Annotated in this window: 101 protein-coding genes, 3 pseudogenes and 1 riboswitch (1 of these 105 cut by a window edge); of the genes and pseudogenes, 44 read left to right on the forward strand and 60 right to left on the reverse strand. The window is 73.3% G+C overall.

Features of this window, described 5'->3' with window-relative positions; translation table 11 throughout:
* Positions 1-689, forward strand: a pseudogene (locus ACFYOP_RS11695) (aldehyde dehydrogenase (NADP(+))); the annotation flags it as partial.
* A 31-nt stretch (positions 690-720) separates the two neighbouring features.
* Here the strand turns inward: ACFYOP_RS11695 and ACFYOP_RS11700 are convergent.
* The 4 genes from ACFYOP_RS11700 to ACFYOP_RS11715 all read right to left on the reverse strand — a co-directional run bounded on the left by ACFYOP_RS11700 (position 721) and on the right by ACFYOP_RS11715 (position 4,032).
* Complete coding sequence (locus ACFYOP_RS11700) at positions 721-1,509, reverse strand: DNA-formamidopyrimidine glycosylase family protein (RefSeq protein WP_356897317.1); 789 nt, start codon at positions 1,507-1,509, stop codon at positions 721-723.
* Positions 1,510-1,530: 21 nt separating this feature from the next.
* Complete coding sequence (locus ACFYOP_RS11705) at positions 1,531-2,724, reverse strand: serine hydrolase (RefSeq protein ID WP_356897319.1); 1,194 nt, start codon at positions 2,722-2,724, stop codon at positions 1,531-1,533.
* A 257-nt stretch (positions 2,725-2,981) separates the two neighbouring features.
* On the reverse strand, positions 2,982-3,755 hold the full coding sequence (locus tag ACFYOP_RS11710) for a PepSY domain-containing protein (protein ID WP_356897321.1): 774 nt from the start codon (positions 3,753-3,755) through the stop codon (positions 2,982-2,984).
* An 82-nt stretch (positions 3,756-3,837) separates the two neighbouring features.
* A complete protein-coding gene (locus ACFYOP_RS11715; RefSeq protein ID WP_356897323.1) occupies positions 3,838-4,032 on the reverse strand; it encodes a hypothetical protein in 195 nt (64 codons plus the stop codon).
* Positions 4,033-4,186: 154 nt separating this feature from the next.
* Between ACFYOP_RS11715 and ACFYOP_RS11720 the strand changes: the two genes are divergently transcribed.
* Together ACFYOP_RS11720 and ACFYOP_RS11725 are read left to right on the forward strand one after the other, a co-directional pair.
* Positions 4,187-4,495 carry a response regulator gene (locus tag ACFYOP_RS11720; RefSeq protein ID WP_356897464.1) on the forward strand — a complete coding sequence of 103 codons (309 nt, stop codon included), beginning with the start codon at positions 4,187-4,189 and terminating at the stop codon, positions 4,493-4,495.
* Positions 4,496-4,627: 132 nt separating this feature from the next.
* Complete coding sequence (locus tag ACFYOP_RS11725; protein ID WP_356897325.1) at positions 4,628-4,780, forward strand: hypothetical protein; 153 nt, start codon at positions 4,628-4,630, stop codon at positions 4,778-4,780.
* 136 nt (positions 4,781-4,916) lie between these two features.
* Here ACFYOP_RS11725 and ACFYOP_RS11730 read toward each other — a convergent pair whose 3' ends face one another.
* Positions 4,917-5,585 (reverse strand): ATP-dependent endonuclease, encoded by a 669-nt coding sequence (locus ACFYOP_RS11730; protein WP_356897328.1) that lies wholly within the window; start codon positions 5,583-5,585, stop codon positions 4,917-4,919.
* A 159-nt stretch (positions 5,586-5,744) separates the two neighbouring features.
* Here ACFYOP_RS11730 and ACFYOP_RS11735 point away from each other — a divergent pair, with 159 nt between their 5' ends.
* Together ACFYOP_RS11735 and ACFYOP_RS11740 are read left to right on the forward strand one after the other, a co-directional pair.
* Entirely contained in the window at positions 5,745-7,964 is a 2,220-nt protein-coding gene (locus ACFYOP_RS11735; protein WP_356897330.1) for an NADP-dependent isocitrate dehydrogenase, read from the forward strand.
* Between the two features lie 187 nt (positions 7,965-8,151).
* Positions 8,152-8,370, forward strand: a pseudogene (locus ACFYOP_RS11740) (pyridoxamine 5'-phosphate oxidase family protein); the annotation flags it as partial.
* Between the two features lie 54 nt (positions 8,371-8,424).
* Here ACFYOP_RS11740 and ACFYOP_RS11745 read toward each other — a convergent pair.
* Both ACFYOP_RS11745 and ACFYOP_RS11750 read right to left on the reverse strand, forming a co-directional pair.
* A complete protein-coding gene (locus ACFYOP_RS11745) occupies positions 8,425-9,348 on the reverse strand; it encodes a glutamate ABC transporter substrate-binding protein (protein WP_356897332.1) in 924 nt (307 codons plus the stop codon).
* 154 nt (positions 9,349-9,502) lie between these two features.
* Positions 9,503-11,578, reverse strand: coding sequence for a neutral/alkaline ceramidase (locus tag ACFYOP_RS11750; RefSeq protein WP_356897334.1), 2,076 nt, complete (start codon positions 11,576-11,578; stop codon positions 9,503-9,505).
* Between the two features lie 196 nt (positions 11,579-11,774).
* Between ACFYOP_RS11750 and ACFYOP_RS11755 the strand changes: the two genes are divergently transcribed.
* The 3 genes from ACFYOP_RS11755 to ACFYOP_RS11765 all read left to right on the forward strand — a co-directional run bounded on the left by ACFYOP_RS11755 (position 11,775) and on the right by ACFYOP_RS11765 (position 15,825).
* Positions 11,775-12,851, forward strand: coding sequence for an AraC family transcriptional regulator (locus ACFYOP_RS11755; protein WP_356897336.1), 1,077 nt, complete (start codon positions 11,775-11,777; stop codon positions 12,849-12,851).
* Positions 12,852-12,950: 99 nt separating this feature from the next.
* Entirely contained in the window at positions 12,951-14,714 is a 1,764-nt protein-coding gene (locus tag ACFYOP_RS11760; RefSeq protein WP_388451356.1) for a SpoIIE family protein phosphatase, read from the forward strand.
* A gap of 88 nt (positions 14,715-14,802) precedes the next feature.
* A complete protein-coding gene (locus ACFYOP_RS11765) occupies positions 14,803-15,825 on the forward strand; it encodes a hypothetical protein (RefSeq protein ID WP_356897338.1) in 1,023 nt (340 codons plus the stop codon).
* Between the two features lie 47 nt (positions 15,826-15,872).
* Here ACFYOP_RS11765 and ACFYOP_RS11770 read toward each other — a convergent pair whose 3' ends face one another.
* The 4 genes from ACFYOP_RS11770 to ACFYOP_RS11785 form a co-directional block, all read right to left on the reverse strand.
* Positions 15,873-16,751, reverse strand: coding sequence for a trypsin-like serine protease (locus ACFYOP_RS11770; protein WP_356897340.1), 879 nt, complete (start codon positions 16,749-16,751; stop codon positions 15,873-15,875).
* A gap of 173 nt (positions 16,752-16,924) precedes the next feature.
* On the reverse strand, positions 16,925-18,295 hold the full coding sequence (locus tag ACFYOP_RS11775) for an alpha-lytic protease prodomain-containing protein (RefSeq protein WP_356897342.1): 1,371 nt from the start codon (positions 18,293-18,295) through the stop codon (positions 16,925-16,927).
* Between the two features lie 9 nt (positions 18,296-18,304).
* Entirely contained in the window at positions 18,305-19,348 is a 1,044-nt protein-coding gene (locus ACFYOP_RS11780) for a LysR family transcriptional regulator (RefSeq protein ID WP_356897344.1), read from the reverse strand.
* Between the two features lie 63 nt (positions 19,349-19,411).
* Positions 19,412-21,919 (reverse strand): SpoIIE family protein phosphatase, encoded by a 2,508-nt coding sequence (locus tag ACFYOP_RS11785; protein WP_356897346.1) that lies wholly within the window; start codon positions 21,917-21,919, stop codon positions 19,412-19,414.
* A 113-nt stretch (positions 21,920-22,032) separates the two neighbouring features.
* On the opposite strand from ACFYOP_RS11785, the gene ACFYOP_RS11790 reads away from it, so the two are divergent.
* Positions 22,033-22,506, forward strand: coding sequence for a VOC family protein (locus tag ACFYOP_RS11790; RefSeq protein ID WP_356897348.1), 474 nt, complete (start codon positions 22,033-22,035; stop codon positions 22,504-22,506).
* Positions 22,507-22,513: 7 nt separating this feature from the next.
* Here ACFYOP_RS11790 and ACFYOP_RS11795 read toward each other — a convergent pair whose 3' ends face one another.
* Together ACFYOP_RS11795 and ACFYOP_RS11800 are read right to left on the reverse strand one after the other, a co-directional pair.
* On the reverse strand, positions 22,514-22,837 hold the full coding sequence (locus ACFYOP_RS11795; protein WP_356897350.1) for a GNAT family N-acetyltransferase: 324 nt from the start codon (positions 22,835-22,837) through the stop codon (positions 22,514-22,516).
* Positions 22,798-23,043: a hypothetical protein gene (locus ACFYOP_RS11800; RefSeq protein ID WP_356897352.1), complete on the reverse strand. Its 246-nt coding sequence runs from the start codon at positions 23,041-23,043 to the stop codon at positions 22,798-22,800. Before ACFYOP_RS11800 ends, ACFYOP_RS11795 begins: the two co-directional genes overlap by 40 nt.
* 210 nt (positions 23,044-23,253) lie before the next feature.
* On the opposite strand from ACFYOP_RS11800, the gene ACFYOP_RS11805 reads away from it, so the two are divergent.
* The gene (locus tag ACFYOP_RS11805; protein WP_356897354.1) at positions 23,254-24,372 is read left to right on the forward strand and encodes a cellulose binding domain-containing protein; all 1,119 of its coding nucleotides are present in this window, start codon (positions 23,254-23,256) and stop codon (positions 24,370-24,372) included.
* Between the two features lie 264 nt (positions 24,373-24,636).
* Positions 24,637-25,551, forward strand: a complete 915-nt coding sequence (locus tag ACFYOP_RS11810) for a hypothetical protein (RefSeq protein ID WP_356897356.1) — start codon at positions 24,637-24,639, stop codon at positions 25,549-25,551.
* 16 nt (positions 25,552-25,567) lie between these two features.
* Here the strand turns inward: ACFYOP_RS11810 and ACFYOP_RS11815 are convergent, their stop codons facing one another.
* Positions 25,568-26,152, reverse strand: a complete 585-nt coding sequence (locus ACFYOP_RS11815; RefSeq protein WP_356897358.1) for a DUF2867 domain-containing protein — start codon at positions 26,150-26,152, stop codon at positions 25,568-25,570.
* A gap of 196 nt (positions 26,153-26,348) precedes the next feature.
* Positions 26,349-26,957 (reverse strand): flavodoxin family protein, encoded by a 609-nt coding sequence (locus ACFYOP_RS11820; RefSeq protein WP_356897360.1) that lies wholly within the window; start codon positions 26,955-26,957, stop codon positions 26,349-26,351.
* 144 nt (positions 26,958-27,101) lie between these two features.
* On the opposite strand from ACFYOP_RS11820, the gene ACFYOP_RS11825 reads away from it, so the two are divergent.
* On the forward strand, positions 27,102-28,943 hold the full coding sequence (locus tag ACFYOP_RS11825; protein WP_356897362.1) for a thiamine pyrophosphate-requiring protein: 1,842 nt from the start codon (positions 27,102-27,104) through the stop codon (positions 28,941-28,943).
* A 58-nt stretch (positions 28,944-29,001) separates the two neighbouring features.
* Positions 29,002-30,114 carry a glutamate--cysteine ligase gene (locus tag ACFYOP_RS11830; RefSeq protein ID WP_356897364.1) on the forward strand — a complete coding sequence of 371 codons (1,113 nt, stop codon included), beginning with the start codon at positions 29,002-29,004 and terminating at the stop codon, positions 30,112-30,114.
* Here ACFYOP_RS11830 and ACFYOP_RS11835 read toward each other — a convergent pair.
* Positions 30,101-30,862, reverse strand: coding sequence for a 2OG-Fe dioxygenase family protein (locus ACFYOP_RS11835; protein WP_356897366.1), 762 nt, complete (start codon positions 30,860-30,862; stop codon positions 30,101-30,103). The two genes, ACFYOP_RS11830 and ACFYOP_RS11835, sit on opposite strands and share 14 nt — an antisense overlap.
* Positions 30,863-31,090: 228 nt before the next feature.
* Between ACFYOP_RS11835 and ACFYOP_RS11840 the strand changes: the two genes are divergently transcribed.
* Positions 31,091-31,261: a hypothetical protein gene (locus tag ACFYOP_RS11840; RefSeq protein ID WP_356897368.1), complete on the forward strand. Its 171-nt coding sequence runs from the start codon at positions 31,091-31,093 to the stop codon at positions 31,259-31,261.
* Positions 31,262-31,356: 95 nt separating this feature from the next.
* Here ACFYOP_RS11840 and ACFYOP_RS11845 read toward each other — a convergent pair whose 3' ends face one another.
* Positions 31,357-32,832, reverse strand: coding sequence for a hypothetical protein (locus ACFYOP_RS11845; protein WP_356897370.1), 1,476 nt, complete (start codon positions 32,830-32,832; stop codon positions 31,357-31,359).
* A 370-nt stretch (positions 32,833-33,202) separates the two neighbouring features.
* Here ACFYOP_RS11845 and ACFYOP_RS11850 point away from each other — a divergent pair, with 370 nt between their 5' ends.
* The 3 genes from ACFYOP_RS11850 (at position 33,203) to ACFYOP_RS11860 (ending at position 37,731) form a co-directional block, all read left to right on the forward strand.
* Positions 33,203-35,602, forward strand: a complete 2,400-nt coding sequence (locus ACFYOP_RS11850) for a SpoIIE family protein phosphatase (protein WP_356897372.1) — start codon at positions 33,203-33,205, stop codon at positions 35,600-35,602.
* 79 nt (positions 35,603-35,681) lie between these two features.
* Entirely contained in the window at positions 35,682-36,671 is a 990-nt protein-coding gene (locus ACFYOP_RS11855) for a DUF3048 domain-containing protein (protein WP_356897374.1), read from the forward strand.
* 97 nt (positions 36,672-36,768) lie between these two features.
* Positions 36,769-37,731 carry a TerC family protein gene (locus tag ACFYOP_RS11860; RefSeq protein ID WP_356897376.1) on the forward strand — a complete coding sequence of 321 codons (963 nt, stop codon included), beginning with the start codon at positions 36,769-36,771 and terminating at the stop codon, positions 37,729-37,731.
* 9 nt (positions 37,732-37,740) lie between these two features.
* Here the strand turns inward: ACFYOP_RS11860 and ACFYOP_RS11865 are convergent, their stop codons facing one another.
* Together ACFYOP_RS11865 and ACFYOP_RS11870 are read right to left on the reverse strand one after the other, a co-directional pair.
* Positions 37,741-38,979, reverse strand: coding sequence for a Tm-1-like ATP-binding domain-containing protein (locus ACFYOP_RS11865; protein ID WP_356897378.1), 1,239 nt, complete (start codon positions 38,977-38,979; stop codon positions 37,741-37,743).
* Positions 38,980-39,039: 60 nt separating this feature from the next.
* Positions 39,040-40,098 (reverse strand): LacI family DNA-binding transcriptional regulator, encoded by a 1,059-nt coding sequence (locus ACFYOP_RS11870; RefSeq protein WP_356897380.1) that lies wholly within the window; start codon positions 40,096-40,098, stop codon positions 39,040-39,042.
* A gap of 213 nt (positions 40,099-40,311) precedes the next feature.
* Here ACFYOP_RS11870 and ACFYOP_RS11875 point away from each other — a divergent pair, with 213 nt between their 5' ends.
* From ACFYOP_RS11875 to ACFYOP_RS11890, 4 genes are read left to right on the forward strand one after another with little or no spacing between them, the layout of a single operon-like run.
* Positions 40,312-41,562 (forward strand): extracellular solute-binding protein, encoded by a 1,251-nt coding sequence (locus tag ACFYOP_RS11875; RefSeq protein WP_356897466.1) that lies wholly within the window; start codon positions 40,312-40,314, stop codon positions 41,560-41,562.
* Between the two features lie 2 nt (positions 41,563-41,564).
* Positions 41,565-42,524 carry a sugar ABC transporter permease gene (locus ACFYOP_RS11880; RefSeq protein WP_356897382.1) on the forward strand — a complete coding sequence of 320 codons (960 nt, stop codon included), beginning with the start codon at positions 41,565-41,567 and terminating at the stop codon, positions 42,522-42,524.
* Positions 42,525-42,528: 4 nt separating this feature from the next.
* Positions 42,529-43,395, forward strand: coding sequence for a carbohydrate ABC transporter permease (locus tag ACFYOP_RS11885; RefSeq protein WP_356897384.1), 867 nt, complete (start codon positions 42,529-42,531; stop codon positions 43,393-43,395).
* 50 nt (positions 43,396-43,445) lie between these two features.
* Positions 43,446-45,872, forward strand: coding sequence for a glycoside hydrolase family 3 N-terminal domain-containing protein (locus ACFYOP_RS11890; protein WP_356897386.1), 2,427 nt, complete (start codon positions 43,446-43,448; stop codon positions 45,870-45,872).
* A gap of 84 nt (positions 45,873-45,956) precedes the next feature.
* Here the strand turns inward: ACFYOP_RS11890 and ACFYOP_RS11895 are convergent, their stop codons facing one another.
* The gene (locus ACFYOP_RS11895; protein ID WP_356897388.1) at positions 45,957-46,310 is read right to left on the reverse strand and encodes a hypothetical protein; all 354 of its coding nucleotides are present in this window, start codon (positions 46,308-46,310) and stop codon (positions 45,957-45,959) included.
* A gap of 275 nt (positions 46,311-46,585) precedes the next feature.
* On the opposite strand from ACFYOP_RS11895, the gene zwf reads away from it, so the two are divergent.
* The 6 genes from zwf (at position 46,586) to ACFYOP_RS11925 (ending at position 55,989) form a co-directional block, all read left to right on the forward strand.
* Positions 46,586-48,181, forward strand: a complete 1,596-nt coding sequence (zwf, locus tag ACFYOP_RS11900; RefSeq protein ID WP_356897390.1) for a glucose-6-phosphate dehydrogenase — start codon at positions 46,586-46,588, stop codon at positions 48,179-48,181.
* The gene (gene opcA / locus ACFYOP_RS11905; protein WP_356897392.1) at positions 48,178-49,125 is read left to right on the forward strand and encodes a glucose-6-phosphate dehydrogenase assembly protein OpcA; all 948 of its coding nucleotides are present in this window, start codon (positions 48,178-48,180) and stop codon (positions 49,123-49,125) included. The genes zwf and opcA overlap by 4 nt, the downstream gene beginning before the upstream one ends.
* A gap of 505 nt (positions 49,126-49,630) precedes the next feature.
* Positions 49,631-49,849 (forward strand): type A2 lantipeptide, encoded by a 219-nt coding sequence (locus ACFYOP_RS11910; RefSeq protein WP_356897394.1) that lies wholly within the window; start codon positions 49,631-49,633, stop codon positions 49,847-49,849.
* Between the two features lie 149 nt (positions 49,850-49,998).
* The gene (locus ACFYOP_RS11915) at positions 49,999-50,805 is read left to right on the forward strand and encodes an HlyD family efflux transporter periplasmic adaptor subunit (protein WP_356897396.1); all 807 of its coding nucleotides are present in this window, start codon (positions 49,999-50,001) and stop codon (positions 50,803-50,805) included.
* The gene (locus tag ACFYOP_RS11920; RefSeq protein WP_356897398.1) at positions 50,802-53,105 is read left to right on the forward strand and encodes an NHLP family bacteriocin export ABC transporter peptidase/permease/ATPase subunit; all 2,304 of its coding nucleotides are present in this window, start codon (positions 50,802-50,804) and stop codon (positions 53,103-53,105) included. The genes ACFYOP_RS11915 and ACFYOP_RS11920 overlap by 4 nt, the downstream gene beginning before the upstream one ends.
* 1 nt (position 53,106) lies before the next feature.
* On the forward strand, positions 53,107-55,989 hold the full coding sequence (locus tag ACFYOP_RS11925) for an NHLP bacteriocin export ABC transporter permease/ATPase subunit (RefSeq protein ID WP_356897400.1): 2,883 nt from the start codon (positions 53,107-53,109) through the stop codon (positions 55,987-55,989).
* A gap of 28 nt (positions 55,990-56,017) precedes the next feature.
* Here ACFYOP_RS11925 and ACFYOP_RS11930 read toward each other — a convergent pair whose 3' ends face one another.
* On the reverse strand, positions 56,018-56,401 hold the full coding sequence (locus ACFYOP_RS11930; protein WP_356897401.1) for a hypothetical protein: 384 nt from the start codon (positions 56,399-56,401) through the stop codon (positions 56,018-56,020).
* A 331-nt stretch (positions 56,402-56,732) separates the two neighbouring features.
* Positions 56,733-57,656, reverse strand: a complete 924-nt coding sequence (locus tag ACFYOP_RS11935) for a MurR/RpiR family transcriptional regulator (protein ID WP_356897402.1) — start codon at positions 57,654-57,656, stop codon at positions 56,733-56,735.
* 111 nt (positions 57,657-57,767) lie between these two features.
* Here ACFYOP_RS11935 and ACFYOP_RS11940 point away from each other — a divergent pair, with 111 nt between their 5' ends.
* Both ACFYOP_RS11940 and ACFYOP_RS11945 read left to right on the forward strand, forming a co-directional pair.
* Positions 57,768-60,329, forward strand: coding sequence for a SpoIIE family protein phosphatase (locus tag ACFYOP_RS11940; RefSeq protein WP_356897403.1), 2,562 nt, complete (start codon positions 57,768-57,770; stop codon positions 60,327-60,329).
* A gap of 9 nt (positions 60,330-60,338) precedes the next feature.
* The gene (locus ACFYOP_RS11945) at positions 60,339-61,121 is read left to right on the forward strand and encodes a uracil-DNA glycosylase (RefSeq protein ID WP_356897404.1); all 783 of its coding nucleotides are present in this window, start codon (positions 60,339-60,341) and stop codon (positions 61,119-61,121) included.
* Here ACFYOP_RS11945 and ACFYOP_RS11950 read toward each other — a convergent pair.
* The 4 genes from ACFYOP_RS11950 to ACFYOP_RS11965 form a co-directional block, all read right to left on the reverse strand.
* Positions 61,108-63,231 (reverse strand): xanthine dehydrogenase family protein molybdopterin-binding subunit, encoded by a 2,124-nt coding sequence (locus ACFYOP_RS11950; RefSeq protein ID WP_356897405.1) that lies wholly within the window; start codon positions 63,229-63,231, stop codon positions 61,108-61,110. The two genes, ACFYOP_RS11945 and ACFYOP_RS11950, sit on opposite strands and share 14 nt — an antisense overlap.
* Entirely contained in the window at positions 63,228-64,232 is a 1,005-nt protein-coding gene (locus ACFYOP_RS11955) for a xanthine dehydrogenase family protein subunit M (RefSeq protein WP_356897406.1), read from the reverse strand. The genes ACFYOP_RS11950 and ACFYOP_RS11955 overlap by 4 nt, the downstream gene beginning before the upstream one ends.
* Positions 64,229-64,792 carry a 2Fe-2S iron-sulfur cluster-binding protein gene (locus ACFYOP_RS11960; protein ID WP_356897407.1) on the reverse strand — a complete coding sequence of 188 codons (564 nt, stop codon included), beginning with the start codon at positions 64,790-64,792 and terminating at the stop codon, positions 64,229-64,231. Before ACFYOP_RS11960 ends, ACFYOP_RS11955 begins: the two co-directional genes overlap by 4 nt.
* A gap of 79 nt (positions 64,793-64,871) precedes the next feature.
* Positions 64,872-66,416 (reverse strand): FAD-dependent oxidoreductase, encoded by a 1,545-nt coding sequence (locus tag ACFYOP_RS11965; protein WP_356897408.1) that lies wholly within the window; start codon positions 66,414-66,416, stop codon positions 64,872-64,874.
* Between the two features lie 129 nt (positions 66,417-66,545).
* On the opposite strand from ACFYOP_RS11965, the gene ACFYOP_RS11970 reads away from it, so the two are divergent.
* From ACFYOP_RS11970 to ACFYOP_RS11980, 3 genes are read left to right on the forward strand one after another with little or no spacing between them, the layout of a single operon-like run.
* Entirely contained in the window at positions 66,546-66,800 is a 255-nt protein-coding gene (locus tag ACFYOP_RS11970; protein ID WP_388451371.1) for a hypothetical protein, read from the forward strand.
* A 35-nt stretch (positions 66,801-66,835) separates the two neighbouring features.
* Positions 66,836-67,198 carry a DUF3040 domain-containing protein gene (locus ACFYOP_RS11975; RefSeq protein WP_356897410.1) on the forward strand — a complete coding sequence of 121 codons (363 nt, stop codon included), beginning with the start codon at positions 66,836-66,838 and terminating at the stop codon, positions 67,196-67,198.
* A gap of 13 nt (positions 67,199-67,211) precedes the next feature.
* On the forward strand, positions 67,212-67,778 hold the full coding sequence (locus tag ACFYOP_RS11980; RefSeq protein ID WP_356897411.1) for a DUF6328 family protein: 567 nt from the start codon (positions 67,212-67,214) through the stop codon (positions 67,776-67,778).
* A 64-nt stretch (positions 67,779-67,842) separates the two neighbouring features.
* On the opposite strand, the gene ACFYOP_RS11985 is transcribed toward ACFYOP_RS11980, so the two are convergent.
* The 4 genes from ACFYOP_RS11985 to ACFYOP_RS12000 all read right to left on the reverse strand — a co-directional run bounded on the left by ACFYOP_RS11985 (position 67,843) and on the right by ACFYOP_RS12000 (position 72,398).
* Complete coding sequence (locus ACFYOP_RS11985; protein ID WP_356897412.1) at positions 67,843-68,238, reverse strand: DUF6479 family protein; 396 nt, start codon at positions 68,236-68,238, stop codon at positions 67,843-67,845.
* Between the two features lie 70 nt (positions 68,239-68,308).
* Positions 68,309-69,301 (reverse strand): aldo/keto reductase, encoded by a 993-nt coding sequence (locus ACFYOP_RS11990; RefSeq protein WP_356897413.1) that lies wholly within the window; start codon positions 69,299-69,301, stop codon positions 68,309-68,311.
* A gap of 36 nt (positions 69,302-69,337) precedes the next feature.
* Positions 69,338-70,786 carry a tannase/feruloyl esterase family alpha/beta hydrolase gene (locus ACFYOP_RS11995; RefSeq protein ID WP_388451374.1) on the reverse strand — a complete coding sequence of 483 codons (1,449 nt, stop codon included), beginning with the start codon at positions 70,784-70,786 and terminating at the stop codon, positions 69,338-69,340.
* A 331-nt stretch (positions 70,787-71,117) separates the two neighbouring features.
* The gene (locus tag ACFYOP_RS12000) at positions 71,118-72,398 is read right to left on the reverse strand and encodes a DUF6777 domain-containing protein (RefSeq protein ID WP_356897414.1); all 1,281 of its coding nucleotides are present in this window, start codon (positions 72,396-72,398) and stop codon (positions 71,118-71,120) included.
* A gap of 157 nt (positions 72,399-72,555) precedes the next feature.
* On the opposite strand from ACFYOP_RS12000, the gene ACFYOP_RS12005 reads away from it, so the two are divergent.
* Positions 72,556-73,839: a streptophobe family protein gene (locus tag ACFYOP_RS12005; protein WP_356897415.1), complete on the forward strand. Its 1,284-nt coding sequence runs from the start codon at positions 72,556-72,558 to the stop codon at positions 73,837-73,839.
* On the opposite strand, the gene ACFYOP_RS12010 is transcribed toward ACFYOP_RS12005, so the two are convergent.
* Genes ACFYOP_RS12010 through ACFYOP_RS12020 form a run of 3 tightly spaced genes read right to left on the reverse strand, consistent with a single transcriptional unit; the run spans position 73,833 to position 78,430 of the window.
* Complete coding sequence (locus ACFYOP_RS12010; RefSeq protein WP_356897416.1) at positions 73,833-74,864, reverse strand: serine/threonine-protein kinase; 1,032 nt, start codon at positions 74,862-74,864, stop codon at positions 73,833-73,835. The genes ACFYOP_RS12005 and ACFYOP_RS12010 overlap by 7 nt on opposite strands.
* Positions 74,864-75,961 (reverse strand): hypothetical protein, encoded by a 1,098-nt coding sequence (locus tag ACFYOP_RS12015; protein WP_356897417.1) that lies wholly within the window; start codon positions 75,959-75,961, stop codon positions 74,864-74,866. The genes ACFYOP_RS12010 and ACFYOP_RS12015 overlap by 1 nt, the downstream gene beginning before the upstream one ends.
* A gap of 12 nt (positions 75,962-75,973) precedes the next feature.
* Positions 75,974-78,430, reverse strand: coding sequence for an FHA domain-containing protein (locus tag ACFYOP_RS12020; RefSeq protein ID WP_356897418.1), 2,457 nt, complete (start codon positions 78,428-78,430; stop codon positions 75,974-75,976).
* Positions 78,431-78,652: 222 nt separating this feature from the next.
* Between ACFYOP_RS12020 and ACFYOP_RS12025 the strand changes: the two genes are divergently transcribed.
* Complete coding sequence (locus ACFYOP_RS12025; RefSeq protein WP_356897419.1) at positions 78,653-79,165, forward strand: ATP-binding protein; 513 nt, start codon at positions 78,653-78,655, stop codon at positions 79,163-79,165.
* Here ACFYOP_RS12025 and ACFYOP_RS12030 read toward each other — a convergent pair.
* The 3 genes from ACFYOP_RS12030 to ACFYOP_RS12040 all read right to left on the reverse strand — a co-directional run bounded on the left by ACFYOP_RS12030 (position 79,109) and on the right by ACFYOP_RS12040 (position 81,091).
* Complete coding sequence (locus ACFYOP_RS12030) at positions 79,109-79,564, reverse strand: hypothetical protein (protein WP_356897420.1); 456 nt, start codon at positions 79,562-79,564, stop codon at positions 79,109-79,111. The two genes, ACFYOP_RS12025 and ACFYOP_RS12030, sit on opposite strands and share 57 nt — an antisense overlap.
* Positions 79,565-79,821: 257 nt before the next feature.
* Positions 79,822-80,055, reverse strand: a complete 234-nt coding sequence (locus tag ACFYOP_RS12035; protein WP_356897421.1) for a hypothetical protein — start codon at positions 80,053-80,055, stop codon at positions 79,822-79,824.
* 121 nt (positions 80,056-80,176) lie between these two features.
* Complete coding sequence (locus ACFYOP_RS12040; RefSeq protein WP_356897422.1) at positions 80,177-81,091, reverse strand: S1 family peptidase; 915 nt, start codon at positions 81,089-81,091, stop codon at positions 80,177-80,179.
* Positions 81,092-81,802: 711 nt separating this feature from the next.
* Here ACFYOP_RS12040 and ACFYOP_RS12045 point away from each other — a divergent pair.
* The 4 genes from ACFYOP_RS12045 (at position 81,803) to ACFYOP_RS12060 (ending at position 85,403) form a co-directional block, all read left to right on the forward strand.
* On the forward strand, positions 81,803-82,441 hold the full coding sequence (locus ACFYOP_RS12045; RefSeq protein ID WP_356897423.1) for a DUF6629 family protein: 639 nt from the start codon (positions 81,803-81,805) through the stop codon (positions 82,439-82,441).
* A 163-nt stretch (positions 82,442-82,604) separates the two neighbouring features.
* Positions 82,605-82,991, forward strand: a complete 387-nt coding sequence (locus tag ACFYOP_RS12050; protein ID WP_356897424.1) for a hypothetical protein — start codon at positions 82,605-82,607, stop codon at positions 82,989-82,991.
* Between the two features lie 39 nt (positions 82,992-83,030).
* Complete coding sequence (locus tag ACFYOP_RS12055) at positions 83,031-84,434, forward strand: NADP-dependent succinic semialdehyde dehydrogenase (RefSeq protein ID WP_356897425.1); 1,404 nt, start codon at positions 83,031-83,033, stop codon at positions 84,432-84,434.
* Between the two features lie 3 nt (positions 84,435-84,437).
* On the forward strand, positions 84,438-85,403 hold the full coding sequence (locus ACFYOP_RS12060) for an LLM class F420-dependent oxidoreductase (protein ID WP_356897426.1): 966 nt from the start codon (positions 84,438-84,440) through the stop codon (positions 85,401-85,403).
* Between the two features lie 124 nt (positions 85,404-85,527).
* On the opposite strand, the gene ACFYOP_RS12065 is transcribed toward ACFYOP_RS12060, so the two are convergent.
* The 3 genes from ACFYOP_RS12065 to ACFYOP_RS12075 form a co-directional block, all read right to left on the reverse strand.
* On the reverse strand, positions 85,528-86,397 hold the full coding sequence (locus ACFYOP_RS12065) for a peptidoglycan-binding protein (protein WP_356897427.1): 870 nt from the start codon (positions 86,395-86,397) through the stop codon (positions 85,528-85,530).
* A 481-nt stretch (positions 86,398-86,878) separates the two neighbouring features.
* A complete protein-coding gene (gene nagB, locus ACFYOP_RS12070; RefSeq protein ID WP_356897428.1) occupies positions 86,879-87,664 on the reverse strand; it encodes a glucosamine-6-phosphate deaminase in 786 nt (261 codons plus the stop codon).
* A gap of 303 nt (positions 87,665-87,967) precedes the next feature.
* A complete protein-coding gene (locus ACFYOP_RS12075) occupies positions 87,968-88,351 on the reverse strand; it encodes a metalloregulator ArsR/SmtB family transcription factor (RefSeq protein ID WP_356897429.1) in 384 nt (127 codons plus the stop codon).
* A 130-nt stretch (positions 88,352-88,481) separates the two neighbouring features.
* Here ACFYOP_RS12075 and ACFYOP_RS12080 point away from each other — a divergent pair, with 130 nt between their 5' ends.
* Positions 88,482-90,461: a heavy metal translocating P-type ATPase gene (locus tag ACFYOP_RS12080; RefSeq protein ID WP_356897430.1), complete on the forward strand. Its 1,980-nt coding sequence runs from the start codon at positions 88,482-88,484 to the stop codon at positions 90,459-90,461.
* Between the two features lie 72 nt (positions 90,462-90,533).
* Here ACFYOP_RS12080 and ACFYOP_RS12085 read toward each other — a convergent pair whose 3' ends face one another.
* From ACFYOP_RS12085 to ACFYOP_RS12135, 11 genes and pseudogenes are all read right to left on the reverse strand, one after another.
* A complete protein-coding gene (locus ACFYOP_RS12085) occupies positions 90,534-91,391 on the reverse strand; it encodes an ATP-binding cassette domain-containing protein (protein WP_356897468.1) in 858 nt (285 codons plus the stop codon).
* A gap of 2 nt (positions 91,392-91,393) precedes the next feature.
* Positions 91,394-92,143 (reverse strand): cobalt ECF transporter T component CbiQ, encoded by a 750-nt coding sequence (gene cbiQ, locus ACFYOP_RS12090; protein ID WP_356897431.1) that lies wholly within the window; start codon positions 92,141-92,143, stop codon positions 91,394-91,396.
* A 6-nt stretch (positions 92,144-92,149) separates the two neighbouring features.
* Positions 92,150-92,527, reverse strand: coding sequence for an energy-coupling factor ABC transporter substrate-binding protein (locus ACFYOP_RS12095; RefSeq protein ID WP_356897432.1), 378 nt, complete (start codon positions 92,525-92,527; stop codon positions 92,150-92,152).
* On the reverse strand, positions 92,524-93,213 hold the full coding sequence (locus tag ACFYOP_RS12100; RefSeq protein WP_356897469.1) for an energy-coupling factor ABC transporter permease: 690 nt from the start codon (positions 93,211-93,213) through the stop codon (positions 92,524-92,526). Before ACFYOP_RS12100 ends, ACFYOP_RS12095 begins: the two co-directional genes overlap by 4 nt.
* 29 nt (positions 93,214-93,242) lie before the next feature.
* Positions 93,243-93,439, reverse strand: a riboswitch (cobalamin riboswitch).
* 211 nt (positions 93,440-93,650) lie between these two features.
* Positions 93,651-94,061 (reverse strand): PTS fructose transporter subunit IIA, encoded by a 411-nt coding sequence (locus ACFYOP_RS12105; RefSeq protein ID WP_356897433.1) that lies wholly within the window; start codon positions 94,059-94,061, stop codon positions 93,651-93,653.
* A complete protein-coding gene (gene dhaL / locus ACFYOP_RS12110; protein ID WP_356897434.1) occupies positions 94,058-94,669 on the reverse strand; it encodes a dihydroxyacetone kinase subunit DhaL in 612 nt (203 codons plus the stop codon). The genes ACFYOP_RS12105 and dhaL overlap by 4 nt, the downstream gene beginning before the upstream one ends.
* A 60-nt stretch (positions 94,670-94,729) precedes the next feature.
* Positions 94,730-95,722 carry a dihydroxyacetone kinase subunit DhaK gene (dhaK, locus tag ACFYOP_RS12115; protein WP_356897435.1) on the reverse strand — a complete coding sequence of 331 codons (993 nt, stop codon included), beginning with the start codon at positions 95,720-95,722 and terminating at the stop codon, positions 94,730-94,732.
* A 431-nt stretch (positions 95,723-96,153) separates the two neighbouring features.
* Positions 96,154-96,330, reverse strand: a pseudogene (locus ACFYOP_RS12120) (transposase); the annotation flags it as partial.
* Positions 96,331-96,352: 22 nt separating this feature from the next.
* Positions 96,353-96,796: a hypothetical protein gene (locus ACFYOP_RS12125; RefSeq protein ID WP_356897436.1), complete on the reverse strand. Its 444-nt coding sequence runs from the start codon at positions 96,794-96,796 to the stop codon at positions 96,353-96,355.
* 322 nt (positions 96,797-97,118) lie between these two features.
* The gene (locus tag ACFYOP_RS12130; protein WP_356897437.1) at positions 97,119-97,955 is read right to left on the reverse strand and encodes a DUF4397 domain-containing protein; all 837 of its coding nucleotides are present in this window, start codon (positions 97,953-97,955) and stop codon (positions 97,119-97,121) included.
* Between the two features lie 91 nt (positions 97,956-98,046).
* Positions 98,047-98,655, reverse strand: coding sequence for a sigma-70 family RNA polymerase sigma factor (locus ACFYOP_RS12135; protein ID WP_356897438.1), 609 nt, complete (start codon positions 98,653-98,655; stop codon positions 98,047-98,049).
* Positions 98,656-98,817: 162 nt separating this feature from the next.
* On the opposite strand from ACFYOP_RS12135, the gene ACFYOP_RS12140 reads away from it, so the two are divergent.
* A complete protein-coding gene (locus ACFYOP_RS12140) occupies positions 98,818-99,825 on the forward strand; it encodes a MerR family transcriptional regulator (protein ID WP_356897439.1) in 1,008 nt (335 codons plus the stop codon).
* Here the strand turns inward: ACFYOP_RS12140 and ACFYOP_RS12145 are convergent.
* The 5 genes from ACFYOP_RS12145 to ACFYOP_RS12165 all read right to left on the reverse strand — a co-directional run bounded on the left by ACFYOP_RS12145 (position 99,747) and on the right by ACFYOP_RS12165 (position 101,768).
* Entirely contained in the window at positions 99,747-100,094 is a 348-nt protein-coding gene (locus ACFYOP_RS12145; protein ID WP_356897440.1) for a DUF3140 domain-containing protein, read from the reverse strand. The genes ACFYOP_RS12140 and ACFYOP_RS12145 overlap by 79 nt on opposite strands.
* 12 nt (positions 100,095-100,106) lie before the next feature.
* Positions 100,107-100,334, reverse strand: coding sequence for a DUF2945 domain-containing protein (locus ACFYOP_RS12150; protein ID WP_356897441.1), 228 nt, complete (start codon positions 100,332-100,334; stop codon positions 100,107-100,109).
* 216 nt (positions 100,335-100,550) lie between these two features.
* Positions 100,551-100,688, reverse strand: a complete 138-nt coding sequence (locus tag ACFYOP_RS12155; RefSeq protein WP_356897442.1) for a hypothetical protein — start codon at positions 100,686-100,688, stop codon at positions 100,551-100,553.
* Between the two features lie 43 nt (positions 100,689-100,731).
* Positions 100,732-101,229 (reverse strand): transmembrane transport protein, encoded by a 498-nt coding sequence (locus ACFYOP_RS12160; RefSeq protein ID WP_356897443.1) that lies wholly within the window; start codon positions 101,227-101,229, stop codon positions 100,732-100,734.
* Positions 101,226-101,768, reverse strand: a complete 543-nt coding sequence (locus ACFYOP_RS12165; protein ID WP_356897444.1) for a sigma-70 family RNA polymerase sigma factor — start codon at positions 101,766-101,768, stop codon at positions 101,226-101,228. The genes ACFYOP_RS12160 and ACFYOP_RS12165 overlap by 4 nt, the downstream gene beginning before the upstream one ends.
* Positions 101,769-102,197: 429 nt before the next feature.
* On the opposite strand from ACFYOP_RS12165, the gene ACFYOP_RS12170 reads away from it, so the two are divergent.
* From ACFYOP_RS12170 to ACFYOP_RS12185, 4 genes are read left to right on the forward strand one after another with little or no spacing between them, the layout of a single operon-like run.
* Complete coding sequence (locus tag ACFYOP_RS12170) at positions 102,198-102,449, forward strand: FAD-dependent oxidoreductase (protein ID WP_388451385.1); 252 nt, start codon at positions 102,198-102,200, stop codon at positions 102,447-102,449.
* Positions 102,446-103,666, forward strand: coding sequence for a lycopene cyclase family protein (locus tag ACFYOP_RS12175; RefSeq protein WP_356897445.1), 1,221 nt, complete (start codon positions 102,446-102,448; stop codon positions 103,664-103,666). Before ACFYOP_RS12170 ends, ACFYOP_RS12175 begins: the two co-directional genes overlap by 4 nt.
* Positions 103,666-104,400, forward strand: coding sequence for a methyltransferase domain-containing protein (locus ACFYOP_RS12180; protein ID WP_356897446.1), 735 nt, complete (start codon positions 103,666-103,668; stop codon positions 104,398-104,400). Before ACFYOP_RS12175 ends, ACFYOP_RS12180 begins: the two co-directional genes overlap by 1 nt.
* The gene (locus ACFYOP_RS12185) at positions 104,397-105,953 is read left to right on the forward strand and encodes an FAD-dependent oxidoreductase (protein WP_356897447.1); all 1,557 of its coding nucleotides are present in this window, start codon (positions 104,397-104,399) and stop codon (positions 105,951-105,953) included. Before ACFYOP_RS12180 ends, ACFYOP_RS12185 begins: the two co-directional genes overlap by 4 nt.
* Before the next feature lie 27 nt (positions 105,954-105,980).
* Here the strand turns inward: ACFYOP_RS12185 and ACFYOP_RS12190 are convergent, their stop codons facing one another.
* The 5 genes from ACFYOP_RS12190 to narI all read right to left on the reverse strand — a co-directional run.
* Positions 105,981-106,979, reverse strand: coding sequence for a DUF5914 domain-containing protein (locus ACFYOP_RS12190; protein WP_356897448.1), 999 nt, complete (start codon positions 106,977-106,979; stop codon positions 105,981-105,983).
* Positions 106,976-107,971, reverse strand: a complete 996-nt coding sequence (locus tag ACFYOP_RS12195; RefSeq protein ID WP_356897449.1) for a phytoene/squalene synthase family protein — start codon at positions 107,969-107,971, stop codon at positions 106,976-106,978. The genes ACFYOP_RS12190 and ACFYOP_RS12195 overlap by 4 nt, the downstream gene beginning before the upstream one ends.
* Positions 107,958-109,502, reverse strand: coding sequence for a phytoene desaturase family protein (gene crtI / locus ACFYOP_RS12200; RefSeq protein ID WP_356897450.1), 1,545 nt, complete (start codon positions 109,500-109,502; stop codon positions 107,958-107,960). The genes ACFYOP_RS12195 and crtI overlap by 14 nt, the downstream gene beginning before the upstream one ends.
* Positions 109,499-110,650 (reverse strand): polyprenyl synthetase family protein, encoded by a 1,152-nt coding sequence (locus ACFYOP_RS12205; protein ID WP_356897451.1) that lies wholly within the window; start codon positions 110,648-110,650, stop codon positions 109,499-109,501. Before ACFYOP_RS12205 ends, crtI begins: the two co-directional genes overlap by 4 nt.
* A 664-nt stretch (positions 110,651-111,314) precedes the next feature.
* A protein-coding gene (gene narI / locus ACFYOP_RS12210) for a respiratory nitrate reductase subunit gamma (protein ID WP_356897452.1) crosses the window boundary here: on the reverse strand, positions 111,315-111,895 show its 3' portion. The gene runs 190 nt beyond the window's last position; the window shows 581 of its 771 coding nt (coding positions 191-771); its start codon lies beyond the right edge, outside the window; its stop codon occupies positions 111,315-111,317.

Below are 111,895 nucleotides of genomic sequence, written 5' to 3' on the forward strand. Positions count from 1 at the left end.
TCTGCGTCAAGCCGGGTCTGGTGCTGGCGCCGGCCGGTGGCGGCGGGGACCGGCTGGTCAAGGCCTTGACCGACCAGGTGAGCAGTACGGGCTCGAGGGTGCTGCTGGACGCTCGGATGCGGGAGGGTTTCGTTGCCGGTGTGGCGGAGCGGGCGGCGCTGCCGGAGGTGGAGGCGCCGGTGACCCCGGGCGCGGGCTCGGCCCACACGGTCAGCCCGGGTTTCCTCACCGTCCCGGCGGCCCGGCTGGCCGGCGAGGGGCCGCACGATCTGCTGGTGGAGGAGTGTTTCGGCCCGGTCACCGTCGTCGCCCGCTACGACAGCGACGAGGAGGTCGCGGCGGTGCTGGACCGGTTGCCCGGCAACCTGACCGCCACCCTCCACCTGTCCACCGAGGAGGCCGGTGGCGCGGGCCGCGGGGCCGACCTGCTGGCCCGCCTCACCCCCCTCGCCGGCCGGGTCCTGGTCAACGGCTGGCCCACCGGCGTCGCCGTCGCCCCCGCCCAGCACCACGGCGGCCCCTACCCCGCCTCCACCTCCACCTCCACCTCCGTCGGCACCACCGCCATCGAACGCTGGCTCCGCCCCGTCACCTACCAGAACACCCCCCACCCACTGCTCCCCCCCGAGCTCCACGACGACAACCCGCACGCCCTTCCCCGCCGCGTCAACGGCCAACTGCAACACTGACGTCCCCGGAGGGCGTGGCGACGCGCGGCCGTCACGCGCCCTCCGGCTGACACCGGGGGCAGAACACCGTGCCGCGCCCACCGACGCGCTCCTTGTGCAGCGGCCCGTCGCAGCGCGGGCACCGCGGAGCCGCGTCGTCGCGGCGGCCGGTGAGCCAGGTCCGCCTCGGCGGAACCCGCCCGGCCCGCACCGACGAGCGCAGAGTGCGGCGCATCTCGGTGTGCAGCCGGCGGCGTTCGTCGTCGTCCAGCCGGTCGGCCCGGCGCGCCGGATGCACACCGGCGCGCCACAGGATCTCGTCGGCGAGCAGATTGCCCAGCCCGGCGATGACGGACTGGTCGGTGAGGGCCGGCTTGACCCGGCCGTGCCGGCGGGAGAGCAGCCTGTCGAACTCCTCCCGGTCCACCGACAGCGCGTCCGGCCCCTGGTCGTGGAGGATCCGCGCGACGTCCCGGTCGGCGTCGTCGGCGAGCCACAGCCCCCGCAGCTTGCGCTGGTCGCGGTAGCGGAGCTGGTCACGGCCTACGGTGAACACGACACGGTCGTGCGGATGCGGCGGATCCGTCGCCGGACAGCAGACCAGTGCGCCGGTCATGCCGAAGTGGAGCAGCACGGTCGGCCCGTCCGTACGGGCGAGCAGCCACTTCCCGTGCCGCGCCGGCTCCGTGAACCGGCGCCCCTCCAGCGCGCGGCGCAGCCGCGGAGCACTCACCCCGTGCAGCACACCCGTGTCGCCGACCTCGATCCGCTCGATCCGTCTGCCCCGCGCGCAGGCGGCCAGGACCTCGCGGAAGCCTTCCACATCGGGCAGTTCGGGCACGACATCCTCCAGCCGCAGTTCTCACGAGAGCCTGCCCGGCCTGCGGCGCTGCCGCAGGACGAGGACCGCGGCCAGGCCGGCCGTGCCGACGAAGGCTCCCGTCCAGGCGTACGCGATCCCCGACCCGGTCCCGCCGGACACGGCGCCGGCGCGCGCGGGCGGTGCGGCGGTCGGGGTGACGGGGCCGGGTCCGGCCGGCGGAGCCTGCTGCGCCACGGGCGGTTCCAGCGACCCGACGGTTTCGGCCCGTCCCGCCGCGGCGAACCCCCAGTCCAGCAGCGACCGCGCCTCCTCGTACACCGAGCGCCCGCCGCCCTGCTGAGGGTTCATCACCGTCACCAGCAGGGTCCGGCCGTCCCGGCGCGCGGCGGCGATCAGCGTGTTGCCGGCGTGCGAGGTGTAGCCGTTCTTGACGCCGATGATCCCCGGGTACTTCTCCACGCCCTTCGCGCCCGTCAGCAGCCGGTTGGTGTTCTGGATGCCGTAGGTCCAAGTGGGGCTGCCGTCGTCCGCGGTGCCGCCGGGGAACTGCGCGTCGACGGTCGCCGCGTACTCGGCGAACCGCGGGTCCGCCAGGCCCACGCGCCCGAACACCGCCAGGTCGTACGCGGACGAGACCTGGCCCGGCGCGTCGTAGCCGTCCGGGGAGACCACCTCCGTGTCGAAGGCGCCCAGTTCGCGGGCCTTGGCCTGCATCTGCTCGGCCGTGGCGGTCCAGCCGCCGTTCATCCGGGCCAGTACGTGCACGGCGTCGTTGCCGGAGCTGAGGAACACACCCCGCCACAGGTCGTCGACCGTGTAGGTACGGCCGGCGGCGATGCCGACCCGGCTGCTCCCCTCGCCCACGTCCGCGAGGTCGTCCTCGGTGACCGTGTGCGGTGCGGCGTCCGCGAGGCGCGGCAGCGCGGTGACGGCGAAGAGCGCCTTGATGGTGCTGGCGGGCGGCAGCGGGCGGTGGGCGTCGTGTGCGGCGAGCACGTCACCGGTGTCGGCGTCGGCGACCAGCCACGACAGTGCGGAGACGTCCGGGAGTCCGGGGGCGCCGCCCAGGTCTCCGACGTGCGTCCCCGGGTCCTGCAGCGGCGACGCGCCGGCGGCGGGCCGGGGTGTGGGGTCGGCGCGCGCGGCGGCGGAGGCGGGGAGGAGCCCGACAGTGCCCGCGGCGACGGCGGCCAGGCAGCAACAGACCAGCCGTGCAGTCAATCTGATGATCATTCGGCCAGCGTAGGAACGGGTCCGGGGACGCGCAGTTCCGCTGAGCCGACCGGCGGTAGCCGACCCTCCGGGGGTGGCGCCTCGCAGCGGTCGGGGCGTCCGCCGTCGCGCATGACGCCGGCCGCGACGCGCCTGGCGCCGGGTGCCCCGGCCTCGCGGCGCGGGCACCCGTCCGGGTACGCGTACGCCCCTGCCCCCGGTTTGTGGCCGGGGGCAGGGGCGTTGCTCGGCGTACGTACGGGGTGCGGGCGTACGCGTCAGTCGCGGTCGACCTGCTCGCGCAGGATCTTGCCGTTCGTCGCGTCGATGTCGAACGTCGTCTTGTTCCAGTCGGCCTGGGTGACGACGTCGACCGACCAGATCAGCTTGTCGGCGTCGTCGTTGTCGAGCTCGACGGCGGTGACGGTCCCGTCCGTCCTGCCGGTCGCCGTCTGCACGGCCTGCTCGGGCGTGGTCCTGGCCTGGGCCAGGCGGTCGGTGATCCGACGCTTCTCGTCGGCGCTCTGGTCGGACTCCTGCCGGGACCCGAGTACCTGGCCGGAGGCCGCGTCCACATGGACGGTGTGGAGGGCGCCGTCCTCGGTGGCGACGTCGACGGCCCACGCGGGGGCGCCGGGGCTCGGGTAGGGGCTGGGAGAGGGGCTGGCGGGACTCGGCGAGGGGCTGGCCGGGCTGGGGGACGGGCTGGCGGCGCCGCCGCTCTGGTAGCGCGTCAGTTCGATCTCGACCAGCTTGCTGCCGGCGACCTCGCCGACGGCCGTGTCGGCGGCCTTGTCCCAGGTGACCGTGGCGGCCGGGACCAGCGCCCTGCGCTCGGCCTGGTCGTCCGTGAGACGGGTCGGGCTGCCCGTCGGGCTCGGCGAACCGGTGGGGCTCGCGGTGCCGGTCGGACTGCCCGTCGGCTGGGCGGCGGCCGCGCTGACCTCGGTCCCCTTGTCGCTGCCACAGGCGGTGAGCAGAAGGGCGGAACAGGCGATGAGGCATCCGGGGATCGCGGTACGCAGACGAAGACCATGAGTCGATACGTTCATGTCGCCACGCGTAACCCCTGGCCCCGTCCCGGACACGGGCCGCCGGGAAGATCACCCGATCGCGTCCGTCCGGTCAGTGCCCTCATTCCGACGGCGTCCAGCGCGGCGAGGTGTCGGCCCAGGCCCCTTCCCACGCCGAGTCACGCCGTCCGTCCAGGAACCGGGCGACGACCGCGTAGGCGGCCAGGTCGGTCAGGGCGACCGCCGCACCCGCCGTGGCGGCCCAGCCGTACGCACGGCTGCGGATCCCGTCCGCCGCCGTCAAAGGAGAGTCCACGCGGTGGGGACACCTCCCGTGCCCGAAGGGCCACGGGGGAGTCGGCGACTGACGACGACGCGGCGCGGCGCGGTGCCAGGGGCATGCGAGCCCGGCGGGATCGGAACGAGAGAAGTGGAGAGCCGTAGCCTTCCCGGAGACCGATGAGGTCCGCATCCTGCTCGCCGACGACCACGCTCTGGTCCGGCGCGGCGTCCGGCTGATCCTCGACGGGGAGCCGGACCTGCGCGTCGTCGCGGAGGCCGGTGACGGCGCCGAAGCCATCGCCATGGCCCGCGCCCACGCCGTCGACCTGGCCGTCCTCGACATCGCCATGCCCGCCCCGTATGACATCGCGGAGACGCCCGTGATCAGCGTGAAGACGGTCCAGCGGCACCGGGCGAACCCACTGCGCAAACCCGGCCTGCGTGACCGCCTGGAGCTGACCCGATACGCGATCAGGGCCGGTCTGGCCGGGCCCTGAGCGTACGGGGCCGGTGCGCGGGACCCAGGGTCGCCGACGGACACCGCCCGGGCACCTCCTACACTCGGTGCCTGCTCTCGGCCGCGGTCGGGCGCGGTGACGAGACGACCCCGTGAAAGGACCCTGTTCCAGATGAGTGCCGCAGACCGTACCGACGCACCGATCTACGCGGACCTGGTGGAGGAGCGCGGCGACGTACCCGCGGACGTCCGGCGGACCGCCGAGGAGACGCTGCGGGAGATGGGGCGCGTGATGGACTTCAGCGACGTCCTCGCCGGCCGCTGACCCCGCCGGCCGGGCCGCGCCTCCCGGCGAGGGCCGCCACGCCGCGCCTCCCGCGCGACGGCAGGCGCACCACGCCGGACCCGTGCGCCGCCACGCCGGGCCGGCACCGCGCCGACGGCCGGGCTGATCAGACGGGTCAGGCCGCCGGCCCGACGCCCGCCAGCAGCCGCAGCAGCGGCCGGGGCGCCGCGCCGGGGTCGAGCGCCTCGACCAGGGCCCGCCCGTAGTGGATCTTGCGGCCCCGGATGGTGCCCAGAAAGCGCCCGATCTGCCCCTCCACGCCCCGCTCCCGCTGCGCGGGCTGCTTCTGGAAGGTCCGGAAGGACCGCAGATCGCCCTGCGCGGCGAACACCTCCTCGACGGCGCCGGCGCCGAGCGCCCGGATCAGCTCGTCCTCCAGGTCCGCGACGCACACCTGGAAGCCACCGCGCTCCAGCGCCGCGCGGTCCGGATGCGGCCCTCGTCCGGCCCGCTCCAGCGCGCGCCGGAAGAACGCCTCCTCCGCCGCGTCGCACAGACCCGCCGGCTCCGCGTCGATCCCCCGCGGGCCGAGCAGGTCCAGAAAACGGCCGATGCTCGTCGCGCCGCCCATCGCGACGACGCACACGCCCTCCGCGCCGAGATCCCGGCCCAGCCGCGGCGCCAGCGCCTCCACCGCGGCCCGGTCGCTGCGGCCCTCGACGAGCACGACCTCGCGCAGCCGTGCCGCCTTCGCCAGCTCGCGCGCGGCGGTGGCCGCCGCCGCGGCCTCACGGCCGTTCGCCGCCCAGGCGACGAACGCCGAGCGGAACAGTTCCATGTTCATGACCCCTCCATCGCGCCGGAGCGTACGCGAGACGGCGGCGCTCGCCCACCGGTTTGCCGCCCGCCGCGACGGCGGCGGGCAGGGCCCTGTCGAGAGGGAAGCGATCACGGGATATCTTGATGTCGAGCAATGTTGCAGACGTGGAGAGCGGAGCACCGGGTGACTGACTCGACCATCATTTACACGCACACTGACGAGGCGCCCGCCCTGGCGACGTACTCGTTCCTGCCTGTGATCCAGGCGTACGCCTCGACGGCCGGTGTCACCGTGGAGACCCGTGACATCTCGCTCGCGGGGCGGATCATCTCGCAGTTCCCCGAGTACCTCGAGGAGGGGCAGCGCATCGACGACGCCCTCGCCGAGCTCGGCGCCCTGGCGAAGACGCCGGAGGCCAACATCATCAAGCTGCCCAACATCTCGGCCTCGATCCCGCAGCTGAAGACTGCCGTCGCCGAGCTGCAGGAGCAGGGCTACGCGCTGCCGGCCTACCCGGACGACCCGAAGACGGACGAGGAGCGCGACATCCGCGCCCGGTACGACAAGGTCAAGGGCAGCGCCGTCAACCCGGTCCTGCGCGAGGGCAACTCCGACCGGCGCGCCCCCGCCTCGGTCAAGAACTACGCCAAGGCGCACCCGCACCGCATGGGCGCCTGGAGCGGCGACTCGAAGACGAACGTCGCCACCATGGGCGCCGACGACTTCCGCTCCACCGAGAAGTCCGCGGTGCTGGGCGAGGCCGGTTCGCTGCGCATCGAGCTCAAGGGCGACGACGGCTCCACCACCGTGCTGCGCGAGTCGGTCCCGGTGCTCGCCGGCGAGGTCGTCGACGCGTCCGTGATGCGCGTGGCCGCCCTGCGCGAGTTCCTGACGGAGCAGGTCGCCCGTGCCAAGGCCGAGGGTGTGCTGTTCTCCGTGCACCTGAAGGCCACCATGATGAAGGTCTCCGACCCGATCGTCTTCGGTCACGTGCTGCGCGCCTTCTTCCCGAAGACGTTCGCCGCGTACGGCGAGGCGCTCGCCAAGGCCGGCCTCTCTCCGAACGACGGCCTCGGCGGCATCTACAAGGGCCTCGAGTCGCTTCCCGAGGGCGCCGAGATCAAGGCGTCCTTCGACGCCGAGCTGGCCGCGGGCCCGGACCTCGCGATGGTCGACTCCGACCGCGGCATCACCAACCTGCACGTGCCGAGCGACGTCATCGTCGACGCCTCCATGCCGGCGATGATCCGCACCTCCGGCCACATGTGGGGCCCGGACGGCGAGGAGGCCGACACCGTCGCCGTCCTTCCGGACAGCAGCTACGCGGGTGTGTACCAGGTCGTCATCGACGACTGCCGCGCCAACGGCGCCTTCGACCCGTCCACCATGGGCTCGGTGCCGAACGTCGGTCTGATGGCGCAGAAGGCCGAGGAGTACGGCAGCCACGACAAGACCTTCGAGGTCCCGGTCACCGGCACCGTGCGGGTCGTCGACGCCGCGGGCAACGCCGTGCTGGAGCAGGCCGTCAGCGCCGGCGACATCTTCCGCATGTGCCAGACCAAGGACGCGCCGATCAAGGACTGGGTGAAGCTCGCCGTCACCCGCGCCCGCGCGACCGGCGTCCCGGCCGTGTTCTGGCTCGACGAGACCCGTGCGCACGACGCCCGGCTGATCGAGAAGGTCAGGACCTACCTGGCCGAGCACGACACCGAGGGCCTGCAGATCGAGATCATGTCCCCGGTGGAGGCCACCGCCTTCTCCCTGGAGCGCATCCGCCGCGGCGAGGACACCATCTCCGTCACCGGCAACGTGCTGCGCGACTACCTGACGGACCTGTTCCCGATCCTCGAGCTCGGTACCAGCGCCAAGATGCTCTCCGTCGTCCCGCTGATGAACGGCGGCGGGCTGTTCGAGACGGGTGCCGGCGGCTCCGCCCCGAAGCACGTCCAGCAGCTCGTCAAGGAGAACTACCTCCGCTGGGACAGCCTCGGCGAGTTCCTCGCCCTGGCCGTCAGCTTCGAGCACCTCGCGACGTCCACGGGCAACGCCCGCGCCAAGGTCCTCGCCGACACGCTCGACCGCGCCACCGGCACCTTCCTGGGCGAGGACAAGTCGCCGAGCCGCAAGCTGGGCGGCATCGACAACCGCGGCAGCCACTTCTACCTGGCCCTGTACTGGGCCCAGGAGCTGGCGAAGCAGACCGACGACACGCAGCTCGCGGAGGCGTTCGCGGCACTCGCCAAGACGCTCGGCGAGCAGGAGCGGTCCATCGTCGACGAGCTGATCGCCGTGCAGGGCTCGCCGGCCGACATCGGCGGCTACTACCGTCCCGACCCCGCCAAGGCGGAGGCCGTGATGCGCCCGTCGAAGACCCTCAACCAGGCTCTCTCGACCCTGGCCTGACGCGCGACGGCGGGCAGTCGCCCCGCCCGTCCCGCATCCGCCCCGGCCGGCCCTCGTGCCCGGCCGGGGCGCTCCGCGTGCCCGCCGGGAACAACTCGGCGGGCCGCGGGGGTTGTCACGGGACACGAGCCGGGCCGGGCGGTCGCCGGTCCCGGCGGACGCCCGCGTACGAAGGAGTCACCCGTTCGACCGGCTCGAACCGACGGTCCGCTACGTCTTGGTCGAGGGCCCCGTCGCCGACACGGCCCCGGCCACCCGGGAGCAGCTGGTGGAGATCTCCGCGCGCTACCTCGACCCCGCCAAGGTCGAGGCGTACGTCGACTTCGCCTGGCGGAACCACGGCGACATGGGGGTCGTCCGGATGCGGCCGCAGCGCTGGATCAGCGCGGACCTCGGCGACGTGTGACCGCGGCGCCTCCGGCGGGCCGCACCGCCCGCCGGAGGCCCTGGGAGCGCGCTGTCAGTCGCGGCGGACCATCGGCGGCCCGACGTAGCGCGAGCCGGAGAGGCCGAGCGTCGCGTCGTACGCCAGCTTGTAGTCGCCGTTCTCGTCGTGCGCCTGGAGGGCGTCGTTGACGGCCTCCTTCAGCACCGTGTCCCCCTTGCGCATCCCGATCCCGTACGGCTCCTCGGTGAACGGCTGGCCGACGACCTTCAGCTTGTCCGGGTGCTGGGCGGCGTAGCCCTTGAGAATCGCGTCGTCCGTGGTGACCGCGTCGACCTCGCCGGCCAGCAGCCGCTGGACGCACTCGGTGTACTTGGTCGTCTCGACCGTCTGCGTGTTGTACTCCGGCTTCTTGATCTCCCCGAGCGCCGTGGAGCCCTTGGCCGAGCAGACCGTCTTGCCCTCCAGGGAGAACGGACCGGCGATCGTCCTGTCGTCCTTGCGGACCAGCAGGTCGGCGCCGGCCAGGTAGTACGGGCCGGCGAAGGAGACCTTCTTCTTGCGCTCGTCGTTGATCGTGTACGTCCCGACGTACAGATCGACCTCGCCACTGGAGAGCGCGGTCTCGCGGACGCCCGTGTCCACCGTCTTGAACTCGATCTGCCGGGCGGAGAAGCCGAGGTCGGCGGCGATCATCCTGGCGATCTCGATGTCGAAGCCGGACCGCTCTCCGTCCTCGTTCTCGAAACCGAGGAACGGCTGGTCGTTCTTGGCGCCGATGACGAGCTTCCCGGCCTTCTTCGCCTTCTTCCACGTCGGGGAGTCGAGATCGACGTCCGTGGCGACCTTGTACGTCGGCAGCTGCGGCAGGTCCTTGGCGTTCACCGTGCGGGAGGGCCCATTGCCGGCGCCTTCGGAATCGCCGGCGCATCCCGTTGCGGTGAGTGCTACCGCGAACACGGTGACGGCCGCGGTGGCGGCGGACTGGTAGGCCTTCATGGTGCGACATCCTTCACTCGATTTTGCGAGGAGAGTAAGGAGTCGAAGGGTCGAGCGTCATTACATCTGAGCGGAACTTGAGCATCACATTCCGGATACGGCGCCATCCGGGCCGCGCACCCGGCAACGCCGCGCCGGGTGCGCACCCCGCGGGTCAGTCCACCCGGAAGGTCCGGGTGGCGCCGCTGAAGGCGCTGATCGGGCCGAACAGGCTCCTGGCGTCGCCGAAGTGGGCGATCCGGTACGTCCCGGCCGGCGTGCCGGGGGCCACCTTCCAGGTGATGACCGCCTTGGACGTGCCCGTCACGCCGTTCAGCCGCACCCAGCGGTACGTCGTGTCCCAGTCGCCGTCGTCGAGATGACGGACCCAGCCGCCGTCCACCTGCCGCTGCACCTCGAGGAAGGTCCCGTTCCGGTGCAGGGCGTTCTTCGGGTGGCCGGTCACGAACTCGGCCGTGACCGTGGTCCCCGGCCCGTACGAGGCGGCCGGTTCCGCCAGCACGTCGCCGAACCGCCGGCCCGCCGGCGGGTTGTCCATGACCACACCGGTCTGCAGCGACGTCTGGCGGTCCGAGTGGTCGGGCGGCGTCGGCCCGCCGCCGGCCGGCGTGCCGTCCCGCAGCGAGGCCGCCAGTGCGGCGAACTCCTGCTGCTGGGCGGGGAGCGTGTACCTGCCGTAGAGGGTGGAACCGCCCTCGTACTGCTGGAGGTCGTACTCCTCCGGCGTGGTCACGTACTGGCTGTACGCGTTGGCGTACCCCTGCATCAGCACGTTCTCCAGCGGTATGCCCAGCTCCTCGGCGACCGTGCGGCGGATGCGCAGCCCCGAGACGATCGTGTACTCGGCCGGTCCGGCCACCAGATGGAACTGGCCGATCTTGACGATCTGCAGCGGCAGCACGGTCGGGGTCGTCGGCGTCACCGCGTTGACCAGCCCGGTGGGCACCAGATTCGCCTTCGGGTACTGGCAGCTCACCAGCCATTCGGGCGGGTCGATGCCGAACGGCTCCAGCAGCTTCGCGACGGGGCTGTTCATGCCCTCGGTGAAGCCGGGGATCGCGGGCCCGTCCTCCACGCTGCCGGCGAGCGTCGAGGCGCCGACCATGGCCGGGCAGGTGCGGTGCTCCCTGCCGTCCGGGGTGTACTTCCCGTCGACCGTCACGTCCTCCATGTTCACGAACCGCAGCCGGGAGTCCACGCTGCCGCGCACCGGGACGGCGGCCGCGTCGTGGATCCGCTGCGCCGCCCTGAACTGCCGGTCGCCGATGATCCGCGTGTTCTCGAACTCGTCCTCCGTCGGACCGGAACCGGGCCGCAGATTCAGATTGGGGGACATGTCGCCGGCGTTGGTGTTGGGGAACGCCGCCACGAAGCCCTTGCGGTTTTCGAGATAGCGCACGCCCTCGGCGCCGTGCTCCCACTCGTACGCCGCGTAGCCCTTGTTGTCCGGGCTGAGCAGCGTGTTCCTGTTGGTGAGCGACGTGTTGTGGGTGGCGAACCAGCTGATGGCGCCGATGTCGGTGGCGCCCTGCCGGAAGCGCAGCACGGTCATCGCCGGGTCGATCGCGTCGGGGAAGGCGGCCCGGTCGCGGGCTGGATTCGCCTCGAACGCGGTTCGTGAGCGGTTGACGCTCGCGTTGTTCAGCTCGCCCCTGCCGAGGGTGACGGTGCCCGGCCGCAGATCCTCGTGCGCCTCGGCCACGGACTCGACGATGCCGTCGACGATCGCCCGGTAGGTGTTCTTCTGGAAGCCCAGCGAGGCCAGGTTGTAGGCGAGGTGGTGGGAGTGGCCGCCGGTGCCGGCGTGCGTATGGGTGGCGGACAGCAGGACGTTGCGGTCGCCGTAGAGCGAGCCGTAGCGCCGCCCGAGCTCCGCGACGACGCCCTGCCGCACGGACTGGAAGATCATCGCCAGATCGGCGTTGACGTACACGATCCGCTCGCCGCTGGTCCGGTCGGCCACGACGAAGGCCCGCGAGCGCTGCCGCTGGTGGATGCCGGTCGCCTTCTGCTCGAAGCTCGAGTAACCCATCATGCCGACCTCGGCGGCCTCTCCGGTCACGTCCGAGATGCCCCGGCCGACGAGATACGTCGTCGGCCCGGACTCCGCCGCCCGCGCGGTCGCCGCGCCCGCCGGAACGGCCTCCGGTACGACTGCCGGGGCCAGGGCGCCGAGCGCCCCGGCGAGCAGCAGGGAGACCGCCTTGGAGCCGGTCGTGGGGAACCTCATGCCTACTCCCTCGTACGCCCTCGTGCCGGAACGGCCCCGCGCGGGGCCGGGCCGGTCGTGACAGGTGTGACCGAAGGTAACCGCGGCGGGCGGCCGCTGGAGAGGACCGGACCGGCCAGTAACGGGACTTCACCGGCCACCGGCTCTGTCCTCCCGCCGTCCCGGTCCCTACAGTGACCGCCCGGGAGGTGAGGCGATGACGGCGCACGACCCGGCACCCGCCCGGGCCGCACGGACACCGCGGCTCGCCGACCCCCGGCACGGGTCCGCGACCATCACCCCCCACCTGCTGCGCTACCTCACCCTGGTGGCCGCTGAACGCGGCCACGACCTGGGCCCCGCCCTGCGCCGCGCGGGACTGAGCGAGGCCGCCCTCAGCGCGGTCGGCCAGCGGGTGTCCTACCGGCAGGGCAGCTCCGTCATCAGGGAGGCGATACGGGACCTCGGCGATCCGGCGCTCGGCCTCGCGGTGGGCCGCCGCCAGCGGGTGACCGCGTGGGGCCTGGTCGGTCTCGCCCTCCAGGCCAGCCCCACGCTCCACGACGCCCTGCTGCTCGGCGTCCGCCACCACGGCGTCACCGGGTCCATGCTCGACTACCGCTTCGAGCGCGTGCCGGCCGGCGCCGCGATCCTGGCGACCGCCCGGTACACCGACTCGGGCCTGCGGGCGTTCCTGCTCGAAGAGGCCTTCGGCAGCATCGTCGCCCTGATCCGGGACGCCTGGCACGAGGAGTTCGCCCCGCACCGCGTCGCCGTACGGCATCCGCGCCCGTCGTACGGGGACGAGTACGAGCGCTGGTTCCGCTGCCCCGTCACCTTCGGCGCCCCCGACGACCGGCTGGTCTTCTCCGCCGAGTCCCTGGACAGCCCGCTGCCCGGCGCGGACGCCTACACCCTCGCCCAGGTCGTCGCACTCCTCGACGCGGCCCGCGCGCACGGCAGGGACCGGCAGGACCTGGTGCAGGGGCTGGAGGTGTCTCTCGCCCGGGCGCTGCCCCGGGTGCCGCCGCTCGCCCAGCAGGCGCTGGAGCGCGGCATGAGCGAGCGGACGCTGCGCCGGCGGCTCGCCGAGCACGGCACCAGCTACGAGGCGCTCGTCGACTCGGTGCGGCTGGTGCGGGCCGAGGAACTGATGATGACGAGCGACCTCCCGCTGCACCGGATCGCGGGCCTGCTCGGCTTCAGCGACGCCCGCACCCTGCGCCGCGCCGTGACCCGCTGGTTCGGCGCCAGCCCCTCCGCGCTGCGCGGCTCCACGGCACGCCGGCAGTGAGACGTGCCGGCGAACCCCGGCCGCCGGATCGCCCGCGGATACGTACCAGGTCCTGCAGTCCGGGTGCTCTGCGCCGCGCCGCGCCCCATACTTGATCCAATGACGGCAGGGAAAGGCGGTGCGGTGAGAGATCCGGGATGGGCGCGGCGGGCCGGAGGACCGGCGGTGCGCCGGGCGGCCGCCGTGGCCGAACGGTTCAGGATCCGCAGCCGTCTCGAGTGGCTCAGCCTCGCCGGCACCGAGATCGGCACCACGCTCGGCCTGGAACGCACGGCGCAGGAGCTGGCCGACTTCGTGGTGCCCCGCCTCGCGGACGGCGCGGCCATCGACCTGCTGGAGTCCGCGCTGCGCGGCGAGCACGTCGAGGCGGGCCGGGACGGCGAGCGGCCCGTGATGCGGGCCATGGCCGTCTCCGCCGTGCCGCGCCTCATGGCGCTGGAACCCGACCCGGTGGGCGAACTGGCCTCGGTCAACAAGGACACGATCGCGGTCCGGGCCCTGATGCGCCGGCAGCCGGTGCTGATGAGCCGGCTCTCCCGCGAGGACTTCGCGCAGGTGGCGCCCACCCTCAGCGCCGCCGAGAAGATGCGCGCGGCCGGGGTGCACAGCTACATGGTGGTGCCCCTGATCGCCCGCGGTGTGCTGCTCGGCGTCGCCGACTTCGTGCGGGCCGGCAGCAGACCTTCGTTCTCCCGCACCGATCTCGTGCTCGCCCAGCAACTCGCCTCGCGGGCAGCCGTGTTCGTCGACAACGCCCGGCTGTACAAACGGGAGCGCGAGCAGGTCGTCAGCCTCCAGCGCAACCTTCTGCCACGGACCACCCCCCAGACGCTCGGCCTCGACGTCCACGCCGACTACGCCCCCACCGCCGACGCGAGCGGTGTCGGCGGCGACTGGTACGACGTGATGGCCCTGCCCGGCGGGCGGACCGCCCTCGTCGTCGGCGACGTCATGGGCCACGGCCTCGCCGCCGCGGCGACCATGGGCCGGCTGCGCGCCATCGCCCGCACCCTGCTCGCCCTGGACACGGTGCCGGAGCGCGTCCTCGCCAGACTGGACCTCGCGGCCCGTGACCTGGAGGACGACCAGGTCGCCACCTGCCTGTGCGCGGTGTACGACCCCGCCACCGGCGAATGCACCCTCGCCACCGCCGGCCATCCGCCGCCGCTGCTGGTGGACGCCGCCGGCAACGCCGAGTACCTCGACGTACCGGTGGGCGCGCCGCTGGGCGCCGGCGTCATCCCGTACGACCCGGCCAAGGCGGCCGTGCCCGCCGGAAGCCGGCTGCTGCTCTACACCGACGGACTGATCAAGACCCGCGCCGAGGACGTCGACGTACAGCTGGCGCGGCTGCGCAAGGCCGTCGCCGCCGCCGGCGCAGGGGAGCTCGAGTCGTGCGAGTTGCTGGCCGGCGGCTGGGGCCCCGGCCAGCGCTTCGACGAGGCCGTCATGCTGGTCGCCACCGCGTACGCCCGCCGTCCGGGGGAGGACCTGGCCGTCTGGACTTTGCCGGCCGACGCCACGGCCGCCTCCGCGGCCCGCCGACTGGTGGTGCGGCAACTGGCCGACTGGGACCTGGAGGGCCTGGCCGACACCACCGAACTCGTCGTCAGCGAACTCGTCGGCAACGCCCTGCGCTACGGCGGCGGCCCCGGACAACTGCGGCTGCTGCGCCATGAGCGCCTCGTCGTGGAGGTCTCCGACACGGGCCCCGACCTGCCGCTCATCCAGCACGCGACGATCAACGACGAGGGCGGCAGGGGCCTGCAGCTGATCAACATGATGTGCCGGCGCTGGGGTTCGTGCCGCACGTCCGGCGGCAAGGTCGTCTGGGCCGAGCAGGACATCGTGCCCGCGGTCTGAACGCGTCCCGGAGGGTGCCGCCGGGGAACCGGAACCGGCCGTCCTGCGTAGTACCTGCGGAGAGGTAACGGGACGAGGGGGGTTCACCGTGGCCGCGAGTGCCGTGCGGATCGACGGAAACAGTCTGCTGCTGGGCGCGGGTGTGCGGGTCCGTTTCATCAGGACGCTCCGGCTGCCGGAAACGGGGACGCACCGACTGCCGCCGGGGCTCGGCGAGTTCCCGGTACGGCGCGTCGAGGACCACCTCTCCGCCGTGCCGCCGCAGATGCGCGAGCGGGGCGGCGTGATGCTGCCCGTGTGTCTGCGCGAGGCGATGTGGCTCAGTTTCGCGGGCAGCAGCGAGCCGGCCGCCCTCCAGGTCGGCGTCGGCAAGGTCTGCGCCGTCTCCGGCGAGCCGTGGCGCGCCACCCTGACCCGCACCCCGCAGAACTATGTGGTGCTGCCCCGCCAGCCGTGGCTGGACGGCATCAACTCCGGCAGGGGGACGGTACGTCAGTTCGTCGCCGTACCGCTCGGGACGGGTGCCACCGTCGAGGGGCAGGTGACCGGCGAGGAGACCTGGGGCGGCGTGCAGCTCCAGGCGTACGGACTGTCGCCCGCGGCGCTGGCCGCCTGGCGGGAGGAGGCGCGGGCCCGCGCTGTGGCCGCCCCGGCCCCCGCCGCGCCGATGGCGTTCGGGGCCGCGCCGCCTCCGGCGCCCGGGGCTGCGCCGCGGGTCCGGGCGGCGTCCATGGGGCTCGGCGTGGGCGGCTCCATGCGGCAGGAGGTCTACCGCGACGACCGGAGCCCGCGCGACTGGTCGCAGGAGCCCTCCGGCCGGGTCTTCGTGCACCTGGTGACCCCACCGGAGTGGCGGCGCATCACCGGTGAGGACGCGCCGCCGTCGCCCGTCGACCGCGCGGCCTACACGCGCGCCGGACTGCCCTGGTACGACTACTACGACGAGAGCGCCGCCGACCTCGCGCCGGCCGGCCCTCTCACGGATGTGCGGCCCGTCGGCGACTGGCTCGGCGACGACCACACGCCGTGGGAGCCGCCCGTCCCGGAGCAGATCGTGCCGCTCGGCGACGCGCCGAAGCCGGGGAAGGCGGTCGCGGACGGCGACTGGTGATCAGCCGCCGTCCGCGGTCCCACCGTCGTCCGGTCGGGGGGCGGACGTCAGGGCAGTTTCGTGAAGGGCGCGAGGAACGCCCGTGCGCCGGGGGAGTCCAGACGGTACGTCACATTGGTGGCGTAACAGGGGGAATCGCCCGTGATGGTGGTGGACACCAGGGTGCGCTTGCCGTCCAGCACGGCGAAGTTCGGGCCGCCGGAGTCGCCGTAGCAGGCGCCGCCGTTGCCCTGCGGGGCCGTCATGGCGAGGCGGACCCAGGACTTGTTGAGGGCGTCGAAGCTGACCGGCGCCTTCATCCGGACACCGCCGCCGGGATGGGTGTGACCGCCCGGTCCGCGCTGGGCCTCCTGGGTGCCGTACCCGGCGACCGTGAACGGAGTGTCCTTCAGGCCCTGCGGCCCGAGCGCGTCGAGCGCCCCCGCCTCGGGCAGCGTGGCCGGCGTGAACGACCAGCGGGCCTTCATCCGCGCGGCCGGCAGCTCCACGACGGAGATGTCGCGGGTGTCCACCGCGGGGCCCGGGTAGCCGGGGTGGTGGTGCGCGGCGCCCTGGACGCCCACGGCCGCGGCGACGGCCGCCGGGTCGCCGGGGTGCCGGGTGGCCGCCTCGTCGAGGCCGGCCTGCACGTCCTGGTCGAGGGAGACGTAGAACCTGACGTTCTCCGGCCAGTCGGTGGTGCAGTGGGCGGCGGTGAGGAACGTGTCCGCGTCGATCATCGTGCCGGAGCAGACCCAGTCCACCCGGTCGGGTGTGGCGGGGTCGTCGTCGTTGTCCCAGGTGGCGACGAGCGCGCCGACCTCGGTGCGCTCGGGCGCGGGCGTCGCGTTGTACGAGTTGATCGCGGACGACGGCACGGCCGCGCTGAGGATCAGGGCGCAGGCGCCGGCGGCGACGCCGGTCAGACGTATGGGCAGGGCAGTCAAGGGAAACCCTTCGGTGTCACGGGAACGGGGCTCCTGTGGAGTGATCGACAGTGAAGCGTGTCGCGGTCGGCGCGGCAAGGGCCCTCGCGCCGTGAAGCGGCGCCGGGACGCGGAAGAGCGCGCGCCGCGGCCCCCCGGCCACGGCACGCGCTCCCTCGGGGAGGCGGTTCGGATCAGAGGCGCTGCCAGAGCGCCGGGACGGCCGGCGGCTCCCAGCCGGTCTGGGCCTGGTGGCCCTGCAGACAGCGGTAGGCCGACCCGCCGTAGGTGACCTGCGCGCCCGCCTGGTAGACCGTGCCGGCCGCCCACGTGCCGCCCGGCTCCTCGGGCTCCTCGGGCGGCTCGCCCGGACCGTCGGTGGTCGTCTTCAGGGTCAGCCCGTACCCCTGCAGCAGCGGGTTGAGGGGCTGGTGGTACGTGGTGCCGCCGGTCCGGCAGTTGCCGGAGCCGCCGGAGGTGACGCCCTGCGCCTGGCTGCCCGAGATGTACGAGCCCCCGGAGTCACCGGGCTCGGCGCACACGGTCGTACGGGTGACGCCGGTGATGGTCCCCTCCGGGTACGTGACGCTGGTGTTGTGCTGCGAGATGGTGCCGCAGTGCCAGCCCGTGGTGGACCCGGAGCGGCAGATCGACGCGCCGACCGGCTGCTGCACCGAGCCGGTCACCCGCACGTTCTGACCGCTCTGCCCCTTGACGTACGGCGTCGAGGTCCAGTTGGCGTTCGTCGCCACCCAGGCGGTGTCCCGGCCGGGGAACGTCGACGCCTGGAAGGTCCCCTGCGCCACCTGGTTGTAGCCGCTGGTGGCCGTGCCGGCCCGGCCGCAGTGCCCCGCGGTGGCGAAGCCCTGGGTGGCGCCCCGGGTGACCGCGAAGCCGACGGAGCAACGGCCGCCGCCCATGTAGTACGCGTCGCCGCCGCGGATGTCGTAGAGCGGGCGCGGCTGTTCACGGGTCGGCACGACCCGTATCAGGTCGCGCTGCGCGCCGCTCGCCCCGATCAGGGCCTCGGCGGCGGACGTCTTCACGGCCCGGACCACCACGGAGTTGGTGCGGACGTCGACGTACCAGACCGGCACGTCCCTGGAGGAGTCGCGCGCGGCGGCCCGGTCGAGCGCCGCCTTCGTACGGTCGAGTTCGGCCAGCGTGTGGGAGGCGATCTCGGCGTCGGCGCCGGCGCTCCTGATCGCGGCGGCGTCCGCCGCGCTGGTGGTGGCGACGGTCAGCGTGCCGGAGTCGGCGCCCGCCACCCAGGCCCCGGCGAACGATCCGCCGAGCCGCTGCCGGAGTCCGGCAGCGGTGGCTCCCGCCTCGGCCTCGTTCACCAGCCGCCGCTCGGCCTGGGCCCGGGTGAGGCCGAGGTCCCGCTGCATGGCCCGGAGCAGCTCCGGCTGTGCGGCGGACACGGCGAGCGTGTCCGCCGCGGTGCGCGCCGCGGGTCCCGGTCCGGTCTGCTGTGCCGACGCGGCACCGTGCAGGGCGGTCAGGATCAGCGCGCCCGCGGCGACGGCACCGACACACGCTGACCTGGCGTGTCTGTGGAGCATGGAAGTCCCCTAGGTTCGGTGGGAGGTGTGCCGAAACCGTAGGGAACAACAACCCCCGTGCGTCAGCTGTCGGTCGGCCCCCTCCACGGCGTTATGGAGGACCGGGCTCCGGTCGGCCAGCCAGCGCGCGTAGCTGGAACTGCGGGCCGCAGCGTCGGCGTGCGCGGCCCGCGCATGGCCGACGACGTCGGCCGCCCGCAGCGCCGCCGGCGCCTCCGGATGCCAGCCGAGCAGGTGGCGCCAGACCAGCGGCGCGCCGCTGAGCGGACGCGTCACCATGCCGGGGGTCTCGGGGAACGTGGCGCGGCACAGGCCCACCGCCCGGCCCACCTGGACCAGATGGACACAGGAGGCGGTGTCCGCCTCGTACACGCACGCCGGGGTGAAGCCCGCCCTGACGCATGCGGCGGCGAAGCAGTCGGCGAAGCAGCCGTCGCCCGGGACGTCCGTCCACGCCTCCGCCGCCAGTTCGGCCAGCTCGATCTCGGGCCGGGCGGCGAGCGGATGGTCGGCGGCCAGCATCACGAAGACCGGGTCGCGGGCCACCTCCGCCCACGCGAGCCGCCCCGGCTCCGGCGGCGCGCTCTCGCCGCACGCGCCGATCAGCGCGTAGTCCAGCCGGCCCTCGGCGGCCGAGGCGGCGATCTCGCGCTCGGACCACGACGTGTGGGTGACCACCGCGACCCCCGGTTCCGCGGCGGCGAGCCGGTCGACGAGCCCACCCAGGAGCGGACCGTGGGTGCCGCCGAGCCGGAACGCGCTCCCCGGGCCGCAGCCGGCGCCCGTCCGGGCGAACCGTACGGCCTCCTCCTGCAGTTCGTGCACCGCGGGCAGCACGACCCGGGCGCGGTCCAGCACCAGTTCACCGAGCGCGGTGGCCCGCACTCCGCTGCGTCCGCGCTCGAAGAGCGTCCCGCCCAGTGCGCGCTCGATCCTCTTCAACTGCGTGCTGAGCGCCGGCTGGGCGAGCCCCAGCGCGGTGGCCGCCTTGGTGAGGCTTCCGGCGTCGGCGATGGCCCGGATCGTTCTCAGGTGCCGCAACTCCAGTTCCATGCCAGGAGCTTGGCGCGCCGGAACGGCCCCGGCAATAGGCAGGTCCAGACCAAAGTCGCGGCGTCAGGTTCCGCTCGGCGAACCGGGCGGAACCGGCCCGGAGGGGGGCTGGAGAAGCTTCTCGATGCCGCCGGGTCCACCGGTCGGCGGAAGCAGCGTCTGCTCCGTCCACACCGTCTTGCCGGCGCGCGAGTGCCGTGTGCCCCACCGCGCCGTGAGCTGCGCGACCAGCAGCAGACCCCGCCCGCCCTCGTCGGTGCTGCGGGCCCGGCGCAGATGCGGCGAGGTGCTGCTCGGGTCCGACACCTCGCAGATCAGCCGCTGATGGTTGATCAGCCGCAGCGTCACGGGCCCGCCCGCGTACCGATAGGCGTTGGTGACCAGTTCGCTGACGATCAGCTCCGTGGCGAACGCCATGTCCGCCAGCCCCCACGCCGCCAGCTGGTCCGCGGTGAGCCGGCGGGCCCGGGACGGCGCCGTCGGCTCGGCGGGCAGCTCCCAGGTCGCGACCATCTCCGGCGCCAGGGTGAGCGTCTGGGCCAGCAGCAGGGCGACGTCGTCGCTGGGCCGCGCGGGCAGCAGTTCGTCGACCACCGCCTGGGCCAGCTCCTCCACCGGCCGGCCGGTACCGCCCAGCGTCGAGCACAGCTTCGCGAGAGCGGCGTCCATGTCCAGCGGGGCGTACTCCAGCAGCCCGTTGGTGTAGAGCGCGAGCACGCTGCCTTCCGCCAGCGTCAGTTCCGCCGCCTCGAAGGGCAGCCCGCCCAGCCCCAGCGGCGGTCCGGCGGGCAGGTCCGGCAGGCTCACCTTCCCCTCCGGCGTCACCACGGCGGGCGGCGGGTGCCCGGCCCGGGCGACGGAGCACAGCCGGGTCACCGGGTCGTACACGGCGTACAGACAGGTCGCGCCCACCACCTGCTCGCCGGGACCGCCCTCGACGTCGTGCTCCTGCTCCCCGGCCAGCCGGGTCACCAGGTCGTCGAGATGGGACAGCACCTCGTCGGGCTCCAGGTCGAGGTCGGCCAGCGTGTGCACGGCGGTACGCAGCCGGCCCATGGTCGCCGCGGCGTTGATGCCGTGCCCGACGACGTCGCCGACGACGAGGGCCACCCGGGCGCCCGAGAGCGGAATGACGTCGAACCAGTCCCCGCCGACCCCCGTCGCACCGCCGGCCGGCATGTACCGGTGGGCGACGACGACCGCCGGATGCGCGGGCAGTTCACGCGGCAGCAGCCGCCGCTGCAGCGCCAGCGCCGCCCGGTGCTGCTGGGTGAAGCGGCGCGCGTTGTCCAGGGAGACCGCCGCCCGCGCCGCCAGCTCGCCGGCCAGGGTGAGGTCGTCCTCCTCGAACGGCTCCGGCAGCCGCGAGCGCCACAGGCTCACGAACCCGAGGACCAGCCCGCGCGCCGTCAACGGCACCACCATCAGCGAGTGCACGGCCAGCGCCGCCTCCCGGACCCCGGGTGCCCGGGCGGTGACCAGGTCCGTGATGTCGATGAACGGCTCCAGCACCGGACGCCCGGTCGCCAGGCACCGCGCCTGCGGCGACCGCTCGGGGAACGCGTTGACCGTGCCCACCGGGAACAGCAGAGCCTCCGTCTCCGGCGTGACGGTCGTGTACGCCGTCCGTCGGACCGGCCCGCCGCCCCCGTCCGCGACCGGTTCCTCGCCGCGGCTGATCGCTTCCAGCAGGTCCACGCAGGCGCAGTCGGCGAGCCCCGGCACCGCGGCCCGCACCAGCTCCTGCGCCGTCCGCCGGACGTCCAGGGTGGTTCCTATGGTGGCGCCCGCCTCGGTGAGCAGCGCCAGCCGGCGCCGGGCCAGATGGCCGTCCGTGACGTCCTCGACCAACTGCGTGACCCCCAGCACCCGGCCGCCCGCGTCCTCGATGCGGAACGCGGACACGGAGACGAACCGCTCCCTGCCCGGGTCGGCCGCCATCCGGCACGGCTGCTCGGTGAAGATCATCGGTGTGCCGGTGCGCAGCACCTCGCGCAGCCCCGTCTCCACCATCTCCGCGTCCGCCGGGACGAGGAAGTCGCCGATGCGGTGGCCGCGCGTCTCCTCCGGGGGGACGCCGCCGATGCGGGCGATCGCCCGGTTGACCCGCAGGATGTTCATGTCGGGGTCGAGCACCGCCAGTCCGACCGGCGATCTGCGGAACAGCCCGTCCATCACCGACCGGTCGATCTCCCACTGCACCACCTCCTCCGCCGGCGCGACCACGAGAAACCACTCGCCGCCCCCCACCAGCCGCGTCACCCGGCGGGCCCGGACGCCGAAGCCCATCCTGCGCCCGTCACGCGTCCGCACCGGCACGACCCCGAACCAGCCCCGCCGCCGGACGCAGGCCGCCGTCGCCTCCAGCACGAGGTCCACGTCGGCGGGGTCCACCAGCACCTCCACCGCGCGGCGCCCGAGCACCTCCGCGGCCGACCAGCCGACCAGCGCGCGGGCGCGGTCGCTCCAGCCGGTCACCAGGCCGTGCCGGTCCAGCACCACGGAGGCGGCTCGACCGTGTGCGTACGGGTCCTCCGGGCTCTCACCGATCAGGGTCACGGATCCGGTCATCGGTCCTATCCTGCGCCCGGTCCCGCGGGCACGCGAGCGATGAATTCCGGGCGGCGCGGCGGTCACAGGGGGACAGTGGGTACAGGCCCGCACCGACACACCAGGAGGCCGCCATGCCGCGCATCACGCCCAATCTGTGGTTCGACACGCAGGGCAGGGAAGCCGCCGAGTTCTACGTCTCCGTGTTCCCGAACTCGCGGATCAAGCACGTCTCGTACTACGGCGAGGCCGGCCCCAGGCCCGCCGGCACCGTGCTGACCGTCGACTTCGAGCTCGACGGCCAGGAGTACACCGCGATCAACGGGGGCCCGGAGTTCACCTTCGACGAGGCGATCTCCCTGCTGATCAACTGCGCCGACCAGGAGGAGGTCGACCACTACTGGAAGAAGCTCGGCGAGGGCGGGCAGGAAGGCCCCTGCGGCTGGCTGAAGGACAAGTACGGCCTGTCCTGGCAGGTCGTGCCCGCGGCGCTGGGGGAGCTGCTGGAGGGTGAGGACGAGGAACGGTCGCAGCGCGTGATGTCGGCCATGCTCTCCATGGGCAAGATCGACGTCGCCGCTCTGTACGAGGCCGCCGACCGCGCGTGACCCGCGCCTACCCCGCGGGCGGAGCCGGGAAGGCGTAGAGGACCTGGGGCTCGTCCCACTCGACGAACATGTCCTCCACCGTGGCCCCGAGTGCCTCGAGCAGCCGCCGCGACCGCAGGTTGGCCTGCTGGGTCAGGGCGACCACCCGGGGCGCGCCCGACGGTGCGTCGCCCCGCGCCCAGGCCACCGCGGCGGCCACGGCCTCGCGGCCGTAGCCACGGCCCCAGTGCTCGGGAAGCAGTTGGTACGACACCTCGGTCCGGCCGTCGTCCCTGGCCCCGAGCTCCACCGTCACCAGGCCGACGACGGCGCCGTCCGCCCGCCGCGCCACGGCGAAACCCCGGGGGCGCCGACGCACCGCTTCTCCCGGATGCGCACGACGCTGCCGGCGACCGGGCCGCCGAGGTGCCGCCGGACCTCGGGGTCGGTCCACAGGCGCGCGATCTCCGGTACGTCCGCGGCGGCGACGGGACGCAGCGCCAGCCGGCGTGTCGTGAGGGCGGCGGGCCGGACGGCGGCTCCGGAAGCGGAAGGCATGACGGCGATCATGGCACGGGCCGGTCCCGACCGGTGCGCGGCCGGGCCGGACACGAGGCGGCGGCACACGTCGCTTCCGCCGCTGCGTCAAGCCTTGAACGGAAGGGATGAATCGGAGCCGTGCGTCTTGTCAGGAGTTCGAAAGACTCCTACAGTCCAGCAGCGAATGGGAGCGCTCCCACGGCATTCCCCCACTGCTGAAGGGACACCATGCGACACCGCTTACGCGCCTTGACGACGGCCCTGCTGCTCGTGCTCGGAGCACCGGCCGCGCTGCTGTCGGCCGCGCCCGCCGCGCAGGCCGCCGCGGAGATCTGCGACCAGTACGGCACCACGACCATCCAGGACCGGTACATCGTCCAGAACAACCGCTGGGGCACCGGCGCCACCCAGTGCCTCGACGTGACCGGCACCGGCTTCACCCTCACCCGGGCCGACGGCTCCGTGCCCACGAACGGGGCGCCGAAGTCCTATCCCTCGGTCTTCAACGGCTGCCACTACACCCAGTGCTCGCCCGGCACCCAGCTGCCGAAGCAGCTCGGCACCATCGGGGCCGCGCCCACCAGCGTCACGTACGGCTACGTCGGCAACGCGGTCTACAACGCCTCGTTCGACATCTGGCTCGACCCCCAGCCCAGGACCGACGGTGTCAACCGCACCGAGATCATGATCTGGTTCAACCGGGTCGGCCCCATCCAGCCCATCGGTTCGCGGACCGGCTCCGCGACCGTCGGCGACCGTCAGTGGGAGGTGTGGACGGGGAACAACGGCGGCAACGACGTGATCTCCTTCGTGGCTCCCTCCGCCGTCAGCAGCTGGTCCTTCGACGTCATGGACTTCGTCGACCAGACCGTCAGCCGGGGCATGGCGGCCCCGGACTGGTATCTGACGAGCGTCCAGGCCGGCTTCGAGCCCTGGCAGGGCGGCGCGGGTCTGTCGGTCGGGTCCTTCTCGTCGACGATCAGCGCCGGCGGTGGTGGCGGCGGTGAGGAGCCTCCCGGCGAGCCGGCGGGCGCCTGCCAGGTCGGCTACGCCACCCGGTCATGGCCCGGCGGCTTCACGGCCGAGGTGACCATCAGGAACGCCGGCACCGGACCCGTGGACGGCTGGAACCTGGCCTTCACCCTGCCCGGCGGCCAGCGTGTCACCAACGCGTGGAACGCCACGGTCGCGCCGGCCGCCGGCGCGGTGACCGCGCGCGACGCGGGCTTCAACGGGCGCATCCCGGCCGGCGGCACCCAGTCCTTCGGCTTCCAGGGGACGTACACCGGCGCCTTCGCGGAACCGGACCGGTTCACGCTCAACGGGACGGCCTGCTCCGTCGCCTGACGGACCGGCCCGTTCCCGGCACGGCTCACCCGGCGGCCCTGACGGGCGCGGCGGGTGGCGCGGCTCCATCGGTCCCCCGCACGAGGGGGCGGGGGACCGATGGTCACGCCCGGCTCCGACTGACACGGCCTCACACGGCCTCACACGGCCTCACACGGCCTCACACGGCCTCACACGGCCTCACACGGCCTGACACGGCCGGCGCCCGGTGCGACCCTGGGAAGCGGCACGGTGGACGGCGGGGGAGGGACCGTAAGGAGCCCGGTGGATCTGGAAAGCACCCTCGACGAGCTGTACGCGCTGCGCCCCCAGGAGTTCACCGCGGCCCGCGACGAACGCGCGGCCGAGGCCCGACGGGCCGGTGACCGCGGACTCGCCGACCGGATCCGGGCCCTGCGCAGGCCCACCCTGTCCGCCTGGGCCGGCAATCTGCTGGTCCGCCGGGAGCCCGAGCGGATCCGGCCGCTGATCAGCCTCGGTGAGGGCCTGCGGGACGCGCACCGGAACCTCGACGGCGAGCAGCTGCGCGAACTCGGCAGACAGCAGCACCTCCTGGTCGGCGCACTGGCCCGGGAGGCGCGGCGACTGGCGGCGGAGGCGGGACAGCCCGTGGGGGAGTCGGCGGTCCACGAGATCGAGGCCACCCTGCACGCGGCGCTGGCCGACCCGGACGCCGCGCGGCAGTGGGCGGCCGGTCACCTCGACAGGCCGCTGAGCGCCCCCGTCGGCTTCACCGGCCTGGAAGCGGGCGCCGACGCCGTACCCGAGCCGGCCGCGCGGCGCACCCACAAGGAGAGCAAGGAGACCACGGAGAGCAAGGAGACCACGGAGACCACGGATCGTACGGACCCTGCCGACCGCCGGCGTCGCGAGAAGCTCGACCGTGCCCGGCAGGACGCCCGGGCCGCCGGGGAACAGGCCCGCGAGAGCGAGCAGGCGCGCGAAGAGGCCACGGCGGCGCTGGAGCGGGAGCAGGCCGCGTTCGAGGAAGCGCGGGAACGGGCGGCCTCGCTCGCCAGGGAGCTGGAGGAGGCTCAGGACCGGCAGCGGCGGACCGGTCGCGCGCTGCGCGAGGCCCGGGACCGGGCCCGCCGGGCGGAGCGGACGGCCCGCGACGCCCGCCGCCGCGCGGACAAGGCGGGCGCGGCAGCGGACCGGCCGCCGGCAGACGGCGGATGACGCGCCGAATCCGGTCTCAGCGGGCGGGCGTCGCCTTCCAGCTCTGCTCGATGCCCCGCATCAGCGGCGGATACACGAGCACGTGCCGGAACGGGGCGATCGCGGCCATGTAGGCCCGCCCCCAACGGCCGTTCGGCTTCACCAGTACGGCCATCTGACCCCGGTGGCCCCCCTTGCCGTCCGGAACCCAGCTCAGATGCATCACCCCGTGCATCGTCCGGTTCGCCATCTCGGCCGCCCATTCGTCCGCTGCCAGATAGAGCGAGGTGAACGGCAGCCGCTCGAAGTCCGGACCCGACGGCCCGTCCCGCAGATCGGCCGGCAGCCGGTCACGCAGCGTCGGCACCCGGGAGCCCGGACCCGAGCCCGGACCGTCCCAGCCGAACACCTCACCGAGCCGCCACCGGACGGCGAACAGCGCACGGGCGACCCGGGACGGGTTGTCCGCCGTGTCGCCGGCTGCCGCCTGCCGCACCAGCCGGGGGAAGTCGTCGGGCCCTCCCGGCGTCGGCAGCGCCCACACGTCGTACAGGCGGAAGTCCGGTGCGATCGCGTGGATCCGCCACGGCCGGGACGTGTGTGCGGTGCTCCGGAGCTTCATGCGTCGCCTCCACCTGTTCGGTGACGGCCGGGGGCCGCGGTGCGCGCGGCCCGGCTCGTCGTGATCCACGACGAGTCTCCCGCCGCCGCGACCGGCGCGGCATCGGCCCCCGGGCCGATCCCGCCTCCGCCGCGCGGGTGAGGCGGTCGAGCACGCCGCGACACCGACCCGGAGGGCCACACGGCCCTGCGGCCTTTCACCCGGGCGGGGCCCCCAGCGGATTCGCCGCCAGTGCCTTCGCGGCGCCGAACAGGTTGGCCGCCATCGCCCGGCCGGTCTTGTGCGACCAGTCGCGGCCCCGCTCGTCGTCGAGATAGTCCGGTCCCGGCCCCGGCCCCAGATGCCAGTACGTCCACGCCTGGCCCGGGACGGTGTAGCCGATGTCGCCCAGGGCCCCGGAGATCTCGCTGATCACATGGTGCGCGCCGTCCTCGTTGCCGGTCACGACCACGCCCGCGACCCGGTTGTAGGCGACGGGGCGGCCGTCGTCGTCCGTCTCGGAGAGCATGGCGTCCATCCGCTCCAGCACCCGCTGGGCGACGGACGAGGGGCGGCCCAGCCAGGTGGGCGAGGCCATGACGAGGATCTGGGACGCCAGCAGCTTCTCGTGCACCTGAGGCCACTGGTCGCCGGGGCCGACGGCCTCGCTCACCACGCCCGGCCTGATGTCCAGGTCCACCGCCCGGACGATTTCCACCTCCGCCCCGTACTGCTCGAGCTGCCCGGCGACGACGGTCGCCAGCGCATGGGTGTTGGAGGGGTCCGGGGACGTCTTCAGCGTGCAGTTGATCACCAGTGCCTTCATGTGCGGAGCCGTACCCCTTCGGGCCGTCCGCACCCCGTGCGCCGGGCCGACCGGGTGACACCCCCAGGTTTCCGCCGCCGCCCGCACGGTTACCCAGGACAAGCCGGGACAACTGAGCGCACAGCACGGAGGAGCGGAACACCGATGGCCGAGGCGAAAGTATCCGACTACGTCCTCCAGCGGCTGCGGGACTGGGACGTGACCCATGTCTTCTCCTACGCGGGGGACGGCATCAACGGTCTGCTCGCGGCCTGGGGCCGAGCGGACAACCAACCGAAGTTCGTCCAGTCGCGCCACGAGGAGATGTCGGCCTTCCAGGCCGTCGGCTACGCCAAGTTCTCCGGCAAGGTCGGCGTCTGCGCCGCCACCTCCGGGCCGGGCGCCATCCATCTGCTCAACGGGCTCTACGACGCGAAGCTCGACCATGTGCCGGTCGTCGCAATCGTCGGGCAGACCAACCGCAGCGCGATGGGCGGCTCCTACCAGCAGGAGGTGGACCTGCAGAGCCTCTACAAGGACGTGGCCTCCGACTTCTGCGAAACGGCGACCGTCCCCGAACAGCTGCCCAACCTCATCGACCGGGCGATGCGCACCGCGTACGCCCGGCGGACCGTGACCGCCGTCATCATCCCCGCCGACGTGCAGGAACTGGACTACAGCCCGCCCAAGCACGCCTTCAAGATGGTCCCCTCCAGCATGGGCATCGGACGCTACGCCCCGGTGCCCGCCGACGAGGACCTGGAACGCGCCGCCGAGGTCCTCAACGCCGGCGAGAAGGTGGCCGTCCTCGTCGGCCAGGGCGCCCGCACCGCGCGCACCGAGGTCGAACGGCTCGCGGACGTCCTGGGCGCCGGTGTCGCCAAGGCGCTGCTCGGCAAGGACGTCCTGCCCGACGACCTGCCGTACGTGACCGGGGCCATCGGGCTCCTGGGCACCCGCCCCTCGTACGAGCTGATGCGGGACTGCGACACCCTGCTGGTCATCGGCTCCAGCTTCCCGTACACCCAGTTCCTGCCGGAGCTGGACCAGGCGCGGGCCGTGCAGATCGACATCGACCCGCACATGATCGGCTTGCGGTACCCCTTCGAGGTGAATCTGGTCGGCGACGCCCGCGAAACCCTGCGCCGGCTCCTGCCGCGGCTGCACCGCAAGGAGAGCCGCACCTGGCGGGACGGGATCGAGCAGAGCGTCGACCGCTGGTGGGAGGTCATGCAGCGCAGGGCCGCCGTCGACGCCGACCCGATCAACCCCGAGTACGTCGTCCACGCCCTCGACGGCATGCTCCCCGACGACGCCGTCATCACCGCCGACTCCGGCTCGGCCGCCAACTGGTACGCCCGCCACCTGCGGATGCGCGGCCGGATGCGCGGCTCCCTCTCCGGGACGCTCGCCACGATGGGCCCCGGCGTCCCGTACGCCATCGGGGCCAAGTTCGCGCACCCCGACCGGCCCGCGATCGCCATCGTCGGCGACGGCGCCATGCAGATGAACGGCATGATGGAGCTGGTCACCGCGGCGAAGTACCGGCACGAATGGTCCGACCCCCGGCTGATCGTGGCCGTGCTCAACAACGGCGACCTCAACCAGGTCACCTGGGAGATGCGCGCCATGTCCGGCGCCCCGCAGTTCGAGGAGTCCCAGCACATCCCCGACCTGCCGTACGCCGACATCGCCGAGCGGATCGGCCTGGGGGGCGTACGGGTCGAGAAGCCCAAGCACGTCGAGGCCGCCTGGAAGCAGGCGCTCGCCGCCGACCGGCCCTTCGTCATCGACTTCCGCACCGACCCGGCCGTCCCGCCGATCCCGCCGCACGCCTCGCTCGACCAGATCCAGGCCGCCGCGGCCGCCATCGTCCAGGGCGACAGCGACCGCGCGTCGGTGCTCAAGCAGGGCTTCAAGGCCAAGGTGCAGGAGTTCCTGCCCGGGAGCCGGCACCGCGGCGACCGTTCCGGCGCGACGGACGACAGCACGGCCGACGAGAGGTGACGCCGCGTCGTCGCACGCCCCGTTCGTGTCCCGGGCCGGCCGAGGAGACCGCGGGGGCATGAGGGTCACCATCGGAGTGGAGGAGGAGTTCTTCCTCGTCCGGACCGACAGCCGGGCCGTCGAGCCGGCCGGCGGCCGCGTGGTGGCCCGCGCCCGTGAAACCGTCGGGGACCTGGTCGCCGGCGAGTTCCACGAGGGCCAGCTCGAGGTGCGGACCCCGCCGTGCGACGACACCGCCGCACTGCTGCGGCAGCTCACCGCCGTACGGGCGGCCGCGCGCGACGCCTGCGGGCCGGACGGCGTCGCCCCGTGCGCCTCGGGCACGCCCGTCCTCGGCGGCCCGGGAGCCCGTGTCCTCGGCGACCACCCCCGCTACCACGCCGGCGTACGGCAGTTCGGCAGCATGCTGGACGACTTCACCGTCTGCTCCGCCCATGTGCATGTGCATGTCCCGGACCGCGAAGTGGCCGTGCTGACCGCGAACCATCTGCGCCCCTGGCTGCCGCTGCTGGTGGCCATGAGCGCCAACTCCCCGTTCTTCGAGGGCCGCGACACGGGCTACGCGAGCTGGCGGACCGTCGTCCGCGGCCGCTTCCCCGCGCTGAGCGCCCCTCCGTACGTCGACTCCCTCGCCCACTACGAGCGGCTGACGGCGGCACTTCAGGAGTCCGGGGCGATGCTCGACGCGAACCTCCCGTTCTGGGACGTACGGCCCAACCCGCGGGTGCCGACGCTGGAGGTCCGCGTCATGGACGTCCCGGCGGACGCCGCCGACACCGCCGCCCTCACCGCCCTCGTCAGGGCCCTGGTCGTGCGCTCCGCCGAGCGGGTACGGGACGGCGACAACGGCGAACCCGTCTGCGGCGAGCTGCTGCGCGCCGCCTACTGGCGCGCGGCGCGCGACGGCTGGCCGGGCAGCGGCCCGGACGCCCTGACCGGGAGCGTCGTGCCGTTCGCCGAACAGGCCCGGCGGCTGGTCGTCCACGTACGGCCGCAACTGGAGGAGGGCGGCGACCTCGAGGAGACCGCCGCCTTCCTGCGGCGGCTGGACCGGCACGGGTGCGGGGCCCAGCGGCAGCGGGCGTCGTGGGAGCGCCGGTCCAGCCTGACCGACGTCGTCGACGACCTGCTCGCCGCGACGGCAGGAAGGGGCGGTGTCAGCCCGGCGTGAGGGTGGCCACCAGCACGTCACGACGGGCCGGGGCCCCGACGTCGGCCGGCCTGATGGGCGACACGCCGTGCAGGGTGGCCCGGTCGTCGGAGAGCAGCAGGCTCGCCGGTTCGTCGAGTGTCACCGACAGCACCTCTGCGCCCTCGGGGCTGTAGACGGTGCTCTCACCGCCGGTGGCGTTGTCGCGGGCGATCAGCAGCGACGACACCAGCGTGACGCCGTCCCGGTGCCGGCCCTCCGGTGTGGGCTCCCCGCCGCCGTCCGCCGTCGCGAGGACCCGGAAGGGATGCACCTTGACGCTCCACCGCTCGGCGCTGTCCAGCGCGCCGGCCGTCCGGCCCAGCACGCCGAGGACCGACCGCAGCACCGGGTCGGCGACGAAGGCGCCGGTCAGCGGGTCGAAGTGACGGTCCACCGTCTCGTACAGCGGATTGGTGTTGTCGGGCTGGACGAACACGGTGTGCGGCAGGAGCCTCAGCTCGCCGGTCGCGGGCACGAAGGAGAAATGACCGTAGCGCCGCAGTCTGCGGGTGCCGCGCCGTGCCGCGTACTCGTCCTGTGACAGGTCCTCCCAGTGGGCCGCGAAGCGGGCCCAGTCGGCCTGGTCGGTCCCGGTGCAGGCCAGGACGTCGGCCGGGGGCATCAGATGCACGCCCTCGCCGGCCAGCGCGGCGCGAGCCGTCTCCTCGGCGGTTCGCGCGGCGGAGTGTCCGGCCGCCGGGTCCTGGAAGTCGGTCAGGGGATCCACGGTCTGCCACCGCCCTTTCTCCGGTGCTGCGTGTGTGTTCGGACCGGGTGCCATCATCGGCGGCCCGCACGCCCGGCGCACCTCCGTGCGGTGCCCGGCCGTCACGCCGCCGCTCATGATTGGCGTCCGCGGGGGTGGGAACCCGCCGCTGCGTGCCGACCGGGTTCCCGCCGCCACGGGTTCGGCACCCGCAAGGCGGAGCCGGCTGAGACGGTGAGGAGTGGTCCCATGAGCGAGCAGACGCCCTCACAGGCCGAGGGCGAACGTCCGGAAGACGAACTCGGCCCGAACTACGCCCGGACGACCCCGTCGCAGGCGGAGGGCGAACGGGACGACGAGGCCGGCGAGCCGGCGGCCGAGGAGAAGACCGGCCCCGACGGCCGCGGTCCGAAGAGCTGACGGCGCGCCGCGGGCCTTCCGTACGGGCGGCGGAGGCCGTCGCGGAAGGCCCGGGGGCGGTCACCGTGCGAAGCGGGCACGGCGTACCGGGTGGTTCAGGTGTTGCGCGTCGCACCGGGGGCGGGCTGCTTGCGTCGCAGCAGGACGGACCCGGCGAGCGACGCCGTCGCCGCGGCGCACAGTACGGCGGCCGCTCTGGCCCAGCCGAAGGAATTGCCCAGGCTGCTCTGCAGCAGGTTCATGGTGCCCACGCCCGCCAGCGCGTGCAGGGCGATGACGCCGACCGCCAGTCCGGCGGCGGCCGCCCAGACCAGCGCGGTGTCCCGTACGGTCAGCCAGACGGCGACGACCAGGCAGAGCACCATGACCGCGACCGAGAGGGTCTCGGCGTAGCCGCCGGAACGCAGGCCGGCGACGTCGGTGGGCAGGTGGACCACGCCGCACGCGAAGAGGGCGAGCGCCGCGGGCCAGCGGAGCGCGGAGCGCAGGGCGGGCGAGACGCTGTGGCCGTCCGGGCCCGCGGCGAGGGCGCCGTTCAGCGCCGCCATGGGCCACGCCGACTTCTTCTTCGGCGCCTCGGCGGCGGCCCGGGTTTCCTCCCCGGCGGCGCCGGCGGAGGGCCTGGACTCCTCGGCCGCGGCCTCGTCCGCCGCCGTACGCCAGTCGCCGGCGTCGGCGCCGATCATGTTCACGAGCCGCACGACGTCCTCGATGGGCCTGCCGACCGCTGCGGCCCTCAGTGTCGTGTCGGCCTCGTGGAGCGGGTGCGGGTACTCGTTGAGCAGGGCGACCAGCTGCTGGACCTCTTCGAGCGGGCGGGAGACCGCCGCTGCACGCAGGGCCAGGTCACCCGGGCTGTCGACCTCACCGGTCCGCTTGAGCCGGCTCACCAGGGCGGCGACCTCCGCCACCGGGCGCTCGGTCGCGGCCGTCCACAGCAGCGTGTGTATGGGCTGGTCGCTCTCGTTCGCCGCCGTCTCCTGGACGGGGCCGGCCGCGGGGACCGGGTCGGCGTCCGGCGCGGACCCGTCCACCGGGTTCACCGGCGCCGGCGTCTCGTGCCGGAGCGGGCGCGGGTCCTCGATCGCGTCGCGGACAGGCGTCGGGTCCTGGGCCCCGTACGCCGCCCCGGTCTCCGGCTCCGCCGGCTGCGACCGACTCTGCGGCTCGGTGCCGTTGCCGTCCTGCGGCGCCCGCGGCTTCTCGGCCGGAGTGCGGACGGGAGTGGGCCGCTGCGCGGGGTCCGGGCCCGGCGTCTTCGGCCCGCTCGCGTCGGCGCCCGTGGCTGCTCCCGTTCCCGTTCCCGCCGAGGTCTCGCGGGAGGGGAACGGCTCGGCCTCCGGGGAGGGCGGCTCGGGAGCGGGGTGGACGGGGTCGAGGCTCGCACGGCCGGCGGGGGCGGCGGAGAGCACCGCGGAATCGGGGAAGGCCGGCGGGTGCGGCGGCATGGGCGGCGCCGCGCGGGTCCCGAACGCGGGGGCGGTGAACCCGGCGTCAGGGCTCCTGTCGGGCGGCCGCGGTCGGTCGTCCTGGTAGTCGGAGGTGGCAGGGGTTCTGGGGTCGGTGGTCATGGCGCGGGCTCCGTTCGCGGAACATCCGGGTAGGCGTACACCGTGTCGTTCGTCGTGCGCCGCCTGAGCGCGCACACTTTGTTACATCTAATGGGCATAAAGCGACATTGCGCCATCCGGGAACGGCCCGGCCTGCTCCGCTCGACGGAATACGCGGGCGCCTCCGTACCCACCCCGTGGGGAACCGGCCGGCGACCGGCGTCCGCCGTGCCGATGCCGGGCGCGCGAGATCGGCGGGGCCGGCCGCCGTGGTGTCGACGGGCGGCGGCGCAGGGTGTGGCGTTCAATGGAGGCCCGGGATTCCACAGGCCTGCCGCGTCTGCGGTACCGGACACGGAGCTCGGAAGCGCCATCTGGGAGTGATCGACGCGTGAGCACCAGCGGCCACATCGTGGACACGGGATCGGAGCGGCCGGAGGATTCCGCCCTGCTCGTGATCGATCACGACGGCGCAGTGCTCGCGTGCACCGGCGGCGCCGCCGAGCTCACCGGCCGGCCGGCCGGTGAGCTCCAGGGCCGCACCGTGGAGGACCTGCTCGCGACGCCCGGCGTCTGGGCCCGGCTGCGGGACCACACCCCGGCGCACCGCCCGCGCTCGGTGCGTACGGCTTTAGAGTGCGCCGACGGTCCCCGCCTCACGCAGCTCGACCTGCTCCCCGTGGAGGGCCCGCTGGCGGCGCGGTTCCTGATGCGGCTGCTGCCGGCGGCCGTGGCCGACCGGCGGGACGAGGACGACGCGCTGCTCAGGGCGCTGTTCTCGCAGACCGGCATCGGCCTCGCCGTCCACGACGGCGAGCTGCGGGTGATCAGGGGCAACTCGCTGCCGAACGACCCCCGGCCGCCGGCCACCTCGGCGGGCCGGCGGCTCGACGAGGTGCTCGTGCCGGAGGACGCGCTGTCCGTCGAGGCGCAGCTGCGCCACGTCGTGACCACCGGCGAACCGCTGATCGACTTCGTCACGACGGCCCGGCTGGCGCAGGCCCCGGAACGCGAACGGACCATTTCGCTCTCCGCCCTGCGCATGGCCGGCCGGGACGGCGTCGTCCGCGGCGTCGCCGTCACGTTCACGGACGTGACCGAGCAGGAACGGGCCCGGCGGCGCTCGTCGCTCGTCGGCACGGCGGCGTCCGCGCTGGGCCGCTCCCTGGACGTCGGCCGCAACACACAGGTGCTGGCCGACCTGCTCGTCCCCGCCTTCGCCGACCTCGCCTGCGTGGACGTCACGGAAGCCGTGCTGATCGGTGAGGAGCCCGGCGAGTTCGCCACCGGCGCGCCGCTGCGCCGCGTCTCCGCCGTCGCCAAGGACGGCGAGGACTGGCCGAACGAGCTGTATCCGCTGGGCGCCGTCATCCGGGTCAAGGGGTACGAGAGCGACCGGCTGCGCGGCGGTTCGGCCGTCATCGTGCCGGACATCGACGAGCTGCGGCCGAGGATCGCCGACGACACCGAGCGCCGCCGGCTGGTGCTGGCGCCGGGTGCGGCCTCGTACATGGTCGTGCCGCTGCAGGCCCGCGGCCATGTCCTGGGCGCGGTGTCACTGTGGCGCTCGCCGGAGCAGCCGCCGTTCGACGGGCGTGACGCGGCCGTCGGGGAGGACATCTGCTCCCGCGCGGCCCTCGCCATCGACAACGCCCGGCGCTACACCCGCGAACGCCGCACGGCGGAGAGTCTGCAGCGCAGTCTGCTGCCCCGCCCGGTGCTCAAGGTGACGGGCGCGGAGACCGCCGGCATCTATGTGCCCGGCCGGACGCTCGCCGGTACGGGCGGCAGCTGGTTCGACGTCATCACGCTGTCCTCGACACGCGTCGCGTTCGTCGTCGGCAACGTACGCGGACACGGCCTCAACGCCGCGGCCGCCATGGGCAGTCTGCGCACCGCCGTGCGCACCCTCGCCGACCTGGACCCGCCGCCGGAGGAACTGCTGACGCATCTGGACGACCTCGTCGTGCGGCTCGCCGACGACGAGCAGCAGGGCGACTTCGACGGCACGGTCCGCGGCGCGAGCTGCCTGTACGCCGTCTACGACCCGGTCACAGCGCGCGCGTCGATGGCCGGCGCGGGACACACCGGGCCCGTGCTGGCCCGCGCTTCGGGCGAGGTGGGCCGGGTCGAACTGCCCTCGGGGCCGGCGCTGGGGCTGGAGGGCGCCCCGTTCGAACCGGTCGACGTCACGCTCAGGCCCGGCGATCTGCTGGCCTTCACGGCGGGTTCGCTCTCCGAGCCCCCCGGCACCGGCGCCGGACCGGTCATCGAGCATCTGCGGACCAGGGCGGGCCGGGACGGCTGCGGCGCGGCGGCGGTGCCGGAGATCGGCCGGGAGATGCTGGTCCCGTTCCTGGCCCGGCCGCCCGACGACGACGCCGCCCTGCTGCTGGCGCGGGTGGCCGCGTCCCCCGAAGGGTCCGTCGTCGCCTGGGAGTTCCCGGCGGACGGGCGGATCGTCGCGGACGCACGGGCACGGGTGGCGGAACGGCTCGCGGGCTGGGGGCTGGACGAGCTGGTCTTCACCACCGAACTGATCGTCAGCGAGCTGCTCACCAACGCCATCCGCTACGCCGGCGGCCCGGTGAGCGTACGGCTCATCAGGGACCAGCGCCTGGTGTGCGAGGTGTCCGACCCGAGCGAGACGCAGCCGCATCTGCGCCGGGCACGGCTGACCGACGAGGGCGGGCGCGGACTGTTCCTGATCGCCCAGCTCACCCACCGATGGGGGAGCAGGTACACGGCCGCCGGCAAGACGATCTGGACGGAGCAGCTGCTGCCCGGCTAGGCGCCGACCGGAAGCGGCGACCGGGACCTGTCGGAACAGGGGCCTTCGTGGTCCACTGATGGCACGGGGAGCGTGGCCCATGGACACGGAAGACGGACGCGGACGCGGCAGGGCGCGGGTCGCCCTGCTCACCGCCGCGGCACTGATCGTCGCCCTCTACGGGTGCACCGGCCGCGAGCCGCCCGGACCGGGGGAGACAACGCCACCGGCGTCCGAGCAGGGCACGTCGTACTTCACCGGGCTGCCCGCACGCCAGGGACCGGTCCTCGCGGTCAAGATCGACAACGTCCGTCCCGCGCGCCCCCACACCGGGCTCGGGGCGGCCGACATCGTCTACGTCGAGCAGGTCGAGTCCGGCCTCAGCCGGATACTGGCCGTCTTCTCCTCCCGGCTGCCGCCGCGGATCGGCCCGGTGCGCAGCGCACGGGAGTCCGACCTCGAACTGCTGCGGCAGTTCGGCCGGCCCGCACTCGCCTACTCCGGCGCCCAGTCGGCGCTGAAGCCGCTGATCGAAGCGGCGCCGGTCGCCGCGCTGCCGCAGGGCGAGGCGCCCGACGCGTTCGTCCGCTCCGACGACCGCTCCGCTCCGCACAACCTCTATCTGCGCCCCGACCGCGCCCTGGCCGCCGCCCGCGACGTGAGCGAATCCTCCGACATCGGCCTGCGTTTCGGCGCCGCCCCCGGCGGCGGCCGCCCGCTGGCCGAGCACACCGTGCGCTACCCCTCCGCCCGGTACACCTTCACCTGGTCGCCCGAGCGGAAGCGCTGGCTGGTGGCCATGGACGGCGCCGCCGCGGGGACCACGGACGGCGGCCGGCTCACGCCCGCGACGGTGGTCGTGCAGTACACCGAGGTCCGCCCCTCCCGGTTCCGCGACCGGTCCGGCAGCGTGTCCCCGTACACGGAGACGGTCGGTTCCGGTACGGCGCTGGTGCTGCGCGACGGCCGCGGCTACGACGCCCGGTGGCAGCGGACGGACCCGGACGGCGACACGGTCTTCACCGACGCGGCGGGGGAGCGGCTGAACTTCGCACCCGGGCAGGTATGGGTGCTGCTCACCGCCCGCTGAGCGAGCACCGGCAGCGCGGAGGACAACGGCCGCCGGGTCGTCCAGACTCGTAGGGGAGGTTCGCCCGGGTCCGCCGGTCGCTTGTGAGGTCTGCTTCGTGCACGACGTGCCGTACTGGTTGTGGGTCGTCTTCGCCGCCGCGGTGGTGATTTCGCTGGCGGTCGATCTGCTTGCCCACCGGCGGGCGCACATCATCGGTTTCCGGGAGGCGGCGGCCTGGAGCGCCGTGTGGGTCGGTCTGGCGATCGTCTTCGGCGGCGTCGTCTTCCTCGTCGTCGGCGCACAGGCCGGGGTCGAGTACACCACCGCCTGGCTGCTGGAGAAGAGTCTGTCGGTCGACAACCTCTTCGTGTTCGCGCTGATCTTCGCCTACTTCAGGGTGCCGCGGGCCTATCAGCACCGGGTCCTCTTCCTGGGCGTGCTGGGGGCGCTGATCTTCCGCGGTGTCTTCCTCGCCGCCGGTGTGGCCGTCGTCAGCCGCTTCACCGCCGTGCTGTTCGCCTTCGCCGCGGTCCTCTTCTACAGCAGCTACAAGATCCTCCGGGGAAAGGAGGAAGGCTTCGACCCCGGCAGGAGCTTCGCCGTCCGTCTGCTGCGCCGGCTCATGCCGGTGTCAAACGAGTACGCCGGGGCGAAGTTCTTCGTCAGGGAGGCCGGCAGGCGTGTCGCCACCCCGCTGCTCGCCGTGGTGGCCGCGATCGAGGCGGCCGACCTCGTCTTCGCGGTGGACAGCGTGCCAGCCGTACTCGCGGTCAGCAACGACGCCTTCATCGTCTACACCAGCAACGCGTTCGCCATCCTGGGCCTGCGGGCGCTCTACTTCATGCTGGCCGGTCTGCTGGACCGGTTCCGCCATCTCAGCAAGGGCCTGGCGCTGATCCTGGCGTTCATCGCGGTCAAACTGATCCTGCAGGCGTCCCACGAGGTGATCAGTCCGGCCGTCCCGGAGATCCCCTCGCCCCTCAGCCTGGGCGTCATCGTCGTCGTCCTCGCCGTCTCCGTCGCGCTGAGCGTGCTGCGACCGCCGGCCGCCGAACGGGAGCCGGAGAAGGACGCCTGAGGCGCGGGGCTACGCGCCGATCAGGTGGTGCAGCCGGTCCGCCGCGGCCCGGCCGAACGAGTGGCTGTTGATGTCCGTGTCGTACTCCGCCACCTCGACCGCGCTGCCCCGCAGCCCGTCGCGCAGCGCGGCGAACAGGGCCTCGTCCAGTGCCGGATCATGGTACGGGCCGCCCGGCGCGCCGAGGGTCGACAGACCGCGCAGGGGTACGCACACCACCGCGGGCCCGGTCGCCGCCCGCAGCTTGGCGGCCACGCGGCGGCCCAGTTCGGCGCACTCCTCCCGCGTCGTGCGCACCACGGTGATGGACGGGTTGTGCACCTGGACGCGGCGCTCGCGCAGATGGGCGGGGAGCGTGTCGAGCGGGCCGAACTTGACCATGTCCAGGGCCCCCAGGCTCACCACCTGGGGTGTGCCGCGCCGCCCGGCGGCGGTCAGCCGGTCCGGGCCCGCCGTCAGGATGCCGCCTGCCAGGTCGTCGGCGAGTTCGCTGAGGGTCAGATCGAGTACGCCCGCGAAGAGCCCCTGGCCGGCCAGCGACTCCAGCGTCCGGCCGCCGGCCCCGCTGACGTGGAACACCAGCACCTCGTAACCGAGTTCGGTCAGCCGGGCACGGGCCGCGTCGACGCCCGCGGTGGTCACTCCCGCCATGCTCGCGGCGATCAGCGGCCTGCCGCCGGCGCCGAACTCGGCGGGCGCCGGCGCCCGGGGAGCGGCCGCGAAACCCTTCGCCATGCCGGCCGCGGCCTCGGCGGCGTTCGCGAGCACCGGCGCCAGGACGCTGTTGACGCCGGCGATGTCGACGACGCTGTACATCATGGTGATGTCGCTCGCCCCGACGTATGGCGACACGTCGCCGGCCGCCATCGAGGACACCATCACCTTCGGCACGCCCAGCGGAAGCCCCCGCATCGCGCGCGTCGCGATCGACGTCCCGCCGCTGCCGCCGACGGCGAGGACCGCGTGCAGCCTGCCCTCCTCGTACAGCCGCAGGACCGTCTCCGCCGCCCCGCGGGCCATGGTCGTCACGGCCGCGCCGCGGTCCGCGTCCGACCGCAGCGCGGCCAGGTCCGCCCCGGCCGCGCGGGCCACCTCGGCGCGCGGGACGTCGGCCCGTATCCTCGGCTCGCCCACGACGCCGGCGTCGACCACCAGCACGTCGGTCCCCGCGGCCAGCAGCCGCTCGCGCAGCCAGCCGTACTCCACACCCTTGGTGTCCAGCGTTCCCACCAGTACAACGGTCGCCATGGCACGTACTGTTCGCGGAAAACCGGCGGCCGACAAGAGCGCCCGGCGCGGCTGCCGCGGTCAGGACGCGGGCGGCGCCGTGCTGTTGCGGACCACCAGGCTGGTGGCCAGGTCGATCCGGCTCGCCGCCGGGCGCCGGCCGCGCCCGAGGTCGAGCACCAGCCGCGCCGCCGCCTCCGCCATCTCCGTCAGCGGCTGCCGCACGGTGGTGAGCGGCGGGCCGACCCAGCGGGCCAGCGGCAGATCGTCGAAGCCGACCACGCTGAGGTCCTCCGGGATGCGTACGCCCAGTTCCCGGGCGGCCTCGTAGAGCCCGAGGGCCTGGAGGTCGTTTCCGGTGAAGACGGCGGTCGGCGGCTCCGGCAGACGCAGCAGCTCCAGACCGGCCGCGTGGCCGGCCTCGTGGTGGAAGTCGCCCTCGCGCACCAGTTCCGGGTCGGCCGCCACCCCGGCGCTCTCCAGCGCCGAGCGGTAGCCGTCGATTCTGGCGCGGCTGCACATCATCCTGGCCGGGCCGCCGATCACGCCGATCCGGCGGTGGCCGAGCTCCAGCAGATGGCGGGTGGCGGCGAGGCCGCCCTGCCAGTTGGTCGCCCCGACCGAGGGCACGTCGTCCCCGGGGTCGCCCGCCGGATCCATCACCACGAACGGGATGTCGCGGCTCGTCAGCTGGGCGCGCTGCGCGGCGTCGAGGTCGGACAGGACCAGGATCACCCCGGCGGGGCGGCGGGCGAGCACCCCGTCCACCCAGGTCTGACCGGGCGTGAGCCGCCCGGCGCTCTCCGAGAGGACCAGCGACAGGCCCTCCTCGCGTGCCACGTTCTCCACCCCGCGGATGACCTCCATGGCCCAGGAGCTCTCGAGCTCGTGGAAGACCAGGTCGATCATCCGGGACTGCTGCGAGGCGCCGCGGCGGCGGCGGTAGCCGTGGTGGCGCAGCAGCTCCTCCACCCGGGTGCGGGTGGCGGCGGCGACATCGGCGCGCCCGTTGAGGACTTTCGAAACTGTCGGAGCCGACACTCCGGCCGCACGGGCGATCTCGGCCAGGGTGGCACCGCCCTCGGCCGTTTCGTCCGAGGAAGGATCCTCCGGTCGGGAGTGGACGTCTGCGGGTCTCATGCAGGGATCGTAGCCCGCCGCAGGCCCTGCACAAGGCCCGGCCGTTGATCACGGAAACCTTTCGCGCGACCTCTTGACGCGCCGGAAACCCCCTCGTACGGTTCCGGCAACATTCGCCAAGCTTTTCGAAACATTCGACAAGGGGCAGTTATGGGGTCGGGCTTTCTCCGCAGAGGTTCCGGTACGGCCAGAGGGACCGCGGCAGCCGCCGCGATGGTGATGGCCGCGGTGCTCGCGGGCTGCGGTTCGGGCGGCGGCGCCGCCGGCGCCGACGGCAAGACACTCACCGCCTACGTCTACGGCGACGACGCGGTGAAGGTTCAGCAGGCCGCCGTGGACGACTTCAACAAGTCGTCGGACGTCAAGGTCAAGCTGGTCTCGGTCCCCGGCGCCGAGTACGTGAACAAGCTCCGCACCGCCATGGGCTCGCCGAACGCCCCGGACATCTTCTTCAACTGGGGCGGCGGCTCCATCAAGCCGTACGTGGACGCGGGCCAGATCGTCGACCTCTCCCCGTACTTCGAGAAGGACAAGGTCCTGCGGAGCGGCTTCCTGCCCTCCGTCGTCGAGGCCGGCAGTCTCGACGGCAAGGTCTACGGCGTGCCGATGCGCGGCATGCAGCCCGTGATGCTCTTCTACAACAAGACGCTGTTCGCCGAGAACGACCTGCAGCCGCCCAGGACCTGGGAGGACCTGCAGCAGGCGATCACCACCTTCAAGGCCGAGAAGATCACGCCCTTCGCGCTCGGCGGCACCGACGCCTGGACCCAGCTGATGTGGCTGGAGTACCTGCTCGACCGGATCGGCGGGGCCGACGTCTTCAGGAAGATCCAGAACGGCGACTCCCCCGGCTGGGGCGACCCGGCCGTCCTCAAGGCCGCGCAGACGGTACAGGAACTCATCGACGACGGCGCCTTCGGCAAGAACTTCAACTCCGTCTCGTACTCCAACGGCGGCGCCCCCGCCCTCTTCGCCCAGGGCAAGGCGGCGATGCACCTGATGGGCTCGTGGGAGTACTCCACCCAGCTGGGCAAGGCGCCCGACTTCGCCAAGAAGGACCTCGCCTGGACCACGTTCCCGACCGTGGCCGGCGGCACCGGCGACCCGAAGAGCGTCGTCGGCAACCCCACCAACTACTGGTCGGTCAACGCCCGCACCAAGCACAAGGACGCCGCCATCGACTTCCTGAAGGCCATGGCGTCGCAGGAGTACGCGCAGGCGCTCGTCGCAGGCGGCGACATCCCCACCACCGCGGACGCGGCGCAGCAGCTGAAGAAGTCGCCCAACCCCGAATTCGCCGCGTTCCAGTACGAGATGGTCCAGCTCGCCCCGAGCTTCACGCTCTCCTGGGACCAGGCACTGGAGGCGAGCAAGGCCACCCCGATGCTCACCGAGATCAACAAGCTGTTCGCGGGCAAGTCCACGCCCGAGCAGTTCGTCGCGGCCCTGAAGGCTCTCAAGTAACCATGACAGTAGCTTCCACACCGCTCGAGAAGCAGCGGAGCAGAGCGGCGGCCGCCCCCCGGCGCGGCCGCCGCACTGCGGCGGGCGGGGGCTTCGGCCGCCCCTCCGTCACCTGGGCAGTGCCCGCCATCGTCTTCTTCGGGCTCTTCGCGATCGTGCCCATGGCCCTGGCCGTGTATCTGTCGTTCACCTCCTGGGACGGCCTCACCTCGCCGACCCTGATCGGGTTCGACAACTGGACCCGGCTGCTGAACGACCCCGAGTTCCGCCAGGCCGGCTGGCTCAGCCTGCTGCTGACGGTCATCAGCTGGGCCTTCCAGACCCCCATCGCCCTGATGCTGGGCGTGTGGGCGGCCGGACGGCAGCGCAACCGGGCCGTGCTGTCCGCGGTCTTCTTCGTACCCCTGCTGCTGTCCACCACGGCGATCGCGGTGCTCTTCCACGCCCTCCTCGACCCCAACTTCGGTGTCATCAAGGAGATCGGGCCGTGGCTCGGGATCGACCCCAACATCCTCGGCTCGTCCACCGGCGCGCTGCTGACCGTGGCGTTCGTCGGCGGCTGGCAGTTCATGCCGTTCCACACGCTGATCTACCAGGGCGGCACCCGGCAGATCCCGCAGGTGCTCTACCAGGCCGCCTCCATCGACGGAGCGGGACCGGTCCGGCAGTTCTTCTCGATCACACTGCCCCAGCTGCGCAACACCGTCACCACGTCGTCGGTACTGATGATCGTCGGCTCGCTGACGTACTTCGACACCGTGCTCATCATGACCAGGGGCGGCCCGGGGACCGACACCACGATCGTGCCCTACCTGATGTACCGCACCGGCTTCCAGACCTACGACCTCGGCTACGCCAGCGCCATCGCCACGGCCCTCGTCGTGGTGGCGACCGCGCTGTCGCTGCTGATGGTGAAGTTCAGCGGATTCGGGTCGATGCGCTCCACCCGGGAAGGGATGTGACCCGATGACCGCACACCTGACCGCCTCACGGCACGTGCGGCCCAGGGGCCGCCGCCGGCCGAAGGGCAATCCGCTCGTCGGCCTCGGGGCGCTGGCCTGGCTCGTCGTCGTGCTGGTGCCGCTCTACACCCTTCTCTCCTCGTCGCTGACCCGGCAGGACGAAGCGCTCAGCGGCAACCCGCTGGCCTTCCCCACCAGTCCGACGCTCGAGAACTACAACACCGTGCTCAGCAGCGGCTTCCTCACGCTGCTCACCAACACGGCGATCGTCGCGGTCGCGACCGTCGCCATCGTGCTGCTGCTCTGCGTGCCCCTCTCCTATGTGGCCGTGCGCACCCGCAGCCGGCTGTCGTCGCTGGCCTTCAGGACCTTCCTGCTCGGCGTCGCCATCCCCGCCCAGGCGGTCATCGTGCCGCTGTACCTGCTCATCGCCGAGATGGGCCTGTACGACTCGCTGGCCGCGGTGATCCTGCCGACCGCCGCGTTCTCGATGCCCGTCGCCGTGCTGGTCCTGACCTCCACGCTCCGGGACATCTCGGAGGAGCTGTACGAGGCGATGGCCCTGGACGGGGCGACGCCGCTGCGGATGCTCTGGCAGCTCGCCGTGCCGATGTCCCGCGCCGGAATCAGCACGGTCGCGATCTTCTCCGCGCTCCAGGCGTGGAACGGCTTCCTGTTCCCGCTGATCCTCACCCAGTCGGAGGAGCAGCGTGTGCTGACCCTCGGACTCTTCAACTTCATGGGCCAGTTCGGGCTCAACGTCCCGGCCCTGCTCGCGGCCGTCGTGCTCTCCGTGATCCCCATCTTCACGGTCTATCTCTTCGCCCGGCGCGCCCTGGTCAACGGCCTGATGGGCGTCGGCGGCAAGTAGCCCGCCGCCGGATCCGCACATGTGCCACCACCGAGAGGAACCCCTGCCCGATGGCAATCCCCCATGCCCCGGACGCGCCCGCCACCGCCGCCGACCCCACCGTCACCGCCGCTCCCGCCCCCGCCGTCGAGGGCCGTTGGCGGGACCCCTCGCTCACCGCGCAGGCACGCGTCGAGGACCTCATGGGCCGCATGACCCTCGAGGAGAAGACCGCCCAGCTCTACGGCGTGTGGGTGGGCGCCGACGGCGACGGCGACGGCGTCGCGCCGCACCAGAACGACATGGTCGACCCGGTCGACTGGGACACCCTGATCACCCGCGGACTCGGCCAGCTCACCCGCCCGTTCGGCACCGCCCCCGTCGACCCGGCGACCGGCGCCGTGGCCCTGGCCCGCGCCCAGCGGCAGATCGCCGCCGCGAACCGCTTCGGCATCCCGGCGCTCGCCCACGAGGAGTGCCTCGCCGGGTTCACCGCCTGGTCCGCCACCGCCTATCCCGTACCGCTGGCCTGGGGCGCCACCTTCGACCCCGACCTGGTGGCCGCCATGGCCCGCCGCATCGGCGCGGACATGCGCGCCGTCGGCGTGCACCAGGGCCTCGCCCCGGTGCTGGACGTGGTGCGCGACCTCCGATGGGGCCGGGTGGAGGAGACCATCGGCGAGGACCCGTACCTCGTCGCCACGGTCGGCACCGCCTACGTCCGCGGACTGCAGTCCACCGGGATCGTGGCCACCCTGAAGCACTTCGCCGGCTACTCGGCGTCCGCCGGGGCCCGCAACCTGGCCCCGGTCCGCGCCGGCGCCCGGGAGCTCGCGGACGTCGTCCTCCCGCCGTTCGAGATGGCCCTGCGCGACGGCGGCGCCCGCTCGGTGATGCACTCGTACGCCGAGATCGACGGCGTGCCGGCCGCCGCCGACACCCGGCTGCTCACCGGACTGCTGCGGGACACCTGGGGCTTCACCGGCACCGTCGTCGCCGACTACTTCGGCATCGGCTTCCTCGAGACCCTCCACAAGGTCGCCGCCGACCCGGGCGACGCGGCCCGCCTCGCCCTGACCGCCGGAGTCGACGTCGAGCTGCCGACCGTCCGCTCGTACGGCGACGCACTCGTGGAGGCCGTACGGGCGGGGGCCGTGCCCGAGGCCGTCGTGGACCGCGCGCTGCGCCGGGTGCTGCTCCAGAAGTGCGAACTGGGCCTGCTCGACCCCGACTGGTCACCGCTGCCCGACGTGCTCGGGGGAGCGGACGGCGACCCGGAGTCCGTGCGCGGCACCGTCGACCTGGACCCGCCCGCCAACCGGGAGACCGCCCGCCTGGTCGCGGAGCGCTCCTGCGTACTGGCCTCCAACGCGAGCGGCGTCCTCCCGCTCCGCGACGCCCGCCGCATCGCCGTCGTCGGCCCCCGGGCCGACGATCCGCTGGCCATGCTCGGCTGCTACTCCTTCCCCAGCCACGTCGGCGTCTCGCATCCCGGCGTGCCCCTCGGCGTCGACATCCCCACCGTGCTCGCCGCGCTCACCGACGAGTTCCCGGACGCCGCCGTCCGCCACGCCGCCGGCTGCGACGTCGACGGGCCGGACACCTCCGGCATCGCGGAAGCGGTCCGGCTGGCGTCGGACGCCGACGTGTGCGTGGCCGTGCTCGGCGACCGGGCCGGGCTCTTCGGCCGCGGCACCTCCGGCGAGGGCTGCGACGCGGCGGACCTCTCGCTCCCCGGTGTCCAGGCCGCGCTGCTGGACGCCCTGCTGGCCACCGGCACACCGGTGGTGGCCGTCCTGGTGACCGGCCGGCCGTACGCGCTCGGCCGCTGGGCGGACCGGCTCGCGGCCGTCGTGCAGGCCTTCTTCCCCGGCGAGGAGGGCGGCCCGGCGCTGGCCGGCGTGCTGTCCGGACGCGTCAACCCGTCCGGCCGGCTGCCCGTGGGCGTGCCGTACGGGCCGGGCGGCCAGCCCTGGACCTACCTCCAGCCGCCGCTCGGACTCGCAAGCGGCGTGAGCAACCTCGACCCGACCCCGCTGTACCCCTTCGGCCACGGCCTCTCGTACACCACGTTCGCCTGGGAGGCGGGCCCGCCCGCGCCGTCCGAGATCCCGACCGACGGCTCCGCGGACGTCGAGGTCGTCGTGCGCAACACCGGGGACCGCGACGGCGCGGAGGTCGTCCAGCTCTATCTGCACGACCCGGTCGCCCAGACCACCCGGCCGCAGGCACAGCTGATCGGCTACGCCCGGGTGCCCCTCGCGGCCGGCGCGGCGGCCCGGGTCCGCTTCCGCTTCCACACCGACCTCGCCTCGTTCACGGGCGTCGGCGGGCAGCGGATCGTCGAACCGGGCGACGTGGAGCTCCGGTTCGCCGCGTCCAGCGCGGCACACGACGTCCGGCACACGGTACGGCTGCGCCTGACGGGCCCGGAGCGCGCCTGCGGCCACGACCGGGTGCTGCACTGCGACACCGAGGTGGCCCCGGTCACCGGCTGACCGGGGCGCACGCCGGAACACCCGGGAGCAGACAGCTCCCGGGGCGTTCCTGCATGTCCTCAGGGCCGGTCACCGCCGCGACGTTCACCGTGCGCGGCCGGTCGCCGTCGAACGCGACCGCGGGGACCGCCCGCCGGACGGAGTGCGCTCCGCGGTGACGGCGGAGAACTCGCGGGCCACCGTCTCGCGGTAGGTGCTGTCGTCGGCGAGCGCCGAGGTGTCGACGGCGGTGCCGATGCGCAGCGCGGCCCGCCTGCCGAGCGCGCCGAGGGTCGCGGCGCCTTCGGCGTGCGTCGCCGGGGCGGCGGCGTGCCCGCCGGCTCCTGGCGCGGCCGACGGGGCGGACGGGGACTGGGCGCCGGTGGCGGGCAGTGCGAAGCCGGTGAGCAGGCCGGCGGTCGCCGCGCCGATCCCGAGGACGCGGGTCACCTCGATCACGGACGATCCCTTCGGTGGGACGGAGTCTGCGGTGAGTACGCCTCGAACGAGGTGCTCAGAACGAAAATCCCGAAAGTTTCGGCAGTTGTTCCGTAAGTTTTGGTCAGATCCTGGGAACCCAGAGCCCGGGAACCCAGCGCCTGGGAAATCGCCGGTCAATGCCCTTGCACGGAACTCGCGCCGGCGGGTGTGTGAGCCCCCGCGAGACCGGCGGGAGATGCGATCCTCGGACCAGGACGCATCCGAACGCCGTCGGCGCAGGGAGGCCTGACCGCATGTCAGAGAACGGGTCGCAGAGCAGGTCGCGACAGAGGGCGCGGCAGCGCTCGCGGCAGCCGTCGCAGGGAAGCGGCTGGGCGAATCCGCTGCGGGACCCGCTCGACCGCCGACTGCCCCGTATCGCCGGTCCCTCCGGACTGGTGATCTTCGGGGTCACCGGTGACCTGTCGCGCAAGAAGCTCATGCCCGCCGTCTACGACCTGGCCAACCGGGGGCTGCTGCCGCCCGGCTTCTCGCTCGTCGGCTTCGCCCGCCGCGAGTGGCAGGACCAGGACTTCGCGGAGGAGGTGCACCAGGCCGTCCGGGACCACGCCCGCACCCCCTTCCGCGAGGAGGTCTGGCAGCAGCTCTCGGAGGGAATGCGGTTCGTCCAGGGCGACTTCGGCGACAACGCCGCGTTCGAGCAGCTGAAGACGACCGTCGAGGAACTGGACCGGGCGCAGGGCACCGGCGGGAACTTCGCGTTCTACCTTTCCGTACCGCCGAAGTTCTTCCCCGAAGTCGTCCAGCAGCTCAAGGACCATGGGCTGTCGGACGCACCCGAGGGGTCCTGGCGCCGGGCGGTCATCGAGAAGCCGTTCGGCCACGACCTGGACAGCGCCTGCGACCTCAACGAGATCGTGCACGAGGTGTTCGCGCCCGACGAGGTCTTCCGGATCGACCACTACCTGGGCAAGGAGACCGTCCAGAACATCCTGGCGCTGCGGTTCGCCAACACGCTCTTCGAGCCGATCTGGAACCGGTCGTACGTCGACCATGTCCAGATCACGATGGCCGAGGACATCGGCATCGGCGGCCGCGCCGGCTACTACGACGGCATCGGCGCCGCCCGTGACGTGATCCAGAACCACCTCCTCCAGCTGCTGGCGCTGACCGCGATGGAGGAGCCCGCCTCCTTCGACGCCGCCTCTCTCGTCACCGAGAAGCTCAAGGTCTTCAAGGCCGTCCGACTCCCGGCCGATCTGGCCCGGTCCACCGTGCGCGCGCAGTACACCGGGGGCTGGCAGGGCGGCGAGAAGGTCCTCGGCTACCTCCAGGAGGAGGGCATCGCCCCCGACTCCCGGACCGACACCTACGCCGCGGTCAAGCTGGGGATCGACAACCGCCGCTGGGCCGGCGTCCCGTTCTATCTGCGTACCGGCAAGCGGCTCGGCCGCCGTGTCACCGAGATCGCCGTCGTCTTCCAGCGCGCCCCGCACTCGCCGTTCGGCTCCACCGCCACGGAGGAGCTCGGCGAGAACGCGCTCGTCATCCGGGTCCAGCCGGACGAGGGCGTGACGGTGCGGTTCGGCTCCAAGGTGCCGGGTACATCGATGGAGCTGCGCGACGTGACGATGGACTTCGCCTACGGGGAGTCCTTCACGGAGTCCAGCCCCGAGGCGTACGAACGCCTCGTCCTCGACGTGCTGCTGGGGGACGCCAACCTCTTCCCGCGGACGGAGGAGGTGGAGGAGTCGTGGAAGATCCTCGACCCCGTCGAGGAGTTCTGGGACCGCGGCCCGAAGCCGGCGCAGTATCCGGCCGGCACCTGGGGTCCCGCCGAAGCGGACGACATGCTCGCACGAGACGGACGGAGCTGGCGCAGGCCATGAAGACGGACCTCACCGACACCACGGCCAGCAAGATCAACAAGGCGCTCGTCCAGGGCCGCCGCGCGATCGGCACCCCGGCCGTCGGCATGGTGCTCACCCTGGTCATCGTCACCGACGAGGAGAACGCCTACGACGCCATCAAGGCGGCCGGCGACGCCTCCCGAGAACACCCCTCCCGCACCCTCGTCGTCATCAAGCGCCACGCCCGCTCGCCGCGCGAGCGCCACGAGGCCCGCCTCGACGCCGAGGTGCGCCTCGGCGGCGACGCCGGAGCCGGCGAGACGGTGCTGCTGCGCCTGCACGGCGAACTCACCCACCGCGCCGACTCGGTGGTGCTCCCGCTGCTGCTGCCCGACGCCCCCGTGGTCGTCTGGTGGCCGGTGGACGCCCCGCCCGTGCCCGCCCGGGACCCGCTCGGCGCGCTCGCGCAGCGGCGCGTCACCGACGCGTACGCCGTCGAGCGGCCGATCGAGGAGCTGAACGCCCGCGCCGCCGGTTACGAGCCGGGCGACACCGACCTCGCCTGGACCCGGCTCACCCCGTGGCGCTCGATGCTCGCCGCCGCGCTGGACCAGGCCCGGGCCGAGGTCGTCTCCGCCGTGGTCGAGAGCGAGGCCGACAACCCCAGCGCCGAACTGCTCGCCCGCTGGTTCACCGCCCGGCTGGCGGTGCCCGTCGAACAGGTCGTCACCGACGGGCCGGTGGTCACCGCCGTCCGGCTGCGCACCGTGGACGGCGAGATCCACATCGACCGGCCGGAAGGACCCGTCGCCCGGCTGACCATCCCCGGACAGCCCACCCGGGTCCTCGCCCTGAAAGTACGCAGCACCGCCGAACTCATCTCGGAGGAACTGCGCCGGCTCGACCCGGACGAGGCATACGCCGCGGCACTCCACGCCGAGATCACCGCACCCGCGCCGGAAAAGAGTGCGGAAACCGGCTGAGACAACTCTCCGCAATTGCGCGGTGACCCGACGAAAGGGGTGGAGTGCGAGGGCCGCTCCACCCCTGTGGAATCTTCGTGAGTCACCGTCAAACGAGCCGGGCCTGCCGGGAATCTGCACACTGAATGCTCAGGCGGCACACGGTCTCCTCATCCTGATCTCCCCGTTGACCTGCAAGTATCGCCCTCTGGGCGGGAATGTCCACTTCGCCGTCGAGCCCCTGCGCACCGCCGTGGGCCACGAGTTCGACCATTTGGTGAAGGAAATGCCGCAGAGTCATGCAGGCACGTCCACGGGGCGGTAATGAGCAGCCGCTTTCTGTACGGATCCGCTCTTCGTGATTGGCCGCTCAACGGCCCTACATGCTTTGATCCTTCGCACTGCGGGATTCGACGACGGTTCCCGGATCCGGGAATCCCCCCACGCCCGCTGGGCGGCCGGTGGCGCTCTTTTCGCGCGGCCGGGCGCAGCAATACAGAAATATCCACCCCGAAGGGAACTTCTCATGAGCTTCGTCCCCACCCAGGAGATCGCCGACTCCGAGCTGGACAACATCGCGGGCGGTCTCCACAGCGCCACGGTGAGCAACGCCACCGCCGCCCTTGACACGATCGCCCCGGTCTCCGGCACCATCGGCACCGTGACCGGCGTCGTCGAGGGCGCGACCGGCATCAACTCCGCGGCCATCACCGGCCCGGTCACCGGCCTCGTCGCCGGCCTGTAAGACCCACGGCTCGCCGGCATCCGCTCTGCCGGCATCGCCGAGCCGTGTGCCCCGGAGCCGGCCAGGTTCCGGGGCACACGGCCGCGCGTGGTCGCGGGTGTCGCCGCGCGCCGTTCCCCGTAGTCCCCGGCAGTCGAGGGAAGAGCAACGTGCAGTTCCGCCAACAGGCCCTTTCCAAGCTGCAGTCGCCGGAAGAGATCGATCTTCCCGTGCGGTTCGCCCGGCCGCAGGGGCTGCTCGTGCTCGTCGTCACCGTCGTCGTGATGATCGCCGCGGGCGGGTGGGCCGTGGCGGGCACGGTCTCCTCCACGCTGGACGCGCCCGGCATCCTCACCCACGCCCAGGGCAGTTACGTACTCCAGAGTCCCGTCGCCGGACAGGTCACCGCCGTCCTCGCGGAGGAGGGCGACCGGGTCCGCGCCGACGCGCCCCTGCTCAAGGTCCGCACCGCGCAGGGAGACACCGTCGTCCGTACCGTCGCCGCCGGCCGGCTGACCGCTCTCGTCGCCACCATCGGGTCCGTCGTCACCCCGGGCTCGGACGTCGCGGCGGTCGAGCGGATCGAGGAGGCGGGCGACCCCCTGATGGCCGTGCTGTACGTCCCCGCCGAGAAGGGCAGTTCGGTCCCGGTCGGCGCCAAGGTGGACCTCAGCGTCCAGTCGGTGGCGAGCCGGCGGTACGGAGTGCTGCGCGGCCGGGTGAAGTCGGTCGGCAGGACCGCCCAGACCCGGCAGCGGATCACCGCCTTCCTCGGCAGCAGCCAGCTGGGCGAGCAGTTCTCCGCGGCCGGCCGGCCCGTCGCCGTGCTGGTCACACTGGACCGCGCGGAAGGCACCGAGTCCGGCTACCGGTGGTCGTCGTCCGACGGGCCGCCGTACCCGCTCGAATCCATGACCCTGACCGGCGGCGCCGTCCACCTCGCAGAGCAGCGCCCGATCGATTGGCTGCTGCCGTGACCCAGACCGACCACAACACCCCCGCCCCGCAACAGCAGTTGCCGCCCGCCGGCCGCGGCAGACACCGGCCCCGGACCGCCGCGCCCGGCGGCCGGCGCGGATCGCGCCGCGCCGCACCGCCGCCGCGCCGCAGGCAGCGCGCCGCCAAGACCCGCGCCGTCCGCACCCCCACCGTGCTCCAGATGGAGGCCGTGGAGTGCGGCGCCGCCGCCCTCGCCATGGTCCTCTCCCACTACGGGCGCCATGTGCCGCTCGAGGAGCTGCGGATCGCCTGCGGCGTATCCCGGGACGGCTCGCGCGCCAGCAACGTGCTCAAGGCGGCCCGCAGTTACGGCCTGACCGCCAAAGGCATGCAGATGGAGGCGTCCGCGCTCGCCGAGGTGCAGCCGCCCGCCATCCTGTTCTGGGAGTTCAACCACTACGTCGTCTACGACGGCCAGGCACGCCGGTTCGGCCGCCGCGGCGTGCACATCAACGACCCCGACAAGGGCCGCCGGTTCATACCGGCGGAGGACTTCGACACCAGTTTCACCGGGGTCGCCCTGGTCCTCGAACCCGACCGGAACTTCCGTAAGGGCGGCCGCAAACCGGGCATCATGTCCGCCGTCCCCGGACGGCTGCGCGGGACCACGGGCACCCTGTTCGCCGCCTTCCTCGCCAGCCTGCTCCTCGTCGCCGTCGGCGCGGCCGTCCCCGCGCTCAGCCGCACCTACATCGACATGTTCCTGATCGGCGGCCGGACCTCACTGCTCGGGACGCTCTTCACCGCCATGGCCGTGATGGTGGCGCTGACCGCCGTGCTGACCGGGCTGCAACAGTCCAACCTGCTGCGCGGCCGGCTCATCTCCTCCACCCTGAGCAGTGCCCGCTTCCTGCGTCATCTGCTGCGCCTGCCCGTCACGTTCTTCGCCCAGCGCAGCCCGGCCGACCTCGTGCAGCGGCTGCAGTCCAACGACGCCGTGGCCGAGACCCTGGCCCGCGACCTGGCGGCGGCCGCGGTGGACGGCGTCGTGGTCGTCCTCTATGCCGCGCTGCTGTGGAGCTACGACCCCCAGCTCACCGTCGTGGGCGTGCTCATCGCGCTCCTCAACATCGTGGCGATGCGCATCGTCATCCGGCTGCGCGCCACCCACACCCAGAAGCTGCGCGCCGACAGCGCCCGCCTCACCAACACCTCGTACACCGGCCTCCAGCTCATCGAGACCATGAAGGCGACCGGCGCGGAGAACGGCTTCTTCCGCCGCTGGGCCGGCCAGCACGCCACCACCCTCGACGTGCAGCAGCGCCTCGGCGTGCCCAGCGCGGTCCTGGCCGTCGTCGCGCCCACCCTCGCCACCCTCAACAGCGCGCTCATCCTCTGGATCGGCGGACTGCGGGCCGTCGAAGGCCACATATCGATCGGTCTCCTGGTCGCCTTCCAGGCCCTGGTGGCCCGCTTCACGGCCCCGATCACCCGGCTCAACGGAGTGGCCGGCCGGATCCAGGACTTCGCCGCCGACATGACCCGGCTCAAGGACGTGGAGAGCTTCCCCGTCGACCCCCTCTACTCCCGCGACGAGCCCGACCCCAGCAGCCGCCGGCTCAAGGGCCACGTCACGCTCGACAACATCACCTTCGGCTACAGTCCGCTCGACGCACCGCTGCTCAGCGGCTTCTCCCTCACCGTAGGACCGGGCCGGCAGGTCGCCCTCGTCGGCGGCTCCGGCAGCGGCAAGTCCACCGTCTCCCGGCTGATAGCGGGCCTCTACAGCCCGTGGGAGGGAACCATCCGCATCGACGGACGGCTCCTCGCGGACATCCCGCGCGGCGCGCTCGCCGCCTCCGTCTCCTTCGTGGACCAGGACATCTTCCTCTTCGAGGGCACCGTCCGCGACAACGTGACCCTGTGGGACCCGTCCGTCCCCGACGAGGCGGTGGAGGCCGCGCTGCGGGACGCCGCCGTCCACGACGTGGTGATGCGCCGTCCCGAAGGCATCCACAGCCGCGTCGACCAGGACGGGCGCAACTTCTCCGGCGGACAGCGCCAGCGTCTGGAGATCGCCCGCGCCCTGGTGCGCCGGCCGAGCATCCTGGTCCTCGACGAGGTCACCAGCGCCCTCGACGCCGAGACCGAGCGGGTCATCATCGACAACCTGCGCCGGCGCGGCTGCGCCTGCGTCGTGATCGCCCACCGGCTGAGCACCGTGCGCGACAGCGACGAGATCGTCGTGCTGGACCACGGCACCGTCGTCGAACGCGGCCGCCACGAGGACCTGGTGGCCGCCCAGGGCCCGTACGCCCAGCTGGTCAAGGAGCACTGACGTGTCGTCCGTCCACCCGCCGCCCGCCGGCGGCCACCACCAGGCTCCCGCACAGACCGACCCCGTGATCCACGCGCTCGGCGGACTCGGCACGCACGTCGACTGCACCGGCCTGCGCAGCCTGCCGCTCGAAGGGCCGCTGGTGCTGTGGCTCGTCATGGGCGGCACGCTGGACCTGTTCGCCGTGGACGCCACCGAACAGGGCCACTGGCACTTCCTCGGCCGCCTCGAACCGGGCACGCTGCTCCTCGGCCCGGTCGAGGGCCCCCGCCACACCCTGACCGGCCGCCCCTCGCAGGACTGCCTGCTGCGCCGGATCCCGCTGCGCGAACTGCACACGCCGGAGTACGGGCAGTACGGGGAGTACGCCGACCCCTACCCGCCCGCGTACCAGGACCCGTACGGCCGCACGGCCGCCACCCAGCTCGAGTACGCCTTCGGGCTCGGCGTCGGCCGCGGCCTCGGGGTGCTCTTCGAGGCGCCGCTGGAGGGGCGCCCGGCCACCGACGAGACCCTGGGCGACGACGACGTCCTGTGGATGCAGGTCGAGCCCGGCAGCGTGCAGTACGGCGCCTCCTACAGCGCGGAGGCGGCGGGCGACCTGCTCGTCGAGGGCGCCATGTGGCAGGGCATGGTGAACCAGCAGTACCGGCTGCTGTCCGCCGTGGACGGCTGGATCGAGGAGCTGGAGCGGGCCCATGAGGACCGCACGGCCGCCGGCATCAAGGCGGGCGCCGACGCCGGCGCCCGCGCCGACGAGGCGCTGCTCGCCTCCATCGGCCGGCCGGACCGGGCCGCGCGCGGCCACGGCGGAGCGGGCCTGGACGACGACACGCTGCTCGCGGTGTGCCGCCATGTCGCCCACGCCGCCGGGATCACGCTGACCGACCCGCCGAAGAGCGGCCCCGTGCAGGACCGCGTCGGCCCCGTCGAGCGCATCGCCGTCGCCTCCCGTGTCCGGACCCGTCCGGTCCGGCTCCAGGGCCGCTGGTGGCGCAGCGACGCGGGGCCGCTCGTCGGCCACCGGGCCGCCTCCGGCGCACCCGTCGCCCTGCTCTGGCGCCGCGGACGCTACGAGGCGGTCAACCCGGTCACCGGCTCCCGGACCCGGATCGGCAAGGAGAACGCGGACGAGTTCGAGGAGCGGGCCGTCATGTTCTACCGGCCGCTGCCCGAGCGGCCCGCGAACGTGCGCCGACTGGTCGCCTTCAGCCTCCGCGGCACCCGCATGGACCTGCGGAACCTGCTGCTCGCCGGCCTCGTCACCGTCGTGCTCGGCGCGCTCGTGCCCATCGCCACCGGACAGATCCTCGGCGTGTACGTGCCGAAGGCGCAGACCGGCCTGATCGTCCAGGTCGCCCTCGCCGTCATGATCACCAGCATCGTCTCGGCCGCGTTCATGCTGCTGCAGAATCTGACCGTGCTGCGGATGGAGGGCCGTATCGAGAGCACCCTCCAGCCCGCCGTCTGGGACCGGCTGCTGCGGCTGCCGACCAGGTTCTTCGCCGAGCGGTCGACCGGCGAGCTGGCGAGCGCCGCCATGGGCATCAGCTCGATCCGCCGGGTCCTGTCCGGTATCGGCCCCATCGCCCTGCAGTCCACCACCGTCGGCGCGATGAACATCGGACTGCTGCTCTGGTACAGCGTGCCGCTGGCGCTCGCCGCCATCTCCATGCTCCTCGTCATCGGCGCCGTCTTCCTCGGCATGGGCCTGTGGCAGGTCCGCTGGCAGCGCCGGCTGGTGGAGCTGAACAACAAGCTCAACAACCAGGCGTTCCAGACCCTGCGGGGTCTGCCGAAACTGCGGGTCGCGGCGGCGGAGAGCTTCGCGTACGCCGCCTGGGCACGGCGGTTCGCGCGCTCCCGGGAACTCCAGCAGCGGGTGGGCCGCATCAAGAACCTGACCACCGTGCTGGACTCCGTCTATCTGCCGCTCTGCTCCCTCGTCATGTTCATGCTGCTCGCGGGCCCGGCCCGGGGCACGATGTCGGCGGGCGAGTTCCTCACCTTCAGCACAGCCGTCACCATGCTGCTGACCTCGGTCACCCAGCTCACCGGCGTGCTCGTCTCCGCGGCGGCCGCGCTGCCCATGTTCGAGCTGGTGCGCCCCATCCTGGACGAGGCTCCGGAGGTGCGCGGAGCCGGCGCGCAGCCCGGCACGCTGTCCGGCGCGATCGAGGTGCGGGGTCTGACGTTCCGTTACGCCGACGACGGCCCGCCCGTCCTCGACGACGTGTCGCTGACCGTGCGGCCGGGGGAGTTCGTCGCCGTCGTCGGGCCCAGCGGCTGCGGCAAGTCGACCCTGCTGCGGCTGCTCATCGGCTTCGACCGTCCCGCCTCGGGAACCGTCCTCTACGACGGCCAGGACCTGGCCGCCCTGGACCCCGCCGCGGTACGCCGGCAGTGCGGTGTGGTGCTCCAGAACGCGCAGCCGCTGACCGGGTCGATCCTCGACTGCATCAGCGGCGCCGAGACGTTCTCCCAGGACGAGGTGTGGGAGGCCGCCGAGATGGCCGGCCTCGCCGAGGACATCAGGCGGATGCCGATGGGCCTGCACACCCTGATCTCGTCCGGCGGCGCGATCTCGGGCGGCCAGCGGCAGCGGCTGATGATCGCCCAGGCGCTGGTGCGCCGGCCGCGCGTCCTCTTCTTCGACGAGGCGACCAGCGCCCTGGACAACGAGACGCAGCGCGTCGTCATCGAGAGCACCCGCCGGCTGGACGCCACCCGCGTCGTCATCGCCCACCGGCTCTCCACCGTCATGGACGCGGACCGGGTGATCGTGATGGACGAGGGCCGGGTCGTCGAGGAGGGCCGCCCGGCGGACCTCGTCGCCGACGCGGGCGGCCGGCTGCACGAACTGGTCCGGCGGCAGCTGGCGTGACGTGCCCGCGGCGCGCCTCGCGGTGCGGCTACCGCCTGCGGTGCGTGCCGCCGCCCGTCGCGAGCGCGTCGCCGACGAGCCTGACGCCGCGGGCCAGGCGGCCGAGCTGCGCCAGCTCCACCGCGTACAGCCGGATCGTGTTCTCGATGACCGTCTCGGCCACGCCCAGCGGGGGCAGCTGCACCCGGGACGTCTGCAGGGCCTCCCGCACCGCCCGCATCTCGTGCTGCACCTGGAGCTGTGCGTGCCGGGCCAGCAGGACGGGGTGCCGGTTGAACGCCGAGTAGGCGGCGTAGCGGGCGGGCAGCAGATCGCGCAGCCAGCGGGCGGCGCTGCGTTCCCAGTCGTGACTGCCCGGGGTCTTGACCTGGCAGGGCCAGTCCGGGCTCGTCGTGGAGAGGGGCTGGGACATGGCGTCGCTCCGGGTGGTGCCGATGAACTCTGATCGAGAGAGGGGGCGGCGGTCCCGGCCCAGGGGTTGACCGGAACCGCCGAGGGCATCCGCGGCGGAATGCGGAGCCCGGATTGAACACCCGCGGTACGGCGCGAGGAGGGAGCGCCGTCCCAGGGTGTCCGCTGGTGGAGGGCACGGGTCTCGCCCTCGTCGTGGCACCGGAGTACCCGGCGCCAGAAGTAGTAAATATATATACCGTCGAGTAAGCAAGGGTATGAAAAATTACATGCGGCATCGGGCATGAAAAAGTCCGGTAAGAGACCGGTTCGGGCTGCGAAAAGCAGGCGGGTCAGTCGTCGATGAAGAAGTCGTGCTGATCGGCCGCCTGCTCGTAGCCCTCCAGCCGCAGCTGCGTCCGCCCCGGATCCGCGTCGGCCATCGCCTGCAGCACGGCGGCGGACAGCACGCCCGGGGCCGCGTACGAGTCGAACACCAGCCGCGAGCCCGTCGCCGCCGTCAGCGTCACATCCGCCTCGTCGACCAGCGGGCCGAGCGTCAGATCGGTGATCAGCGCGACCCGCAGCCCCGTGCGGCGGGCCGCCCGCAGCGCCGCCAGCGTCTCGTTGGCGTGCCGCGGCATCGCGAAGGCCAGCACCCACGTCCCGCCGGCCTCCCGGGACTGCAGCAGCGCGTCGTAGGCCACGCTGCCGCCGCGGGTCACCAGCCGTACATCGGGGTGGATACGGCGCGCGGCGTACGCGAAGTACTCCGCGAGCGACACCGAGATCCGCAGCCCCAGGACCGTCAGGGGCACCGACAGCGCCAGCTCCCGCCCGACGCCGAGCACCTGGTCGGTGTCGGCGAGCACCCGCCGCAGGCTCTCCAGGTTCTGGATCTCGGCGTCGACCGCCGCCTGGAGCTCGTTGCGGCGGATCTCCGCCCGGCCCTCGGGCGGACCGGCGACCGTGCTCAGCGCGATCGGCTGCAACGCCTCCCGCAGCGCCGGATACCCGGTGTAGCCGAGCGAGGTGGCGAACCGGGTCACCGACGGCTGGCTCACCCCGACGCGCTCCGCGAGGTCGGTGATGGAGAGGAAAGCGGCCTCGGGCATGTGGTCGATGATGTACTGGGCGATGCGCCGCTGGCCGGGGGAGAGGCGGTGGCCGCCGAGCAGTGCCAGCACCCGTTCAGCAGGAGCCGGCTCCTGCTCCTCCGACGGCCCGCCCGGGGTGATCGCGGCCGCCTGCGCACGTTCCTGCTGCCCTGATGGCACCGGTGTGCCCCCTTCTGTGTCCAGCCCGTTGCTCAACATAGCCCAATCCCCCGGCCCGTCAGGATGCTCGTCCGCACAGCAGACGCTCCCGAGTCCGCCGAACACAAGGAGATGCGCCGCCCCGCCGCCCGGGAGCATGCTGGCAGGGTGACCTGGTACGGCAAGGGCGGGCCGGGGCCGCCCGCCGAGCACGGTCCGGACCCCGTGGGCACGGGCGGGCGGGACCCGCGGAGGAACGAGCTCGCCATGGTCCTCGCCCAGGCGGAGGTGAGCGCCATCGAGGCCGTCGGAGGCTTCGCGGGCGGCCTCTACCTGCGCTCCCGCTCCCCGGAACAGCTGCGGCTCGCCGTGATCGCGGGCCTGCCGCTCCACCTCTTCCGCCACTGGTGGACCATGCACGTCAACCGCCCGTTCCCGCACTCCGACGTCTACCGCTCCGGCCAGCCCGTCCACCTGGGCGACGCCGAGGAGGCCATGCGCCGCTACCCGCAGCTCATGGCGGGCCTGCCGTTCCCCTTCGGCTCGCTGTACGTGCCCGTCTCCCACGAGCGCGAATGCTTCGGCGTCCTCACGGTGCTCCGACCGGCCACCCCCGGCGTGCCGGTCTCCGACGCCGACCGGCGGCGCATCCACGAGGTGGGCGCCCGGCTCGGCGCCACGCTGGCGGACATGGCGCCGCACCGGCCCCGTATCGAGTGGGACGCCGAACCGCTCGCCGTGACCCTGCAGTCCCTGGGCTCGCCGCCGCTGCGCATCGGCGCGTTCGACTGGAACCTCGAGGCCGGCACCGTCACCGGTGACGAGGGCTGGCGCACCATCCTCGCCGTACAGGAGGAGGACCTTCCCCTCACCGCGGAGGACGTGGCCGCGCGGATGGAGGCGGAGGACGCCTACGGGCTGTGGGCCCTCGGACACCGGTCCGCCGAGTCCGACCAGCCGGTCACCCGCAGGATGCGGCTGCAGGGAGCCGACGGCCGGCCGCATCTGATCGAGCTGACGGGCCGCCGCAGCCGGCCCTCCGACGGCACCGGGGCCACGCACCTGACGGGCTGTCTCATCGACCTCGGCGCCGGTCCGGTCGTCGCCGAATCCGCCGACCGGCTCCCCTTCGGCGTGTGTTCGCTCGACCGCCTCGGCCGGATCACCTACATGAACGACATCGCGGAGCGGCTCCTCGGCCGGCAGCGGCCCGATCTGATCGGCCGCGTCCTGTGGGAAGCCGTCGACCTCTTCGGGCCCGCCCAGGAGGACCACTACCGGGCCGCGCTGCTCGCCCCCGACCCGGTCCGGTTCCAGGTCCTGCACACCGACGCATGGCTCTCCGTCGCCCTCTATCCGGACATCGAGGGGCTGACCGTGACCCTCACCCGGTCGGATCAGCCCGCCTACGCGCCCAGCTCCGTGGTCAGCCCCGGCGCCGGCGTCGGATCACCGGCGGACCGGGCCGTGGCCCTCTACCGCCCGGTCGCCCTCGCCATCGCGCTCACCGAGGCGGTCACGGCCCGTCAGGTGTCCGCCGTGGTCACCGAGGAGCTGCTGCCCGCCTTCGGCGGCCGCCAGCTGGCGATCTACCTGCTGAGCAACCGCCATCTCCACCTCGCCTGGGAGACCGGCTTCCCCAGAGGCTTCCTCAACCGCTTCGAAGGCGTCGGGCTCGACGCGAAACTGCCCGGTGTCGAGACCCTCACCTCCGGCCGTCCCCTCTTCTTCGAGTCGATGCGGCATCTGGCCGGCGCCTACCCCGGCATCCCCCTCGACGCCCACGTCGGCGCCAGGGCCTTTCTGCCGCTGATCGCCTCCGGCCGCCCCGTCGGCTCGTGCATCCTCGGCTTCGACCAGCCCCGCGGCTTCAGCCCGGAGGAGCGCACGGTCCTCACCGCGCTCGCCGGACTCATCGCCCAGGCCCTCGAACGAGCCCAGCGCTACGACTCGGAGGCGGCCCTCGCCCGGGGCCTCCAGGACGCCCTGCTGCCGCACCGGCTGCCCGTCGTCGAGCAGCTCGACACCGTGGGCCGGTATCTCGCGGGCACCCAGGGCATGGAGGTCGGCGGCGACTGGTACGACGTCATCGACACCGGCGGCGTACCGGCACTGATCATCGGCGATGTCCAGGGACACGGCGTGCAGGCCGCCGCCGCCATGGGGCAACTGCGCAGCGCCGTCAGGGCACTCGCCGTCAGCGGCCACACCCCCGTCGAGGTGATGAGCGGCACCAACCGGCTGATGATCGACCTCGACCCCGGCCTGTTCGCCAGCTGCTGCTACATCAGGCTCGACCCGGCCACCGGCCGTGCCCTGGCCGTCCGCGCGGGCCACCTCCAGCCGCTGCTGCGCCATCCGGACGGCAGGACGGAGGTCCTCGACCTGCCCGGCGGCGTGGTCCTCGGCGTCGACGCCCACGCGGTCTATCCGGCGACCGACCTGACACTGGAACCCGGCGCGGTGCTCGCCCTCTTCACCGACGGCCTCGTCGAACAGCCGGGCACCGACATCGACCTGGGCATCGAGCGGCTGCGCCGCACACTCTCCGACCTGGGCTCCGGCCCGCTCGCCGACACCGCGGACCGGCTCATCAACCAGGCCCGGCAGAACGCGGATCGCCCCGACGACATCGCGCTGCTCCTCGCGGCCCGCTGGTCGGCACCCGCCCGACTTCCGGACGAGAGCCCCTAGCATGGACGTATGACCGGCCACCCGGCGCCCAACCCGCCCCCCGGACCGGACGACGACGACTTCCCGGACCGCACCGCCCCGCACTGCGCCGGGCTCGGCGAGCTGGACGCGGCCGTCAGCCGGTGCCGGGCCTGCCCGCGGCTGGTGGCCTGGCGGGAACAGGTCGCGGAAACCCGGCGGGCGGCGTTCGCCGACCGGGAGTACTGGGGCAGGCCGGTGCCCGGCTTCGGACCCGCCGACGCGTCGCTCGCCGTCGTCGGACTCGCCCCCGCCGCACACGGCGGCAACCGCACCGGCCGCATGTTCACCGGCGACGACTCCGGCGACGTGCTCTTCGCCGCCCTGCACACCGTCGGGCTCGCCTCGCAGCCGACGTCCACGCACCGCGGCGACGGCCTCGTCCTGCACGGCGTACGCGTCACCGCGCCCGTCCACTGCGCCCCGCCGCAGAACCGGCCCACGCCCGGGGAGCGGGACACCTGCCGCCCGTGGCTCGCGCGCGAGCTGTCGCTGCTGACCGGAGTGCGTGCGGTCGTGGTCCTCGGCGGGTTCGGATGGCAGGCGGTGCTGCCCGTCCTGGAGGCCGCCGGATACCGGCTGCCCCGGCCGCGCCCCGCCTTCGGACACGGCGCCCATGTCGTGCTCCCCGGCGGCGACGGCCGGCCGGCACTCCACCTGCTGGGGTGCTACCACCCGAGCAGACGCAACGTCTTCACCGGCCGGCTCACCTACCCGATGCTCGTCGACGTGCTCCGGCACGCCGCCCGCGTCAGCGGCCTCAAGCCCCGGTAGCAGCCGTCGTGTCCAGCGACTCCAGCACCTTGTCCGGGGTGAGCGGCAGGTCCCGCAGCCGCACGCCCGTCGCGTGCCGCACCGCGTTCGCCACGGCCGCCGCCGTGCCCACGATGCCGATCTCGCCGATGCCCTTGCTGCCCATCGGGTTGAGATGCGGGTCGTCCTCCTCGATCCACCGCGCGTCGATCGAGTGGACGTCGGCGCAGACCGGCACGTGGTACATCGCGAGGTCGCACTCCGCGTAGTCCCCGAAGCGCTCGTCCATGGTGCTGCCCTCCATCAGCGCCATCCCGATGCCCATCGTCATGCCGCCGATGAACTGGGAGCGCGCGGTACGGGCGTTGAGGATGCGGCCCGCCGCGTACACGCCGAGCATCCGGCGCACCGCCACCTCGCCCGTCACCGTGTCGACCTGCACCTCGCAGAACACGGCGCCGAACGCGTGCCGCGCGTGGGCGGGCTCCGCCCCGGTCTCCTCCCGGGTGTCGGCCCTGACCGTCACGCCCTCCGGCGGCAGCTCGCCGCCGGTCTCCGCGAGGCGCTCCGCGAGCCGCGTGCAGGCCTTGTGGACCGCCCAGCCCCAGGACGCGGTGCCGGACGAGCCGCCGGCCAGCGGGGCCTGCGGCAGGTCCGAACTGCCGATCTCGACGGACACCGACTCCAGGGGCACACCCAGTGCCTCCGCGGCGATCTGCGCGAGCACGGTCCTCGCCCCGGTGCCGATGTCGGTGGCGTTGACCCGGACCACCCGGGCCCCGTCGCGGCCCGCGTGGGCCGTCGCGGACGACGGCGAGACCAGCACGGGATAGGTGCTCGCCGCGACACCGGTGCCGAGCAGCAGATCGCCCTCCCTGGTGACGCCGGGCGCGGCGGCGCGGCGCGGCCAGCCGAAGAGGTCCCGCCCCTGGCGGAGGCATTCGCCGAGATGCCGGCTGCTGAACGGCAGTCCGGAGTCGGGTTCGGTCTCCGGCTCGTTGCGCAGCCGCAGCTCGACCGGGTCCAGCCCGGTGGCGAGGGCGAGTTCGTCCATCGCGCACTCCAGGGCGTACATCCCCGGCGTCTCGCCCGGCGCCCGCATCCACGACGGGGTCGGCACGTCGAGGGCCGTCACCCGGTGCGCCGTACGGCTGCCGGGGGAGACGTACATGACCCGGGCGGGGACCGCGGCCTGCTCCACGAACTCCTTCACCCGCGAGGTCTGGGTGACCACCTCGTGGGCGAGCGCCGTGATCCGGCCGTCGGCGCCGGCGCCGAGCCGGACGCGATGCAGCGTCGGCGCCCGGTGGCCGACGACGGCGGGCATCTGCCGCCGCGGCAGCGACACCTTGACGGGCCGACCGGTGTGGCGGGCGGCCATCGCGGCGAGCACCGCCGGCGGCCTTGGCGTCCCCTTCGACCCGAAACCGCCGCCGACGTGCTCGGACACCGCGGTGACCTGCCCCCGCTCCAGCCCGAACAGCTGCGCCAGCGCGTCCCGGACGGAACCGGAGCCCTGGCTGGAGTCCCACACGGTCAGCCGGCCGTCGTGCCACCTGGCCGTGGCGGCGTGCGGCTCCATCGGATGGTTGTGCAGGGCGGTGATGCCGTACGAGGCGTCGACGCGGACGTCCGCCGACGCGTACGCGCCCTCGAAGTCGCCCCGCTCGCGCACCGCCGGGAAACCGCCGTTGGCCTCCTCGGGCGTGTACAGCCCCGGATGCCGGTCGGTGAGCCGTACGTCGTGCTCCTCGGCCGCGTAGTCGACGCGCAGCGCGGCCGCGGCCGCGCGGGCGTTCTCCAGGGTGTCGGCCACCACCAGGGCGATGTACCAGCCGCGGTGCGGGACACGGTCGTCCTGGAGGAGCCGGAGCGTGGGATCGTCCGGCTCACCGAGCCGGGGCGCGTTCTCGTGGGTGAGCACCGCGATCACCCCGGGCAGCTCCAGCACCTCGTCCGTGTGGACCGCCGTCACCCGGCCCCTGGTGACCGCGGCGGGCACCGGCCGGCCGTACGCGCAGCCCGACGGCGTGTGCTCGGCGGCGTAACGCGCGCGGCCCGCCGCCTTCTCCCGGGCCTCCCGCCGCTCCACGGGCGCGCCCAGCACGGTCGTGGCGGCCGGCCGGGTCATGACCGCTCCCCGGTGTCGTCGGCCGCGGCCAGCCGGCTGAGCACGTCCACGGCGAGATTGCGGGCGAGCCGCACCTTGAACGCGTTGTCCCGCAACGGCCGCGCCGCCACCAGCTCCGCCTCGGCCGCCCGTACGAACGTCTCCCGGCCGACCGGGGCGCCGGAGAGCCGCTCCTCCGCGCGGCGGGCGCGCCAGGGCCGGTGGGCGAGGCCGCCGAAGGCCAGCGCCGCGTGCCGTACGCGCCCGTCCTCGACCGCGAGGACCGCCGCGACGGAGACGAGGGCGAAGGCGTACGAGGCGCGGTCGCGGGCCTTGCGGTAGGCCGACCGGGCGCCGACCGGGACCGGCGGCAGTTCCACGCCCGTGATCAGCTCGCCGGCCCGGATCTCGGTGTCGGTCTGCGGACGGTCCCCGGGCAGCCGGTGGAAGTCGGTGACCGGCAGCGACCGGTCCCCGTCGGTCGAGTGCAGATGGACCGTGGCGTCGAACGCGGCGAGCGCCACCGCCATGTCCGAGGGGTGCGTGGCGACGCAGTGCTCGGAGTGGCCCAGTACGGCCAGATCGCGGTGGACGCCCTCCCGCGCGGGGCAGCCGGTGCCCGGCGCCCGCTTGTTGCAGGGCTTGGAGATGTCCTGGAAATAGGTGCAGCGGGTGCGCTGCAGCAGGTTCCCACCGGTCGTGGCCGCGTTGCGCAACTGCCCGGAGGCCCCGGCGAGCAGCGCCTGCGACAGCGCGAAGTAGCGCGTACGGACGGCCGGATGGGCCGCGAGATCGCTGTTGCGCACGGCGGCGCCGATGAGCAGGCCGCCTCCCGGCACCCCCTCGACCGTGGCGAGCGGCAGCCGGCTCACGTCGATGAGCGCGTCGGGCGTCGCGACCCCGAGCTTCATCAGGTCCACGAGATTGGTGCCGCCCGCGAGGTACTGCGCCCCGGTGTGCGCGGCGAACGCGGCGACCGCCTCCGCGGCCGTGCCGGGTCGGACATAGGCGAAGGGCTTCACAGGGTCACGTCCTCGATGGCCGCCACGATGTTGACGTACGCGCCGCAGCGGCACAGATTGCCGCTCATGCGCTCGCTGATCTCCTCCTGGGTCAGTTCCACGGGCCCGTCCGCCTTCCGCGGTCCGGTCACCAGCGAGGGCCGGCCCTCGGCCGCCTCCGCCAGCATCGCGACGGCGGAGCAGACCTGGCCCGGAGTGCAGTAGCCGCACTGGAGGGCGTCCCTGGCGACGAACGCCTCCTGCACGGGATGGAGTTCCCCTCCGGGCGCCAGCCCCTCGGCCGTCGTGATGTGCGCCTCGTCGTGGGACACGGCCGGCATCAGACAGCTGTTGACCCGCCGCCCGTCGGCGATCACGGTGCACGAACCGCACTGGCCGTGGTCGCACCCCTTCTTCGGTCCCGTCAGGTCCAGATGCTCGCGCAGGGCGTCCAGGACGGTGGTGCGGTTGTCGAGCGTCAGGGTGTGCCTGACTCCGTTGACATGCAGGGTGACCGTGGAGTGATGGGCGCCCTCGCCGGTCGGGGCGCCCGAGGTCTCCGGTCGGCTGGTTGCGTCCACGCCGCAGCTCTTTCCGGTCGGGTGATGACGTTTTGTTCTCTTTCCTACCAGCCTGTGACGGATCCCGCGGTCCGACCGCTCACGAGCCGGAGCCGCCGTCGGGACGGTCCGGGTCGTCGGAGCCGTCCGAGCCGTTGACGGTTCGCCGCTCCAGTGGCCGGACCGCCGGGCCCTGCAGCACCGAGCCGTCCACGCCGAACCGCGAACCGTGGCAGGGGCAGTCCCAGCTGCGCTCCGCCTCGTTGAACGCCACCAGGCACCCCAGATGGGTGCAGCGGGCCGACACCGCGTGGCAGACGCCGTCGTCGTCGCGGTGGACGGCGCAGCGCCGCCCGTGCAGGCGCACCACCGCACCGCTCCCCGGCGCGATGTCCGCGACGGAGTCCACATGGGTGGTCCGCAGCCGGTCGCCGACGAAATGCTTGCCGACCTCCGCCTGCTGGGAGAGCAGCGTCGGCGCCTCCCGCACGGTGCTCCACAGCCGCCGGGGGTCGTACAGGTCCGTCCACGGAGGCCGGACCGCGCAGATCAGGCTCGCCAGCAGCCGCCCGGCCAGCACGCCGCCGCTCATGCCCCAGCCGCCGAAGCCCGTCGCCACATAGGTGTGCCGGGCACCCGGATGGAACGGGCCGATCAGCGGCACGCGGTCGCTCGGGTCGTTGTCCTGCGCCGCCCAGCGGTACCGGGTCTCCTCCACGGCGAAATGCGTGTGCATCCACTCGTCGAGGATCCCGATCCGCTCCGGGACGTCCGCCGTGCCCGGAGTGAAGGTCTCCCCGGTCACGATCAGCAGCCGCCTGCCGTCGTCCAGCGGCGCCGTGCGCACGGACCGCTTCCCGCCGTCCTCAGTGATGTACATGCCGCCCGGGTCCCGGTCGGCGGGCAGCGGCGCGGCCACGACCAGCTCCCGGCGCGGTGACATCCGCGCGAACAGCAGCGCCCGGTCGAAGACCGGGAAGTGCGTGGCGACGACGACGTCGTGGGCGGTCACCGTATGACCGCTCTCCGTGGTGAGCCGGCAGGGCGTGCCCTCGTGCAGACCGGTCACCCGGGTCCGCTCATGGATGGTGTTGCCGTAAGCGGTCAGGTCGCGGGCCAGTCCGAGGAGGTACTTGCGGGGATGGAACTGCGCCTGGTCCGCCATCCGTACCGCGCCGGCGACCGGGAACGGCAGCCCGGTGTCCTCCGTGTACGCCGCGTCCAGACCCGCCTCGGCCGCGGCCTCCGCCTCCCGCTTCAGGGCGTCCCGCTCGGCCCGGTCCCTGGAGTAGACGTAGGCGGGGCCGCGCTCGAGCTCGCACTCGACATCGAGTACGGAGGCGACCTCCGCCACGCGCTCCACGGCCGCCTGCTGGGACCGCGCGTACAACCGTGCGCCCTCCGCGCCCCTGGTCCGCCGCAGCCGGTCGTAGATCATGCCGTGCTGCGCCGTCACCTTCGCCGTGGTGAAGCCCGTGACACCGGCCGCGATCCGGTCGGCCTCGAGCACCACCACCGACCGGCCGCCCTCACGGGTCAGCTCCCACGCCGTGCACAGCCCGGCGATCCCGCCGCCCACGACGGCCACGTCGACCTCGAGGTCGGCCGTCAGGGGAGGGAAGGACGTGGTGTCGCTGGTGCGCATCCAGTGCGATTCCGTCGTGCGCGTACGCCAGTGCGTCCGGCTCTCCGCGCCCGGAGAATGAGAGTTCGACATACGGGCCGGGTGCCCCCTGACGGCCCGCCGAAGCGCTTGTCCCGCGGGTCGCCCGGCGTGACTGACACAGGGCGGACGGGGTACCCGCACGAGCAGAAATGTCGCAGCACCGGCCGCCTCGCCGGTACCGAGCAGCAGGAGGAGGTGTCAGCCGTGGAGACCCGGGCCGACACCGGAAGGATCAGCAGCCGAATCTCCGAGCGGGAACAGGTCCGCACCTGCAGGCCCGCCGTGGTGACGAAGGGCCGTGAGCCCGACCGTCAGTCGGAGAAGAACAACCCGGAGCCGAACATCGTCCGGGGCGAGGACTGAACGCAGCCGTCTGACAGCGTACGGAGGTGCCCGTCATGGACGGACCTGGTCTCTCCGAGCCCGAGCGGATGATCCTCGCCGAGATCGAGCGGGATCTGCGCGCCGACGAGCTTCTGGACCACCGCCTGCGGACGATGAGTCCCGGCCCGCCGCTCGCGCGGGTGACCCGCGGTCTGCGGACACATCTGCTCGCCGCCGGCGTGAGCATGCTGGCGACCCTGACCTGCGTCCTTCTGGTGATGGCCGCGTCCACTTCGGAGCCCGGCCTCATCTGGGCGTTCGCCACCACCTGGGCGCTGACCCTGGTCGGTCTGCTCGTGCTCGTCTGCCGGTGGTCCAGGCGGCTCTCCGCCCGCCGCCGGACAGGCGGCGGCGAGCGGGACCCCGGACCGGCCTGAGCGGCGGCGGCCGATGGGGATCACACGCACCGGCCCGGGCGGGCGCCGTGAGAGCGACGAGGAGCGCCTGGACCGGTTGTGGGGGGAACTGCTGCGCGAGGTGAGGGTCGCCCTCGCCGGCGTCCAGCTGCTCTTCGTCTTTCTGCTGGCCGTCGCCTTCATGCCGCTCTTCCGCTCGCCCGGCGACGTGGACCGGGCTCTGTACGCGGCCTGTCTGCTGCTGGGGGCCGCGGCGATCGGGGTGCTCGTCGCACCGGTCGGCATCCACCGCATGGTCACCGGCCGGGGACTGAAGTACGAGGCCGCCCGGTGGGCCTCCCGGCTCACCCTGCTGGGGCTCGCGATGCTGCTCGGCATGGTGGCGCTCGCACTGCTGCTCGTGCTGCGCAACGTGCCCGTGATCGGTGACACGGCGGCACTGGTGATGGCCGCCGCCGTCGCCGGAGGGCTCACCGCCTGCTGGCTGGTGCCGGCGGCCGTGATGCGGCACGGCGTCGGCCCCGAGGCCGACGGCCGGCAGGGTCGGGAACGGCCGGGTCCGCGGGGTCCGGGGCAGCGTTCTTCCTCCGGGCAGGGGTGAACGCCGCCGGGCAGGGATGAACGCCGCCGGCCCGTCGGCCGGCGGCGTCGTGTTTCCGGGCGTGTCAGCCGCCGTGGCCGCCACTGCCGAACGCGCCACCGCTCTCGTCGGAGTCCCGCGGGGGCTTCTTCTCGGGCGCCGGGCGGGACCCCATGTTCCCGTAACCGTGGAGTTCGTGGGGTGTCAGCCGGCCCGGAACCTGATGACCCGCACTCGGGTCGAAATCGTCGTCGGGCTCCAGGCGGCTCTCGTAGTGCGTCTGGTGATCGGGGCGCCTCGGCTGCTCCTCCTCCGTCGGAGGCGAATCGCGCCGCCGCCGCGCGCCCACCTGCCAGACGACCCATACGAGCAGCACCAGCAGCCCGACCACGATCAGTCCGAAGACGATCACCGCGGGCGCTCCCTCAGCGGCCGCGAGGACGGTCTCGGCGTCCCCGGCCGGCCGGTTCAAAGTGACCATGCATAGCGGGTACCCAATCTGAGCGGTATATCCGCCGGTGGCGGCGCAGACGCCCGAATGGACGCGACCGCTACCAGCGCTGGTGCACCTGGGGCCGGATCCGCCGGTCGTACAGCTCGCGGACCGCGTCCAGGGTGCGCTGCGGAAGCGGCGGCGCGTCCGCGGCGGCCGCGTTGGCACGGGCCTGCCCGGCGGAGCGGGCGCCCGGGATCACGCTGGTCACACCGGGCTGCTGGACGACCCAGCGCAGGGCCGCCGCGGCCGGCGTGCGCTCCGGTCCCACGAGTCCGGCGAACTCGGCGGCCGCCTCGACACCCGTGGCGAAGTCGACGCCGGAGAACGTCTCGCCCTGGTCGAACGCCTCGCCGTGCCGGTTGTAGGTCCGGTGGTCGTCGGCGGCGAAGACGGTGTCCTTGGTGTACTTGCCGGAGAGCAGCCCGGACGCCAGCGGCACCCGCGCGACGATGCCGACCCCGGCCTCGGCGGCGGCGGGCAGGACCTCCTCGAGCGGCTTCAGCCGGAACGGGTTGAGGATGATCTGCACGCTCGCGGTGCCGGGCCGGGCGATCGCCGTGAGCGCCTGCGCGCAGGTCTCCACGCTCACGCCGTACGCGGCGACGCGCTCCTCCGCGACCAGCGTGTCCAGCGCGTCGAAGACCTCGTCGGACGCGTACACGGCGGTCGGCGGGCAGTGCAGCTGCACCAGGTCGAGCCGGTCCACGCCGAGGTTCCTGCGGGAACGGTCGTTCCACGCACGGAAGTTGTCCAGGACGTAGTTCTCCGGGAGCTGGTCGGCGCGGCGGCCCATCTTGGTCGCCACGAACACGTCCGCGTCCGGCCGCCTCCGCAGATACCGCCCGATGAGCTGCTCGCTGCGCCCGTCGCCGTACACGTCGGCCGTGTCGAAGAACGTGACACCCGACTCGACGGCCGCGTCGAGCACGCCGAGCGCCTCGTCCTCCGCGACATCGCCCCAGTCGGCCCCCAGCTGCCAGGTGCCGAGCCCCACCACGGAGACGCTCCGGCCGGTCCTGCCCAATACACGCTGTTCCATGCGGCGCATCCTATGCCGCGCCGCCGGTGCTGCCGCCGGCCGCCGCTACCGGTGTCCGAGCGGGCACTCGGTGAGCGGATCCCGGCCCTCGCCGGGCATGGCCACCGTGTGGCCGGCCGCCGGCGCCTCGCTTCGGCCGATCCAGTCCTCCATCGCCGCGAACGCCGAGCGGTGACACGGCGTCAACGGCCGGAGCCGGTCCGGGAAGACGTCGTACAGCGAGTCGACGTGCGTGCCGCCCTCGATCCGGTAGTAGCGGAAGAGTCCGTCCCGCCCCGCGTCGCGGACCATGCGCGCGTACACGTCGGAGCCCTCACCGATGGGCAGCAGCACGTCCAGCGTGCCGTGCAACGTGATCAGCGGCTTCCCGATCCGGCCCGTCAGCGCGATCCGGTCCACGGCCCGGTGCACCTCGGCGGGCCGCGACGCGTAGTCGTAGTCCGCGTCGCAGGCAGGCGTCCCCGGCGCGCAGAACGGTGTCCCGGCCTCCGTGGCCCCGTCGAAGGCGGGGTCCAGCTCCTCGCGGTAGATCCGCTGCGTCAGGTCCCAGTAGTACCGGTGGTGGTACGGCCACAGGAACTCGGAGCCCGCCGGGTACCCGGCCGCCACCATCTCCCGGTGCGCCTGCCCGGCGCCGGCGCCGCCCGCCGCGTACACCGGATACGCGCGCAGCGCCGGCGGCAGGAACGTCAGCAGGTTCGGGCCCTCGGTGCGCCACAGGGTGCCCTCCCAGTCCACCCCGCCGTCGTACAGCCCCGGCCGGTTCTCCAGCTGCCAGCGCACCAGATAGCCGCCGTTGGACATGCCCGTGGCGAGGGTGCGCTGCGGCGGGCGCTGGTAGCGCTGGGCGACGACCGTGCGCGCGGCCCTGGTCAGCTGGGTGACCCGCTCGTTCCACTCGGCGATCGCCGCACCGGGGCGCCGCCCGTCCCGGTGGAAGGCGACGCCGGTGTTGCCCTTGTCGGTCGAGGCGAAGGCGTAGCCGCGGGCAAGCACCCAGTCCGCTATCGCCCGGTCGTTGGCGTACTGCTCGCGCACCCCGGGGGATCCGGCGACGACCAGGCCGCCGTTCCAGCGGTCGGGCAGCCGGACGACGAACTGGGAGTCGTGCATCCAGCCGTGGTTGGTGTTCGTCGCCGATCCGTCGGGGAAGTAGCCGTCGATCTGGATGCCGGGGACGCCGTCGGGCGTCTCGAGCCCCGCCGGTGTCAGGCCCGCCCAGTCGGCCGGGTCGGTGTGCCCGGAGGCGACCGTCCCCGCGGTGGTCAACTCGTCGAGGCACGACACCTCCTGGTGCTCGGCGCCGGGCACCCGCAGGGTGTGCTGCCGGGCGCAGTGGCCCCGTTCCCCGGCCGCTTCTTCCGCCCCGGCGGCGGGGACGGCGGTCATGCCGAGCAGCAGCGCGGCCCCGGCGACGGCCCGTACGGCACGTCCGCCCGTGGCGGACCTGCTGCGGCGTGCGGGGAGGATGCCTGGCGGAAGGGCGAACGGCACGGAAGAGCCTCCTGGGTGAGAAATGGTGCAACGGTGGGGTGCGAGGCGGCCGGTCAGGGCGGTCGGCGGCCGTCGCCGTGCGCTTCGGTGCCGGGTCCTGCGCGGGGTTCACGGCGGACGGGGGCCGCTGCGCGGGGCCGTGTCCCCTACCCGGCCCTGCCCGAAACCGGACGCGGTGGCATCGGACCTCCCACGGGTGACGGAACGAGTCCCGTCACCGTAGGAAAGGCCCGTGCGGCGGGGAATGGTGACAGCGCCCATAGCCCCGCCCGTGGACCGCGGTTCACGGCCCCTTGCGCAGTGGGGCGACCGCTGCTAAGGCGTCCCGCTCCTAGGGTCCAGGGGCCACAGGAGCGGAGTTCTCCGGAGCGGGCGCGTCGGGGGCCGGGCCGGCGGGGGAGTCGGCGCCGGACTCCGGAGCCGGCTCGGACGGCGGCTGACCGGGTTCGGACGGCGGTGCCGGTTCCGACTCGGGCGGCGGCGCCGGCGAGTCCTGCGGCGCGGGCTCGGACGCGGGCGGGTCGGGCGGCCGGTCCGGGGACGGGGTGTCGCCGTCGGACGGGGAGGCGTCCTTGGAGGGCGAGGGCTCGCCCGAGGGCGGCTCGGTCTCCTTGTCCCGCGTGCCCGTGTCGCCCGCGGGACGCTTGATCCACCGGTCGTCGTCACGCAGGACGAACTCCTTGACGGGCCGGTCCGCCGGCGTCACGACGACGACGTTCGAGGCGCGGTAGCCCGGCCACGGGTCGCCGTTCGTCCGCGGGTCCTGCTGTGGGACCGGCGGCGTCAGCGGGTTGCCGCAGGCGCACCGGACCCTGGGCATCCCACGCTCGTCGACCAGCACGGTCGTGCCGGCCTGCAGCACCGCCTGGTAGGAGGTCGGCTCGCCGTCCTGGTAGCCGTGGTTGGTCACCCGGGTGTCCATCCGCAGCTGCACCGGGGTGAACGAACGCAGCAGTTCCGGAACCCGGGCCGGCTCGACCCGCTGGACCCCGGCGAAGGCCCGGTTCTTGGCCGGCTCGGCGCGCAGCGCCTTGATCTGCTGTTCCACGTCGCAGCTGGCCACCTTGCGGGTGCCGCCGTACAGCCCCGGGGCGGACCCCTCGACGCTGCGGGTGACATTGCGGCTCGCGGTGGATCCGTCGGGCTCGGCGGCCGGTGTGGAGGCGGGCGGCGAACTCTCCTTCGCCGTCGACTCGGTGAAGGGGTCGGGCCCGGCCGAGCCCGCAGCCTGCAGGAAGACCTCACCGCCGCCGCCACCGGCCCCGGTGCCGGCGCCGCCGTCCGGGCGGGTGAGCACGACGGTGAGGACCACGGCGGCGACGAGTGCGACGGCGATCGTGGCGATCCGGGGGACGGACCGCCACCAGGGCCTGCTCGGCCCCTCGTGCGAACCGCCGCCGGCTCCCGTCCCGCCGGGCCCGCCGGGTCCGCCGGGTCCGCCGGGTCCGCCGGGTTGACCGGGTTGACCGGGGCCGCTCGGCGGCCCGGGCGGACCCGCGTCGGACGGCCCCGAGGGCGGCGGCGGGGGAGTGGGCCCCGGCTGCGACGGGCCGGAGAGCGGCCCGGAGGGAGGACCGGTCGGGCGGCCGGAGGACGGAGGTTCGGCACTCACGGGGTCTTCTTCCCTGGCGTAGGGAGGCGGAAGACGGACAGCTCTTCCGTCGCTACCGATATGCACCATTGTGTTCCCCGGTTCGGGGTCACCCGCAAGCCGACGCGGTCGGCCCACTCGGGGAGCGCACCGCACCCGCCGTGCATAGCGTGGCAGCGTGAGTCAGCAGGCACCGAAGAGCACCGGCAGCGCGACCCGTCCGGCCCACGGCTGGCCCCACGCACTCGCGGCGGTGCTCGGCGGCCTCGTCGTCATGGCCGCCACCGCGGCACTCGGACTGTGGGCGGCCGGCGCGGCGGACCTGCCCGACGGCGGCTTCCTCCCCGTCGTCGCGGCGCTCGTCGTGATGGCGGCCGGCGGCACCGTGGAAATCGCCGGAGACGCCGGCGTGATCGCCGAGACCAGAGCCGGACTGACCGCCCTGCCCCTGTCCGTGGCCCTCGCCGGAGTCCTCACCGTCGCCGCCGGTTTCCTGCGGCCCCTGCGCCACCGCGCCGTCGCCTCCGCGCGCGAACTCGCGGGCTGGGCGGCCCGGCTCGCCGTCCTGTGGCTGCTCGCCCTCATCGGCCTCGGTGCCCTCGCACGCCACACCTTCACCATTCCCGTCGAGGACCCCACCGGCGGGCTCCTGGAAGAACTGCTGGGTCCCGGTCCACAGGTCGGCTTCCGCACCGACCTCCCGCTCACCCTCCTCTTCGGCCTGCTGTGGCTGGCCGGGGTCCTCGCCCTGGCGGTCCTGGTCTCGCGCGGCGCCCCGCTCCCCGCCCGGCTGCTGCGCTTCCAGGAATCCGTGCGCCCGGCCGCGTACGCCATGGTCGCCCTGCTGCTCACCTACGTCGCGGTCGGCGTGGTCATCGGCGTCGTGGTCGCCCTGACCCGCGACAGCACCGCGGAGACCTTCGCGGTGATCTTCCTCGCGCTGCCCAATCTGGTCTGGCTGGCCTTCACCCTCGGCCTCGGCGCGTCCTGGGAGGGCAAGGTGGAGGGCCCCTTCGGCCTGCCGATGCCCCAGCTCCTCGACGAAGTGCTCCGCACCGGCGAGATGTCCCGGCTCGACCTCGCCACCCTCACCGAACGCGACGGCCGCGCCTGGTGGCTGCTGGTCGTCGCCGTCGTGCTCGTGACGGCGGCGGCCTTCCTGATGGCCGTCCGTTCACCGGCCCGGACCCGCCTGTGGCAGCACGCCCTGCACATGGCCGTCGCCCTCGTCCTCACCGTGCTCGCCGTCTGCCTGCTCGTACGGCTCTACGCCCACTACGGTCTGTCGCTGCTGGGTTTGGGCGATCTCGGCGGCGACCTCGCCGGCGAGGTGGCGCTGCGGCCGAACCTGTGGCCCGCGCTCGGTCTGGCGGCCGCATGGGGACTGGTCACGGGTCTGATCGGCGGGCTCCTCGCCGCACGCGTGCACCGTCGGGGGCAGGCGCCCCCGCCCTCTCAGTGACCGCCCGCCGGAGCTGAGCCGGGGAAGACGGGCAGCGCCCAGCGAGGCGGCTCCGGCGGGGCGGCCGCCTCGCCGGGCGACCCCGGCCCGCGCCCGGCCACCACCGTCGCCGGACGGCCGCTGTCTCCGGCCGCACCGTCCGCGGCGGGTGCCGTGGCAGCGGCGCGCAGCGCCGCCACGAACTCGCCGCAGGAGCCGTAGCGGTCCTCGGGGCTCTTGGCGAGCGCCTTCGCCATCACGGCGTCGACCCCCGCGGGCAGGTCGGGCCGCTCCCCGCTCAGCGGCGGCGCGGGATCGAACTGGTGTGCCCACAGCAGGGCCATGTCGTCGTCCCGCCGGAACGGCGGCGCGCCGGCCAGCGTCTCGAAGACGACACAGCCGAGGCTGTAGACGTCGCACCGCCCGTCCACGGGCCGGCCGGAGATCTGCTCCGGCGCCACATAGTCGAGCGTGCCGACGAACTGGCCGACCGTCGTGAACCCGGTCAGCGACAGGGACTTCTTCGTCAGCCCGAAGTCCGTGAGATAGACATGTTCGGGATGGTCGCTGTCCGTACCCTCCGCGACCAGCACGTTCCCCGGTTTCACGTCCCGGTGCACCAGGTCGTGCGCGTGCGCCGCGTCCAGCGCGGACGCCACCTGCGCGGCGATCCGCCCCGCCGCCACGGCGGGCAGCGGACCCATGCGGTCGAGCAGTACGCGCAGGTCCTGGCCGGGGACGTAGCGCATGGCGATGTAGAGCAGGCCGTCCGTCTCGCCGGCCTCGAAGACGGGCACGATGTGCGGGTGGTCGATGGAGGCGGCGACGCGGGACTCATGCGTGAACCGTTTGCGGAACGTGTCGTTGCGCGCCAGCTCGGGGGCGAGCAGCTTCAGGGCGACGGTCCGATCGAGGCGCAGGTCGCGGGCACGGTAGACGACCGCCATGCCGCCGCGGCCGATCTCGCGCTCCACGAGATAGTCCGCCACCCGCCGTCCGACCAGCTCGGACGGCCGACCGCCGGCCACGCCGGAAGCCGACGCCATCAGCGCTCACCGCCGGGTGGCCCTTCGGGCCGGTCCACGGTCCGGGTCGGCTCGGGATGCGTCACGCCCGGGGCGGTCTCGGGCTGTTCCGGCCGGTCCACGGCCTGCGTCGAGTTGGGGGGCTCCGGTACGCGGGTCGGGTCGGGCGGCCGCACGGCGGCGGTCGCGTCCGGCCCCTTGACGGCCTGAGCCGCCTCCGGCCGATCCCCGGTTCCGGTCGCCTCCGGCCGCTTGACGGCCCCGGGAGCCTCGGGATCTTCCACGACGCGGGTCGCGTCCGGCCCCCGCACGGCCTGCGTCGCCTCGGGATGCGCCACGACGCGGGTCGCGTCGGTGCGGTCCTCGTCCCGCGCCGGGGCGGCCGGTTCGGCGAGCCGGGACTCGTCGCCGTCCCCCGCAGCGGGCGGCGTCTCGGGCGTCACGACCCGGGTGGGCTCGTGGCGCGGCGGCCCGCCCGGCGGCTCGGGGGCGACGACGCGCGTCGGCTCGGGCCCGGTTGCCGGTGCGGCGGGCTCCGGGGTGACGATCCGCGTCGGCTCGGGGCCGTTGACCGGTTCCGGTCCGGGCCCGGCCGCGTCCTCGTCGCCCGGCACCGCGTCCTCCCGCGCCGCCGGGCCGGACGAGGTCGCGAACGTGCTGAGCCGGAGACCGTCGCAGTACACCCAGCGCTCGTGCTCGCCGTCGTACAGCCACACCGACTCGCCGTCCACCACCAGCCCGACCCGCAGTCCGCGCGTACGGTCGCGGAACGTCTCTCCGTCGGACAGCCCGTCGGCCAGGTCCTCCGCGGCGCGCCGGTAGCGGGCCAGCGTCTCGCCGACCCGGGCCAGCAGTGGCCGCGCGTCCTCCGTACGCGCGAGGGGCCTGCCGGCGGCCGGCGGTTCCTGCGGTACGGGCACCAGGAGGCGGCCGTCGACCCACGCGGACCAGCTGTTCGCGCACACGATCCGGCCCCAGTCGCCGCGCCGCTCGGCCAGCTGGACCGGGAGCAGGGGGTCGAGCGGGGTCGTCGGCCGGGACACGTCCGGCGCCTCCCATGCGGGCATCCCCGACTGCGGCACGACGTGTGTGGCGCGGAAGTCCCAGGTGCCGGCCATGGTCGTCCCGGCCTACTTCCGCATGACGGCGGGTTCGTGGCGGCGGAGCAGGCGGAGCACGAGGACGCCGAACAGCGCCGACAGCACCAGCAGCATCCCCATGTCGAGCAGCCACACGCCCGCCGAGTGCTCGAAGAGCGGATCGGCCGTCAGCTCACCGGGCACGATCCGCTCCAGGTCGATCGTGCCCGCCATCGCCCCCAGCGCCCACCGGGACGGGACCAGCCACGCCAACTGCTCGACGACCGCCACACCGGCCAGCTTCAGCAGCGCGCCGCAGAAGACCACCTGCACGATGGCGAGGAGGACCAGCAGCGGCATCGTGACCTCCTCCTTGCGCACCACGGCGGAGACCAGCAGACCCAGCATCATCGCGGTGAACGACAGCAGCGCGACGGCGAGCGTGATCTCCACCAGCGGCGGCAGCAGGACGCCCTCGCCGCCCGGGGCGCCGAGGGCGACACCGGCCAGGGCGACGAGCGTCAGCACGATCGCCTGGAGTACCGTGATCGTGCCCAGCACCACGACCTTGGACATCAGATACGCGGACCTGGACAGGCCGACGGCACGCTCCCGCTGGTAGATCGGCCGCTCCTTGACCAGCTCCCGTACGGCGTTCGCCGCGCCGGTGAGGACGCCGCCGACGCACAGGATGAGCAGGGCGTTCAGGGCCGTCTCGCGGTCGAGCCGGCTCCCGGCCAGCGCGCGGGCCATCGCCCCCATGACGAACGGCAGGGCGATCATGATGACGAGGAAGGTGCGGTCCGCGCTCAGTGCGGCCGTGTATCTGCGCACCAATGTGCGCAACTGCGCGCCCCAGCTCTGGTTCTTCGGCGGTGGCGGCACCGGCCCGGGAGCCGCTGCGCGCGGTACGCGCGGCTGGGCCGTGGAGGCCACGATGTACTGCCGGTTGAACCGCGATTCGCCGTAGGTCCCCGCCCAGTCCCGGGCGCGGTCGCCCTCGAACGCCTCGAACGCCTCCGGCCACTGCGCGAAACCGAAGAAGCCGAGGGCGTCGGCCGGCGGCCCGTAGTAGGCGATCCGGCCGCCCGGCGCGAGGACCAGCAGCCGGTCGCAGACGTCCAGACTGAGCACGCTGTGCGTCACCACGACGACCGTGCGGCCGTCGTCGGCCAGGTCGCGGAGCATGTGCATGACCGAGCGGTCCATACCGGGGTCCAGCCCCGACGTCGGCTCGTCGAGGAAGAGCAGAGACGGCTTCGTCAGCAGCTCGAGCGCGACGCTGACCCGCTTGCGCTGGCCCCCGGAGAGGCTGTGGATCGGCTGGTCGGCCCGCTGCTCCAGGCCCAGTTCCCGGATCACCTCGGCGACCCGGGCCTCGCGCTCCGACCGGTCGGTGTCCTGCGGGAAGCGCAGCTCGGCGGCGTAGGCGAGGGCGCGGCGCACCGTCAGCTGCGCGTGCAGGATGTCGTCCTGCGGGACGAGCCCGATGCGCCGTCGCAGCTCGGCGTAGTCGCGGTAGAGATCCCGCCCGTCGTACAGGACGGTGCCCTCGTCGGCGGGGCGGAGTCCGGTGAGGGCGTTCAGCAGTGTGGACTTGCCCGCGCCGCTCGGCCCGACGACGGCGAGCAGGCACTTCTCGCCGACCGGGAAGGAGACACGGTCCAGGAGCACCTTGCGGCCCCGGTCGACCGAGACCGCCAGGCCCTGCACGTCGAGGGAGACCTCGCCGGTGTCGACGAACTCCTGCAGTTCGTCGCCGACGAGGACGAACGCGGAGTGCCCGATGCCGACGATGTCGCCGGGCCCCACCGGGGCACGGCCGACGGGGAGGCCGTTGAGATAGGTGCCGTTGTGGCTGCCGAGGTCGACGATCTCGTACGTCCCGTCGGCCAGTGAGCGCAGTTCGGCATGGCGACGGGAGACGACCAGGTCGTCGACGACGAGTTCGTTGTCGGGGGACCGGCCGATGCGCACGGTGCGGGCCGGCAGCGGGCGCACGCTGGTGGGCCTGCGGAAGGTCCCCGTGGCGGAGGGCAGCGAGACACCCGACGGCCGGCCTGCGGCGGGCGCCGGCTCGGCGGCCGGTGGTTCGGCGGCCGGTGGTCCGACGGGCGGCGGTTCGGCAGGGTGGGGCGGTTCGGCGGCGGGTGGTTCGACGGGCGGCGGTCCGGCGGCGGGCGCCGGGGCCGGCTCCGTCAGTACGGCCCGTGGGCCGTCGGCGGCGCTGCCGAAGCGGATGACGCTGCCGGGTCCGACATCCCACTCGTGGATCCGGTGGCCCTCGGTGTACGTGCCGTTGGTGCTGTTCTCGTCGGCCAGCGCCCAGTGCCCGTCGACGGTGTGCAGGACCGCGTGGTGCCAGGACACCCGCGCGTCGTCGATGACGATGTCACTCAGGGGGTCACGTCCGACGTGATACGCCCGGCTCGGATCCAGCACCGTGGAGCCGGTGTCGGTCTCCACGGTGAGTACGGGCGCGGTCGGCGTGCCGGACCGCTCAGCCATGTTCGAATTCTAGCGATATGCGCCACTTTGTGCCCCGCGGTGACTCGAGGGTCCGGAACCGGTGCCGGAACCGCGGGGATTCGGGCGGCCCCTTGCGGCCGCGTGTTGCGGGCGGCGGAGGGCCGGTGCACCCTGAGGGTTACCCAGAAGCGACACAGGCTCACTCTTCGTACTCGGGGGCCATTTACGAATGACGGGCCGTCGCGGTGAGGAGCCACGGTCATGAACGTTCCGGTTGCCGGCCAGTACAGAATCGAAGTGCCGGCCTCCCCTGAGCGCATTCCTCAGATCCGCCGCATCGTCGCGGCGCATCTGAAGTACTGGGGTCTCGACGCCCATGTCATGCCGGTATGCAGTGCCGTCGACGAACTCGTCGGCAACGTCGTCGACCATGTCGACGGCGACAAGACGTGTGTGGTCGAGCTGCGTTGGACGGGTCGCCATCTGGGCGTCTCCGTCTCCGACCGCGACCGGACCCTTCCCCGGCTGCACACCTCGTCACCCACCCGGGGCGGACTCGCGAGGGTCGCGAGGCTCAGCGACAGCTGGGGCACCTGCGCCACGGAAGAGGGCAAGGTGATCTGGTTCAGCCGGCGTGTGAAGGAGCCGCAGCGCGTGCTGTCCGGACCGCAGGTGCCGCAGCCGCCGGTCCCCGAGTTCAGGCCGCTGCCGCTGGAATCAGTGCCCGCCGACCGGTTCGAGACACCCGCCCTCCATGTACACGCCGTGCGGTGACACGTCGATGTCCTGTCCCGCGACGATGTCTCCCGTGACGCACGGACCGGTCCGCGGAACCGACACCGTGAACCGGACCCGGTCCGACCACTCGGAGACGTGCACACTCTCCTTCGGACATCCGAGCCCGACCAGCCCCTCGAGGACCTGCTGGGCGTCCGGAGCCGCCGAGCCGCCGGGGACGGTCAGTCCCCGTGCGATCCGCTCCGCGTGAGCCGTGCCCCTGCACCGTGCGTCGCCGTCCATCGGCAGCTGGTTCCTGAAGGCATGATTCTCGGCGTACTCGGGGTTCTCCGGCTGCCGGCCGTCGCCGGCGGGGCCGTCCTCGGCCGTGCGGGAGGGCGAGGGGCGCGCGGACGCCGCGCGGTCCGCGCAGCGGGCCGCGACGTCCGTGAACATCCGGTCGTGCCGCGCTCGCCGCCGCCGCAGCGTCCTGCGGTGACGGCGTGCCGCTCCCGGAACCGGACGGGTCGGTGTGCGGCTGCGTGCCGCATCCGGTCAGCGCGACGGCGAGGAGTGCGGCCGTGGCGGCGGTCCGGGCGGGGCGTCCGACAGGTGCTCCGTTCCTGACGGTCGACGACACGACGACGTGCTCCGCGATTGTCGTCCGCCGGACCCGGCCCTCGCCCGCGTACTCGGGCGAGGGCCGGCGCCGCTCACGCCGCCCTGGTGTCCTCACGGCCCGCGGGACGAATCGCCGTGAGCAGTCGGAAGAAGTCCGCCTCGTTGCCCGCGAGTCCGGCGGCACGCAGGGCGTCGTCGGCCTCCGCCATCGGCATCGCCAGCAGCGGAACCGCGAGCGGCGCCCGCTGCGGGTCTGCGAGAACGGCCCTGGTGGTCTGCAGCAGCCGTACGTACGCCTGGGCGGCGGCGGTCTCGGGATCGGTCATCTCGCGCTTCCCCTCCTGAAGGTGTCGACCCGTCAAGCATGGCCGACACCACTGACAACGGCGAAGACCGGCGGTCCGCCCAGGGGTGGCGGACCGCCGGCCGCAGGCCGTGGGGGAACCTCTAGAAGACGCTCACCCCGTAGGCGCTGAGCGCCTCGGTGACGGGCTGGAAGAAGGTGGTGCCGCCCGTGCGGCAGTTGCCGCTGCCGCCGGAGGTGAGGCCGAGGGCGGTGCTGCCGGCGAACAGAGCGCCGCCGCTGTCGCCGGGCTCGGCGCAGACGTTGGTCTGGATCATGCCGTAGACGACGTCGCCGTTGCCGTAGTTGACGGTCGCGTTGAGACCGGTGACCCGGCCGCTGTGCAGGCCGGTGGTGCTGCCGCTGCGCTGGACGGTCTGGCCGACGTAGGCGTTGCCGGCGCCCGTGATGTCACGGTAGCTGCCGTTGTAGAGGTAGACCCGGCCGTCCGCCGCGGAGGCGTTGGAGTGGCGGATGATGCCGTAGTCGTTGTTCGGGAAGCTGGAGCCGGCCCGGTAGCCGAGCAGCGTGGTGTTGGAGGAGTTCGTGTACCAGGTCGAGCCGATGTTCGTGCAGTGACCGGCCGTCAGGGCGTAGTACGTGCTGCCGCTGCGGACGTTGAAACCGAGCGAGCAGCGTCCGCCGCCGGCGTAGATGGCCTGGCCGCCGGCGATCAGCTTGTTGAGCGTGCCGGGTGTGCGCTTGATCTCCAGCGCGCCGGCGCGGTCGCCCGCGGCCTTCTTTATTTTGGCGATCTCGGCGGCCGAGACGGTGGAGTCCGCTGTCACGACGACCTTGCCGGTCTTCTGGTCGGTGTACCAGGCGGTTCCGGCCACGTCGGCCCCGAGCACGGCCTGACCGGTCTGGGCGAGCTGGGCGGTGGTGGCCCGCGGCGCGTCGGCCGGGTCGGCCGTGGCGGACGGGGCGGCAAGCGCGGATGCGGCCACGAGTGCGGCGGCTACGGCGATCAGCCGCGCACCTCTCGAGACGCCGAGGGGGGTAAGGCGCTTGATGTTCACTGCATCCTCCGGTGGGGGAATCCGGGGCCCGCTGGGTGGGAGGGCCCGTCGAACGCCGGCTGGAGGACCGTGACGCGAAGGACTGCGTCATGAGCCTGACAACCGCCGCGGAACGAATCCTGGGCTCCCCGCCGCTCCGCGACAAGATCGCCTTTCGGCCGCTCTACGCGCGTACATCGAGGGCGCGCTCCGGCGGCCGCCGCGGCGCCGTCGCCGCCGTCCTCCCGCCCGGCCCGGGCGGTGCGATTCCGTACGCGGCGGAAGGCTCCCCGGCCCGGTCGAGCAACGGTGAGAAAGCGTTTGCTGTCGCAGCCTCGGCCGGCGCGGCCGCCGGGCGAGGCCCGGCCGGAGCGAAGCCTGCCGCCCGACAGGCAAACGGAATGACGCGTGCCGTTTCGGCAGCTCAGCGTCGAGCGCAGTCGCCCGTCCCCGATGCACCGGCCCGCCGCCGCTCCACCGTTGGCCACTGCAACGTTTCAGTCCGCTCCGCAAAACGCTGCAGTGGCTTCCGCAATGCCCGCAATCCCCGCCCCGCCGCCCCCGGCCCGTCGCGAGCGCCGCCCCGGCCCCCGCCGACGCCGGGCCGTCCCCTGGCACGGCCGTGCCGGACAATCCCCCGACGCCCCGCCGCCAACTCCTTTATGCCTCAATCAATACCGTTCGCGCAGCGCCCGGAGGTGTCCGGAACCCGACCGTCGTACCGTGAGCGGCATGTGCTGGAGTGCGACGGCCGATCTCGTGGCCGGCACGGGCATCGCCGCCGTCGGCGCGGCCGCCGTGGCGGTCACCCTGCACCGCCGCCGGGCGCGCGACCTGCCCCTGGCCGCACTGCCGCTCCTGCTCGGCGCCCACCAGATCGTCGAATCCGCCGTATGGCACTCCGGCGGCGGCGCCGGACCCGCCACCACCGCCTGGGCCGTCATCGCCCTGCCCGTACTCGCCCTCTGGGTCCCCTGCGGCGTACTGCTCGCCGCGCCCTCCGCGAACCGCGGGCGCCTGCTCGTCCCGGCCGCCGTCGGCGCCGCGACCGCAGCCGCCCTCGCGCTGCGGCTCGCCGGCGGCACCGTCACCGCCGACGTCCGCCGCCACACTGTGGGCTACGCCGTCGACCTCCCGTACGCCCCGCTGCTCATCGCCGCCTACTTGGTGGCCACCGCCGGCGCCCTGCTGCTCGCCGCGGACCGCGCGCTGCGGACCCTGGGTCTGCTCGTGGCGGGCGGCGCCGTGGTCTGCGCCCTGCTGTGGAACACCGCGTTCGTCTCCACCTGGTGCGCCGTCGCCGCGGTCGCCTCCGTCACCCTGCTCGCCTGGACCGGCCGCCGGCCGCCGGCCGCCGTCCGCCGGCCGTGAGCGCCGCGCCGCCCGGTGAGGTTCCGGCCCTCCGCAGCTGGGTACCCGGCGCTCCTCACGGCCCGTCGCCCCCGTGTGCAACCGGCCCAGGTCCGGTCGCACAGGTAAGTCCCCCGGGTCAGTCTGGAGCACGGGGGACACGTTCCGAGAGGCAGGAAACACGGTGAACACTGCACAGGAATCCGCGACATCCGTCGTGGTGTCGCTCAGCGGCTGCTCGAGGGAGGACGCCGACGCGGTCTTCCGCGCCCTGAGCAGGTCGTACGAATCGGACCGTGCGCCGGACGAGACGCCCCAGTACGTGTCGGAGGGCCACGCGACCGTGTGGACCACCACCTTCGACGTGGCACAGCCGCACGAGCACGCCGAACCCGTCCGGCTCGCGTCACCCGTCACGGCCGAGCTCCAGGGCGGCTACTGGGCGGTGGACCAGATGCAGGCGACGCTCGCCGCCGCCTTCGACCTGCTGGAGGAGGGCATGGCGGCCGGCGACCAGGAGAAGGACGTCCAGCTCCGCCTCAACAGCGGCGTCCACCAGGAAGAGACCTGATCAGCCGCGCCACCGCACCACAGTCCGAGGAGCACCCCCATGCCCATCGCCACCGTCAACCCAGCGACCGGCGAGACCCTCAAGACCTACGACGCCCTCACCCCCGACGAGATCGACCGCCGCCTCGGCCTCGCCGCCACCGCCTTCGCCGCCCACCGCACCAGGCCCTTCGGTGAACGCGCCGACCTGCTGAACCGGGCCGCCGACCTGCTCGACGAGGACCAGCGGGACATCGCCCGCACGATGACCACCGAGATGGGCAAACCGGTCGCGGCCGCCCGAGCCGAGGCCGCCAAGTGCGCCAAGGCCATGCGCTGGTACGCCGCCCGGGCCGAACAGCTGCTGGCCGACGAGCACCCCGCCGACGACGACATCCGGGACTCCGGAGCCGTACACGCCACCGTCCGCTACCGGCCCCTCGGCGTCGTCCTCGCCGTCATGCCCTGGAACTTCCCGCTCTGGCAGGTGATCCGCTTCGCCGCCCCCGCGCTCATGGCGGGCAATGTCGGCCTCCTCAAGCACGCCTCCAACGTGCCGCAGACCGCGCTCTACCTGGAAGACCTCTTCATCCGCGCCGGATACCCCCAGGGCTGCTTCCAGACCCTGCTCGTCGGCTCCGGCGCGATCGAGTCGGTCCTGCGCGACCCGCGGGTCGCCGCCGCCACTCTGACCGGCAGCGAAGGCGCCGGCCGCTCCGTCGCCTCCGTCGCCGGCGACGAGGTCAAGAAGACCGTCCTCGAACTCGGCGGCAGCGACGCGTACGTCGTCATGCCCTCCGCCGACCTCGACGCGGCCGTCGCCACGGCCGTCACCGCCCGGGTCCAGAACAACGGCCAGTCCTGCATCGCCGCCAAACGTTTCATCGTGCACACCGACGTCCATGACGCGTTCTGCGACCGTTTCACCGCTGCCATGAAGGACCTCACCATCGGCGACCCGATGGACGAAGCCACCGACATCGGCCCCCTCGCGAGCGAAAGCGGCCGGTCCGACCTCGAAGAGCTCGTCGACGACGCCCTCGGCCAGGGCGCCACCGCACGCTGCGGCGGCCGCCGCCCCGCCCACCTCGACCGCGGCTGGTACTACGAGCCCACCGTCCTGACCGGCATCACCGACGGCATGCGCATCCACCGCGAAGAAGCCTTCGGCCCCGTCGCCTCCGTCTACCGGGTCGACGACGCCGAACAGGCCGTCGCCGTCGCCAACGACAGCCCCTTCGGCCTCAGTTCCAACGCCTGGACCCGCGACGCGAGCGAAGTGGAGCTCTTCTCCCGCGACCTCGAGGCGGGCGGCGTGTTCTTCAACGGAATGACCGCGTCCCACCCGGCCCTGCCCTTCGGCGGAATCAAACGGTCCGGCTACGGCCGTGAACTCTCCGGCCACGGCATCCGGGAATTCTGCAACGTCACGACCCTGTGGCACGGCACGAAGACGGAGAGGTAGACCATGGCGCAGTTCGGATACACGATGATGACCGAGCAGGCAGGACCCCGCGACCTCGTCGCCCACGTGGTCGGCGCGGAGAAGGCCGGATTCGACTTCTCCGTCATCTCCGACCACTACTTCCCCTGGCTCGCCTCCCAGGGCCACGCCCCCTACGCCTGGAGCGTCCTCGGAGCCGCCGCCCAGGCCACCTCCCGCATCCCGCTCATGACGTACGTCACCTGCCCGACCACCCGCTACCACCCCGCGGTCGTCGCCCAGAAGGCGGCGACCGTCCAACTCCTGTCGCAGGGACGCTTCCGGCTCGGGCTCGGCTCCGGCGAGAACCTCAACGAACACGTCGTCGGGGCCGACTGGCCCGCCGCCCACGTACGCCTCGACATGCTCGACGAGGCCGCCGGCATCATCCGCCGGCTCCTCGACGGCGAACACGTCACCCACCACGGCGCCCACTTCGACGTCGTCGACGCCAGACTCTGGGACGTACCCGAGGAACGCGTGCCGATCGGCATCGCCGTCTCCGGGGACCGGTCCTGCGCCGTCGCCGGCCGGAACGCCGACCTCGTCATCGCCACCGAGCCGAAACGCGAACTCCTGGACGCCTTCGACCGCTATGGCGGCACCGGCAAACCCCGCGTCGGCCAGATCCCCGTCTGCTACGACACCGACCGCGACGCCGCGGTGAAGCGGGCCCACGACCAGTTCCGCTGGGCCGTCGGCGGCTGGCGCGTCAACGCCGAACTGCCCGGCCACCTCTCCTTCGAACAGGCCACCGCACTCGTCACCCCCGACGACGTCGCCGAGGCCATCCCCTGCGGCAACGACGTCGACGCCTTCACGGAAGCCGTCCGCGCCTACGTCGACGCCGGCTTCACCGAGATCGCCCTCGTCCAGATCGGCGGCGACCAGCAGGAGCCGTTCTTCCGGTGGGCCCAGGACGAACTGCTGCCCGCCCTGCGCGGCCTGTGAGGTGACGACGAGGCGGGCGCGGCCCGGTTCCGTGCGGGCGGGCGGCCACGTGCACTCGGTGCGCCCGGTGCACTCGCACGGGACCGCCCGCCCGCCCGGGGCCAAGGGGCCCCTCGGCGGGACGTCAGACGTTGGGGACCTTCAGCTTGTCCCAACTCGTCCTGCCCGGAATGCCGTCCGCGTCGCTGCCCGAGTACCCGAGCTTGCGCTGCCACGCCGCGTACGACTTGCGGTCCGCCTCCGTCCAGTTGGGCCCCGGCCCCACCTCGTACCGCCCGCACCCCTCGGCCACCAGGCGCTTGCCCATCGCCGTGATGATCGCGCTGCGCCGGCCGACCTGGAAGAACGCGGCCCCGGGATACGGCTCGTACCTGGGCGCCGGCGGCGGCCCGGTCGGATCACCGCCGAGTCTCTGCTGAATACGGCTGCGCATCGCACTCATGCCGAAGCCCCGCGGGTCGACCTTCCCCGGCTGCCACTCCAGGTGCCCGATGACCGAACGGTGGGTCCACCCGTGCGCTCGGCAGATGGCGGCCGCGGCCTTCTCGATGGCCTCCAACTGCGCGGCCGGCCAGGGGTCCTTGCCGTCACCCAGGTTGATGCACTCGAAGCCGTAGAAGTGTCTGTTCCCGTCGGTGTTGGCCTCGTTGTCGGCGGGCAGCGTCGCCGACTCGTTGATCACGGCTCTGAGTACGTCGTCGTCCCCGAGACCGGCGTGGTTCGCCCTGCCGTTGCCGACGAGATAGACGGTGCCGTCCTTGGCGATCACCCCGTGACAGAGCGGACCGGGCAGGCTGGAGTGCCCGTTGTAGCAGAGCTCCACGGAGTTGGAGGTGCCCGACGTCACGGTGTGATGGATCATCACCCCGTGCGTCGGCCCCCAGGGCCCTTTGTGATTCCGGTTGTGTGTGCGCCAGCTCCGGTGCTCGACGACACGCAGTCCTTCGTTGCGTAACGCTCTGAGAAGCTGGTCGGCGGACAGAGGCGTTGCCATCGTGGTGCTCCTTCCCGGACGACCCTCAGCTCACGGGCCGCCCCTGATCGATTTGCCCGCGGGAAGGGCCGATTGAACTGTTCTGACGCTGCGGGTCACGGACAGGCCACGGAGACTACTCGTCCTGCAGTACCCCGGGGGGACGCCCGCACGTGCCGAGCGGGCGTCGCTCGGGCGGGCGGAACGCGGGCGAAGGGCAGGTCAGGCGGCATTCCGTAGGGTTCATGCATGGCAGACGCGAACGAGCGGGCCGTTCAGGCGGCCATTGCGGGGGAGACGCGGCTTCTCGACCCCGATGTGCGTGCTTCCCCGGAACTGGTCTCGGCGCTTCTGGACCCGGCGTGGTCCGCGCCGCGACCACCGCGGGGCGATGGCCGGTCCGCGCCGCGACCACCGCGGGGCGATGGCCGGTCCGCGCCGCGACCACCGCGGGGCGATGGCCGGTTGGCGGCCACCGCCCCGCGTACTGCGGTCCGGAGGGTCAGATGCCCTGCCAGGCCGGCTTCGCCGCGTACGTAGCACGGAAGTAGTCGGCGAGCTTCAGGCCCGAGGCCGCCGCCTCGTCGACGACGACCGTCGCGTGCGGGTGGAGCTGCAGTGCGGACGCGGGCACCAGCGCGGAGAGCGGGCCCTCGACGGCGAGGGCCACGGCGTCGGCCTTGGCCTTGCCCGTGGCGAGGAGCACCAGGTGGCGGGCCTCCAGGATGGTGCCGATGCCCTGGGTGATGACGTGATGGGGGACCTGTTCGATGTCGCCGTCGAAGAACCGGGCGTTGTCGACCCGGGTCTGCTCGGTGAGCGTCTTGATCCGGGTGCGGGAGGCGAGCGACGAGCAGGGCTCGTTGAAGCCGATGTGGCCGTCCGTGCCGATGCCCAGGAGCTGGAGGTCCACGCCGCCGGCCTCGGCCAGCGCGCGGTCGTACGCGACGCAGGCCGCGGCGACGTCCTCGGCCGAGCCGTCGGGGCCCATGAAGGAGTCCTGGTCCAGCCCGAGGGGTTCGACGACCTCGCGCAGCACCACCGAGCGGTACGACTCGGGGTGCCCGGCGGGCAGGCCCACGTACTCGTCGAGCTGACAGATGCGGGCCCGGGAGGCGTCGACCTCCTTGGCCGCGACCTTCGCCGCGAGGGCCTCGTAGATCGGCAGCGGGGTCGACCCCGTGGCGACCCCGAGGAGGGCGTCGGGCTTGTGTCGCAGCAGGTCGGCCATGGCTTCGGCGATCAGCTCGCCACCCGCGGCGGAATCCGGAACGATGACAACTTCCACGAAGATCCCTGTCTCTGTTTGCACCCGGTCAGTGGTGTAGACCAATCTACCTGGTGAGCGGGGGTCCTGTCCTGCCCGGACAGCATGTGGACAGGGTGTGTGGCCCGTACGGAGCAGGCGGCGGACGCCGGACCGTCGGAAAAGCGGCAGCTGGCCCCGGAGGGGCTTCGGCGCCGAGGTGGGCGAGGTCGGACCGCTCGCCGGGGTGCCGGTGCACGCCTGCGCTGAGCAGCCCAGACGCGGCCCCGTCGCGGCCCTGGGCGCCACCCGCCCGCAGCCGCGTCCGCGCCGCCGGCCGCGTGCCTACACGGGGTCCTGCTCCGTGTCGGCCTGGCCGGGCGTGTCCCGTGCGCCCAGGCGGAGGTGTTCGATGTGGTAGACCGCCTCGTCGAGGAGCTGGGCGACGTGGTTGTCGTACAGGCTGTACTCGATGCGGCGGCCCTGCCGGGTGCCGGAGACCAGGCTCAGCGCGCGCAGCAGTCGCAGCTGGTGGGAGACGGCGGACTGCTCCATGTCGACGGCCTGGGCCAGTTCGGTCACTCCGCAGGGCCCCTGGCGCAGCCGGGTCAGGATCATCAGGCGTGACGGCGTGGCCAGTGCCTGGAGTGTGGCGGCGATGGTCGCCGCGGAGTCCGCGTCCAGATGAGCGGCCGGGGTGGCCCTGTCGTCGCCGACTCCGTGTCCCATGGTCCACATGGTAGCCGCGCCCCGGCACACATGAATGAAGACCTCTTCATGTGTTCCGCTATGGTGGTCGGGTTCCGTCCACATCACCGTGCGCGGGATCCGAGGAATCCGAGGAAGAGGTGTGCCTCCGATGGTCCCCCCGACGTCTCCGACGTCCTCGCCCGCCGCGCCGGTACGCGACACGCCCACGTCCCCCGCGACCTCGCCCCCGGCGCCCGGCAGGCGGCGCACCCGGCTGTTCGCGCTGCCCGAGGTCCGCTGGGCGGCGCTGTCCGCCGCCGCGTTCCTGTGTGCGCTGCCGCTCGACCTGGGCGGCGCTCCCGCCTGGGCCTGGGGACCGCTCTACGCCCTCTGCTACGCGGCCGGCGGCTGGGAACCGGGCTGGGCCGGGCTCCGGGCGCTGCGCGAGAAGACCCTCGACGTCGACCTGCTGATGGTCGTCGCCGCGGCCGGGGCCGCGGCGATCGGGCAGTTCCTCGACGGCGGGCTGCTGATCGTCATCTTCGCCGTGTCCGGCGCGCTCGAGGCGCTCGCCACCCGGCGCACCGCCGACTCCGTCAGCGGCCTGCTCGACCTCGCCCCGGCCCGGGCCGTACGCCTGACCGACGGCGGCCAGGAAGCGGTGGACGTCGCGGAGTTGCGGGTCGGCGACACCGTGCTCGTACGGCCGGGGGAGCGGCTGCCGGCCGACGGGACCGTGCTGGAGGGTGCGAGCGAGGTCGACCAGGCCACCATCACGGGCGAGCCGCTCCCCGTCGGGCGCACCGCCGGTGACACCGTCTTCGCCGGCACGCTGAACGGCACCGGCTCGCTGTGCGTCCGCGTCGACGCGGACGCCGCCGGATCCGTCATCGCACGGATCGTGGCCATGGTCGAGGAGGCGAGCGCGACCAAGGCTCCCACCCAGCTGTTCATCGAGAAGATCGAACAGCGGTACTCCACCGGCGTCGTGGTCGCCACCCTCGCGCTGCTCACCGTGCCGCTCGCCTTCGGCGCCGACTTCACCCCCACCCTGCTGCGCGCCATGACGTTCATGATCGTGGCCTCGCCGTGTGCCGTCGTGCTCGCCACCATGCCGCCGCTGCTCTCCGCGATCGCCAACGCCGGCCGCCACGGAGTGCTCGTCAAGTCCGCCGTGGCGATGGAGCGGCTCGGGTCCGTCACCAGGGTCGCGCTCGACAAGACCGGCACGCTCACCGAAGGGGCGCCACGCGTCGCCCACGTGCACCCCCTGCCGGCGGGCGGCCTCGACGCGGACACCGCGCTGACCCTCGCGGCGGCGGCCGAGCTCCACAGCGAGCACCCGCTCGGCCGCGCGGTCGTCGCCGCGGCCCGCGAACGCGGCCTGCGGCTGCCGGAGGCACGGGAGTTCGACTCGGAGCCGGGACGCGGAGTGTCGGCGCTCGTCTCGGGCCGCAAGGTGCGCGTCGGCAGCCCCGCCGCGCTGCTGACCGGCGCGTGCCCGGCGGTCACGGAGGCGGAGACCGACGGCCGTACGGCGGTCGTGGTCGAGGCGGACGGCGAAACCGTCGCCGTGCTCGCCGTCGACGACCGGCTCAGGGCCGGCGCACCGGAGGCCGTCGCGGCCCTGACCAGGCTCACCGGCACCGCACCGACGCTGCTCACCGGCGACAACCCGCGGGCGGCGGCGCGGGTGGCGGGCGAGGTCGGCATCACCGACGTACGGGCCGGACTGCTGCCGCAGGACAAGGTCGCGGCGGTACGGGAATGGGAACGCGCCGGCGACAAGGTCCTGGTCGTCGGCGACGGCGTGAACGACGCGCCCGCGCTGGCGGCGGCGACCGCCGGCGTCGCGATGGGCCGGGCCGGCTCCGACCTGGCGCTGGAGAGCGCGGACGCCGTCGTCGTACGCGACGAGGCCGCCGCCGTCCCGGCGGTCGTGGCCCTGTCACGCCGGGCCCGCCGGCTGGTCGTGCAGAACCTCGTCATCGCCTCCGTGTGCATCGGCGTCCTGGTCGTCTGGGACCTCGCCTGGCACCTTCCGCTCCCGCTCGGCGTCGCCGGCCACGAGGGCTCCACGGTCCTGGTGGGCCTCAACGGCCTGCGGCTGCTCCGGGAGCCGGCCTGGCGCGACGCGGCGGCGGCGTGACGTACGCCGCCGGACCCCGCCCCGCAGCCTGGCCCGGTGGCGGTCCCGGCACCCCGCCTGGGGTGCCGGGCGTCAGCCCCGCGAAGGGGCACGGGGCGCCGGCCCGGCGGGGGAGGAGGCGGCTCGCGTCCACGCCGCCAACTCCTCCGCCGTCCGCGGGCCTTCGCCCCCGTCCAGCAGCCCCTGCGCCCTCAGCAGCTCCGCGACCGCCGTCCCCCACGGCATCCGCAGCCGCGCCGACTCCAACAGCGCGTGGTCCGAGAGGAGTTCGGACGCGGGCCCGGTCCGCAGGCCGTCCGGCGTCAGCACGGCGGCGTCGTCGGCCCAGCGCAGGGCGAGATCGACGTCGTGCGTCGCCATGACGACCGTCGTCCCCGCCGCCCGCAGACCGTCGAGCACGTCGAGCAGCCGCTCCTGCCCGTGCGGATCGAGCCCCGCGGTCGGCTCGTCCAGGATCAGCACCCGCGGCCGCATCGCCACCGCGCCGGCGATCGCGGCCCGTTTGCGCTGCCCGTACGAGAGCAGATGCGTGGGCCGGTCCCGCAGCGCCACGATGTCCATCGCGGCCAGCGACTCGTCCACCCGGGCCCGTACCTCGTCCTCCGCCAGCCCGAGGTTCATCGGACCGAACGACACGTCCTGCTCGACGGACGCCGCGAACAGCTGGTCGTCGGGGTCCTGCAGGACCAGCTGCACCGTCGTACGGAGCCGGGTCAGTCCGGCCCGGTCGTAGGTCACCGGCTCGCCGCCCAGCCGCAGCCGGCCGGTCGCGGGCCGCAGCCCGCCGCTCAGCAGCCGCAACAGGGTCGTCTTGCCGCTGCCGTTGCGTCCGAGCAGCGCGGTCGACCTGCCCTCCGCGAGGCCGAGGCCGATCCCGGTGAGGACGGCGGGGCCGTCCTCGTAGGCGTAACCGGCGTCGACGAGTTCCACGATCACAGGGCGAACCTTTCGAGCACGAGAGTGAGGACGACGATCCCGGTCAGCAGCGCGGCCACCCCGGCGAGGAACAGGCGGGACACCGTGGCCGGCGGCACCAGCACCCGCAGGGTGCCGTCGTAGCCGCGGCCCGCGAGCCCCGTCTGCAGCCGGCTCGCCCGGTCGAAGGCGCGCACGAAGGCCGTCGCCCCGAGCCCCGCGAGCGAGCGCCAGGCGGCGGCTCGCGTCGTGTGGCCGAGACGGGCGGCCTGGGCCTGGCGGATGTTCGCCACGGCGTCGAGCAGCAGGAAACTGATCCGGTACATGACGAGCGCCACGTCGACCACCGCGGGCGGCACGCCCGCCTTGACCAGCCGCGGCAGCAGGTCGGACATCGGCGTCGTGAAGGCGAACAGCAGTACGCCCAGAGAGGCCGCGGACGTGCGCAGCAGCAGCCGCACCGCCTGTCCCGGCCCGTCCGGGGCGAGCGCGACCAGGCCGTCCGGGCCGCCCACCGCGAACAGCAGCGGTACGGCCCCGGTGACACAGAACCCCAGCGGGATACGGAACGCCCGCCAGAGCCGGCGCGGCGCCACCCCCGCAGGACCGAGCAGCACGACGAGCGTGGCCGCGGCGACGAGGACGGCGCCGGGCCACGGTGGCAGGCAGACGGCCGTCACCGTCAGACCGATCCCGAGGGCGGCCTTCTCACACGGGTGGCGGCGGCGCCAGCTGCTGCTGTGCGCCGCCACGTCGATGGGAAGCATCGGCGGCTACGCCGGGGGCGCGGCGGCGTCGGAGTCCTTGGCGGCGGCTTTCGCCCCCGCCTCCTTGCTCTGCGCCTCTTTCGCCCGCTCCTCGCCCTGCCGCCGGCCCCGGCGCAGCCCGAAGTAGTACGCCAGCACGCCCGCGCCGAGCGCCGCCTGCAGGGAGAACAGCGCCGACTCGATCTCGCCGGACGGCGGTTCGTACAGCGGGGAGAACCAGGGCTCGTAGTCCGGTTCGAGCTCCGTGATCGCCGTCTCGGCCTCCCCGTCCGAGCCGGTGAACGGCTCGGCCTTGTGGTCCCCGAGCCCCAGCACCAGGGGCAGGACGGCCAGGGCCGCAACGGCCAGCAGGAGCAGGGCGTTGATCCTCGCGTTACGGTTCATCGGACCGTTGCCTCCTTCTTCGCACCCGGAACCAGCACGCCCAGCCTGGTCAGTTCGCCCTTGCTGGACCGGCTGAGCAGCCGCATCACCAGCACGGTGAGCAGGCCCTCGCTGACCGCCAGCGGGATCTGCGTGAGCGCGAAGATCCCGCCGAACTTCGCCAGCGAGCCCGCCACGCCGCTGCCCGGGTCGGGGAAGGCGAGCGCCAGTTGGACGGTGGTCACGCAGTACGTGGACAGGTCGGCGGTGAACGCGCCGAAGAACACGCTCACCATCAGCGGCGCCCCGGACCGGCGCAGCAGCCGGTACACCCCGTACCCCGCCCAGGGGCCGACGACCGCCATCGAGAAGACGTTGGCGCCGAGCGTGGTCAGACCGCCGTGCGCCAGCAGCAGTGCCTGGAAGAGCAGCGTGATGGTGCCGAGTACCGCCATGATCGGCGGTCTGAACAGGATCGCGCCGAGACCGGTACCGGTCGGGTGCGAGCAACTGCCGGTCACCGACGGGATCTTCAGCGCCGACAGGACGAACGTGAAGGCGCCCGCAGCGCCGAGCAGCAGGGTCGAATCGGGATTGGACCTGACCTCGCGGGTCAGGGCGCGTACGCCGTGGACGACGAACGGGGCGGAAGCGACGCCCCAGGCGGCCGCGTGCAACGGGGGCAGATACCCCTCGGCTATATGCATGATGTGGGAGACCCTCTCCAGCACCTCGTGGATGGACAACGCACCCTGGCCGGTCTCCTGGCTGACGGGTCATGCCGCCCGTACTCCGCCTTCCCGGGCACCACGCGCAGGCGCGGTGTCCCAGTGGCTCCCCGTGAGGGGTCGGAGCCGGACTTCCCGATCACAGTGGCGAGGGCCGCACCGGTACCGCACCGGTTTCCCGAACACCAAGGCCCCGTGACAGTAATGCGCCGACCAGCGACATCACAAGCCGCGCACGGGCGCACCGGGCCGCGACGGGGTGAGCCGTTCGCCACATCCGGGCCGGGGGCGGCGGCGCGGGTGGCTGTCCGCGGCCGCGGTATGTCCGGGTTCGCGGCGGCGGCGCCGCACGGTTCACGGCCGCCGCACCTCGCCTCTCGCGGCGGCGGTGCCCGAGGGGCCGCCGCAGCCGTACGTCACACTTTGCGGTAGTCGTACGCCTCCGAGGCCGCCGCCTCCACCGCGTCCAGGTCGGCCCCGGCGGAGGCCGTCACCAGGGCCGCCACCGCGCCCTCCACGAACGGCGCGTCCACCAGCCGGGTCCCGTCGGGCAGTTCGTCGCCCTCGGCCAGCAGCGCCTTGACCGTCAGCACGGCGCTGCCCAGGTCCACCAGGACCGCGACGCCCGCCCCGCCGTCGACCTGCTCCGCCGCCGCGGTGATCAGTTCGGCGCTGGTGCCGAGACCGCCGTCCGGGGTCCCGCCGGCCGGCGCCACCGGGGCCGTACCGCCGCCGCCCGCGAGCCCCTTGGCCAGTTCGGCGACGGCGGCGGCGACCTCCCTGCTGTGCGAGACCAGCACGATCCCGACCTGCCCGCCGCCGCTCATGCCGTCTCCACCGTCTCGGCGAGCGCGGCGACCAGCAGGGCGGAGGACGTGGCTCCGGGGTCCTGGTGGCCGATGCTGCGCTCACCGAGATAGCTCGCCCTGCCCTTGCGCGCCTGCAACGGCACCGTCGCCAGGGCCCCTTGCTCGGCCGCCTCGCGGGCCGCGGCGAACGACCCGGTGCTGTCACCGAGCGCCGCCACCGCCGGCTCGAGGGCGTCCAGCATCGTCTTGTCGCCCGCCTTCGCGCCGCCCAGCTGCGCCACCGCGGCGACCCCCGTCCGCAGCGCCTCCGCGAGCTGCGCGGGCGTCACCTCCGCGTCGTCGCCCAGCGCCTTGCCGGTGCGCCGCAGCAGCGTCCCGTACAGCGGGCCCGACGCGCCGCCGACCGTCGACACCAACTGCCGTCCGGCCAGCATCAGGACCGCGCCGGGCGTCGCCGGCGGCTCCTTCTCCAGCGCGGTGCCGACGGCCGCGAAGCCGCGCCGGAGATTGCTGCCGTGATCCGCGTCACCGATCGCCGAGTCCAACTCGGTCAGTCGGTCCGCCTCCCGGTCCACGGCGGCAGCGACCGCTGCCAGCCAGCGGCGGAAGAATTCGGTGTCGAGCACAGGAACTCCCTGGTGGGTCGGGTCGGTTCGAAGGGGGGCGGTGCCGGGGGACGCGGGCCGTCACGGCCCCCAGCGCAGCGCCGGGGTCCGCACCGGCGCGTCCCACAGCCTGAGCAGCTCCTCGTCGACCTGGCAGAGGGTCACGGACGCGCCGGCCATGTCGAGGGACGTCACATAGTTGCCGACGAGGGTCCGGGCCACGGCCACGTCCCGCTCGGCCAGCACCCGCTGGACCTCCGCGTTGAAGCCGTACAGCTCCAGCAGCGGTGTCGCGCCCATGCCGTTGACGAGGGCGATCACCGGGCCGGAGGGGCGCAGATCCTCCAGGACGGCCTCGACGGCGAAGTCCGCGATCTCCCGCGACGTCATCATCGGGCGGCGCTCCCGCCCCGGCTCGCCATGGATGCCGACGCCCAGTTCCAGCTCGCCGGAGGGCAGGTCGAAGGTGGGACCGCCCTTCGCCGGGGTGCTGCAGGCGCTCAGCGCCACACCGAAGCTGCGGGTCGACGCGTTGACCTGCCGGCCGATCGCCTCGACCCGCTCCAGCGGCGCGCGCTCCTCGGCGGCGGCCCCGGCGATCTTCTCCACGAACAGGGTCGCGCCGGTGCCGCGCCGCCCGGCCGTGTACAGGCTGTCCGTCACGGCCACGTCGTCGTCGACCAGGACCCGCCCCAGCCGTACGCCCTCGTCCTCCGCGAGCTCGGCGGCCATGTCGAAGTTCAGGACGTCACCGGTGTAGTTCTTCACGACGAACAGCACGCCCTCGCCGCTGTCGACCGCGGCGGCGGCCCGCACCATCTGGTCCGGCACCGGGCTGGTGAACACCTCCCCGGGGCAGGCGCCGTCGAGCATCCCGGGCCCGACGAATCCGCCGTGCAGCGGCTCGTGCCCCGACCCGCCCCCGGAGACCAGCGCCACCTTCCCCGCGACGGGCGCGTCCCGCCGCACGATCACCCGGTTGTCCACGTCCACGGCCAACTCGGGATGCGCGGCCGCCATTCCGCGCAGCGCGTCCGCGACGACGGTCTCCGGCACATTGATGAGCATCCTCAACGGTTCCTCCTGTGAAGGTCACCAGGCGGGCCCAGGGGCAGGGTCTCACCTGGTCAGCGGATCTGTAGGGGTTTCTGGCGCATGACGGTCGGGCGGCCTCAGGCGACGTCCGGCGGGGCTGATGCTGACTTTGCTGACTTGTCGTCAGGAGCACTCACCTGTCGTTGTCGGGGCGCAGGGCGTCCAGTATCGAAGAGGCATGCCTCGATCGGGAAGCGGCGCGTCGAAGGTTGAGCCCCGAATCGTTCACTTGTCCGCTGCGGCGTGAAGTGTCCCCACGACCACGGCTTTCATGTCCTGCGGCATACTCCGCCTCGGTCGTGGTGGAGGGTGGAGAGCACCCGATCGGGGCGGGCCCCTCGTCCTGGGTGGACGGAAGACCCCTGTCTGCGCGGGGACCACGGCGGTGAGCGTGTTCTTTGTCTACCAAGTCTTCCAGGCTTGCCGATGGCCTTGAGGGTCTCGGGGCGTCTGACGGTCCTGCCGACGTCATAGCGGAGCGCCCGGTACTTGTTCTTGGTGCCGGGTGGCCGTCCGGGACGGGCGCCACGAGGTTGGGGAACACGGGCGGGGCAGAGCAGGTGTGCACGGATGTTCCTGAACCCCCGGGCGGACCCACGCCCGCCGCCGTCACAGCGGCGGCAGCCGCCGGCCAGACCGCCGATCACGCCCGCGACCGGCCTTGAACCGCAGCCACCGGACGAGAAGGACTACGGCGACCAGACCGAGTACGAGAAGGCCCTCGTGCCTTCCGGCGCCGACTGCCCGCTTGCGCCGGACGCCGCAGACCCGTGCGGGTTCGGACCGGCGGACAGAGTGCCTTCCGGAGCGCGGGAGCTGGTCGGCCTCATGAGACAGCTCATGGGTGATGCGCTGCCACACGCGCTCGGGTGGAGCTGCCGGAAGGTCCGACGCCTCCGCGCCGCGCGCGGCCGTCACCACGCGGGTCGTCAGTTCCAGTTCCTCGCGGCAGCGCGGGCACGCCGCGACATGTCCGAGGGCGCTGATGTCCTCGTCGCTGCTCGTGTGGCCGAGTGCCAGCTCCACCAGGTGCGACGGCTCTACATGGCCCACTGTGCCTCCTGTGGCTCGGTCGTTGTCCCGGTGTGCACGAGCCGGTCGCATGTGACGCAGTGCTGTCAGTCCCGCAACCGCTCGGCCGTGACGACGAGGTTCGCGAGGCAGCCTCCCCGGTCGGGGCCGAAGGGGCGCACAGGTGATCAGCGTGAGGACCGGGTCGCCCGTCCGGCGGAACACGGAGGATGGCAGCTCGTCCTTGGGCACTGTGGCGCGGGAGACGACGCGATGGACCACCCGCTGCCCCCGTTCGCCGTACCTCGACGCGGTCGCCGCGTCGGCAGCCGCCATCGTCGGTCCGGTCAGCCGTTGCGCGGCGTCAGCCACGCCGGCCGGCGACGGGGCGGGCCACCAGGGCGCCGGTCACTGTGATCGCTCCGGCCGTGGCGGCCCAGGCCAACCACTGGTCGGAGGAGTTCTGGGTGACGGCGGCGCCGCTGCCGCCCGCGTGAACGGCGTTGGGCGTCGATTCCATGCCGCTGAACGTCCGGGTGGCCAGGGCCAGGTTCTTGTTCTCGGCGCTGCCCCAGGCGTAGACGACGTTGCTCGTCCCTTCCTTGAAGTTCAGGTCGGCCGGTCCGATGGCCACGGTGTCCGTGCCGGCGAGGACGACGTCGGCATTCACGGCGCCCGCGTCGACCGCCGCGGTGTCCTCGTCGGGGTTCGTCAGACCGGTGAAGACGGGCTGTCCGCCGGCCCGTACGTCGACGGCGGGCGCGGCCGCCACATGACGGACCGTCAGGCGTGCCTTGCCTGTGTCCACCTCCGAGATGTCGTTGGTGAACGCCGTCAGCCGGGGTTCGCCGTCGGCGGAGAGATGGGCGGCGACCGTGGCGTTGCCGCTCTCGGGCACCTGCACCTTCTTCTCGAGGGCCGGCGTGCCGTCGGGGCCCTGGCCCGCTGCAAAGACCTGAATGTCGTAGGTCCCCGCGTCGAGGGACTGCGGATCGGTCACCGTGCCGGGCTCGAAGCCGCTGAGCAGCTCGTCGCCGTCGGCGTAGACGTCGACCGTCATTCCGGGGATGCCGTGGAAGACGGACACCATGGCTTTGTCCCCGGCCTGGGCGGGAGCCGCCGAGGCGGGTGCGGTCACGCCGAGGGCCAGGGCACAGGCGCCGGCCGAGGCGGCGACGGCGATGGGGGTCCCGGAGGTCATGGGGATCATCCCTTCGACTGGAGTCTCGGTTGTGTTTCGTGGGTGCCGCCATCCATGGATGCGCGCTCGTGCGGTCGCTTCATCGGTGCGATCAGATGTGCGTGCCGTGCGCACGGCCGTGGTCGATCGCCAGACGCAGCCGGTGCAGACCCCGGCGGGCGTGGCTCTTGACCGTCCCCAGGGGCACGCCGGTGCGTTCCGCGATCTGGGCGTGGGTCAGGTCCTCGAAAAAGGCCATGCACAGCACCTCCCGCTGGGCGTGAGGCAGCCGCGACAGGGCTTGGACGAGCAGCACGCGGTCCAGTACGTCGTCGGGTGCGGCCGGGGCGGGTCGGGTGGGCGCGGTGTCCTGCGCGGCCGAGTCCATCAGGGCCAGACGCCTCGTCCTCGCCGCCAGAGCGTCGACGATCTTGCGGCGGGTGATGCCGACCAGCCAAGCGCCGAGTGCGCCCCGCTCCGGCCGGAAACCGTGCCGGCCGCGCCAGGCGCCGACGAACACCTGCTGGGTCACGTCCTCGGCCTCGTGGGCGTCGCCGAGGGAACGGGCGGCCATGGTGTGGACGAGTGAGCCCCAACGCCGGTAGATCGCCGCGAACGCCTCCTCGTCGGCGGCGACGAGGCCACGGGCCAGATCCTCCTCGAACCGCGTTTCCTCCACGGGCGGGACGAGGGGGGTGGTCGGTCGAGTGTTCTTGCTCATGGCCTGATTCCTCCTGCCGTGTGTCGTGCGGGGACGGAAGACCGTCCGCCGTCCGGCAAGTTCGCCGGCCTGCCGTGCGTGGCTGCCGTGCGCGTGCTTTCAGTCTTGGACGCATGAACGACGCAAGCAACATGCGTCGTTTATGCGTCGTACGATGGAGACATGCGCGCGACGACGGGAAACGGAGACGCCCGGGACGGCGAGGGTGGTCCGCGGGCCGGCGGGCTGACCACCGGCGAGGTGGCCCGGCGCCTGGGGGTGGCCCCTACCACGGTCCGTACGTGGGACCGCCGGTACGGGCTCGGTCCCGAGGCGCACACAGGCGGCCGGCACCGACGCTGGACCGCGGGGGACGTGGCGCGGCTGGAGCGGATGTGCGCATGGACGGCGACCGGACTGCCGCCGGCCGAGGCCGCACGGTTGGCACGCAGCGGGGAGCCGCTGACGGCGGCCTCGCGCGGACGGACGGCCGTCGCGGTGCCGCAGCCGCCGGGCCGTGGCCGCAGCCGGGCGGGGAGCGGCCTGCGGCTCGGCGACGTACGCCAGGAATGCAGGGGGATCGCCCGGGCCGCCCTGCGCCTTGACGCCGCCTCGCTGGACGAACTGCTGTCCACCGCGATCGCCGAGCACGGGCTGGTCGCCGCCTGGACCGAGGTGATCGTGCCGACGCTGCAGGCCGTCGGTCGTAAGTGGGAGACATCGGGGGAGAAGTACGTCGAGGTCGAGCACTTCCTCTCCTGGCACGTCTCCGGCGCGCTCCGGCGCACCGCCTCCAACACGGTCGCGGATCGTCCGGGCGCCACCACGGTGCTCGCCTGCGTGCCGGGGGAGAATCACACGCTGCCGCTGGAAGCACTGTCCGCCGCGCTGACGGAGAGGGGTGTTCCGGTGCGCATGTTCGGCGGTGCCCTGCCCGTCGAGTCGCTCGTCGCCGCGGTGCGCAGGACCGGGCCGGCCGCCGTGGGGCTGTGGGCGCAGTCCCGGACCACGGCCAGCAGGCCGCTGGCGCAGCACGTGGCCGGCCTGGAGTGGGGTGTGCGTGGGGCTCGTCGCAGGCCGGTCGTCCTGACCCTGGGACCGGGTTGGGCAGGTCAGGCGGTGGCCGGCCTGGTGCGTCCGGCGGGACTCGCCGAGGCCGTCGCCGCCCTGGAGCCGGTGGTCGCTGGGTGACGTCTCGCCGCCCGGGGCACTCGGCCGTGGCGCCTGGCATCGGCCGGCGGAACGTGGTCCGCTGGACCGGCGGTCGCGTCCGAGCCGTCGTCGATCGGCCGCCGCTCAGGGCACGTGCGGACAAGGGGCCGGCGTGATCCGACGCTTTCGCCGCTGCCTTCCCTCTGCCCGACACTCTTCGACTCGTCCGTCTCCAGCCACTTCTCCAGCCGGCCCGCTGACATGTTGACCGCGTCCTTGAACTCTGCTGAGGACGTGGTCGGGTCCATCGTTCCGCTTGGTCACGCCTTCTTGCCCTTCTTGCGCAGTGCACCGGGCTTGTGCACTGCGGAACGGCCGGACTTGTCGCTTTCCACCTCGTACTGGGGCTCCTCCTCGGAGGCGTCCACGGTGCGGCCGGCGGCTTGGGTGCGCTCGGTGATCTCGCGCTTGACCTTGCCGGTGACCGTCTGCCCGTGGCTCTTCCACGCGACCTTGTCGCCCTTGCCGACGTTCTTGTCCTTGGCCATGATTCCTGCCTCTCTGCAGTACGTGCTTGCCTGTCGGTCGTCATCCCCCAATGGGGCGACGGCTGCGTTTCCTCCGGTGGTACGTGTGGCGGGGCACACAGGCAGCTTGGACCGGCTCGCGCGAGGCCGCATCTGATCGAGAAGATCGTCCTGTGTCACCGGACTTCGAGCGGGTGTCATCGAGGTTCGAGCTGCGGGACCGGCGGGTCTGGTCGCTCAGGTCAGGAGCAGGCCGACCCCGGTGAGCAGGGCGGCGCCGGCCAGTGCCGCGAGCAGCAGGACCGTGCGCTTGCCTGCTCCGCTCAGGCGGAGGGCGCAGGCCAGCGGGCCGATGGGAGCGGTCTTGTTGTTCATTCGATCTCCTTGACGATGGGGGTGATCTCGGATCGGTCGGGTTTCAGGAGTCGTGTCGTCGCAGGGCATCCCGCAGTCGCAGCAGTTCACGGCGGCGGGACTGTGCCCGTACCAGGACGAGAACTGCCGCGGCGGTGAAGAGGACCCCGCCCAGGGCGGTGACCAGCACGTCGGCGGTGGCGCCGCGCACGGCGGCCAGCGCCGTCCCCGCGATGGCGGTCAGCACGGTCGCCCCGAGCGCGAGACGAGCGCCCAGCACCCGGTCCCGGGCGAACAGCGGTCGCCGCCTGCTCAGTATCCATCCGGCCAGGCCGGCCCAGGCCGCCCCGAGGGCGATCAGTCCGGCGAAGGCCACCTGCGTGCGGGCGGGCAGCGGAGCCGGCTCGGTCGCCCACAGCACCGCGATCAGTGTCGCCGCGCACCCACCCGCCAGCCCCACCGCGAGGTGGCGCATCCGGGAGCGCAGCGACACCTCCGCGGCCAGTGCGCGCTCCAGCTCCTCGGGCACTCCCCGCTGAGCTGCGGGGGTCTGCTCACTCATGCCTCGTATCCCCTCTCCGCAAGGGTGGTCCGCAACATGCGTCGCGCCCGGTGCAGCCGGCTCTTGACCGTGCCTGGCGGTACGCCGAGCACCTCCGCACAGGCGGTCAGCGGCAGATCCTGAAGGTGGAACAGGATCAGCGCCTCGCGCTCCAGGGGCGGCACCCCGGAAAGGCCGGCTTCGATCTGCACGGTGGTCAAGACGCCGCCGAGCTCGTCGTCGGCGACGACGTCGCCCACCACGTCCATGGACGTCTCCGGAGCCCGGTACATCCGACGCAGGTGGTCGGTGACCGCGCGCCGGGCGATGGTGAACAGCCATGGGGCGAACCGCTCCGGCTGCCGCAGGCGCGGCAGGCCTCGCATCACCGCGATCCACACCTCCTGTGCCAGGTCGTCCGCGAGATGCGGTGAGCCGACCATCCCGCGCAGGTAGCGGCACAGCGGGCCATGCCAGGCACCCACCAGCTCGCGGAACGCCTCCCGCTCCCCGAGCTGGCAGCGCACCACCAGCAGCCCGTCGTGCACGTCGTCGCTCACCTGCATCTCCCTGCCCCGCGCCATCCGTCACACAGACAGTCGGCATTCCAGCCGGAAAGGTTCACAAGAACGGTCCCCCCTGGCCAGGGTGCGGCGGTGGCACCCGATCGCGCCAGGAGCAGCGCACCCGACGCGCAAGGCCGTCGCCGCCACCGGCCCCGTCCCGGCCGGCCGCCGGCAGGAGCAGCACGATCACGTGGACGATGAGTGCGCGCAGGACGGAACACGACATGCCTCCGGTCATGGTGGGGTGAACCGGACGCAGCATCGAGTGGTCCGTTCCACGCACCGCGGGCCACCGGGGCGACGGAAGGCGGTGCAGAGTCGGGCCTGGGTGCACGACCGACTGAGCCGGCCGTGCGCCGGGCGAGCCTGAGCGGCGGGAGGGCATGCCCGATGTAGACGTAATCGTGGCGGAGGAGGAGCAACATGACCGTTCATCAACGTGGCCGCCGGGACACAGTCGTGGCCAGTGCCGGACCCGCCGGTCTCGCCTGCGCTCCGGACCCGTGCCGTGCCGGACATCGTGTCGCTCCGGTCGAGGCGTCCGACGGCGCGGGTGGCCGGACGCGTACGGGCCGGCGGGACGGATCCCCGCCGGACCGGGGATGCCAGGTGCCCGACACCTCCTGTCCCGCCGACAGGCAGTCCGGCCCGGCCGTGACCACGTCGGCCAGGTGAACCGGCACGCCGCGGGTCCCGAGGGTGAGCCCGACGTGATCGTCGTGGGCGGCGGGGCGGCCGGACTCAGCCTCGCGCACCGGCTGACGCGGACCGGCACCGCCACCGTGACCGTCGTGGAGCCGCCGGACGGCCCGTTACGGCCGCCCGAGCGAACCTGGTGCTACTGGGACCAGGGCAACGCAGACTTCGACGAAGCGGTCAGCGCCTCCTGGTCCCGGCTGCGGATCCATGGCCCCGACGGCGGTGCGGTCACCGTCGACCCGGCCCCGCTGCGCTACCGCATGCTGCGGTCCACGCAGTTCGAGCAGCTGGTGCACTCCCGCCTCGCCGGGAGCCCCGGCGCGCGCGTACTGCGCGCGACGGCAGAGGCGGTACACCACGTCGCCGGCGGGGCGGAAGTCCGCTGCTCGGCCCCCGACGGACGAGTGCTGACACTCCGCGCCCGCCACGTGTTCGACTCCCGCCCCCTGCGCACGCTGCCGCCGGCCCGGACGCTGCTGCTGCAGCACTTCCGTGGCTGGTTCGTGCGCACGGCCGCGGACCGCTTCGACCCAGCGGTCGCGGATCTCATGGACTTCCGGGTGCCGCAGCCCCGCCACGGGCTCGCCTTCGGCTACGTCCTGCCGCTGGCGCCGGACCGAGCGCTCGTCGAGTACACCGAGTTCTCCCGGACACCGCTGACCACCGAGGCCTACGAGTCGGCGCTCGACCACTACAGCCGCGACGTCCTCGGCCTCGGCGCGCTCGCCGTGGAAGCCACGGAGCAGGGCGTCATCCCCATGACCGACGCACGCTTCCCTCGCCGGGCCGGGTCCGGCGCCTTCCGCATCGGGACCGCCGGCGGCGCCACCCGCCCGGCGACCGGTTACACCTTCGCCGCCGTACAGCGGCAGAGCCGCGCCATCGCCGACGCCCTGCGCGACGGGCGGGCGCTCGTACCCCCGCCCCATGGGCGCCGCGCGCTGGCCATGGACGCGGTGCTGCTGCGGGCCCTGGACAGCGGGCGGATCGACGGCCCCGACTTCTTCACCCGTCTCTTCCGCAGCACACCGCCCGAACGCCTGCTGCGCTTCCTCGACGGCGCCACGTCGCCGTGGGAGGAGTGGGGCATCGGCCTGCGCACCCCTGTCGGGCCGATGCTGCGGACCGCCGTCGAGCTTCCCTTCCTGCGTCGTCGTCCCCGCCCCGCCTTCCCGTTCGGAGAGAGCCGCTGATGACCCTGCTGCGCGACCGCGATCTGGCGCGTGCCTTCGACCACGCCTCGCACTCCTACGACCGCCTCACATCCCTGAATCCCGGCTACCGCGCCGATCTCACGCGCTCGGCACGCCGGCTCCGGCTGCCACGTGCGGGCGCCGGGCTGCACGTGCTCGACCTCGGTTGCGGCACCGGTGCGTCCACCCGGGCGCTGCTGCGGGCCGCGCCCCACGCCCGGATCACAGCCGTCGACGCCTCCGCCGGGATGCTGCGACGCGCGCTCGCCAAACCGTGGCCCACCCACGTGCGTTTTCTGCACCTGACCGCCGAAGAAGTGGCCACCGCCGGGGAAGAAGGCCCCTTCGACGCGGTGTTCGCCGCCTACCTGTTCCGCAACGTCACCCTCCCCGACCGGATCCTCGCGAACCTCCGGGTCCTGCTGCGACCGGGTGGACGGCTCGCCGTGCACGAGTACAGCCTCAGCGGCTCGCCGGCCCACCGGGCCCTGTGGACCGCCGTCTGCCGGGGAGTGATCATCCCGGCAGGCACGCTCAGCGGCGACCGTGCCCTGTACCACCACCTGTGGCGCAGCGTCCTCGCCTTCGACACCGTCCCGGACTTCACCGGCCGGCTGACGCGCGCGGGTTTCACGGCCGTGCGCGCGGCCCCGGTGGCCGGGTGGCAGACCGGCATCGTGCACACCTTCCTGGCCCGCAACGGCTCCGACGCGGCAGGGGAGTCCGCCCGATGAGCGCTTCCGCGCACCGCACCGTTCGACGCGGCCGTGACCGCAGGACCGCGGTCGTGATGCCGGCCCCCGGCCGGGACCGGTTCGCGCGCGCGGACGCGCCGTCCGCCGCCGTCGTCGGCGGCGGGATCGCCGGTCTTGCCGCGGCCACCCTGCTGGCCGAACGCGGCGCCCGCGTGACCCTCTACGAACGGGAGGCGGCACTCGGGGGCCGTCTCGCCGGCCACCGTACCCGCCTGGCCGACGGCTCCGTGGTGACCATGAGCCGAGGGTTCCACGCCTTCTTCCGCCAGTACTACAACCTCCGCGGCCTGCTGCGGCGTACCGACCCCGCCCTCACGAGGCTCACCGCCCTGCCCGACTATCCCCTGCGGCACAGCGGTGGCCTGACCGACAGTTTCGCCTCCGTTCCCCGGACCCCGCCGTTCAGCGCGCTCGGATTCGTCGCTCTCAGCCCCGCCTTCGGCTGGCGTGACCTCGCCGCGATGGCCCCCCGTGAGGCCCTGCCGCTCCTCGACGTGCGCGTGCCCGAGGTCTACGAACGCTTCGACGGCGTCAGCGCCACGTGCTTCCTGCGACGTGTCCGCTTTCCCGAAGCCGCGCACCATCTCGCGTTCGAGGTGTTCTCCCGCAGCTTCTTCGCCGACCCCCGCGAACTGTCCGCCGCCGAACTGCTGCTGATGTTCCACATCTATTTCCTCGGCTCGGCCGAGGGCCTGCTCTTCGACGTGCCGAACGAGCCCTTCCCACAGGCCCTCTGGGAGCCGCTCGGCGACTATCTCCAGCGCCTGGGAGCGAACGTACGCACCGGCACACCGGTGCACGGTGTCCACCCGTGCGACGGCGGGGGAGCGGAGGTGCGGACCGACACCGGCGTGGACCGCCACGAGGCGGTGGTACTCGCCCTCGACCCCGGCGCGCTGCGCCAGGTCGTCGCCGGGTCACCCGCCCTGGGCACCGCCGCCTGGCGCGACGACATCGCCGCCCTGCGGACCGCCCCGCCGTTCCTCGTCTCCCGGCTCTGGCTCGACCGGCCGGTACGCGCGGAACGTGCCGGGTTCCTGGGCACCAGCGGATACGACGGCCTCGACAACATCAGCGTCCTGGAACGGTACGAGGGCGAGGCCGCCCGCTGGGCCGCGCGGAACGCGGGCTCGGTGGTGGAACTGCACGCGTACGCCCTCGCCGCCGACGAGGAACCGCAGAAGGTGCAGAGCCGGCTCGTCGACCGTCTGCACCAGGTGTACCCGGAGACCCGCGACGCGCGGATCGTGGACGCGCGGCACGAGTGGCGCTCGGACTGCCCGCTCTTCCCCGTCGGCGCCCACCACCGGCGTCCCACCGTGCGCACCCCGCACCCGTGGCTGACGCTGGCCGGTGACGCGATCCGCTGCGACCTCCCCGTGGCCCTGATGGAACGCGCCGCCACCACCGGCTTCCTGGCAGCGGGCGCGCTGCTCGCCGACCGCGGCGTCCGGGGCCAAGTGCTGTGGACGGTCCCTCGCGCCGGTCGCTCCGCCGTACTGCGGGCCCTCGCGGCCCTCGCGGCACGCTGAGCCGGCCCGGCACCGCGGCCGCCGGACTCATCCGGGGAAGCGGCCCGCGCTGCGCAGCGCCCAGCGCCGTTCGGCGTAGGCCAGGTCGTCGCGCCACAGGCGGCCGGCCGTCCGGAGCATCAGCGGGCGCAGGGCGGGCGCGGCGGCCCTGGCCAGCGCGAAGCCCCGCCGGTCCGACACGGCGACGACCGCCTCCACCACCACGGTCCTCGGCCGCTCGTCCCCGGTACCCGTCAGTGGCGTGGCATGGGTCTCCACCACGGAGGTGCGCCCCTCGCCCTCGGTGATGCGCATGACGACCGTACGCGGCCCGGGTGCGGTGAACTCGGCCCGCACCGGTACCACCAGACGACCGGTCACCCGGAAGGAGACGTCCACGACGAAGGCGTCGTCCTCCTCGCCCTGCGGCTGCCGCGCCACAGTGAGGTCGACGAACGAGTACGGATGGAACCACGAGCCGTGCCACGGGTCGAGCCGGTTGGCCACCACGTCCTGCGGTTCGCACCGCCCCACCGCCGTGAACACGGCATCCACCCCGCGGCCCGCCTCGGGACGCGCCGGCACCACAGGGCGCTCCGACGGCTCCTCGCCGCCGACCGTGTCCAGCCGGACCCACACCAGCACGCCGTCGTCGTGGACCGGATACGGGTCCCAGCCGGCGTACGGGGCGCCGGTGAGGGCCAGGCCGTGCCAGTGGCACACCAGCGTGCCGCACACCACCCGGCTCCTGCGCAGCGGAGCGCCGAGGTGCGGGCAGGCGCCCGGACCGGCGTGCAGGCCGCCCGTGTCCGAGCGCCACAGCACGACCTCGACGCCGCCCACCGTCCTGCCGTACGGGCGGCCGTCGGCGCGGATGTCGCGGGAGGCGCCGACCACGAACCAGTTGCCGGAGCGACGTGCGCGGGCCCGCTCGAGGGCGTCGGCGATCACCGCCGGTCGTGCCTCCTGCCAGGTCGGCCTCTGCGCCGCCCAGTCGGAGCCGCGCCGCCGCCGCAGTGGCGGTCTCCAGCCCGCGCGCTCGCTCACCGCACGGGTCCCTTCCGCTCCAGTGCCGTGCCGCTCGGCGAAGAAGCCGGCCGCGTGACGCGGGCGCGCCACCGCGCTCCGGCCACCTGCGCGGCCCCCGCCGCGGCTGCGGCGGCACGGCGACCGCGCGACACCGCCGAACGACGGTGCAGCACGGCGTAGTCGTGGTGCGCGATCGCATCGAGGATCCCGCCGTAGAGGACGAACGCGGTACGGATGCAGGGCCGCACCCGCGGATCGAGCATGGCGATGCCCGGGGCCGCCTCCCGGTAGACGTCCCTCGTCATGGCCTCGGCGGCGACGAGCGCCGCGCGGATCCGCGGATCCCGGCGTCCCGTGCGGCGGCTCCACTCCAGCAACGGCCGGTCCACGCCGTGACCGGCGAGCAGATCCGCCGGCAGGTAGACGCGGCCGCGGTCGAGGTCCTCTCCCACGTCCCGCAGGAAGTTGGTGAGCTGGAAGGCCACACCCAGGGCTGCCGCGTGCGGCGCCGCCTCCTCGCGAGGAACGACCGTGCCCAGCACCGGCAGCATCTGCAGCCCGATCACCGCGGCCGAACCGTGCATGTACACGCGCAGATCCGCGTAGGTCGGATAGTCGGTGACGCTCAGGTCGCTGCGCATCGAGGCCATGAAGTCGGCGAACAGCGTGGGGTCGATGCCGTAGCGGCCGGCGGTGTCGGCCACGGCCCGGACCACGGGCTCCTGCCCACCGCCGGTACGCAACCCGCGAGCCAGGTCGTCCTCCAGGCGCCGCAGCAGCCGGTCACGCTCCTCCGCCGGCCGGCGGCGGTCGAGATCGTCCACGATGTCGTCCGCCCAACGGGCGAAGCCGTACAGCGCGTGCACGGCGGAGCGGTGCTCGACCGGCAGCAGGCGGGTGGCCAGGAAGTAGGTCCGGCCGTGACGGGCGTTCAGCTGCCGGCAGTGGGTGTAGGCGGCGCGGAGCGAGGGATCGGTGATCTCGGCGGCGTCCAGTTCACGACGGGTCATCGGCACCTGCCACGGTCGAAGGAAGCGCTGCGCGCGCGGCACGGCGGCCGACGCCGCCGGTGATGCGGGCGGCGGCGAGTCTGCCGCTGATGAGCACCGTCGGCACCCCGACGCCGGGGGTGGTCCCGCAGCCCGCCAGGACGACGTTGTCCAGCCCGCGTACCAGGTTGCGCGGACGGAACGGGCCGGTCTGGGCGAAGGTGTGGGAGACCGAGAAGGGGCTGCCCGCCGCATGGCCCTGTGCCGTCCAGTCCAGCGGGGTCACCACGAGCTCCTCCTGGATGCTGCCCGCGAACCCGTCGAGGCCACGGCGCTCCAGCTCGGCGACCAGGCTGTCGCGGTAACGCGGGCCCAGGTCGTGCCAGGCCGCGGCGGAGGGGCCGACCTCGGTGTTCGGACAGGGCGCCAGGATGTAGTGGAGATGCCGGCCGGGCGGCGCGAGGGAGGAATCGTGTGCCGTCGGCCGGGTGATCAGCAGCGACGGGTCGCTCATCAGCCGTCCCGAGCGGGTCAGTTCGTCGAACGTGCGCTCCCACGCCGTACCGAAGGACAGCGTGTGGTGGGAGAGGCCGGGCCAGGTGCGGTCCGTTCCGGCGTGCAGGACGACCGCGGACGGCGAGTGACGCAGCCGCACCGCCCGCCTGGGGGCACGCCCCAGAAGCCGGTGCGCCGAGCTCAGTTCACAGGTCAGCACCACCGCGTCGCAGGCGATCCGTTCGCCCGACGACAGGTGTACGGCACGCACCCGGCCGGCGAGACGTTCCAGTCGGCTCACCTCGGCCGACCACCGGAAGCCGGCACCGGCGTCGGACGCCGCGTCGGCCATGGCGCGGGGCAGCGCGTGCATCCCGCCCCTGGGGAACCAGACGCCGGCCACGGTGTCCATGTAGGCGATCACGGCGTAGGCCGCGAGGGCCCGGGCTGGTGCCACTCCGGCGTACAGGGACTGGAAGGAGAAGACCCGGCGCAGGCGGGGGTCGGCGAGGTGGCGGCCGATGCGGTCGTCCAGACGCCCGAAGCCGCCCAGCGCCGCCAGGCGGGCCAGGTCCGGGTGCAGCAGCTGGAAGGGCGAGTCGAAGTTGGTGTCGATGAAGCGCCGCATCTGCGCCTTGTACAGCCGCTCCAGCCAGTGCCGCAGTCCGCGGTAGCCCGCTGCCTCCGCGGGTCCGGCGAAGCGCCGGACCTCTGCCTCCATCGCCTCGCCGTCGGTGTGGACGTCGAGCGAGGTGCCGTCCGCGAAGCAGGCCCGGTAGGCCGGGTGCAGCGCCACCAGCTCGACGCGTCGGGCGAGGCTGTCGCCGACCGCCGCGAAGGCCTCGTCGGCCAGATGCGGCATGGTCAGCACCGTGGGGCCGGTGTCCAGCTGGAACCCGCCGAGCCGGGCACGGCCCGCGCGGCCGCCCGGACCGGCGTCCCGTTCGACGACCGTGACCCGCCGGCCGGCACCCAGGAGATGGAGGGTGCAGGCGAGCCCGGACAGTCCGGCGCCCACCACGACGACATGGTCGGTCGGTCCCGCCACGGTCCTCACAGACCCTCCCCACCGCGGTCAGGAGCGACGCCCGAGGCGCGTTCGAGCATCACGGCGAACTCCGCCTTCACGGATTGGTCCGCGCCGGTGGTCTCGAAGTACCGCATGCTCGTGGCCGCCAGTTCGGCGACCTTCGACTCCACCACGGCCCGGGCTCCGGTCCGCTCCAGCGCCGCCCGCATGCGCTCGACGGCGTCGTCGGACCGGCGGCTGGTGTCGGGTGCGAGCGCGAGCGCGGCCTGCTCGTCCCCGGAGGCGTCGGCGAGCCTGGCGGCAACGGCGAGCAGATAGGTGAGCTTGCGCGTCCGCAGGTCGTCGCCGGCCGGTTTGCCTGTCAGCGACGGGTCGCCGAAGGCGCCGAGGAGGTCGTCGCGCAGCTGGAAGGCGAGCCCCGCGCAGCGGCCGGCGGAACGCAGGGCGTCAAGGACGTGCTCGTCGGCCGCGGTCAGCGACGCGCCCAGCGCGAGCGGCCGCTCGACCGTGTACAGGGCGCTCTTGAGGGTGGCGATGGTCACCGCCTCCTCGACGCCGGAGGCGCCGGACGCCTGGGCGTGGATGTCGCGGTACTGCCCGGCGACCATCTCACCGCGCATGGCCCGCCACTCGCGGTACAGGCGAGGTCCGTGCGTGGAGCCGAGCGCCGTTTCCGTCAGCAGGTCGTCCGCCCAGGCCAGCGCCAGATCGCCGGCGAGCACTGTGGCGGCGGTGGCGAAGGCTTCCGGTGAGCCGTTCATCCGCGCGCTCCGGTGCATGCGGGCGAGTTCGACGTGCATCGCCGGCGATCCGCGCCGGAGCGGCGATCCGTCCATCACGTCGTCGTGCAGGAGAGCACATGCCTGCAGCACTTCGATCGCGGCTCCGGTGCGCAGAACAGCCGTGGCGTCGCCCGAGCCTCCCGCCGCCCGCCATCCGCACCACACGAACCCCGTTCGCAGCCGTTTCCCGCCGCGCCGGACGAACGCGCCGACACGGTCGGCCACGTCGCGGGCGAAGAGCGGGTCCACCTCGCGGGCCCGGCGCAGTTCCTCGTCGAGGAATCCCTCCAGGACGTGCTGGGCGGCCCCGATGGCGTCGGCGGCGGTGAGCGGGTCGCCGAGGAGCCCGGCCGGTCCGGTCGGATCGGACACCGTCGGTCGCAGTCCATGCATGCCCGGTCCCTTCTTGCTCTTCGTCACCTGCACCAGCGCTTCTGCCGCCGGCCCACATGTGGATGCGTTGATCCATGCCCGGTGCCGGGCCTGCCCGAGTGGAGGCTCACCCGATGGGTGCCGCGGCGTGGGGCACATGGCGGTGTGTCACCGCGTGTGCTCCGCGGCATGCCGGTCCAGAGCGGCGAGCCGGTCGAGTCGTCGCACCGTCCGCGCGGTGCGGGTGGCTGCGGGCAAGCCGGCGGCGGGACCGGCCCTGCTGCGGAGCATGGCTGCCGAGGACCATGGAAGCACCGCATCCCCGGCTCCGCCCGGCCGGGCGGTACGAGGCGCTCGCTCCTTCAGCGGGTCCTGTGCTCGGCGATCTTGGTCGGCATGGTGTCCCGGGTGCGAGCTGCCGAACCGGAACGAACGACGCGCTGCTCGTGCGCCGTCCGCACGAGCAGACGCACATGCCGCTGAAGGCCGTCAGCCGTGTCCTCGCCGAGGGGCAGTCCGTCACGATCGGCCTCACCGCCGCGCCGACCACGGACATGACGCACGTCCATCGGGTCTGGGATGCGGTGGACGCTGCCGCTGCCGTCGGCTTCGCCGGGACAACACCGAGTCCGGACGGCCGTCATCCGACTCCAGGCCGATCACTGCCGGTCACAGGGGCGACCGCTTATGACCCCGTACGTTCCCAACCACGATGCGGGGCCCGGGCGCCCAGCTGGATGTCACGGCTGCGGTAGACGATGTACGGCCGGGTCAAGTAGCCCAGCGGTGCGGTGAGCATGTGCACGAGGCGGGTGAAGGGCCAGGCCGCGAAGAGCAGCAGGGCGCTGATCGCGTGCAGCTGGAACAGAACGGGGGCACCGGTCATCAGGGCGGGGTCCGGCTGTAGGTAGAAGATGGATCGGAACCAGGGCGAGATGGTCTCGCGGTAGTCGTAGCCGCCGCCCGTGATGTTCGCGGCCACCGTGGCCGCCAGGCCGAGCACGATCGTCACGGTCAGGGAGACGTACATGGCCTTGTCGTTGCGGGTGGTGGCGGAGAAGACGGGGCCGACGGTGCGGCGGCGGTAGATCAGGACTGCGATTCCGCCGAGTGTGGCGACGCCTGCGACGGTTCCGAGGACGACCGCGCCGACGTGGTACGTGTGCTCGCTGATGCCGACCGATCCGGTCCAGCTCTTGGGGATGACCAGTCCGCCGATGTGGCCGATCAGGACGACGAGGATGCCGAAGTGGAACAGCGGGCTGC

This window comes from Streptomyces sp. NPDC006294 (assembly GCF_042870895.1).
Classification (GTDB): domain Bacteria; phylum Actinomycetota; class Actinomycetes; order Streptomycetales; family Streptomycetaceae; genus Streptomyces.

Excerpts from the sequence above, each read along its gene's own strand:
- ACFYOP_RS12130 (WP_356897437.1), bottom strand. The coding sequence starts at position 97,955 with ATGACCTCCGGGACCCCCATCGCCGTCGCCGCCTCGGCCGGCGCCTGT.
- ACFYOP_RS11930 (WP_356897401.1), bottom strand. The coding sequence starts at position 56,401 with ATGTCCCAGCCCCTCTCCACGACGAGCCCGGACTGGCCCTGCCAGGTC.
- ACFYOP_RS11760 (WP_388451356.1), top strand. The coding sequence starts at position 12,951 with ATGACGGCAGGGAAAGGCGGTGCGGTGAGAGATCCGGGATGGGCGCGG.
- ACFYOP_RS12030 (WP_356897420.1), bottom strand. The coding sequence starts at position 79,564 with ATGTTCACGGACGTCGCGGCCCGCTGCGCGGACCGCGCGGCGTCCGCG.
- ACFYOP_RS11985 (WP_356897412.1), bottom strand. The coding sequence starts at position 68,238 with ATGGTCACTTTGAACCGGCCGGCCGGGGACGCCGAGACCGTCCTCGCG.
- ACFYOP_RS11890 (WP_356897386.1), top strand. The coding sequence starts at position 43,446 with ATGGCAATCCCCCATGCCCCGGACGCGCCCGCCACCGCCGCCGACCCC.
- ACFYOP_RS12060 (WP_356897426.1), top strand. The coding sequence starts at position 84,438 with ATGGCGCAGTTCGGATACACGATGATGACCGAGCAGGCAGGACCCCGC.
- ACFYOP_RS11750 (WP_356897334.1), bottom strand. The coding sequence starts at position 11,578 with ATGAGGTTCCCCACGACCGGCTCCAAGGCGGTCTCCCTGCTGCTCGCC.
- ACFYOP_RS12065 (WP_356897427.1), bottom strand. The coding sequence starts at position 86,397 with ATGGCAACGCCTCTGTCCGCCGACCAGCTTCTCAGAGCGTTACGCAAC.
- ACFYOP_RS12140 (WP_356897439.1), top strand. The coding sequence starts at position 98,818 with ATGCGCGCGACGACGGGAAACGGAGACGCCCGGGACGGCGAGGGTGGT.
- opcA (WP_356897392.1), top strand. The coding sequence starts at position 48,178 with ATGAAGACGGACCTCACCGACACCACGGCCAGCAAGATCAACAAGGCG.
- ACFYOP_RS12020 (WP_356897418.1), bottom strand. The coding sequence starts at position 78,430 with ATGGCTGAGCGGTCCGGCACGCCGACCGCGCCCGTACTCACCGTGGAG.
- ACFYOP_RS11790 (WP_356897348.1), top strand. The coding sequence starts at position 22,033 with ATGCCGCGCATCACGCCCAATCTGTGGTTCGACACGCAGGGCAGGGAA.
- ACFYOP_RS11845 (WP_356897370.1), bottom strand. The coding sequence starts at position 32,832 with ATGACCACCGACCCCAGAACCCCTGCCACCTCCGACTACCAGGACGAC.
- ACFYOP_RS12185 (WP_356897447.1), top strand. The coding sequence starts at position 104,397 with ATGAGCGCTTCCGCGCACCGCACCGTTCGACGCGGCCGTGACCGCAGG.
- ACFYOP_RS11840 (WP_356897368.1), top strand. The coding sequence starts at position 31,091 with ATGAGCGAGCAGACGCCCTCACAGGCCGAGGGCGAACGTCCGGAAGAC.
- ACFYOP_RS11745 (WP_356897332.1), bottom strand. The coding sequence starts at position 9,348 with ATGAAGGCCTACCAGTCCGCCGCCACCGCGGCCGTCACCGTGTTCGCG.
- ACFYOP_RS11945 (WP_356897404.1), top strand. The coding sequence starts at position 60,339 with ATGACCGGCCACCCGGCGCCCAACCCGCCCCCCGGACCGGACGACGAC.
- ACFYOP_RS11885 (WP_356897384.1), top strand. The coding sequence starts at position 42,529 with ATGACCGCACACCTGACCGCCTCACGGCACGTGCGGCCCAGGGGCCGC.
- ACFYOP_RS11950 (WP_356897405.1), bottom strand. The coding sequence starts at position 63,231 with ATGACCCGGCCGGCCGCCACGACCGTGCTGGGCGCGCCCGTGGAGCGG.
- zwf (WP_356897390.1), top strand. The coding sequence starts at position 46,586 with ATGTCAGAGAACGGGTCGCAGAGCAGGTCGCGACAGAGGGCGCGGCAG.
- ACFYOP_RS11855 (WP_356897374.1), top strand. The coding sequence starts at position 35,682 with ATGGACACGGAAGACGGACGCGGACGCGGCAGGGCGCGGGTCGCCCTG.
- ACFYOP_RS11820 (WP_356897360.1), bottom strand. The coding sequence starts at position 26,957 with ATGAAGGCACTGGTGATCAACTGCACGCTGAAGACGTCCCCGGACCCC.
- ACFYOP_RS12180 (WP_356897446.1), top strand. The coding sequence starts at position 103,666 with ATGACCCTGCTGCGCGACCGCGATCTGGCGCGTGCCTTCGACCACGCC.
- ACFYOP_RS12155 (WP_356897442.1), bottom strand. The coding sequence starts at position 100,688 with ATGAACAACAAGACCGCTCCCATCGGCCCGCTGGCCTGCGCCCTCCGC.
- ACFYOP_RS11980 (WP_356897411.1), top strand. The coding sequence starts at position 67,212 with ATGGGGATCACACGCACCGGCCCGGGCGGGCGCCGTGAGAGCGACGAG.
- ACFYOP_RS12075 (WP_356897429.1), bottom strand. The coding sequence starts at position 88,351 with ATGGGACACGGAGTCGGCGACGACAGGGCCACCCCGGCCGCTCATCTG.
- ACFYOP_RS11775 (WP_356897342.1), bottom strand. The coding sequence starts at position 18,295 with ATGCTCCACAGACACGCCAGGTCAGCGTGTGTCGGTGCCGTCGCCGCG.
- ACFYOP_RS11870 (WP_356897380.1), bottom strand. The coding sequence starts at position 40,098 with ATGAGACCCGCAGACGTCCACTCCCGACCGGAGGATCCTTCCTCGGAC.
- ACFYOP_RS12025 (WP_356897419.1), top strand. The coding sequence starts at position 78,653 with ATGAACGTTCCGGTTGCCGGCCAGTACAGAATCGAAGTGCCGGCCTCC.
- ACFYOP_RS11815 (WP_356897358.1), bottom strand. The coding sequence starts at position 26,152 with ATGAAGCTCCGGAGCACCGCACACACGTCCCGGCCGTGGCGGATCCAC.
- ACFYOP_RS11705 (WP_356897319.1), bottom strand. The coding sequence starts at position 2,724 with ATGATCATCAGATTGACTGCACGGCTGGTCTGTTGCTGCCTGGCCGCC.
- ACFYOP_RS12100 (WP_356897469.1), bottom strand. The coding sequence starts at position 93,213 with ATGCATATAGCCGAGGGGTATCTGCCCCCGTTGCACGCGGCCGCCTGG.
- ACFYOP_RS12105 (WP_356897433.1), bottom strand. The coding sequence starts at position 94,061 with ATGAGCGGCGGCGGGCAGGTCGGGATCGTGCTGGTCTCGCACAGCAGG.
- ACFYOP_RS11865 (WP_356897378.1), bottom strand. The coding sequence starts at position 38,979 with ATGGCGACCGTTGTACTGGTGGGAACGCTGGACACCAAGGGTGTGGAG.
- ACFYOP_RS11940 (WP_356897403.1), top strand. The coding sequence starts at position 57,768 with ATGCGCCGCCCCGCCGCCCGGGAGCATGCTGGCAGGGTGACCTGGTAC.
- ACFYOP_RS11710 (WP_356897321.1), bottom strand. The coding sequence starts at position 3,755 with ATGAACGTATCGACTCATGGTCTTCGTCTGCGTACCGCGATCCCCGGA.
- ACFYOP_RS12010 (WP_356897416.1), bottom strand. The coding sequence starts at position 74,864 with ATGGCGTCGGCTTCCGGCGTGGCCGGCGGTCGGCCGTCCGAGCTGGTC.
- ACFYOP_RS11990 (WP_356897413.1), bottom strand. The coding sequence starts at position 69,301 with ATGCGCCGCATGGAACAGCGTGTATTGGGCAGGACCGGCCGGAGCGTC.
- ACFYOP_RS12095 (WP_356897432.1), bottom strand. The coding sequence starts at position 92,527 with ATGAACCGTAACGCGAGGATCAACGCCCTGCTCCTGCTGGCCGTTGCG.
- ACFYOP_RS12080 (WP_356897430.1), top strand. The coding sequence starts at position 88,482 with ATGGTCCCCCCGACGTCTCCGACGTCCTCGCCCGCCGCGCCGGTACGC.
- ACFYOP_RS11965 (WP_356897408.1), bottom strand. The coding sequence starts at position 66,416 with ATGCGCACCAGCGACACCACGTCCTTCCCTCCCCTGACGGCCGACCTC.
- ACFYOP_RS11730 (WP_356897328.1), bottom strand. The coding sequence starts at position 5,585 with ATGAACATGGAACTGTTCCGCTCGGCGTTCGTCGCCTGGGCGGCGAAC.
- ACFYOP_RS12035 (WP_356897421.1), bottom strand. The coding sequence starts at position 80,055 with ATGACCGATCCCGAGACCGCCGCCGCCCAGGCGTACGTACGGCTGCTG.
- ACFYOP_RS12170 (WP_388451385.1), top strand. The coding sequence starts at position 102,198 with ATGACCGTTCATCAACGTGGCCGCCGGGACACAGTCGTGGCCAGTGCC.
- ACFYOP_RS12055 (WP_356897425.1), top strand. The coding sequence starts at position 83,031 with ATGCCCATCGCCACCGTCAACCCAGCGACCGGCGAGACCCTCAAGACC.
- ACFYOP_RS11785 (WP_356897346.1), bottom strand. The coding sequence starts at position 21,919 with ATGACCGGATCCGTGACCCTGATCGGTGAGAGCCCGGAGGACCCGTAC.
- ACFYOP_RS12145 (WP_356897440.1), bottom strand. The coding sequence starts at position 100,094 with ATGGACCCGACCACGTCCTCAGCAGAGTTCAAGGACGCGGTCAACATG.
- ACFYOP_RS12045 (WP_356897423.1), top strand. The coding sequence starts at position 81,803 with ATGTGCTGGAGTGCGACGGCCGATCTCGTGGCCGGCACGGGCATCGCC.
- ACFYOP_RS11910 (WP_356897394.1), top strand. The coding sequence starts at position 49,631 with ATGAGCTTCGTCCCCACCCAGGAGATCGCCGACTCCGAGCTGGACAAC.
- ACFYOP_RS11830 (WP_356897364.1), top strand. The coding sequence starts at position 29,002 with ATGAGGGTCACCATCGGAGTGGAGGAGGAGTTCTTCCTCGTCCGGACC.
- ACFYOP_RS12150 (WP_356897441.1), bottom strand. The coding sequence starts at position 100,334 with ATGGCCAAGGACAAGAACGTCGGCAAGGGCGACAAGGTCGCGTGGAAG.
- ACFYOP_RS11875 (WP_356897466.1), top strand. The coding sequence starts at position 40,312 with ATGGTGATGGCCGCGGTGCTCGCGGGCTGCGGTTCGGGCGGCGGCGCC.
- ACFYOP_RS12205 (WP_356897451.1), bottom strand. The coding sequence starts at position 110,650 with ATGCATGGACTGCGACCGACGGTGTCCGATCCGACCGGACCGGCCGGG.
- ACFYOP_RS11725 (WP_356897325.1), top strand. The coding sequence starts at position 4,628 with ATGAGTGCCGCAGACCGTACCGACGCACCGATCTACGCGGACCTGGTG.
- ACFYOP_RS11975 (WP_356897410.1), top strand. The coding sequence starts at position 66,836 with ATGGACGGACCTGGTCTCTCCGAGCCCGAGCGGATGATCCTCGCCGAG.
- ACFYOP_RS11880 (WP_356897382.1), top strand. The coding sequence starts at position 41,565 with ATGACAGTAGCTTCCACACCGCTCGAGAAGCAGCGGAGCAGAGCGGCG.
- cbiQ (WP_356897431.1), bottom strand. The coding sequence starts at position 92,143 with ATGCTTCCCATCGACGTGGCGGCGCACAGCAGCAGCTGGCGCCGCCGC.
- ACFYOP_RS11825 (WP_356897362.1), top strand. The coding sequence starts at position 27,102 with ATGGCCGAGGCGAAAGTATCCGACTACGTCCTCCAGCGGCTGCGGGAC.
- ACFYOP_RS11805 (WP_356897354.1), top strand. The coding sequence starts at position 23,254 with ATGCGACACCGCTTACGCGCCTTGACGACGGCCCTGCTGCTCGTGCTC.
- ACFYOP_RS11800 (WP_356897352.1), bottom strand. The coding sequence starts at position 23,043 with ATGCCTTCCGCTTCCGGAGCCGCCGTCCGGCCCGCCGCCCTCACGACA.
- ACFYOP_RS12135 (WP_356897438.1), bottom strand. The coding sequence starts at position 98,655 with ATGAGCAAGAACACTCGACCGACCACCCCCCTCGTCCCGCCCGTGGAG.
- ACFYOP_RS11780 (WP_356897344.1), bottom strand. The coding sequence starts at position 19,348 with ATGGAACTGGAGTTGCGGCACCTGAGAACGATCCGGGCCATCGCCGAC.
- ACFYOP_RS12195 (WP_356897449.1), bottom strand. The coding sequence starts at position 107,971 with ATGACCCGTCGTGAACTGGACGCCGCCGAGATCACCGATCCCTCGCTC.
- ACFYOP_RS11755 (WP_356897336.1), top strand. The coding sequence starts at position 11,775 with ATGACGGCGCACGACCCGGCACCCGCCCGGGCCGCACGGACACCGCGG.
- ACFYOP_RS12015 (WP_356897417.1), bottom strand. The coding sequence starts at position 75,961 with ATGGCCGGCACCTGGGACTTCCGCGCCACACACGTCGTGCCGCAGTCG.
- ACFYOP_RS12160 (WP_356897443.1), bottom strand. The coding sequence starts at position 101,229 with ATGAGTGAGCAGACCCCCGCAGCTCAGCGGGGAGTGCCCGAGGAGCTG.